Source organism: Photobacterium galatheae (assembly GCF_000695255.1).
Lineage (GTDB): Bacteria > Pseudomonadota > Gammaproteobacteria > Enterobacterales > Vibrionaceae > Photobacterium > Photobacterium galatheae.
On record NZ_JMIB01000023.1, the window covers coordinates 57,672 to 173,014 of the forward strand.

The following is a 115,343-nucleotide window of genomic DNA, read 5'->3' on the forward strand; positions in this document are numbered from 1 at the left end:
GCTATTTCCACTTTGTGATACGCAAAATACGCAAAAGCAGCGCCCGCCAGGCACTGCTTTTGTATTTGGTGACGAGATATCCAATCGAAGAGCGTTTATCTCAGTCAATACATGTTTTGCTTCAGGCCGGCGTCTGAATCAGCCAGACTTCTTCCGCGAAACGGCTGAGTCCCTGCTGGATACGTGGATGCGATTCATCCGCCTCCTGTCGACCAAGGTGTGCGACCTCACAGCCATGAAACAGCGACTTCACAGCATCAGCCGTAACACTAAACGGCGGGCCAGCCATCTCTTCCTGAACATAATCCAGCGTCACCAACATGATCTTTCCGCCCGGTTTCACCACAGACAATAATCGCTGAACGTAGGACTGTCGCATTTCCTCAGGCATCGCAATCAGCGCAGCACGATCATAGACCGCATCAACGGGCGCGACAGGCGCTGTAAAATAATCACCGCAATATATGCTGACTTCATCAAATTCATACAGCGTGTGACCATTTCCAAGCGTCGTCACCGTAGGCAGATACAGATGCTCAGAAAAATAGGCCCGGACTGCAATTTCACTCAGTTCAACGCCAATCACCTGATTGTGTTTTTCAGCCAACCAGCTCAAATCCAGAGACTTCCCGCACATGGGGACGAATACGGTATCTTCACGATTCAGTTCAAGACGTGACCAATACAAAGGTAATACTGGGTTGGTCTCATTCAGGTGAAAACCGATCCGGTTCTCGGCCCAGCGGTTATGCCAAAATTCTGCATCCATGGGTGACATCTCTTCGTACTTACTTATGATTACAACTGGCCGGTATCAGACCATATTTCAGACCGGAGATCCAGCCAGATTCTGGTTCGCAACAAGGACAAAAAAAGGATGCCGAAGCATCCTTTTTCCGTCATGACCGGCATGCCAATCATTGAGTGTCTGTATGCGAGTCTGGTATCAACCAATGCGAAACAGCTTAATGGAGTCACGACGAACAGTCACACCCCGAAAAGTCACTGGCTCAAGCAAAGTCATCAGTTGCTTCGACACAAAAAACTTACCGCCATAGCTACGATCACCACCGCGATTAACCCACTCTGCAAATTCATCTGCCAGGTTGAACATTGAGTTCCCTACAAGTAAAACCAGGACTTTCGCAACTTCACTGTCGTTCTGCTTATTAAATTCTGAGTCACGAACCTTCTTGCGGTATTCTTCGACAATTCTCTCAAGGCACTCAAATCTGCTCATCTTCACCACCTCACAAAAAAGAGGTGCGGATACTACTGTTCAATAAGCCTGAAATCAAGACATCCTCGCATGATTTTGGCTATTGCTAACACAAATCAAACATCAACGAGCATATTCGTCATGAAACAATCAAAAAGCACAGCATATCTCTAATCTTCCATAACTCTTTGTTCACTTTTATATGAAATTCATGACACCTCAAAAGGCTGCCATCAACCTTCCTTGAGCACAGCAGCCCTACGCGCTACTACCGATAATAATCAACAACCTGTACGGAAATCGGTTCACTTTGCGGTTTTACAGCCATTTTAAACTGGTGCAGGCCATCCATTGTCATACTGGTGCCTGATTTTCCAGTCACATTGACCCCTTCAATTTTGGTAAATGGCTGTTCAGTGTCATAAAACATGTTGATCGTGAGCGCTGTTTTCTGATTGGCCTTTAACTCAAATTTACAGATACCCCGCGGACAATACACATCCAGTGTGTTTTCCCTGACCTCAATACGTTCCACATCTCTGACCGGCGTTGCTGTGATTGTCAGTGGTTCACCACAGCCCTGAATGAACAGATTGGCAGACACAAGCAGCATGGCAGGCAACCACATTGCGACACCTCGCTTCATTTTCATCTTGCTCCCTTCTCTTTCACAACATTAACCGCGCTCAGTCTACTGTACAAAGTACTGGATAAGATACTGTATAAGTTTGGAAAGCATGCTTTTTTCCGGTCATCTTTGATATCTATCACACGAGATTCACACACATGCGCGCACCTACACCACTAACAACAAAATCAATAAATAACAATAATTTACACAAAATCAACACAGGGAGCATGGCTGAGAACCAATCAAGAATTGTGAAGCAACATCGAAAAAAAAGCTTGCATCGGGTACTGTTCAAAACTACTGTATAGACATACAGCATGTACAAATACACACTATCAGCGCATTTAACAAAGGATGGAACTCTCATGACTGCTCATTTAGACAGCTTCCAATCACTAACCGCTTCTCAGGTGTATCAATCCACTTTTCTGTCACACGCTTCTTCCCTGAGTTCCTCCCAGGTCCGGTATCCGATTGAAGTCAGTTTCTGCGATCAGGAAATGATCCAACTGGCTTACCTGCTTCGCTTACTCAGGCAAGCCAGTGAACAGAACCGCTGGATCATGTTTATTGGTGAAGATGCGTTGCTGGATCGCAACCTGCTGAAAAGTGCGGGGATCGATATCAATAAAGTCTTGCTGTTAAAAAAGAAAAACGGGCAGTCCGCTCAAGAACTGATGGCGAAAGCCCTGCATATGGGCAATTGCAGTGCAGTCATCACAAGCGGGAATATTCATGAGTACTGTAACCCAACCATTCATGATGCAGCCATTCACGGAAATGCAATGGCTTTTATTATCAACCGCAAACACCAGCCCGCTTCCCGGTTGCATTGAACGCAACGATTTCAGAGCGATAGCAGAACAATCGGTTGCGAATAGACACAAAGTAAAACGCCAGTACAACACAGCGACTGGCGTTTTGATTGACAATGATTGTTGGTCGTTTTAGAGAACCGTTTCCCTTTCTCAGAAAAACAGCAAGTCGGCGCAATGCCGAACCTCAGGATTGGGCCAAGCGGATATGCAGTTGCTCGCCGTTACTTCCGACTTCACGGATATCGCACTCTGCTTTTTCCTGAATCAATGCCAGTTGCTCTTTATCCAGCGAATACGGCAGGCAAATGTTCAGTTCAAAAATCTGCTCCAGACGCGCAAGTCTCAGTAAGCGGATCAGATTGTTCACATCACTGGTGTTTGTCGACAGCACCTTCAAAGCCTGATTGGTCAACCGCTCGGTTTTGCTGACATGCGAACCACTGGCTCTCCCCCAGGAAAACTCTAAAGCAGGTAACATCACTTTAAATGCATCCCACAGTGTTGGCCTGTGATGACACAGCACAGACAGGAATGAGGTGTAATCAAATACAATCTCTTTCGCTCGGTGGGCTTCAACTGATGATTTCATAACTATCCTTCACAAGAATTCAACAGCATTTTTGTGCAAGCTAAAGTAAATTGGACGAATGCTATATTAAGCGAATACTATAATGCCTTCCCCCGAAGCTTACTTTTTTAGCGCTTCATTTTTTTGCGCGCGATCGTGTTTTTTCTTGCTTTGCATCAAATAAAAAATACTGGAAAAACACCCAATTAACATACACCGCACAAAAAACAAACAACTCGCCACGCTTTGTAATTTTTATATTTCTCTTGATTTGCCGTGAATATTTACGCAAAAGCAACACAAGAACATACACTTTCACAACCAACACTCTCATTCTCCTCTTTTTTGAGTCGCATTTTTATTGAGCAGAAGTATTAGCAAATTCTGAGCCAGTTGATTCCCTCTCTGATAACCACCCGTGAAAAACGAACAGAAAAGTCTTTTACTTCAATGGATTATCTGAAAAAACCTCAATGTGCATTGATGCATCACTATTTCTAAAATAAATAGAAATGTGTAAAGAAATCGTGCACTTGCACCAATAAAGCGCCCGCAAGCTTAAAAATTCAAGAAACGAAATAAGTGCAACCGAACGAATAAAGCCAAACTTTCCTGCCATCAATAAACAAAATTAACAGAGGAAAGTTTGGCAATCAGGAAAAGAAAAATTGTAAAAATAGGATTAAGGACGTTCGCCTGCAACCAAACGCTGATTAATATCCAGAATCACTGCAGGCAAGTTAGCAATGGTGTCGATTTGATAATGTGCTCGGCAATGCTGAAAAGCGTTTCTCGCTTTTTCCCGGGCAGAGTTTAACTGCGCTTCCGATGCATTCAGATATTCAGCTTCAGTCAACCCGGCCTCATTCCCTGACAACAAGAGTGCCACCGTCCACATACCGGCATGGTGGCCTTCTTCGATCCCCGGGACAGAATCATCGACTTTGACGCAACAGGCGACATCGCCAGCCCCCAGGTTGATGACATTCTGGAGCGCCATAAATGGTCCCGGCCGTCCCCCAGCCGCCAGATCGTCCGTCGCAACCACACAGTCCGGTTCAAAACCTCTGGCCGCAGCGGCCGGCAATAGCTCATTCATCACGACACGTGGATAGCCAGAGCAAGAACCGATGCGAATATTCTGTGCTCTCAACGCAGCCACCACGTCCAGCGTGCCCGGAATTAAATTGGCATGCTCCGCCACCTTCGCCACCTGAAGCGGCATAAAAGTATGGTAAATCTTATCGATATCCTCTGTATTCATCGCCCGCCCGAACCGGTCTTGCCAGCGCGCTGCGACTTCAGGTAATTCGCCGACGGCCTTGATATGATCCCATTTTCCCAGCCCCATAGGGACACGCGCTTCAGCCAGTGAGATCTCAAAATCGTACTCGCGCCTGAAGGCTTCAACGAAAATAGTCGTGGGCGCAAAGGATCCAAAATCAACCACGGTACCGGCCCAGTCAAAAATGACGGCTTGAACTTGTTTTGTCATGATCGTTCTCATCTGTTGATCTGGCTGACTCGTATCAGCCAATTAAACCTTGATAATGTTGTTCGCAGGCTTCTGCAATTGCCTGCTCGACCCAGTCCAAAGCCTGAGCCAGATCGTCGCGCAAAATGGTAAGCGGCGGACTGAGCTGAATGACATTCCCCTGTGACACCTTGAAGCTCAGCCCCAGCTCAAGACAGCGATACATCACCTGCTCTGCGGCTGCAAAAGCACGCGCCTGCGTGGTTCTGTCTGTCACCAGTTCAATGCCCCAAAGCAAACCCATCCCGCGGACATCGCCAATGATTGGCCATCGTGCTTTCATTGTGCGCAGCCTGCCAGACAGATAGGCCGCATCATCCTGCACTTTCGCCAGTAACTGTTGCTCTTCCATCACACGAATGGTCGCCAGCGCTGCCGCGCAACCTATCGGGCTTTTTTCATGGGTGTAATGTCCCAGAGAAACCTGAGCAGCCAGATTGTATTGATCCTTCGTCAACATGGCCGCCATCGGTACCACACCGCCGCCCAGACCTTTGCCAATACACAGAATATCCGGCTCGATGCCAAACGCCTGATGGGTAAACCAATGGCCAGTGCGGCCCATGCCATTCGGAATATCGTCAATGATCAACATGACATTGTGCCGATCGCAAATGTCACGCACCCGCTGCCAATAAGCCCGACTCGGCACCTGCACATCGGTATTGCGGACGCCTTCTGCGATAAAAGCACCAATGCCGCCTTCTTTCTCAATCACGTATTCCAGGTAGTCGGCATAATGCAGGTCGGATCCATCCTGAGACGGCAAAGCACCGCGATAGCTCACCGGGGGCGGGATTCGTTCTACGCCAGCCATCAGTGGCCCCATCCCTTCGCGAAAACAGGCTTCCCCACCGACAGAAATTGCATCCAGCGAAGCGCCATGAAAGGCATCCCACAACGACACCACTTTGTAATGACCCGTGATAAAACGCGCCAGCTTCAGGGCCATGCCGATCACAGACGTTCCACCGGGAGCGAACAACACCCGGTTCAGCTCACCGCCCGCGATTGCTGTCAGCGCCTTCGCACAGTCGACTGCTGTCTGGTGCGTAAAACGTCTTGGCGCGAAAGGCAACGTCGCGAGCTGGTTCTGAATGGCCGCCAAAACTTCAGGGTGTCCGTGCCCCAGCTGATGAACATTGTTGCCATGAAAGTCCATGTAACGTTTCCCGGCGACATCCGTCAGGTAGATCCCTTCAGCGCTTTCCAGTGCATCCAGACAGGGAGTAGACATGGCCTGATGCAAAAAGTAACGGCTGTCATCTTCCAGCAACGCCTGAGTTGCGGTATCAGAAATAGCGGCCGTCCAACGCTCACGGGACGGCGAAGTATTGGTATCACCTTCACAGGCCAGCGCGCGCTGGCTCAATGACGGCGCGTGTGTCTTCATGCCTGCACTCCTGTCTCAGCCGCTTCTGTTGTCCAGTACATTGAATCCGCAATGGCTTTCAGCAAGCGCTCAATATCGACAGGATGCACATCGCCAATATTGCCAATACGAAAACAGTCCGCATCCGAGACTTTACCGGGATAAATCACAAACCCTCTGGCTTTCAGACGGTCGTAAAATCGTTTGAAATTGTAAGACGGCGACTCAGGCGAATAGAAAGACGTAATGATGGGTGAATGCAATGCTTCATCCAGCAAGCAGGAAAAACCGAGTTTCTGCATACCGGCTACCAGCATTGTCTGATTGGTATGATAGCGCTGATGACGGGCAGACACGCCGCCTTCCTGCGCCAGCTCAGTCAAGGCCTGTGCAAAGGCTCTGACGGTATGCGTCGGTGACGTAAAACGCCATTTACCGTGATTCACTTCCATACACTGCCATTGATCATAGAGATCCAGCGACACGGAACGCGCCCGCCCCTGACACCCCGCCAACAGCGCACTCCGGGCAATCACAAAGCCAAAGCCCGGAACACCCTGAATACACTTATTGGCCGAGCTGATCAGAAAATCAATGCCCAGTGCACCGATATCCATCGGGATACCGCCGAAACTGGACATCGCATCTAAAATCATGACTTTTCCAGCCGCTTTCACTCGCTGTGCGACACTTTCAACCGGATTCAGCATGCCGGTCGTCGTTTCGCAATGCACCATCGCCACATGCGTAATGTCTGAATCGTCACGCAGTCTCTGATCCAGCACATTTAAATCCGGCTGGCTGATTTCACCCAGATCCCAGTTCTGATGCGGAATATTCAGCACCTGTGCAATTTGTGCGATACGGGCACCGTAAGCCCCATTGTTGATCACCAGCAACTTGCCATCTGCCGGGATCACCGAGCCCAGTGTTGCCTCGACCGAAGCCGTCCCGCTGCCCTGCATGAGCACGCTGGTATAACCGCTGTGTGAGGTTGCGATCTCAACCAGCTGTTGGCGAATCTGCTGAACGACGTCCACATTGTAGTCATCATCCCAAGTGCACCAGTCCTGGAGCATCGCTTCACGAACCGTCCGGGTTGTGGTTAAAGGGCCTGGAGTAAGCAGAAGATATTGATTCTCAGAATTAGCCATTGATTTACCTTTTGGACTAGACCAGATTTTCAATCACTATAGCGGTGCCTGCTCAGCGCTGTAAATGCGCAGCCTGAAGTCTTCACAAAAGTTTCATCTTAACGATTTTCGACAATTTTCCGTCTGAATTTGCGCTGAATCACGATCACACCATGCTCATCAAACTGACATCGATGAATCATAGAATTGTCATAAAGGCCACCTAGCATCTTCCGTGTCGAACAAATCTGGTACAGACCAAATCAACGTGTAGGATGAATTTATGAAAAAGACATGGCTTGTTGCGCCACTCACTGCCCTGATGGCTTTGAACGCTTCTCAGGTATTTGCCGCTCAAGAGCTGACGGTTTATACAGCCTTTGAAACGGACATGCTGGCGAAATTCAAAAACGGTTTTGAGAAAGCCAACCCGGATATCAAAATCAAATGGGTTCGCGATTCAACCGGGATCATGACCGCCAAGCTGCTGGCTGAAAAAGGTAACCCGCGTGCAGATGTCGTCTGGGGACTGGCCGGTTCTTCCATGGCACTGCTCAAAGAAGAAGGCGTGCTGAAGCCTTATCAGCCGAAAGGTCTGAATAAAATTCACGCCAACCTGATCGACCCGCAAGCAAATCCAGCCTGGTTTGGGAACGACGCCTTCTTCAACGCGGTTTGCTTTAACGAAAAAGTTGCCAAGCAGCTTGGCCTGAGCAAGCCCGCTTCCTGGGAAGATCTGCTGAAACCTGAGTACAAAGGCCATATTGCGATGCCGAACCCAGCCTCTTCCGGCACAGGGTACATGCAGGTTTCCGCCTGGCTGCAATCCATGGGCGATCAAAAAGGCTGGGAATACATGACTCAGCTGGATCAAAACATTGCACATTACACCCATTCAGGTTCTAAACCTTGTGTTCAGGCGGGCATGGGTGAAGTCGCGATTGGTATTTCCATGGCAATTCGTGGTGCCAAGCTGAAATCTCAGGGTGCGCCAATCGATATCATTCTGCCGAAAGGCGGTGTGGGCTGGGAAGCCGAAGCGGTGGGTCTGGTCAATCCACAGTCTGATGCGGCAAAACGTCTGGTTGACTGGTCTCTGTCGAAAGAAGCGAACAGACTGTACAACGAATTCTACCCGGTTGTCGGTCGTAAAGACGTAAACAAACCCGTGAAAAACTACCCGAATGTTCAGCAAGCCATGGTGAAAATGGACTTTTCTAAAATGGCGGTCAGTCGTGAAGATGTGCTGAAGACCTGGTCGGATAAATTCGACGCGAAGTCTGAACCACGCTCGTAACCTCAGGCTTAGACTATTTTTCAAGGCAACCTGTCCGGGTTGCCTTTTTCTGTTTCTGGTCGCATGAGCCATCACCGCTGTCTTCTGATCGTCAAGCTTCTGTCATTGAAGTGTCATCCACCCGGACTAAATTTGGTATATACCAAATAGAGAGTCACTGTTGCTATGGAAACTTACCTGAAAATCTCACACGTCGGTAAACAGTTTGGGCAGTTTACCGCCCTGAAAAACATCTCGTTAGACATCAATCAAGGCGAGTTCATTTGTTTTCTGGGGCCATCGGGCTGCGGTAAAACCACGCTGTTGCGGGCCATTGCCGGGCTGGATCTGGCAAGCTCGGGCACCATCGAACAAGCAGGACGGGATATCACTTTCCTGCCGCCGGAAAAACGCGATTTCGGCATTGTGTTCCAATCCTATGCGCTGTTCCCGAATCTGACCGTGAGTGAAAACCTGAGCCTTGGTTTACGAAATCAGGGAAAATCATTGTCTGAAGTCGATGCTATTGTCAGCCAGTGGCTGGAGACGATCGCACTGCCCGATGCCGGCCACAAATACCCCAACCAGCTTTCCGGCGGACAACAACAGCGTGTTGCTCTGGCCCGTGCCTTATCATTATCGCCAGGATTATTACTGCTTGATGAACCCCTCTCGGCTCTGGATGCAAAGGTACGTGCACATCTGCGTGAAGAAATTCGCCGCCTGCAACGCCAGTTGGGAATTACCACCATCATGGTGACCCATGATCAGGAAGAAGCGCTGGCGATGGCAGATCGTATTGTGGTCATGAACCACGGCTGTATCGAGCAGGTTGGCACACCTCAGGAAATTTATCAGCACCCGGCATCCCGATTTGTTGCGGAGTTCGTCGGCCAGATGAATTTCCTGCCGGCCTCGGTCGTCAGCGAACATCAAATGCGGATCGGAGAATCGTTACTGCCGCTGCCTGCCGCTGAATTCACACGCGGAGAACAAGTGGAGCTGGGCCTGCGTCCGGAAGATTTGCACTTTCTGCCCCCCGGACAGCAAAGTGAAAGCAGCCTGCTCGTTCAGGTCGAAGATCTTGAATTTCAGGGGACTTTCATGCGTGCAGACTGCAAGCTGCAGGGCGCCCACCAGCTTCCGATGATTAAAGTGGATGTGCCAATTCGTGAAATCCGGAATTTGGGTCTGAGCCGGGGCCACTACCTGCACCTGCACATTGCTGAAAAGCACACCCAGATTTACCGTCAGAGCCAATAAACAGGACATCCGCCATGACTCAACTGACCCAACCGCACGGTACCAATTCATCCGGAGCACCGGCCGGAACTTCAGCCGGTTTCATGCAATCCGTATCCCGGTTCCGGCACAGCCTCGGCCGCGATAATCTGACGCTGGGTACACTTCTGGTTGTATGTACCGGCTTGATGAGCCTCTTCATTGTGGCTCCCTTGCTGGCAATGCTGCAAAAAAGTGTTCAGGATGCTGACGGTGCATTTGTCGGCATGGCGAATTTCACGGCGTATTTTGCTTCTCCTTCGCTATGGTTGTCGCTGCAAAACACCCTCCTGATTGGCGCTGTCGTGACTGGCTTTGTGGGTGTGCTGGCCTTTGGTTACGCCTATGCCCTCACCCGAAGTTGTATGCCATTCAAAGGCCTCTTTACCGTGATGGGTTCAGCGCCGATTCTGGCACCCTCGCTGCTGCCCGCGATCAGTCTGATTTATCTGTTTGGCAATCAGGGCATCGCCAAAGAACTGCTCATGGGACACAGTATTTACGGCCCGATAGGCATCGCGATCGGCCTGATATTCTGGACCTTTCCACACGCCCTGATGATTGTGACAACATCCCTAAAAACTTCAGATGCGAGACTCTATGAAGCGGCAAAAGCACTGAACACTTCCCCGGTTCGTACCTTCTTTCTGGTGACCCTGCCGGGTGCAAAATACGGACTCATCAGCGCATTGATCGTGGTCTTTACCCTGGTCGTGTGCGACTTCGGCGTCCCGAAAGTGATCGGCGGACAATATAACGTGCTCGCAACCGACATCTTCAAGCAAGTGGTTGGCCAGCAAAACTTTGCCATGGGCGCAGTGACTTCTGTGGTCTTACTCTTGCCTGCGCTGTTCGCTTTTGTTGGCGATCGCTGGGTCCAGAAAAAGCAACAAAACCTGTTTGATGCCCGTTCTGTAGCGTACCAGCCTGAACCCAACCGGATTCGCGATGGCCTGTGCCTGCTGTTTTGCTCCCTGATTGCCCTTGCGGTTTTAACCGTAATTGGCATGGCAGTCTACGGTTCACTGGTCACGTTCTGGCCCTGGAATACGACGCTGAGTCTGAACAACTACAACTTTGCCGAATTCAGCACTTACGGCTGGGCACCTTATTTCAACTCACTCAAACTGGCAGCAGGTGTGGCTATCGTGGGCACTCTGGTGATTTTCACCTGCGCATACTGTATTGAGAAAGGACGCAGCTTCGCGCCCTTACGGCACCTGATGCAAATGCTGGCAATTTTGCCCATGGCCGTACCGGGCATGGTCTTAGGTCTGGGATATATTTTCTTTTTTAATCAGACTGATAACCCCCTTTCCTGGCTGTATGGCACCCTCACCATCCTGGTCGTGAATACTGTGGCTCACTATTATACCGTCGGCCATATGACAGCAGTCACTGCACTGAAGCAATTACCGGCTGAGATAGAAGCCATTTCAGCCTCGTTAAATGTGCCTCAGTTCAAAACGTTCCTGAAGGTCACAGTGCCGGTCTGTATGCCCGCCATTCTGGAGATTGCCGCCTATCTCTTCATGAATGCGATGACCACAACATCAGCCATCGTTTTTCTCTATGCGACCGACACCCTACCTGCATCCGTTTCTGTGCTGAATATGGATGACGCGGGACAAACCGGGCCTGCAGCAGCGATGGCTGTGATGATTCTGATCACAGCAGCCGCCGTGAAGCTTCTTCATGTCGGTGCAAATCGACTCAGTGATCAATACACCCAGGCATGGCGAAAACGCTGAACGTTCTTTATGCTAATGACGCCACGTGATTAGCCTTATATCATAGCGATCTGGCTGAGCCATTTTGCAGCCGGTAACAGGACAGAAACAGTGCAATATTTAAAAATCATGGAAGCCATCAACGAGCAGATTGATGCCGGGCTACTCAGCGGTGGGCATAAACTGCCGGCTGAACGTAAGCTCGCGGAGTCATTCAGTACCACGCGCGTCACCCTGCGTGAATCACTGGCTTTATTGGAAGCGGAAGGCAAGCTCTATCGTGAAGATCGCCGCGGCTGGTTTGTGTCGCCAGACCCTTTACGATACGACCCGACTTATACCACCGACTTCCCCGCCATGGCGAAAGCACAAGGCCGAACACCACGGTCTGAGTTGTTGTCGGCCAAAAGAGTACCGGCCAGCCGACGGGCAGCATCATTACTGAATGTCAAACCACTGACAGAAGTCTACCGAATCGACCGGCTTCGCTTTCTCGATGAACGCCCTGTGGTTGTGGTCACAAACTTTATTTCACCGCGCCACTTTCCGGATCTGTTCAAGCACAATATTACGGACTCGCTGACATCGACTTATCGCGAACAGTATGGCGTGATCTATTCAAAAACTCAGTTCAGAGTCCGCTCTACGTCTTTGATGGCCGATACGGCCCATCACCTGCGTGCAACCTCTGGCACACCGGCCATGTTTGTTGAGCGAATCAACTATGACCAGCATGGCAACCTGATTGACTGCGATCTCGAATACTGGCGTCATGATGCGATTTTAATTGAATCGACGGCGACAATATAATTTCCCGGTCATGTCTCTGAAAACAATAAAGGCGCTCACTGCGCCTTTATTCTTATTGCAACTGACATTGCCAGATTACTGATTCTGTTTTCGGGTAAACCTGCGGCGTATCGCAGTCAAAGCCAGAATAAAAGAAACGAAATAAACCATACTGGCCGGTTCAGGCATTGGCACATCACTTTCCCTTGCCGTCAGATTCGCAACAATCAAAGCAAAATTGGTATTTTCTTCGATGGTCTGAAATTCGGTCGCAAACATACCATTCGCCAGAAATCCCTGAATATTCAGGATATAGTCAATCCCATTCACAGTAATGGCATCGCTGAAGTCAGCCGTTGTGACAGTGATAATATCAGCACAGCCATTCACATTGACGCCAGCACCATTTGCCTGACCATTTGCACATGGGTCTGCGCCGTTATCTGTTTCGTTATGGGTGAAATGAAACACAAATTGAACGTCAATAGGTGCACCACCATCAATTGACACCGTTGTATTTAACTCTAAATCGGTCGTCAACAGACTTGCACCATCACTTGAGATGACATTATTCAAGTGTGTAAACATGCCTAACGTAAAATCCGGGCTAGTGCCAGAATTCGTATCAAAGGCCGTTGCAAAAGCAGGAGTTGATTTAAAATCATACCCACTTTGCGGACCACCGTTATTAAAAGGGATTCCCCAACGCAACATTGGATTGTCACTGCCATTCCCGATGGTTGTCGGCTGACCGCCCCCAGCAGTCGCCGTGGTATTCACCCAAGCACCGGTAAAATTACTAAACTGGACCTGGACGATGGCCGCACTTACATTGGCTCCCGCCATCAACATCAAACTGAATAATGTATATTTACCAAGTTTGTTCATGGTACTTCTCCACTTCACCATATTGATATTCGCAAAGTGGATCAGACAAGATATATGCCAGTGAACCTGACACCTTATCCTGAAATTAAGAAATGCACGAAAGAACAGTGCTTATTGAAAAGCAAACAATCACTTAATTCATTCATCTTTTATGGCGCATCCATTTCCCGGGATCACTCACGAAGACTTCCTCGTTTACGCTTGAAAACGCATGTAAAAAGCACTGACAGCCATTCAACAGAGTCCCCACCGAGACCACACAGGTTTTCATGCACGCAACCCCTTGTATATCAAGGATCGACCCGTTATTCGGGATTCAATGCGGATTGACTCATGCCTCTAACCAGCACTCCCTGCGCAATTCATACGCCAACACAGTCTGTAAAAGTTTTGAACACCGACAGGTACAATCACCGCCAGCCTGATCCATGAATAACATCAGACTGATATCAAGTAGGCGTTTCAGAATTCGCACTTCATCATTCGCTCGATCAATGATGAAGTGCTCCTTCGAGATTTCAACAGGGTCAGAGACCAATTCAGTCTGAAGAGACAAGCTGAACGCTTAATTCACCCATTGCGCAAAAGTTTCAGTTGGGACTCTGACTTTCGGCTGATGGGCGCTTGCGTCATCCGGATGACGATAACCGATTGGACAAATCACTGAGGTTGTCAGTCCTTGCTCGGCCAGTCCTAATACATCGTCGTAGCCTTTGGCATCGAAGCCTCCCATCGGGCAAGCATCAACTTTGAGCACTGCCGCGGCCGCCAGAAACTGACCGAGGGCAATATTGGCTTGCTGATGCGCCCACGCTAAACGTTCTCTTTCTGATTGTGAGGCTAACGCACTTTTGAAGGCGTCCACCATACCAGACAGATCAGTCAGCGGTATCTGACGCGCCTCCGATACACGCTGAGCATAACGATCAACCAATGTCTCAGAAGATGCAGTCTGCGCCGCAAACACAACCAGATGAGAACTGTTCAGAATTTTATCCTGCCCCATCGAATGCGGCAGTAACGCTTCTCTGATCGCTGCAGATTGAATGACCAGCAAGCGATAAGGTTGCAAACCAAAAGACGATGCGCTCAGCCGTGCGGATTCTACAAGCTGTTCCACAAGCTCAGGCTGAACTTTCTGATCAGAAAAACGACGGACGGCATAACGCCAGTTCAGGTCTTGGATAAGATTCATATTTCCCTCTGCATATCTGTGATTTCGATTTCGTGCTGATAAAGATACGCAAAGACGGCCATGAAAAATAATGAATGATTTCTGGTTTATCCATAGACGTTATCAAGGGTTCTGACACAGCTGCTGGCAAAGAAACTGGATCACTGCGTCATTGTCATACTGAGGGTAATAACCCAGCTGCAACTGAATCTCCCGTTCCGCACCACCACGCAACGGCAGCTTCAGCCATGTCTCTGCCTCTGTTCCGGCCAGCATCCATTCAGGCAGCCATGCATAGCCCAGCCCCGCTTCGACTGCCGCTTTCGCCGCGTAGAAATGAGAAACGGTCAAGCGCTGCTGACTCCCCAACCAACCCGTACTGGTATTACTGCGTAGTCCCCCGTCCATCACCACAATCTGACAATGACCAACTAAATCATCAACCGATAAGGAATCCATCTTCGCCAGTGGATGATGGCCACTCGCGACAGCCACTTTCCGTATCGTCATCACTTTTTGCGACAACGTATTTGACGGTAGTTTACTGGTCATAGCCAGTTGCACGGTTCCGTCTTCCAACAGCTCATATGCACGAGACAGACAGGTTTCATAAAACCTGAGATTCACCTCAGGGAAATGCGCTTTACACGCCATCACGGTTTTCTGCCAGCCCTCATAGGGATAGAGCGTATCGATTGCCACAGACACTTCACGAATAATTTTGTCCTGATAACTGCCCGCCAGCCTTTCCAGCATCTGGGACTGTTGTACGAGCTGTTTTGCCTGCGGCAGCAAGCTACTGCCAAAAGGCGTGATCATGGCTTTACGGCCTTTCACTTCAAACAACGACTTTTCAAGACTTTGCTCCATTTTACGGATAGCGTGACTCACCGTCGGCTGCGTTTTAAATAACTTCTCACCCGCTTGGGCAAAACCGCCTTCTTCAACCACAGCCACAAACATCTTCCATTGCTCAATGGTTACTTTACTCACACACACTCCGGTCTGCTGTCTTCAAACTTTCCCTATAGTGACATATTCAACCGGCGTGAACATGTTGTATTCGATGGCATTTTGTAAACACCGGGTCAAACAACATCCCATTTTCATGGTGCTCCACGCGTCACAAGTCAGCTTTATTTGAACTGAAATCGATGACGAAGCTTTGATTTCTGCACGAAAAGGCCGCCCGGTATACACTTCACCTTAAGATTTTTAACCTCATCACTGGAAACGTTTGAATGGATTCACGTTCTGAAAAAACAGGTGCCCTTTCCGGCTATATTCGCTCAGGTTTTCTGATCATGCTGTCGAGCCTGGTTCTGGGCTTTATCGCTGACTATCTGCTGAATCTGACACTCAGCCATGCATTACCGGCCCACCAATACGGTGACTACAAAGTCGCCTATGCCTTTGCCACCTTGTCGGGCGTCATTATTTTGCTGGGAGGCGACAGAATTGCCCCAAGAATTCTCGCGACAGCCATCGTGGAGCAAAACCGGGGATACGTGCTCTCTTTCCTCCGGTTCTATCTGGGTATCGCGTTGTTATTATCTATGTTGATCATCACCGCAACCTATCTGGCTGGCTTATTGCACTTCGGTGAAACCGACTTGGCCGAACATCATCCCTTGATGCAAATCGCTTTTGTTATCCCACTCATTGCCTGCGGCGCTTTATTGAGTCGGGTTTTACAGTCCGCAAAAATGCTGGCGTTATCAAACCTGCCCTGGCGTCTTGGTTTACCCCTGATCAAGATGGGTGCTGTTGTCTTACTGATGTTTACTTTGAGTCAGGTAGAAATCTGGCATGTGATTTTATCCGGAGGTATTACCGTAGCCGGTATTACCTTGTTCCAATGGTACAAAATCCGGTCATTAGGATTCATCGATTCAACGCAAGCAATCCCGCCGCTGACAGAAAAACGTCAATTGCTGTTTTGGTCTGTCCCGATGATGCTGACCATGCTCATCTCAATCGCTTTAAATCAGGTTGATCTATTTATGCTGGAAATCCTGGCGGATGAACACGAAGTGGGTCACTTTGCTGCGGCGGCCACCACGGCGCATTTATTACCGGTCGCTCAGGTCACCATTGCTGGTATTTTTTTACCACTGATGGGGCCAGCGATGGATGAATCCCCTGAACTGGCAAAAAAACTGTTCTGGCGAGCCCAGAAGATCATCATGCTGACCATATTTATTCTGGCAACAGGCGAACTGTATTACGGCAGCTGGTTATTGTCTTTTTTTGGCAATAACTTTCAACAAGCAGAGCAGGCGCTGTACTGGCTCATTATTGCCTATGCCATCTGGGGGTTCAGTGGATTTACGTCAACCTGGCTGCAATACAGTCATCATGGTCGGAGCATTGTCATTATCGGGGTTCTGACACTGCTCGCAGACATCACAGCGAATTTCTGGCTGATTCCGGTCATGGGGATGAAAGGTGCTGCAATCGCAACCTGTCTGGCGATGAGCCTGGCCGCTGCATCAACCTGGTTTCAATTTGCCTTTTCCGCCCGTCGTTGTCTGGCCGAAAGTCCAAATGCCCAGCCATGATGAGCATAAAAAAGCGCAACCTTACGGTTGCGCTCAACATGACAAAGCTGAATGAATATTTAATTACAGGTGAACCTGAATCACTTTGGTGGTTACATCACCATCGTTATCCATCACTTTCAGTGTCACTTCATGGTCACCATAGCTTGGGAAAATTGTGGTGAAGAAGCGACCACGTTTCACCTTGCCATTTGGCAGTGTCCATTCTGTATCAACGATGCGGCCATCACTGTCAGTGCTGGTTGACCACATGGTGACCCAACGGCCCACATGGAAAAACTTCGCACTGGCTTCTGGCAACGCATTTGGCACTTCAACGGTTACAGAATAGCTGTAAGTATCCGTCGCACCTTTATCGTCCGTGACAGTAAGGCTTACGGTGTAAGTTCCAGCCTGCTGATATTCCCAGCTTGGTGCAACTTCGTTGCTGTATTTGCCGTTACCGAAATCCCACTGGTGGCTGATGATATCGCCATCCGTATCGACACTCAGGTTCTTCGCCGTCACAGACAGACCATTCACGTTCAGTTCAAAGCTCGCTGTTGGCGCTTCGTTTTGTGAACCAACTTTAGACAGACGAATCACACCAAACTCATTGTTCTGACCTTGCTGAACCACATCAATCATCAGACCAAACTCAGTCAGTTTACGACCAGCATCCGGTACTGTTGGTGAGGTGTAGTCTTCTGCATCAGAGAAGTTCGCATTACCAATCAGGCTGCTGTCTTCCAGCACATCACCCGCACTGTCAACCAGACGCAGTGGCGCTTGATCATTCAGCGAGAATGCCGCATCACGAACCTGGAAGCGCGTTTGTGCTGCCTGACCAGAGTTCGCCCAAACCAGCGCATTCTGATCGGCATCGACAACACCCAACCAACCTTCACCTGGGTGCTTACCAACCCAGTTATCAGTCAGGGATTCATCCACATACCAAACGACCAGGCCTGGTTCGAAGGTCATGATCTGACCCATACGTTTGATGTTTGCCAGACCTTCATCCACACCGGTATGGCTACGCCATTGCAGCAGATAGTAATGCGCTGCATCGTGGTAACCATCAGACAGTTTGTAACCGTTAAAGGCAAAGGTAGAACCAGACTCACCATCATCGATTGCTGTCACTGCACCATCAACATCCAGAACCAGGTTGTCCAGATACATGCCTTCCATCGCCAGACCGCCGTCTGTGACATAGTCGAAGCCTAAAGTCACTTCCTGACCTGCCCACTGGCTCAGGTCAAACTCGGCATCAATCCAGCCATTTGAGTCGCCACCAATCGCCGGAACCAGACCGGTATTGTACGGGTCATCCATAGATGTGATGTTACCGCTGATTTGTTGACCATTGATCAGCACGCGAGCGAAGTCATAGTCTTTCTCAATCTGATACCAGGTTTTGAACTTCAGCGTTACTTTTGTACCGGCAGGAATCACCAGTTTACGGCTCATGCTGTTCTTCAGATCGTCGCCTTTACCTGAATGGAAAGAGTACTGACCTTCAAATGGTTTCAGGGTTTCAATACGCTTGTTCGGCAACGACACTTTGACCATGTTTGGCAATTTGGTCTCTGTGGTCTGGAACAGGGTAAATTCACGAGGTGAGTTCTCCAGATCGCTCAGAGAAACCTGCTGATCATTGACCCAGTGGCCACCAATGGATTGTTGCAGGAACTGCTTCGCCCATGAGCTGAATGCCGTTGGCTGTGTACCACCGATCTGACCCGCCCAGCTGCCCGAAGACATGATAGACCAGTATGAAACAGGCTCACCCTTACCGGTATACTGCGTGTCATACTCATCAGGCAGGCCCAGATCATGGCCATACTCGTGCGCACACACACCCGCAGCGGCGTCAATTGGCTGAATGGTGTAATCAAAAGCTGCGTATTGACCATTAAAACGACCCGGAACATTACTCTTTGTTCCTTCCAGTACATGAGGCTGACCCAGGTTGAAACGGTGAGACCAGATTGCATTGGCACCCAGGACACCACCACCCGCTTCTTCACCCACGGAAGAGTGGAAAACCATCAGGTGATCGATCACGCCATCTGGCTCACGATAGTTACCATCGCCATCATAGTCATAGCGATCTTCAACGTCGTAATCAGCCAGATTAATGTTTGGATCCTGTGCCAACTGATTCAGTGCTTCACGAACCAGTTCCTGAGCATTCAGGTCATTGTCGGTTGTCGGCGAGTTACCACCGTAAAACGCAGCATTTTTTGATGCATGATACCAGCCAGCGGCCTGACCCATCACAGAATAGGTATTGCCAGATTCCTGCTCATAGTACTGACGCATGGAAATAAAGTTTTCACCGTTCGGGCCGGTATAGCCTGTACCCGAGAACAGCAGATCCTGATAGTGATCAGCTTTATAGCTGTCATACAGCATTTCTGTATGTTCTTTAGTCAGTTTATTGTCATCCCACGGCAGATCCGGGAAGTCGATCAACAGCGCCAGTACTTTATCCGTACGTTTTTGACTGACATCTAATGCAAAAACATTTGCACGTTGCATGCCTTTATTTTTCTGGATTGTTTTCAGTACTTTTGCGCGCTTTTCCAGAGCCTGTTTGCCAAACTGAGCGTCGCCTTTAAATCCTGAGCGAATCTTGTTTTCAAGGTACTGATCCAACGCATGGCGTTTTTGTTCTTCAGATGCCCCAGCATCAACAACACCATTTCTGACCAGCATTTCAATCAATTTATCTTCGTTCACCACACCCAAGTCCACAGGTGTTTGCGCATAGCCACTGCCACTGAACAAAGTGAACATTGCTGAAGCCAACAATGTTTTCTTCATGTGTTTCATTTACTGTCCTTATTTATATTTTCCATCGTGAAGTTGTCAAAACCCTAACCGAGCAAAAAATGCTCAGTTATTAACAACGCAGTTTAATCAGAGATTACTTAGGAGAAATACACTTCCTTTGTGTCATATCTGATGAATCTGAAGAATTTGTTGTGTCTTTTACGATCTGTTTTTTATCTTTCTGATTATTGCCTTTCAGCATGGCTTTTCTATTCAGGTAAATTCTGAGTGCCTCTTGCTTCTCAGCATAAGTCAGACCTTCACAAATGATGCCTTGCTCTTCCAGTGAGCGGATTAACCTTTCATCATCAGCCTGAACCTGAGCCATCGCCACCCCAGGAAATAACCACAAAGCGATGAATAGACATGCAGGTTTCACTATTCACCCTCCTCTTTGTAAACATTGTGTAACAAAATATATGCAACCATTTTGTTCAGCAAGCTGTCAAAACAGCATGAAGAGCTGGAAATCACACTTTCAACATAAAAAGTTAACTATCTATAAAACAAAAATCATATCATCATCAACTATTTAATCATAAATACAGAATAAACAGTCATCACACTCTCTATTGATTAAAGACTAGATCGTCGCATCATGCTTCCTGATAACCTTCATTACTATCTCATCTTTATATTGATATAAGCGGAAAAACCGGATACAGACAGCCTGTTCCGCATAACTATTCCAAGATATCGTTTAATTATTTTTGAGGATTTTTTTGAAGTACGTCGAAAAAGTGCTTTTATGGGTATTCGAATGGCTGAAACAGATGAATATTCGTGAAATACCCAACAAAAATAAATAACTTACACATCAATAAAGAATAATATGATGAAGCGTCATCGATGGGGGTGATGAATTACCATGTTTTTTTCATGGTTAAGTCGCTGGGATTTTAAAAATAGCCTCAGTGAATTTTCAGAAATGATGTATTTCCTGAACAACCCCATCAATGTTTCGAGAATGACTCACAGCGGGGCTGAATTATTTCTAATCGCCCAAATCGCTTCACCAACTGAAAGAAAGGAGCATCTGTATGATGCGGCAACTCAGTGCAAGAAAATAAATGAAGGGATCATTTCACCAGAAAAGTTGTTGCCGCACACTGTTCAAGGAATCATCAATCCACCCTCAAAACCGGCATGATGTATTTGAAGGAAGTGCGCTGAAAACCAGCATTCTGATAAAACTGCCCCACACCCTCTCGCGATTCAGCACTGGTCACTTCCAGACAGGCACACCCCTGCTCGATTGCACTTTGTCTGGCGTATGCAAGCAGCTCAGAGCCAATCCCTTGATTTCTGTAATCCGACTCGACCACCAGTGCCGTCACCCGGGCATAACGCTCTGCAGTTGGAAAATAATCAAAATAGACCACAGAAATGACTCCCACAGGCTGGTCGTTCATTTCTGCAACGGCAATCTCTTCAGAGTCTGAATCTGCGACATAGACCATTTGTTCAACACGCTTCGGATCAACCGTGTAGCCAAGCTGCGCCAATAACTGGCTTATCCCTTGTCCATCAGATGACTTCGCAGGGCGAATATGAAGTTGAGGTTTATGCATGTACTGTCCTTTCAACAAACAAAGTGAGAACTCAGTATATAAAAGCATTTAATCATCAACACCTTACCTTGGTTCTCACCCTTGCGTCATAGTCAATTCAATTCAATGAAATGATTACTTCCAGTTTTTATACATGGCTTCCGCCAGAGCTTTATTTGGGGTCAGGATTACGGTCAAAGGGGCTGGCTGATAGTCCTGATCGAGCAAAATGACTTCATCTCTCGCCAGATAGCTCGACATCACCATCTGGGTTTCATTCCCCAGTTTCGGGTTTTGTGGCACATGACCAAACTGAATACTAATGGTCTGGTATGGCAGTGCCGGCTGACTAGGTGATGGTGTCGTCAGCTTTGATTCAAAACTCCAGCTCGCCTCAAATTCTGCTTCACCAAATGGTTTCACCATGACCGTCGTGTCTGTGGTAAAGGTCAGTTGGGTCAGCGCCGGTATTGGCGGGACATCATTTTGAAACTCAGCCAGATCTCTTAGGTGATACCACCGCTTGCCAATGAAGTCATCTGCTGTCAATTGTGTGCCGGCTTCCTGGAAAGTGGCCTTTGTTTGCCAAACCGCCAGGAGTTTATTTGAAACATCGTAGAACAAATTCCCCACAGCAAAGTCGCTGGAAAGATAAAGGAATTTAGCGGTCACTGCCGGCTGTGACCCCACAGACAGTGTCATGCCTGACACTCGATATGGGGTTCCGTCGCCGATAAAGCCAATACTGCTGCTCGTGATTTTTCCCGCTTCAAACTTTAATTGATGAGGAATCCTGACGCCTATATTCGGAAACTCAAGGAAGACCGGTTCCCCCCGTTCAAGAAAGGTTTTCAAACCTTTCACCCGCTCGGTTTGTGTCACGTCTCCTTGGTCATTTACAGCCAGCGTCACCGAATCAAAATCCACATTGTTGTTTTCCAGCGTCTGGATACGCGATTTTAATGCCTGAATTTGTACTTTCTGAGTTTCTGGCTCGTTATCATTCAGCGTTTCACCCAACATTTTGGTCATTGTCCGAGCGTATAAGTGGACTTTTTTCGCTTCAGGATTCGAAGCTTTTAAAGCAACATAGTCATTTTTCAGCAGTGCAGGATCCAAGTTCAGGCTGGCTGCAAATTCATCCAGAGTCTGATCATTCATCTGAGCCAGGGTGGAAAACGGTGTCACGACAACATTACCCGCGCCAGCCAGAAGTTCTGCATCTTTCCAGACATAACCGGAATGATCGCTGTCTGTAGTTTCTCCGGCAATGACTCGGGCAATCAGTCGATACTGCTGATCACTTTTCTGAATTGCAACTTCACCGTTCGCATTCGTCCGTTTTGATAAAACTTCACCTGTATCGCAAGCAAGGTTACTATTTCTGTCAACACAGACTTCAGCATTCGATAAATAGCCGTCAATCACCTGAATCGTCTGGGTATTCTCTCCCGGAGACGGATCACCATCTGAATCAGAACCCCCACCACACCCGGATAAGATAGCCGTCGATACCAGTAACGATAACAGTGACTTTTTCATACACCCTTCCCTCAACGCTGAAACGCCAAAATAAGCAAAAATATTCATATCGGTTATTTTTCGATCAAGTCGATGATGTGTCCACTCGGGCATATCATCCGCGTGAATGCAATCGAATACAAATGAGAGGTGAATCGCAAATTATAGAGATTCATAATTTCCAGTTGCGGTAAATTGCTTCTGCCAGCGCTTTATTTTTGGTCAGAATGATACTCGATCCGGCATCCACTTCTCCGTCATCCATTCTCAGTTTCTGAAAATCTTTCACTAAAACCATGTTGTCATGCTGGAAAAGCGTCTGAAGCACCATGCCCTTCGCATCCGCCAGGCTCGGCCGGGATGAAATATCGCCAAACGGAATTCGGATAACTTGAAAATATGGGTCTGTGTTTGGCAATTCATGATTAGAAACGATATTCCAGCTTGTTTCAAAGGCCGTTTCCCCTCTCGGTTGAATCAACACACGATCTTGACTGACAAACGTCAATTCTGTCAGTGCCGGTTTTGAAGCTGCGCCTCTGCCATCTTTAGAGCTGGCTAAATCCCGCAGGTGGTACCAGGTTTGCCCAATAAAGTCATCTGCTGTCAATAAAGTATCCACACCATTGGCAATAGCCTGTTCAGACCAAACACTGAGGATATTGTAGTTACCCGGATTAAAATCTTTATCCGGTTTCACAAAACTCACGGCTAGTTTATCTGACAGATACAGAAAGTCGGTATAGATGAGATCGGATTTCAGATTCAATCCGGAGACTTGATATGGCGAGGAGAATCCAAGCTTTGATTCATATTGAGTCCCATTTTCAAACCGGTTCACAAAAGACGCGTAAGCATAACTATTGAAGAAAGAGACATGCAGTGACTTGCCATCCAGATAACCGGCTAAATCCACAATGCGATCCGACTGCGTGACCTCCCCTTTCCGGTTCACAACTAAATCGACATCATCCAGATCCACATGATTATTTTCTAATGTCTCAATGTGAGATTTCAGTGCCTGAATCTGCTTTTTCTGCGTTTGAGCGTCATTCCAGACCAGCGTTTCACCCAGCATTTTGGTGATCGTTCGGGCATATAAATGAACCTTTTTGGCATCCGGGTTCGTTTTTTTCAACGCAACATAGTCTTGGGTGATCAGGCTCGGATCCAGATTCAGACTGGCAGCATAATCCGTCAGCGTTTGTTGATTCAATTGGGCTAACGTGGAAAAAGGGGTCACCAATCGATTCCCAGCACCAGCCAGCAACTCGGCGTCCCGCCAAACGTAGCCTGGATGATCACTGTCTGAAGTCTCACCGGCAATGAGTCGGGCTATCAATGGATACTTGCTGTCACTTTCCGAAATCGTCACTTGCCCTTTCGCATTCGTCCGCTCTGATAAAGCTTCACCGGTATCACAGACAAAATTATTATTTCTGTCTACGCAGACTTCAGCATTCGATAAATAGCCATCAATCACCTGAACCGTTTCTTTGTCCTCCTGACCTGAACCTGAGCCACCACACCCCGACAACAGCACAGGCGAAACCAACATCCATAACAATGCATGTTTCATATACAATTCCCTTTATCAAACTGTTCAAAAATAATGCAACAATTAGCAAAGGGTATTGGTCATCTCGCAGATATGTCCATAGACTCATATCATCTACGTGAATGCAATCGCATACACAAAATGAGAGGTGAATCGCAATATCAGGAGGTTGTTAATCAGGCGGGCAGGAAGGCGTGAAAAATAAAGAAGGAATATAGGACGAATAAAAACGGGAGCAATTCGCTCCCGCTTCTACGACATCATGACTCAATGATCAGGCTTGCGCTGGTTTTGCATTTGAAGGAGCTTCAGCTTCTTTCGCTGTTTTACCTTCCGCGCCATGCATCCAGAGAATCAGTTGATTTGAGAACACCACCAGAATCAGGCCAGATGCTGCCGCAGTGATAGCAATGCCACCAAAGATTGCCAACGGACCCGATTCACCCACGTGAGCACCAATCATACCCGCAACATAGTTCGCCACGGCGTTAAAGCCAAACCAGACTCCCATCATCAAAGATGCCAGACGGAGTGGCGCCAACTTGGTGATCATTGACAGGCCAATTGGGGACAGACACAGCTCACCCATGGTATGGAAGAAGTAAGCTGCAACAATCCACAGCATGGACGTCTTCGCTGACAGATCTCCACCTTGCTGCAGCACAGCACCCACCATACAGACAAAACCAATCGCCAGCAGGAAAAGAGCAATCGCAAATTTAATTGGTGAACTTGGTTCTTTCGGGCCCATTTTCACCCACAAAGAAGCCAGAATTGGTGCCATCGTGATAATAAAGAATGGGTTCAGCGACTGGAACCAGGCTGTTGGCACTTCAAAGCTGCCAATCATCCGGTCGGCATATTGCTGTGTATAAATGTTCATCAGGCCACCAGCCTGCTCAAAGCCAGCCCAGAAAACAACAACAAACAGACCCATGATCATAATGACTTTCAGGCGGTCGATTTCTTTACGGGTCAGCGGTGCTTTTCTACCTGTGGTAGACATTGCTGCTGCACGTTTTGCTGCAGGAACCTTACCAATATCGCCCAGCAGTTTTTCTGCAAAGAGCAACTGAATCACCAGACTGAAAACCATACCGATACCAGCTGCCAAAAAGCCGGCTTTCCAACCATAGGCTGCTGTTGCAGCGCCAGCGATGATCCCGGCCAGCAATGCGCCTAGGTTAATCCCCATATAGAAGATGGTGAAAGCACCGTCACGGCGATGATCACCCTCTTGATACAGGTCACCAACCATGGTTGAAATGTTTGGTTTAAAGAAACCATTACCAATGATCAGCCATGCCAGCCCCAAATAAAAAGCCATTGTGGCACTTTGGCCAACGATAGAATGTGGGAGAGCAAGCGTAAACTGGCCGAACGCCATCAATACACCACCAATGATGATAGATCGGCGCTGACCTAAGAAATTATCGGCTACCCAACCACCGATCAACGGCGCGATATACACCAGACCTGTGTAAATACCATAGAGACTGAGGGCATCCTCTGTAGACCATCCCAGGCCACCACTGACTGTTTTATCTGTCAGATAAAGTACAAGAATGGCACGCATCGCATAATACGAAAAACGCTCCCAAAGCTCAGTACCAAACAGCAGGAACAAACCTTTTGGGTGCCCCATCAGGGTCCCACTTCCTTTGTTGCTCATAATTATTCTCTTCGTTGAGGTAGTTATGTATCCATATATCCGGCTCATTTTATAAATTACAAACTAAATCACTGCAAATTTTAACAGAAACAGAACAAAATACGAACAACGTAAGCTATTGATTTATAAGGAAAGAGTTTTTTCAACCATTTTTGAAATATTACTTTTTACCCCCAAAATAGAGTAAAGACCTTCATTAAGATAATTATGTGACAATAAAATCTAATATTTACAGTTTATTTAGATGATTACACTTATTTTTTCTCTTATTCATGATTGTTACACTTTGAAGCATGGGAATGAATGAAAAACACGCACTCCGATAAACATCTGATGAAGCCTCAATTTGCAACATGACGAATAAAAAAAGCAGGTTGACTCACCTGCTTTACCACTCAACAACTCACTTTCATTTATCAGCCTTTCCCGCCGACTTTGCGAGTTTTGCCAAATGCCTGTCCAGCCAGAAAGGCTGACGATGACTATCTTCTGCCATTTCTTTTCTACGAATTGCATTTCTGATAATCATCGCCCCAAGCCAGCGAAATGGCTCGGAAGGGAAGAAAGCTAATGGGCCTGTGACAAGCCCCGAGCGTGTCCAGGCGTTATCTTCCCCAAGAATCAGTGAAGAGAGAATCTGTCCTCCCATCCAGCTTTGCGCGACACCATTCCCTGAGTATCCCAGCCCGTAAACGATGTCAGAATTTTCTGCTAAGCAACCGAAAAATGGCATGCCGGTCACTGAGCGATCTGACGCGCCTGTCCAGGTCGCATCAATCGCTTCAAGAGGAAGCGAAGGAAAAAAACGACGAAAAGCAGTATTTAAGATCTGCTGATAACGACTGGGTTCCTCAAACACCTTTGCTACCCGGTTCGCAAAAGAAAAGTAATTCCCGCCTTTGCCCAGCATCAGCCTGCCATCTGGTGTGGCGCGATAATAATGAACAAAAGTGCGCCCATCGATCACAGTTTTACCGTCTTTTAACCCTATCTGTGCCAACGCTTCAGGGATCGGTTTTGTGATCATCATGTCTGATGAAACCAGCACAACACTGTTTTTAAACGCCGGAAATAACGATGGCATCCAGGCATTCAGAGCAAGCACAACTTTTCCGGCACGAATGGTTCCCCGTGGGGTGGCAATACAAACCGGTGACTGCTCTTTTTCTATACCCGTCATAGGTGTCTGTTCATAGATCGCAATCCCCATGTCTTCAGCAACACGCTTTAATCCCCTGACCAAGAACCCGGGCTGAACACTGGCCGCCGCCTCAGAAAAGTGCCCTTCCCGATGGAGCGCCGAGCCAGATTCAGCCTGTACTTTATCTTGTGCCCAAGGCTGCCAAGCATTGATACCATGTCGATGCAGCTCATTCAGGACAGGTGCCAACTCCCCCTGCTGTGCCGGGTTCGAGGCCGTGTATAAAGTGCCGTGCCGCCTCAATTGAGCATCAATCTGATGCTTCTGACAAAATACCTCGATTGCTTCAATTGCCTGTTCCGACGCTTTGACCAAACGTATCGCTTCTGCTTCACCATACAGCTTTTTCAGACTCAGAAATTTCGTCGACCAAGTCAGCATGCAGCCACCATTTCTTCCTGAAGCACCGCTGCCACATAAATCTTTTTCAATCACAGCAATATTCAAAGACGGCTGTTTTTGTTTGAGATGAATGGCTGTCCACAAACCAGTAAATCCGCCACCGATAATACAGACATCGACATGAATATCTTGCGCCAGCACCTGAACCGATCGGTTTGACTCACGCGCTAAAGCTTCCTGAAACCAAAACGGACGTTGATTCGTTTGCATATCACCACCAACTGGTATAGACCAAAATAATCTATACTCTACGCAACATGCTATGGGTAACTCAAGCGCGTCCGTCGCAGTGACACAGAAAATTCACTGAAACGACATGTGCCCTGTATGAAACAGGGCACGAAAGGAATTCACACATTCAGTTTAGCGAAAACTGTTCATCGCAATGTAATCATGCTCTGCCGGCACGGAAGTATCGTCATCGTAACCGTAGATATCTTCACGAACTTGCAATAACCCCTTTTCATCCAACCATGCTGTGCGATAAATGAAATCGACAGCAAGGGTTTTTCTCAGATTAATCGTCGCAGTCGTACGCCTTTTCAACAGGTTCTCATAGCTGGCACTTTGACCCGCATGTTGTCGCTCCAACAGGTAATGTGCCAAATCATGTGCCCGTTCAACCCGGACACAGCCAGAGCTAAAATTACGTTTACTCTGATTAAACAAACGCTTGGACGGTGTGTCATGTAAATAAATTGAGTAACTGTTCGGCATCATGAACTTCACCTGCCCTAACGCATTGTTCGGTCCGGCTCTTTGCTGAAACTCATATGGAAAACTTTTTGCCGACACTGTGCTCCAGTCAATCTGATTCGGATCAATCGATTCACTGGCATTTCGGCGTGAAACAATCCGCATATTATGGCTGGCAAGGTAATTCGGTGACCGTTTCAGCTTGGGAATCACATCCTCTTCTTTAATCGTCTCTGGCACATTCCAGGTTGGATTCACCACCATATGATTGATGGCCGAAGAGAACAGATATGTTGGGCGTTTGCTGCGACCGACAATGACTTTCGATTCAAATAAAACGTCATTGTCATCCAGAATTCTTAACATAAATTCCGGAATATTCACTTGCAGCACCTCCCCTTGACCGTCACGGCGCAGGACTCGGTTTCTCTGCATATTCAGCGCCAGCAATTGTGCAACCTGCTGATAAGATCTTGCCATATTCCGGGCTGTTTCTGGCCCGATCACGCCATCAGTCTTTAAACCATGACGTTGCTGAAAATGACGTATGGCGGCATGCACGACACCCGTGTTTACAATCGCTGTGCTCATGCCATCCATCTCACCAGCTTCAGCAGAAGTCAGATTCGTCAAATCCTGATCAGACAGATCACCGAACACATTCAGCATTTTGATCAATTTCTCACCACGCGGAATAGTCTCACCATACTGAATGGCTGGCCGACCGGTCAGATAGACGCCGTGTGGCGCTAATTGTTCCAGGCGGTTGATCTGAGAAACCAGATCTGAAAAATTTGATTCTATCGGGCGTAATCGTTTGATTGTACTGAGCGTGACAGGCGTCCCCATTCTCGGGGCGGCCTGTATCTCTTTCATCGACAAGGTAAAATCAGCAGGACGGTATAACGCGCTGGGATCACGCTGAATTTGATGCACAATTGCCTGATACACAAACAGACTATCGGTTGCCAGTAAATCGAAGCCTCGCTGATCGCGTTTGTCTCTTAATTGGTTCAGCTCGTTCATGCGTTGCAGCAATCCCGGCACACGCTGCGTTTCTGCCAACACCATCAGTTGTTGCATGAATTCATCAACAATAGCGGGATCTTGCCAGGCAGGCATGAAATCTTGACGGGCATAAAACCCTTGCAGCTGTTCAGGGAAGCAAAGCTGATCAGACTGGGATGGACAAATCATACGTGTACTGGTCAGCGACATCGAATCCAAACCATGTCGCCCTAACTTCGGCATCGTCAAGGTTGCTGATACCATCGCCTTAGACACGGGAAGTAAATTGCTCTGACTCTCTTCCGCACGCGCAATTGACGTGTTCATCAAAATAGCCGCAAAAACCCCGAGCATGCTCAGCCTGAATGCCTCAGGCAACCATTTCACCTGCGAATGAGCCTGAGAAATCAGATTTTTTGTCACCCTGTAACTTTTTAATTCACTCATAACCAGACAACCCCAACATCTGCTCTGCGCTGTATATTTCATCCCTGACAACCCGATAAAATATCCACTGGAGATCAAAACTTTGTCTTTTCTTAGTCAAAGTTTATGCAATCGCAATCTCGTCAAGTGTTCAAATTTTGATAATCACTAAAGTTAAAGAATGACGCATCATCATGAAGGCTATCTATCAAGCATTGACGATTTTTACGTTGTTTTTCGGATGAATTTAGTAATTTTGTATTGCAGATGTGGAAGTGGAGACCATAAAAAAAGCCAATATAAGCAACGCTTACATTGGCTTTCATTGGTATCTTTTTGAACTGTTTTAAAAACGGTTAACGCAATCCATGCAGAAATTCAGCGCGGGTGGCTGGGTTGCGCTTAAAGATACCACCCAAAGCAGTCGTTGTGGTTTCGCTGGTCTGATCCATCACCCCACGTGCTTTCACGCAATAATGTACGGCATCGATTCTGACAGCAACATCATCACTTTCCAGCAACGTTTGTAAAGCAACCAAAATCTGCTGGGTTAATCGTTCCTGTACCTGCGGGCGTTGCGCAAAAAATCTGACAATCCGGTTGATTTTAGACAATCCGATGATCTTGCCGCGTGGAATATAAGCCACAGTCGCCTTGCCATCAATGGTCACAAGATGGTGCTCACACGTACTGGTCATCGTAATATCTTTCACACGAACCAGTTCATCACAGTTCATCTTATTATCAATCACTGTGATTTTCGGGAAATTTGCATAGTCCAGGCCAGAGAAGATTTCGTCCACATACATCTTGGCGATACGCTTTGGCGTATCCATCAGGCTGTCATCGGTTAAATCCAGAGACATCAACTCCAGAATTTCACGGACATGGTATTCGATGCGCTCTTTTTTCTCGGCACTGTCAACAACCTTGTTGGTCATCGGGGTTTCCAGTCCTCGAGACTCAAGCGCCTGACGGACTTTCAATGCTGATTCGCTTAATGCTGTCATTCTCTCCTCCAACTGGCTCAGGCGAATGTTCTAGCCTGTTCTGCCGTGCCAGTAAACACTGAGCCCGAAGGATACCTGTATTTGTGAACAATTACACCTCGTATTTACTGAGGTAATTCGTTCAATCGAGAATTTTTTGTCATAATAGTCAGCAATTAAGAATAAAGTGTGAAGGATGAGCAAATGGGATCATGTGATGCGCCTGGCTTAATGCCAGTAGAAACTGCGATTGAAAAAATGCTGACAGTCGTCCAACCAATCAGCAAAACCTCGACATTACCACTGGCAGAAACACTTGGTCGTGTGTTGGCAGCGGATCTGAAATCCCCCATCAACGTGCCGCCGTTTGCCAACTCTGCCATGGACGGTTACGCCCTGAAACGGGCTGATTTAGAGAAACAGGAGACCCTCACACTGAGCGGCCAATCCTTTGCCGGCACACCTTTCAGCGGCACTTGCCAGCCAGGGCAATGCATTCGCATCATGACAGGCGCCGAGCTTCCTGAAGGAACGGATACGGTCGTCATGCAGGAAGAGACAGAAAGCCAAGGCGATCAAATTCGCTTCCTCGCCAAACCGCAGGCCGGGGATAACGTTCGCCCGGTCGGTGATGACATCAAGCTGGGTGAGGTCGTTGTCGCTCAAGGCACCCGTATCACAGCACGCGAACTCCCCCTGTTCGCTTCGCTGGGAATTGCCGATATTCCTGTTTTCGAACGTCCAAAAGTCGCCTTTTTCTCCACGGGTGATGAACTGCGACCGCTGGGTGAACCTTTGGCAGCCGGTCAGATCTACGACAGTAATCGTTACGGCATTCGTGCCCTGCTGGATAAATTTGGTTGCGAAGTGTTGGACCTGGGGATTATTCCAGATGACCCAACGCAATTAGATGCAGCGTTTACCAAAGCCACCAGCGAAGCGGATGTCCTGATTACCTCTGGCGGTGTCAGTGTCGGAGAAGCCGACTATACCAAAGACATTCTGGCCCAACAGGGCGACGTGGGTTTCTGGAAGATTGCGATGAAACCGGGCAAACCTTTTGCGTTCGGAAAAATCAAAGACACCTGGTTCTGCGGTTTGCCTGGCAATCCAGTCTCAGCGATGCTGACCTTGTACCAGATCGTCCAGCCCATGCTGGCAAAACTGTCGGGCCACAGCCAGTATCAGCCGCCTCAGCGCTTGCCTGCTGTGGCCAGTACTGTCTTTAAAAAACGCCCGGGACGCACAGACTTCCAACGCGGTATCTATCATGTAAATGAACAAGGTCAGATTGAAGTCAAAACGACTGGAAATCAGGGGTCTGGGGCGTTCAGCTCTATGCATCAGGCCAACTGTCTTGTGATTCTTGAACAGGAACGTGGCAAAGTGCAACCCGGAGAGATTGTGACGATTGAGCCTTTTCACGCCAGTCTGTACTAAATATTCGTCGATCGGGAGTCCGAAATGGAAGAGTTATCTGATCAGGAAATGCTGCGCTATAACCGCCAGATCATACTGCGTCAGTTTGATTTTGAAGGTCAGGAAGCACTGAAAGCCGCCAAGGTTCTGATTTTGGGTGCAGGTGGCCTCGGCTGTGCAGCGAGCCAATATCTGGTCGCGGCAGGTGTCGGGCAAATCACGCTCATTGATGATGACAAGGTTGAACTGTCTAACTTGCAACGTCAGGTCCTACACCATGACGCGACAGTCGGCATGCTCAAGGTTGATTCGGCCAAACTGGCCCTTGCGCAGCTCAATCCACACAGTCAGATTCACACGATTGCCAAACGGTTGGATGATGCATCATTATTGCCTCTTATCGAAGAACACACCCTGGTACTGGACTGTAGCGACAACCTGCCAACCCGGAATCAACTGAACCGTTTATGTCATCAGACAAAAACGCCCTTGGTTTCCGGGGCCGCAATTCGAATGGAAGGTCAGGTCAGCGTCTTTACTTATCAGGACAATCAGCCTTGCTATGCCTGTCTGAGCAGTTTGTTTGGCGAGCAAAACCTGACCTGTGTTGAGGCCGGTGTCATGTCGCCTCTGGTGGGGATCATCGGCGCTGTTCAGGCGATGGAAACGATCAAAGTGATCGCCGCCATGGGAACACCAGTCACAGGAAAAATTCTGATGCTGGATGCCATGACCATGCACTGGCAGGAAATGAAGCTAATGAAACAGCCCTCTTGCCCGGTGTGCAGCACATCCAATTGAACCCTTTGCAACGCAAAAAATGAAATGCAACCTGTAAAACGCAAAGAGCCTGGCATGCCAGGCTCTTTTTATATGTCTTTCCTTAAAGGATTACTTCATCAGATAAAGATCACGGGTGTAACGATGTGACGAAGCATTCGTGGTCGAGTATCCCCCCACTTTCGGCGACTTAATAACCGTTTTCGTATAGAAGTACACAGGAATTGCTGGCATATCATCTGAGAAAATTCGCTCTGCTTCCTGGTAATACTTCTGACGTTCTTCCTCTGAACTTGCAGCTAATGCATTTGCCATCGCTTTGTCATAGGCATCATTCGCCCAGCGAGAATAGTTCATCCCCTTACTTTCAAAATAAGAGAGGAAAGTAGACGCCTCGTTGTAGTCCCCAACCCACGCATAACGCGCCAGGCTGAAGTCTTTTTGAGACAGTTTCTGCAAGAAGGTTTTCCATTCCTGATTCGCCAGCTCAACATCGACAGGTAAGCTCTGCTTCCACATCGACATCATCGCCAGTGCCAGTTTCTTATGCGCTTCATTGGTGTTATATACCAACTCAAACTTCAGCGGGTTGTCTTTAGTGTAACCCGCCTCTTTCAGCAGTTCACGCGCTTTTTGGTTCCGTTCTTTTTGCGTCAGATTCGCCCAAGGCAACGCTGGCGCATCAAACCCAGCGACTGCGGGAGGTGTCACGCCAAAGGCAGGAATCTGGCCTTGCCCCAAAATAATTTTCGTCACCACGTCGCGATCAATCGCATAGGCTAATGCCTTCCGTACACGAACATCATCAAATGGCTTCTTATTCAGGTTAAACAGATAGTAATAGGTTGCCAGAGACGGCATGGTGATCAGCTCATTCGGACGATCTTTCTTGATTTGTTTATACTGCTCCAGCGGGAACGTCGCAGTAATATCAATTTCACCGGTACGATAACGGTTGTATTCCGCAGTATCGTTTTCAATCGCCAGATAAGATGCTTTATTAATTACTGTTTTCGCATCATTCCAATATTTCGGGTTCCGAACCAGATCAATTCGCTCATTCACCACCCAGTTGGTCAGTGTATACGCACCAGAACTCACCATATGTTCTGGTCGTGTCCAGCTATCCCCAAACTGTTCAATGGCTTTACGATATACCGGGAAAGTAGACGGATGAGACAACATAATCACAAAGTAAGGTGTTGGCTGCGTCAACGTAAACTGAACTGTTTTGGCATCCAGCGCTTTCACACCCAAAGTTTCTTTATCTTTTTTACCATCGGTGATTGCAGCCGCATTCAGAATATTCGCTGTGGCCAGATACCATGAATAAGGTGCCGCAGAAGCAGGATCAGCATTTCGTTTGAAGCTATATTCCACATCTTGAGCCGTGAGCGGTTCACCATTTGACCACTGAATCCCTTCACGCAGGTGGAAAGTGACTGTCTTCCCATCGGCTGATGTTTCCCAATGAGTCGCCAACGCAGGAATCAGATTCCCCTCAGTATCTTCCGAGACTAATCCTTCAAATAAGTCACTGATAATTTTACTGCTGGAATCATCTGTGGTCATCGTCGGATCCAGAGTTGGCACTTCCGTCCCAACGCCCCAAACGATTTCTTGCTTCTTGGCCAATGTAACGCCAGCCGGGACATCTGCAGCAAAAGTCGCACCAGAGAACATCAATGCGATGCCTGCTGCCAGTGCTTTCATTTTCATTCCTTGCATATTTATTCCTTGTCACATGTTGTGTTGTCAGATTGAAAAAGACCTTGGATGGGCGCCTGACAGATATGACTTTCAGTGGTATTCCGTACCACTGCTCTCTTTAAAATTCACGCTAGGGATCGCTGTATTTTCAGGGACTTGAAGTGTCAGCGATGCCTAATTGCTATAAACATACGCTGATTATAAAAAAGAGGGAATAGCAGAAGTCACAAAAAAGCCGGCGTCTATCACCGGCTTGTGTCAGCGTTGCAGCCTTTTCAGTTATCGTTGAGACGGATCCCGCCATTTTCTATCAGAAGGACGCCTTTCTTATAAAGTCCGCCAATCGCTTTCTTAAACGTCGCTTTACTGGTGCGGAACACTTGAAAAATCTCTTCCGGAGACGACTTATCACTCAGCGGAATAAAACCACCCTGACGCGCTAATTCTGACAGAATTTTATCTGCAATATCGTCAACCTTTGCTTTCCCAGCTTTCTGAAGGGATAAATTAATTTTGCCATCAGGACGAATGTCTTTGATATACGCCTTCAATCGCTTACCGACAAAGAGTTTTCCGAATGACTCCGTTTTGAAAAGTAGTCCCCAGTGCAGTCCTTCAATGACCGCTTTATAACCCAAATCAGTGACTTCAGCGATCAAGACCTGAACTTCCTGACCCACCTGATACTGATGGGGAGTTTTATCCAGAAAGCGATTAAATTTCGTCGAACCGACAATCCGGCCAGATGCTTTGTCCGTATAGACACGGACCATAATCATTTGCCCCACTTCCAGACGACGACGCTGCTCACTGAACGGAACCAGCAAGTCTTTTTCCAGCCCCCAGTCAACAAAGGCACCGACACCGGAAATACCCACAACTTTCAGTTGGGCAAAATCGCCAACCTGAGCCAGCGGCTGCTTTGTGGTTGCAATGATGTCATCTTCCGAATCAAAGTAGATGAACACTTCCAGGTTATCTCCCAGAGCGGTTCCTTCTGGAACGGACGATTTAGGCAGTAAAATATTGCCGAAATCCTCACCACCATCCAGAAACACGCCAAAATCTACAACTTTCACGACTTCCAACGTGTTGTACTGACCAATTTTAATCATAAATATGTCACTCTCAGGGTAAAATAATCCGGCGAATGTCCGCCTCTTTCTCCTGCTCAGGCAAGTTCTGACAAAAAGATGATGCTGCACTGGAGAAAGCACGCTATTTTGAAACGCGCATTATACGTGATGTTGATTCAGCCTGCCTGACCAAAAACAGACTTTCTGAACAAAAAACATGCTGTCGTGCCATAAGCGCTTGTCGAGTGGTGCTATTGCCCGGCTGCTTCAGCTAACATTGTTTGAACAAACCAACTTGCGAGGAATATCTTTAAAGTGATCACCGTTGAAAAGAAAGATGGCCATAACCTGAAACTGTCCCATGTCATTCATGAGGCTAAAAATCGTCAGCTTGATGTGTTTCTTTTCATCCCCGGTGAGCTTGGCCTGAACGCTAACATCATGTCTGAAGATGAGTTTTACCACAATGTCATTCACGGTAAGCGTACATACTTTAGCGATGTCCATCATCTGCCTTTAGTCCACAGCCGCCTGGCCAGCCGGGGCAACCTGTCTTCTGGCCAGTACCGCTTAAGTTTGAGTTTATTTGCTTACCAGTACGCAGTCGCACTGGAAGAAACCATTCACCAGCTTCTTGATGAAAAAGTAGAACGAACCACAGAGGAACTGGAAGAAGTCGCCAGCATTTCAGCCGGGATACTGAAACGGCTTCGCAGAAATGTCCCTACCGATGAAGAACTGCTGAAATACTATCAGAACATTGATAACTACTTGTCGTGGTTTACAGAGCAACGCTTTCTCTCGCTGGTGGCTCACCTGCCCCGTAGCGAAAACTATGGTGAAATCAAAAACCTTTTCCTGGACTTTTGTCAGGCAGAATCTGAGCATCGTTTAACAAACAGCTATAATTCTGAACGTGCAGCTGCCGATCCAACGCGAATGTCCAACAAAATGCGACTGCTTCGCCGTTTGATTGAATATCCGGTGACCATGAAAGAAAACACCACCGTCCTCGGCAATACAACGAAGAAAGTTGTGACCGGGTTTGCAGCCGGTTTTGTGATGATCTTTGTCACCATCATGCTGATTGAGGCACGCGGTGTACTGGGCGACATTACCGCCTCTTTTATTCTGGTGCTTTCCGTCATTTATGCAGCACGTGAAGTTTTCAAAGATGACCTTAAGCAAGCACTTTGGCGCTGGGTTCGGAAAGGCAAACCCAAATGGCGGAAGCAGTTTTTCGACAGTAATAGCAACAAACTGATTGGCAGACAACTGGAATGGCTTGAATACATGCGATTCGATGATCTGGAAGACGGTGTCAGAAAGGCGCGTAAGCATAAGGTTTCGGCGAAAGAAGAAACCATTCTGCATTACAAAAGCACCACACGAATGTCGACAACCAAATTTTTGACCGGTTACGAGCAGACGAAAGAGTCAATCCTGTTTGATCTGCGTTTTCTGTCAACGCTGATGGAAAAAGGCTCGCAGAAAATTTATATCATGCGAGACGGTCAGGTTGCCCGAGAGTCGGTTGAAAAACGTCACCTGATCAACCTGATCACTTGTGAGAGCGATGAAGATCAGGAGCCGAAAATTCAGCGTTGGAAAATTATCATGAACCGCTCGAAAATTGTTGATATCGAAGCGATTGACTGAACTCACTCAAACTTCCCGCTGCACTGACAGCCGGGTTGGCCTCTCCTATGCTTAATGCAAAGGGGGAGGCCCGCCATCTGCTGCGATTAGCCCTACTTTTTGTCCCTTGTTTACCGCCGACAAGTTGTTACCCTAAATGACTGTCTACCCGTCCTTTATTTCTATGGCACCAAGCATGCGTAAACTGACCGAACTGATTTTTAACAATACTTACAGTGAATTACCCAGCCATTTTGGAACACGCATAACGCCCCAACCGCTGGATAACCCGTCTCTGGTCAGTGTCAATCCTATGATTTGCGACCTGCTTGAGCTGGATCCCGCTGAAGCTAACACACCGTACTTTGCTGACATTTTCACGGGCAATGATGACTTATCAGGATTTGAGCCCATCGCCATGAAATACACCGGACATCAGTTCGGGCAGTACAACCCGGATCTGGGCGATGGCCGCGGCCTGCTGATGGGGGAAGTTCTGACATCAGCAGGCAAAAAATGGGATATTCACCTGAAAGGCTCAGGACAAACGCCCTACTCCCGGATGGGAGACGGACGGGCTGTTCTGCGTTCAAGCATTCGGGAATATCTGGCCAGTGCTGCCATGAAAGGCCTGGGAATTCAGACCACCCACGCATTGGCTGTGCTTGTCAGCGACACGCCCGTTTACCGGGAGAAAGCAGAACAAGGCGCGACCCTGATCCGGGTTGCAGAAAGCCACCTGCGTTTCGGTCACTTTGAATATCTGTTTTACACCCAACGCCATGAAGATCTGAAATTACTGGCTGATTATCTGATCAAACACCACTTTTCGGATCTTCGTGATCACCCATCCCCATATGCCGTCATGTTTCAGCGCATTGTCGATCTGACTGCTGTGTTGATTGCCGACTGGCAAGCTGTCGGCTTCGCGCATGGCGTGATGAACACAGACAATATGTCTGTGCTGGGCCTGACATTTGATTACGGACCTTACGGCTTTCTGGATGATTATCAGCCAGGCTTCATCTGCAATCATTCCGATTACACCGGACGCTATGCCTTTAATCAGCAGCCCTCAATTGCGCTCTGGAACCTGTCTGCACTGGGATATGCCCTGACGCCTCTGCTGGATAAAGCAGAAATCGACACAGCCCTGCATAGCTACCAAACCCGGCTACAGCAGGAATACAGCATTCGAATGAGAAACAAGCTGGGGATCATGGAACGGCATGAAGAAGACAGTGCGCTGTTCAGTCAGATGTTTGATCTGCTAGCAACTCAAGCCGTGGACTACACACTATTTTTCCGGATTCTATCGACAATCCCAGCCAGCCAGCTATCCGGTAGCCACCCCCTGTTTTCTGAAATCATCCGTGATATGGCTCCCCTTCAGATATGGCTCAACGCCTATGCCAAACGCCTCACACTGGAACAACAGAGTGACGAATCACGCCTTGCGCTCATGCGTTTGCACAATCCGAAATTTATTTTGCGGAACTATCTGGCCCAAACAGCAATTGAACAGGCAGAAAAAGGCGACTACAGCATGATCGACGACTTACTGACCGTACTCGCTCGCCCATATGATGAACACCCGGCATTTGAACATTTCGCAGCCAAACCACCTGAATGGGGAAAAACACTGGAAATCAGCTGCTCTTCCTGATTGCTACATAACACCTGGATTCCGCAGAAAAGGAGCCGAATCACGGCTCCATTGAAAACGTGATTAACTCTGTGATGTACAAATCACACGACTGACATCTTGCTCTGTCAACCAGCGACGGACGGCAACATCTTGAACCGCCTGGCCCATAAAATCACAGGGTTTTCCAACATCCCGACTCATCTTCAAAGCTCGCTGAGCCAGATAAATCACCGCATCGTTCTGCTGACAGGCATAATCCAGTGCCGTATTTCCCGGATCAATCGCCAGCGAAAATTGCGCCAGTTGATCCAAATCGATCACCATGCCGTCAAAGTAATGCAGAAATTTGTCGGCCATCACGGCATTGGCCGGTAAGTCACACATAAAATGCACCTGCAGCCCGCCTTTGCCTCGGAAAAGTCCTTGCTCAGCGAGTAAATCATGCACAGAAGCAGCATCACTGTATGTGCGGACAAACGGAATGACAATCGCCAGTGGTAAATCACCCGTAACCAAACGCAAGCGCTTGATGAGATCGCACTGGAATGCAAATAACTTTGCCCACTCAGGCCGAAGATATCGCGACACACCGCGCACGCCCATCAGCGGATTTTCTTCCTTTCCTTCAGGCTGATTCACGTATGGCTGAGGTTCCCCCAGTTCAGCACCACTGAGTTTTATCTTCAACACAGGCCGAGTCTGCCCCGCGGCAATACGCTTTTGGGCAAAGTCTGACAAAACCTGTACCAGTTGTTCAACGCGCTCCGTCTCAATCGCCGGCATTTCTCGCGGTGCATCTGACTGGCAGAATGCATCCGGATGAATGCCAATATCTGCCATACACGCATCCAACGCGATAAATTCCAACTGAGTCGCCTGCGCTCTGGTCGCATCCATCTGTGCACAGCGCGTCACTGTCATCTGCTCAGACAAACCGTCAACGACTTCTTTTGACTTCTCCATGTCCGGACTCTCCTTCTTCCTTCTCCACCAGCCTTGCTATATTTAACCATTGTGATACCGATAAACAACATCACAATCCCTTTTCATGTCATCGCATCATTTTTCGGCAACATGAAAAATTTTCATTGACTCAAACCCGTACAAACGCACGCGATAAAAGCAAGGGAAATGAAACGTTTGGTTTATTCCTGTGGCCTTTTAGGCTATCTTTACGCGTCACCATGTTATACCTGAAAGCAGGCGGATTATGCCAAGAAAAACCGATGAACTTCGTACTGTCAGTCTGGGACGGATGCCCTCTCCTGACGAAGTTGAAGCAGCTCACCCCATCTCAGATGCTATCGCCGAACACGTCGACCGCTCCCGCAGAGAAATTGAAGACATCCTGACCGGTCGAGATGATCGCTTACTTGTGATCATCGGCCCGTGCTCCGTTCATGATACAGAAGCTGCGCTGGATTATGCCCGCCGTCTGCTCGACCTGAAAGTGCAATACCAGGATAAGCTCTGTATTGTCATGCGAACTTACTTCGAGAAGCCACGTACTGTCGTCGGCTGGAAAGGTCTGGTTTCTGATCCCCATCTGGATGGTAGTCTGGATTTAGTCGCTGGTTTATACAAAGCCAGAAAACTATTGCTCGATATCAACCAAATGGGTATGCCAACCGCGACTGAATTTTTGGACATGATCACCGGTCAATACATTGCCGATCTGATCAGTTGGGGAGCCATTGGCGCCCGCACCACTGAATCACAAATCCACCGTGAAATGGCCTCTGCTTTGTCCTGCCCGGTTGGCTTTAAAAACGGAACAGATGGCAATGTGAAAATTGCCATTGATGCGATACGAGCCACCCGGGTTCCGCATGTATTCTGCTCCCCAGCCAAAAATGGGGAAATGACTATCTACAAAACAGCCGGTAACCCTTATGGCCATGTCATTCTTCGTGGTGGAAAAATGCCAAACTACCACGCAGAAGATATTCAGGCTGCCTGTGATGCCCTCGCAGACTACGATCTCCCTACCCGATTGATCGTAGATTTCAGCCATGGCAATTGCCAGAAACAACACAAACGACAGCTAGATGTTGCCGCAGACATCTGTCAGCAACTCAAAAACGGTAGCCGCTACATTGCCGGCATTATGGCCGAAAGCTTTATTGTTGAGGGCAACCAGTCTCTGGAACAAGGATTAGAAAGTGGCCTGACCTATGGTCAATCTGTCACGGACCCATGTATCAACTGGGAAGATACCGTCGACCTGATTCAAATGCTGGCTGCAGCGGTTCAACATCGCTGATTCAGTCAAGTGCAACTACCTTTAAGTCAGCGTTTTATGATATAAAACGCCCATTAACATTGATGAGCAGGAATTAAACCATGCCTTCTTTTGATATCATTTCTGAAGTCGACACCGTTGAACTGAAAAACGCGGTCGATAACAGCAACCGAGATCTGGAAACCCGTTTTGACTTTCGCAACGTTGAAGCGTCATTCAGCCTGAACAAAGAAATTGTCAAAATTTCTGCTGAAGCTGAATTTCAGATATTGCAAATGCGCGATATCCTGCGTGCAAACCTGGCCAAGCGTGGCGTTGATGCCCGTGCCATGGAAACCAAAGATATCGCCCATTCTGGGAAAACCGTCTCGCAGGAAGCTCTGTTTAAACAAGGCATCGATACTCCCATTGCGAAGCAACTGGTAAAAATGATCAAAGATTCCAAAATCAAAGTGCAAGCCTCCATTCAGGGTGACAAAGTGCGTGTCACCGGTAAAAAACGGGATGACTTGCAAGCTGCCATGGCGCTGGTGCGTAATGCTGAAGAACTGGATAAACCCTTCCAGTTTGATAACTTCCGTGACTAAACCTGACCAGCCTTCGGGAAGGCAAACATCTTGCCTTCCTGTTCATATTCCCCTTTTCCTGCCAACTTTTTACACAACAACAATTAAGTTGTAGCTCAATATCACAACTTCCAGGCAATAACGCCGGAGCTGCATGATTTCCTCTTGAATCCAATCACAATTTGTCATTTCTCCTCAGGACAAATGCGTGATAAGCGATACCTTGAATGCAATTTATATTTTCCGGCTTGCTTGCCGGCTTTTTCATGCACGAAAGGAACCAAAGATGAAACAAAAACTGTCCCCTCAATGGGCACTCAGGACCTTACTGGTCAGTAGTGCCCTCTTCTCAGCCAGTGTCTTGGCAACCGCCAACTACAGTGTGAATGGCATCTATCAGGCCGGAGAGCAAGTGCTTTATCAGGGCGTCACCTATGAAGCCCTCAGAACCACTGAGAGTGAGTCTCCAGAGAGTCATCTGGGTGATGCCTGGAAGCAAATCACGACACAGGCAACCACTGCATCAGTTGCCAGCTATCCGGCGTACTCAAACAGTGCAACCTATGTAGGTGGTGATCATGTCTCCTACAACGGACAAATCTACAAAGCCAAATGGTGGACACAAGGGGAAGCGCCAGATGCAACGCCAGGCACTGGCGTCTGGGAATGGGTCAGCGTGGATAACAATCCGGATCCAGGCCCGGGCCCGAACCCTGACCCAACGCCGGACCCGACCCCCTCCAATGGCATCATCGGACAAAACCCGGATGGCAGCTACATCATGAGCAAAACCTATCTGGATAATCGTGAGGCTGAACTGACCAGCTCACCAGAATTTGCCAACGTCTTTGAATCAATCAGCACACGTGACAATGCCGTCGTCGAAGCTGTTGTTCCGGGCGCTTCCACCAACCCGGATAACGTCAAACGTGTTGAATCACTCATCAATGAACAGAAATGGGATCAGCTATTCCCGGAACGGAACGCGGCATACACCTACACCAATTTTCTGAAAGCCGTTGCCAAATTTAAAGGCTTCTGTGCAACTTATACTGATGAGCGTGCCGCCCAATCTGATGATATTTGTGCGAAATCACTGGCTGTCATGTTCGCCCATTTCACTCAGGAAACAGGGGCACATAACCCGCACTCACCTTACGAAGAATGGCGTCAGGGCTTGTTCTTTGTCCGTGAAGCAGGTTGTTCAGATGATGCAACCTCTTGCGGTTACAACAGTGAATGTGCAGCAACAAACTGGCAGACAGAACAATGGCCATGCGGTAAAAACCCAGACGGCAGCTATGTGAAATACTTTGGTCGTGGTGCAAAACAACTGTCATACCACTATAACTATGGTCCATTCTCTGACTTCATCTTCAATGATGTGAATGTACTGCTTCAGGACCCAGATCGTGTTGCTAACAGCTGGCTGAACCTAGCCTCTGCGGTATTCTTCTTTGTTTACCCGCAGCCACCAAAACCTTCGATGCTACACGTGATTGACGGCACCTGGCAGCCAACAGCCACAGACATTGCCGAAAAACGTGTTCCGGGCTTTGGTGTCACCACCATGATCATCAATGGAGGTATTGAATGTACGCTGGAGACAGAAAAACCACAGTCGGTGAACCGTATCAAATACTATCAGGGTCATGCCGCGGCACTGGGTGTCCCTGTACCGGCTGATGAGCAATTAGGCTGTGCCGGTATGAAAGCATTTAAGAAAACCGGAGACAATACATTTGGCCTGTACTGGGAAAATGACTGGAGCTACTACCCGGATAACCCAGGTGGCAGCAGCTTTGCCTGCCGAATTGAATCTGGTTACCAAACGGCTCACACGACCCTGAAAAAAGGTGATTACACCAAATGTGTCCAGAAATATTATGGTGTCACCGTTGAGTAATATATCACTTTCCAATTGAGTGACTTTCCAAAGCCGGCGCGATAAAAGCCCGGCTTTTTCAATTCAATCCGATGAAAATATTCATGCTGTGACACCGATTCCCCTATCTGAGACCAAGTCACTGATTTTTTTGGGTCTGACATCTGGCTTTGCTAAAGTGCAACAGTCGGAGCGTTCTAAAAACGATTCGACACATCAAACTCGCTTTTATCACTGATGGAAATACCGAATGACATTGCCCGAGCGCACTTCTGACGATCAACCGGAAAACCCACTCATCTGGTCAATTTTAGGTTTACTGGAAAAACAACACGATGGCTGGATGGTCCACACGATGGCAGGTGCGCTGAAGCAACAGGGCCTGATCAATACACTGGACGAGGTTCCCGAACAGGATCTGTTTAAGCGAAACTTTTTATTAATGAACGCCCTGTACCAGCTTCAGGAAATGCTACTCCCCAAACAATGGCTGCAGGCTCAAGCCATGGATATCAAACTCATGGCAAATTCGGGTCAGCAACAAGTCGATACGGATGATCCTTTGCGGGAGTATTATCTTGACTGGCAAAACTATGAAGCAGATACCAACGCCATCCGTGAACTCTTGTCCTCATTCTGGAAACGATATCAAAAGCATATCGGCAACCTCAGCGTCACAACCAATGCCTCCTGGCAACAGGATCTGGCCATTCTGGAGCTGACCACTGAAGCCAGTCCTGCTCAAATCCGCCGCCAGTGGCGTAAACTGGCGCTTCGCTGGCATCCCGACCGACCGGGAGGAGATACTGAGAAATTCCGTCTGGCCTGCGAAGCATGGCAACGTATTCAAAGTCGTCTTCACAGTTAATCCCCAGGCTCCGCATGCCATTTCAGCAGGAGCCACGCCTCTTATTCAATTTTTTCAAATAAGCTGTTCGTCGGGTTCAACTGTTCTGCCACACAGAGCCGACGTACACTTTTGAAGAAATCCCGGCCAGCAGCCGGAACCTGAAATTTGGAGGCAATCATGGCAATCAGACAAATTCAAAGCATCCTACGCGCTCACCCAACTTCTGATGGAGATGGCGTCAAAATTCAGCGTGTACACGGCTTCGAAAATGCGGCTTTTTCACCTTTCCTGATGCTGGATGAACTGAAATCCGACCAGGCAGCCGACTATGTTGGCGGATTTCCACCACACCCACACCGTGGCATAGAAACCCTGACTTACATGCTCAAAGGACACTTTCAGCATCAGGATCACATGGGAAATCGCGGTGAATTAAAAGATGGCGGCGCTCAGTGGATGTCTGCCGGGAAAGGGGTCATCCATAGTGAAATGCCTGTCATGACTGACGGCCAGCTGCATGGCTTCCAGATTTGGATTAACCTGCCAGCCCGTAAAAAGATGCAGCCGGCCCAGTATCATGACTTTCAATCCGACGTCATTGCTGAAAAACAGTTAAGTCGAAACAATCTGATCCGGGTGATCGCCGGTGATCTCACCATTGAGGGTGACACCGTCACAGGTCCATTACAGGAAACCGGTGTGCCCACCACAATTGCCGACTGGCAAACCACTGCTGGCGGACAATTAAATTCCTGTCTGAACCCAGACTTTCAGGCCATGCTTTATGTCTATCAAGGTGCGATTGAAATTGATGGCCGAACCGCAAACGCTGGCGAACTGGTCATCCTGGATGCAGGAGAAGGACTGTCGGTCACAGCAACACAGGATACGGGCATGCTGTTACTTTCTGGTCTGCCGATCCATGAACCGGTTGTCCATTACGGCCCTTTTGTGATGAACAGCATAGATGAAATAGAACAAGCGATTCATGATTATCAGACGGGTACCCTGACAGACTGAGTCCCTGACCTAAGCTTTATACTTTGCTCATCACAAAACAGCCCGCAAATGCGGGCTGTTTTCAGTCTTGTCGATCAATAAAGAGATGATTCACCTTCCGGGCGGGTCTTAAACCGACGGTGCAGCCACATATACTGCTCAGGCGCTTCCAGAATGACAGGTTCAACGGCATTTTTATTGATAAATGCCGCCGCCGCATCCGGATCTTTATGCGGGAAGCCTTCCAGTGGCTGATAAATTTTCAGTGTGTACATACCGTCATCCGTATCACGGACAATTGCAATTGGCACGATGGCACATTGAGTCGCATCCACCAGAATACTGGTGCCTGTCGTGGTACAGGCTTTATCAACAGCAAACAAAGGCGCAAAAGTAGAGCGGCGACGACCGTAGTCATGATCCGGTGCATACCAGACACGCTCTCCTTCACGGAGCGCACGGAACATCCCTTTCACATCTTTCCGATCCAGCATATAGCGGTTCGACCTGACCCGGCCATGAAACTGAAAATAATCAAAACATGGGTTATTGTTTGGGCGGTATACGCCAACGCCCGGAGCTCGTAATCCAAATGCACGAGCACCAATTTCCAGATTCATTGAATGCGCTGCGACCAGCAACACACCGCGGCCTTCTTTTTCCAGCGCGTCCAGATATTCGACACCTTCGAAACGAACGTGACGTTTAAATCGCCAGTCCGGCCAGAACCAGGCCATCCCAGTTTCGAATAACGCCAGACCAGCGTTATCAACATTCTTCTTGATCAGTGCTTCGCGTTCAGCTTCTGACATCTCAGGAAAACAAAGTTCAAGATTACGTTCAATCGTATAACGACGTTTTTTCAGCAGTTTAATCGCCAGTCGGCCGATGCCCTTCCCCATCAAAAACTGAATTCGGTATGGCAGTAAACTGATGAGCTTCATAGTGCCAATCATCAGCAAAGTCGGCCAGTATCGGGGATGAAGAAACGCAGTTTTAAATTCCGGTGCCGTCAGTTTGCTCATAACAGAGACGATTTTCCTTATTATTTAAAGCCAAGCCTGCACTGTCATCGTCACGGCAGACAGGAAAAGAACAATGCATTGTATACCAGCATCTTCAGCATGCAAGAATGACGATAGCTGGTCAGCCCACAGTGCACAGCAAGTCAAAAAAGAAAGCCACCCGAAGGTGGCCAGTTGAAAGTTATTTTTATCGTCATTGTTATAGTTATCCTTATATCCCTGCAAAGTTTCAGCGCTTCCCCTAAGCCCTGCGCAGTGATAAAGGCTTCCCTCTACACATCGAAATCCTGTTGGCTCAGCCGTCGCTCTGTTGCGAGCGGATACGAGCCTGGTTTCTGTGTTTATATATGCACCAATCGCGCCAACTTTTCCGACTCTCATTTTTCAATCACATACGGCTGGCATTCACAAGAACACTTCAGTGACTGTAAAAAGACCTGACACCTCTCCCTGCTTGTTCATCCGCTCCGGAAATAGTGTTAACCTGAAGCTCCGGGCCAAAAATGAAAGGGAGTTCACACCGCAGCCATGTCTATTAGCAAAACAAAATCAAGCTTTTACCGTCGCCTGTATGTGGCTCATCTCATCGATCAAGGCATTGCCACCGTACCTGCTCTGCTTGAATACACCGGCATGCCCAGACGAACCGCACAGGACACCATAAAAAGCCTGTCAGATCTGGACATTACCTGCGAATTTAAACAAACAGAAGGTGAACGCCACCGGATTGGGCGCTATGAAATACTTGATTGGGGCGCCATCAATAAACAATGGATCGAAGAGAATCTGACCGAGATAAAATCCGTATTAGATTATCCCTAAGCAAATAGCCATTTTGTCATGAGTCGCAACTTGCAACTCATATTGCAATGCAATTTGCGCTCTTTTTAAATCGACACCTTCAGTCGGTTCCACAAAGCGTCAAAAAATAGACTAAAAAGAAGATGGGATGTCGGAAAAAACAATCACAGGTCGATTTACACTTGAGGTTTCGCAGGCATACCATCATTTGATGCAGCCAATGACAGAAAATTGTCATATTGACTTGGTTGCAAAATAACCTAAGGGACTGTTTCTCACGAAAATAGCGCTAAAAATCGCGTACTCACTGGCAATATTAGCAATGTGTTGTGTTAGTATTCGGCCAAATTTTTCCAATAAGACAGTTTGTCACGGACAAAGAGAAGACGAATATGGCTTTAGACTTTTCAAAAATGACAGTGGATCTATCCGCAATGCCAACCACGATTGATATGGGACATGCCTGGCTGGCCGCCCTGGTTGTGATTCTTCTGCTACTTTATGTCACGAAGAAAGGCAAAACGGTAGAGGTTGAAAAAATCGTTGAGAAAGAAGTCGAAGTTGAAAAGATTGTTGAAGTCGAGAAACCAGTCGAAAAAATTGTAGAAGTAGAAAAGATTGTCGAGGTCGAGTCTAAACTCAAAACCGCAACCCCGGATGCTGCATTACAACTGCTGTCTCTGTTGCAAAAAGAAGCCCGTTTTATCGACTTTATGCAGGAAGACCTGAAAGGCTTTGCTGATGCTGAAATTGGCGCAGCGGCCCGTGTTATTCACGAAGGCGGTAAGAAAGTCCTGGATGAGTATTTCCGTTTTGTCCCGGTTCGCAGTGAAGACGAAGAAAGCCGCGTCACTTTACCGGAAGGCTTTAATGCTTCTGAAGTACGCCTGACTGGCAATGTCGTCGGCAATGCCCCATTCACAGGCACACTCATTCATCGCGGCTGGAAAGTCACTGACGTTCATTTGCCTAAAATGGCAGAAGGACATGATCCACATATCCTCGCTGCTGCTGAGGTAGAGCTATAATGCAAGAAATTCAAGAACATAAATACAGTGTGGGGATCGACTTAGGTACAACCCACTGCGTTCTGTCTTATGTTGATTTACAACAGGACGAAGCCCCCGTTCAAATCATGCCGATTGCCCAACTCACCGCACCTGGCAGTGTCGAGGAAAAATCGCAGTTGCCTTCGTTTATGTATCAGGCACATGAATCTGAACTTGCGCCAGGTGATACCGCATTACCCTGGGATGCGCAGCCGAATGCAATTGTCGGTGCTATGGCCCGTAGTCTGGGCAGTAAAACACCGATTCGTCTGATTGCCAGCGCCAAAAGCTGGCTTTGCCATGGCGGCGTGAACCGACGGGATGCATTCCTGCCATTGAACGCACCGGAAGAAGTGGAAAAAGTATCCCCCCTTGAGGCCACTCGTGCGTACCTGAGCCATCTGGCGAAAGCATGGAATCACCAGCACCCGGATGCGTCTTTATTTGAGCAGGATGTCACCATCACGGTTCCGGCATCTTTCGACCCGGCCGCACGCGATCTCACGGCTGAAGCAGCACGTGAAGTCGGCTTTCAGCATCTGACATTGCTGGAAGAACCACAAGCAGCGGTTTATAGCTGGATTAAAAACAACGACGAAACCTGGCGGGATCAGGTCAGCGTTGGTGATATTGTGCTTGTGGTCGATATTGGCGGTGGTACCACAGACCTATCGCTGGTTGCAGTCACGGAAGAAGACGGCAACCTGACGCTGAATCGTGTCGCGGTTGGCGATCACATTCTGCTGGGCGGCGATAACATGGATCTGGCACTTGCCTTCCGACTGAAAGCCAAACTCGCCCAAGAAGGTAAACAGCTTCAGCCGTGGCAGATTCAGGCGATCACCCATGCCTGCCGGGATGCGAAAGAAGCACTGCTGAGCGACGAAAACCTGCGCGCTGTGCCGATCGTCGTTCCGAGCCGCGGTTCGAAACTGCTGGGCGGCACCCTGCAAACCGAACTGACCCAGGAAGAAGTACAGCAAACACTGGTTGAAGGCTTCTTCCCGCAAACCAGCATCGAAGAACACCCGGTTGAAATGCAGCGTGGCGCCCTGACTCAAATGGGTCTGCCTTATGCGCAGGATGCCGCCATTTCGCGCCATATTGCCGGATTCCTGAGTCGTCAGTCTTCTGCGGTTGATGAGCTGTTTGACAGCTTCGAACAAATCCACGAAGGCTTTATCCGCCCGACCGCAGTGCTGTTTAATGGGGGGGTGCTGAAATCTGATCTGCTCTCACAACGCCTGATGTCCATTATTAACCAATGGTTGACCACAGGTGGTAGTGCTGAAGCAATACGCCTGCAAGGGTTGGATTTAGATCTGGCTGTTGCACACGGTGCTTCTTATTACGGTTCTGTTCGTAAAGGAAAAGGCGTTCGTATCCGTGGTGGTATCGCCAGCAGTTACTATGTCGGAATTGAAAGCGCCATGCCAGCGATTCCGGGGATGGAGCCACCTGTTGAAGCCCTGTGTGTCGCACCTTTCGGGATGGAAGAAGGCAGTCAGGCTGATGTGCCAAGCCGAGAGTTTGGTCTGATCATCGGCCAACCGGTTACATTCCGCTTCTTCGGTTCAACCGTCCGTCGTGAAGACGCACCAGGAACCCTCTTGGACTGGTGGCAACCTGAAGAACTGGAAGAACTCCCTGCAATTCAGGTCACTTTGCCGGTTTCCGATGGCCGAAGCGCCGGTGAAATCGTACCGGTGAAACTTGCCGCCCGTGTAACTGAACTGGGTACATTATGCCTGGAAGCCATTCCGACCGATGGTGGTCAGAAGTGGCAAGTCGAGTTCGACGTTCGGGATAACTAAGTTCTACACAACTTTCTTTCTAACGGCGCATCAATTTGCGCCGTTATTTTACCCGGCCCCAGCACAACACAATCACCACGCTTGCGGGCAGCCGGGTTGAAATACTCGGAGTCATACATGTCTTCTCCCCGTTATTTAGTCGGTATTGATTTAGGCACCACCCATACCGTTGTTGCCTGCTGCCCTATCTCCAGCGCATTGCAAAATGAAACTGTAAAAATTTTCGACATTGATCAATTAATCGCACCCGGCGAAGTGGCACGTAAACCTTTACTGCCATCCTTCAGGTATCATCCGACACCGGGAGAAATCCCGTCTGAACAGTGTGTATTGCCCTGGGATGTCCAGCCCGTTGACGGTGATTTCCCAGAAGCAATTATCGGTGAATATGCCCGCGAACTGGGCGCCAAAGTTGAAGGCCGACAAGTCACCAGCGCGAAAAGCTGGCTCTCTCATACCGGTGTCGACCGAAACCAGCCGATTCTTCCCTGGGCTGCTGCAAAAGGCGTAAAAAAAATCTCTCCGGTGATTGCCAGTGCCAGCTATCTGAACCATGTCAGACAAAGCTGGGACTATCATCACCCGGATGCAAAACTGGCTCAGCAAGATGTGGTTATCACCATTCCCGCATCTTTTGATGAAGGTGCCAGAGCACTGACCGTTGAAGCTGCAAAACTGGCAGGCTTGCACAATATTGTTTTGCTCGAAGAACCTCAGGCAGTGTGCTACGACTGGTATGCACGACATCACAATGAAGCTGAATCTTTACTGAAAGACATCCCTTTACTGATGGTCTGCGACGTGGGCGGAGGAACAACTGACCTGAGCCTCATCCGGGTCAGCTATCAAAATGAACGTCTTCAACTGGATCGGATTGGTGTGGGTGATCATCTCATGCTGGGGGGAGACAATCTGGATCTGGCTTTAGCACATCTTGCTGAAAGCAACCTCAATGGCAATGGAAAGCGTCTCAACGCTGCTGCGCTATCAAAACTGATTCAACAGGCGCGTCTTGCCAAAGAACAACTGCTCGCTGATCATGCACCCGAACAGGCCACGATCACTTTGCTTGGCAGCGGTGCCAAACTGATTGGCGGCAGCCGTTCCGTTCCAATTAGCCAGGCACAAGTCCGTGAGATTGCTTTGGATGGTTTTTTTCCAGTTTCTGCTTCCAATGCATATCCAAGTCAGCGGCAAAGCGCTGTCGTCGAGTTTGGCCTGCCTTATGCCTCTGATCCAGCGGTCTCAAAACATCTTGCTAAATTTATTAGCGACCACGACATAATTTGTCGTGAAGCACTGAAACAAGCTGGCGCAGAACCAGAAGAGGACGTTGCTGCCGTCCCACCCGCAGTGTTGCTCAATGGCGGCGTGTTTAACAGTAACATTCTGACAAAGCGGATTGCCGATGTCTTTACACATTGGAGAAATGACGGCGTCACTCTTCTGGATAATCCTCACCCGGATCTGGCTGTCGCATATGGTGCCGTCGCCTACGGAAAAGCCAGGCATGGCGCACAACTCAAGATTGGCGGTGGTTCTGCCCGTTCATTCTTCCTCGAGTTAGATAATCAATCGCCCCCTTCAGGTATCTGCCTGTTGCCCCGAGGAACAGAGGAAAGCAAAGAAATTCTGCTCTCTGACAGAAAATTTGCGCTCACGCTGGGAGAACCGGTCCGTTTTCATTTGTTTGCGACCAACGAATATGCTCCGATCAATGCCGGTGAGATTATCACGCTGGATCATCCACATATGGTGCCTCTCCCCCCGTTCATCGTGACGTTGGATAGCGAAACGGACAGAGAATCTTTAGCTGCGAATCAAAAAGACAGAGTCAGCGTCACGCTTGCCTGCCAATTAACGGAAGTCGGTACCCTGCAACTTGAATGCATTGACACTGAGAATCCAGCCAAACGCTGGCAAGTTGAGTTTTCGGTTCGCAAAGCCGCTACAGCAATCCCAGACGATCAAGCAACGGCGCAAGACACCACAGTTGTCGCAGCACTGCAACAGGCCACCGAAGCGATTCAAAAAGCCTATGGCGGAAGCAAAAAGCATGCGGATGACAAGCCCGTGAAAACGCTGAGGCATGATTTGGAAAAATCGCTAGGGAAACGTGAGGCGTGGGAAATGTCACACCTCAGACCCCTGGCTGATACTTTTATTGAAAGTAAAAAACGCCGCCGCCGCTCAGTGGCTCACGAACAAAACTGGTTCAAGTTAGCAGGCTATACATTACGTCCGGGATTTGGCGATCCGGTCGACAATTGGCGTATCAACCAAATTTGGCCACTTTATCAGCAGAATCTCCAGTTTCATCAGTCTGTACAGAGCTGGAATGAATGGTGGATTTTCTGGCGACGTGTTGCGGGCGGACTCAATCAGATTCAGCAAGAGACAATTTATAAGGACATTGCAAAATATATTCATCCAAGTGCAAGTCGGCAGCCCAAACTGACAAAAGAATTGCAGGAACGAGGCTACGAACAAATGGTTCGGCTGGCTGCATCGCTCGAAAACATCTCTTTTGAGAAAAAATTACAGCTAATTGAATGGCTGTTCTCGCGATTACAAAAACCACAATATGCTCAAGCCCATTGGTGGGCAATTGGGCGTATTGCCAGCCGCTTCCCGCTCTACGGTAGTCGACACAATTTACTCAGCGGACAACATATTGTCTATTGTTTACCCGAATTACTCGACGCTGACTGGCGAGAAGAGCCAGAAATCGCTCTTGCAGCCGTCATGATGACACGTAAAACAGGAGACAGAACCCTGGATATTGATGAAGCGCTTCGGCAGCAAGTAATCAATAAACTGCAAACAAGCAAAGTCCCAGACAGTTGGATCAGTATGGTGGCGGAAGTCAAAGTTCTATCACAGGAAGAAAATCAACGCGTATATGGCGATTCTTTGCCGCGCGGCCTCATGCTACTAGAGTAAAAATTCGCTTATTAAGCTTACGTTAGGGTATGACTGCTATTATACCGGGCATCAAACCTGCCCGGTCAGTCATATCCAGCAGGACAAAAAGGAATAACAAGCGAGTAGTTATGGCTATCACACGAGAACAATATAAAGTAATTGCTGATCGCATTTTCAAGTCCCAAAACCAACGCACTGCTGTAGAAGCTGTCGTTTTCGAAGGCTTATCAAGTTACGAAGCCGAAAAACGTTTTGGCGTCCCCAAGGGAACCCTATCACGCAATGTCCGTAAATATAAAAACGAAGTCGACTACATAACAACAGTTAATCGAGCATAATAAAAAAAGGAGAGTTTTCACTCTCCTTTTTTTTATTTCAATTTTCTGTACAACCTGTCTGATAGTTCAGTCAGATTATTCCTCGACTACAGAAGAATCCATCAACTCTTCAGGATGAACGCCGTCTTTCTCCATCATAGCCAGAATCTCAGTCATTCTTACCTGACGAGCTTCCTCTTTAAATTCATTCAATACAGCAATTAAATCATTTATTTTTTGCAACGGGATGCGCTTAATGACAGCACGCTGTCTGCCTGGAACTTCATCCGCAAAATCAATCAGAGCCTGACGATAATCTGCTCTCGACTCCTGTAGTTTTTTACCGCTCTCTACATTCTTGAGCATCGCACTCAGTGCTTTTTCCGCATCCGAAAAGTTTGTCATGAATTACCTCTAAACACTATTTTCTGCAAACAGCACTTTCTTGTCATCGTTTCACACCTTCATGACAACCTTTGTGCTATTTGAAATAGAGTAAACATTAATAAAGATTTAACCACGATCCCATGAGAGATCACGAGATCAGCATTCAGCCACTAAACTAACGTTCAGACTCCCGCTAACGCCAGTGTGATAAATTCGGTCTACACACATAATTATTATAGAAAACTCTGACGAGGATGAAAGAGTAGTCAGCGAGTTAATAAATAATAACCCCAGACTTTGTTCTTGTGAACATAATTTTTGTCAGCTTGACAATTCTATGACCAAACCATGTGAGCGACCATCGTGTTTTCCCCACCAGCAGACAACGCGATTCGGACACGAGAATCCTATAAAAATGGTGGAAAATCACTCATCAAACAAGTTCACTGGCCCATCAATCGGATCGTTTGGTGAAAAAATCAACTATTTCTCAGCAATTTAGCTTTACTCAGCCCTTTAAGGGTTGCTAATATAGCCCTCGTTGAGTTAACTTAACAACAAAGCCTTTTGGCGGACATTAGCGCAGTTTGGTAGCGCACTACTCTGGGGGAGTAGGGGTCGCTGGTTCGAATCCAGTATGTCCGACCAAAGGGCTTTTTTATTTTTCATATATTCTCTTCCGAAATTTGTCATCCCTCGAAGTTTTTCCAAAACTTATTTTAGCAAATGCTACACAAGACTATGATATGCCTTTTACTCAGGAGCATAATATGGAATCAGTACCATATTGCACAGCATGCGGACAGGTTGAAGAGTTCATCATTATTCATGAGCATAGATATATCTGTATTTGCGGCTATCAATTTAGTTGCTTCTACCTTTTACCGTCAGAAACGATTGCAAGCGTCCCTCCTTCCCCGCCACCATCTTTTGAATTTCATATTCACTAAGGCGCACATTTAAAAGCGTTTATTTCACCCTGCCCATGACACTGTCTTGAAACAGTCCTGAATAGATTCAGACACTCTTCTCACACCAAAATTCGATTAAAAAAAGACCAAACCAGGTTAAATTCAGTTTGAAATTCTGTTAACAAGAGATGAAATACAAGTTTTCAAAGTGTACGGACAAGTCATGTCAAATAAATAACAAGCCATTGAAAATAAAAGAATATAGTTGTGTTTCTTTGTAAATATTATGATATTAACAATTCATAACTCAGTGAAAACGTGATCCAGATCCCGAGCCATTTTTAGAATTTTATGCTAACTTCTGCCGCGCAAATTAAGTCACTATATCAACGAATGGGGATTCCTTTCGCCATGTTGCACATTGCAAACTGGTCATGGATTGCACCCATCACTTGGGACACAACTTGTTGTCCTGCGTCTTAGTCAGTATGACATCACAGGAACATTCTATGAATGCAACGCTTAACAATTGGATCGCCTCACTTAATGAGACATTAATGTCCATCATTGGCGATATCAATGGACTGCTTTGGGGCCACCTTCTTGTATACCTCCTTGTTATTGTAGGTATCTATTTCACTATTCGCCTCGGCTTTATCCAAATCCGCCAGTTTCGTCATGCCATTGGTGTATTGAACAAAGGCAAAGATTCAGATGCTGGCATCAGCTCTTATCAGGTATTCTGCACTTCGATGGCAGCCCGCGTAGGTACGGGAAATATGGCCGGTGTCGCTGTTGCACTGACCGCCGGTGGCCCTGGTGCTATCTTCTGGATGTGGGCAATGGCACTGTTTGGTATGGCAACGGCCTTTGTCGAATCGACCCTGGCTCAAGTCTATAAAGTCAAAGATGTTGACGGCCAGTACCGCGGTGGTCCGGCATATTATATGGAACAAGGCCTTGGCCAACGCTGGATGGGCACGTTGTTCTCCATCTGCCTGATTATCGCCTTTGGTCTGGTCTTTAACGCTGTACAGGCCAATACCATTACAGCCGCCCTCAACCATTCGTTCGATTTCGATCGCAATTTGATGGGTATCGCCATTGTACTCTTCTCTGCCTTCTTCATCATGGGCGGTTTGAAATCTGTTGCAAAAGCATCGTCACGTATCGTACCCATCATGGCTGTTGGTTATCTGGCAATTGCATTGCTGATCGTCGCGATGAATTATTCTGAACTGCCAGATGTCATCATGCTGATTGTGAACAGCGCATTCGGCTGGCAAGAAGCTGCAGCAGGTGGCGTGGCTTACACCATTGCTCAAGCGATGCAAAGTGGTATCGCCCGTGGTCTGTTCTCGAATGAAGCTGGTATGGGTTCTGCTGCGAACGTTGCTGCAAGCGCAACACCAAATCCAAACCACCCTGCTTCACAAGGCTTTGTTCAGATGCTGGGTGTTTTTGCAGATACGATTATTATCTGTACGGCTTCAGCAGCAATGATCATGCTTTCAGGCGTCATGGATCAGCCCGACGCAGCATCAGGCATCGGCCTGTTGCAACAGGCACTGACCAACGAACTGGGTGACTGGACGACCTACTTCATGGCTGCTGCAATCGTACTGTTCTGCCTCAGTTCCATTATTGCAAACTACAGCTATGCTGAAACCAACATCATGTTCCTGAATGGAAACAGCAAGAAAGGTCTTCTGGCATTCCGCCTGATCGTGCTGGCAATGGTCATGTTCGGGTCTGTCGCTTCTCTGCCGGTTGTCTGGAATATGGCAGATGCCTCAATGGGCTTGATGGCACTGATCAACATCATTGCACTGGTGCTGCTGTCTAATCTGGCCATTAAGGTGATTAAAGACTATGAAGCTCAGGTGAATAAAGGTCTCGTACCAACGTTCGACCGCACGAAGTTCCCAGAGCTCAGCAAACTGGATGGTGCATGGCATCCACAACCAGAAACCGCTGAAGAGTCGAAATAAACCAGACCGGTTCAAAAGCAATTCAAACCTCAAGCCAGCATGCATGAAATGCTGGCTTTTTAATTTTTAGGCCCCTTAACATCACCTCACTTAGCCTCACTCAATGGAAAATGAATCAGTGTGAATAAGAAACTTACCATTGTGGTTCACCTCTTCATCAGCATGAATCTAAGCGGCAATTTTCCTCCTCTCAGCGTCAAAGCTAATTAAATTAAATCATAGGTTTATATGACTCAGCTGATCATTGAAGTATTGCTATACTTAACCGGTACGATGAGTTGCTATTGTCTCACGAAGAAATTTGCGTCGTTTATCGCAGAAAGAATGAATCATGACTTTTGGACATACATCTTTGTTTTAACCAATGGTCTTTTACTGGTAACTCAACATTACAGCATCATGGACAATGGGCAATTTTTCTTACTCGATTTCATTCACTACCAGTTCACACCTGTCACGCAACTACTTGCGATTCCTGCAATCATGCTTCAGTGCTCAATTTTCCCAAGACAAAAGACAACTTTATAAATTTGACGCACTCACACCTCATATTCCCCCCTCCACCGTGTGGTGTGCTGGGGGATAGCAGCGCCCGCTGTATAGCCCACTTTCGACGATTGGCGCAGCAAGGCAAAAAAATGGACGAACTTCAAGTAGGTATCTTGTCCACTTCCTGTATTCGTTTTGATCTTCATAAACATCACTGACTTTTGTTTGCCAATTTGCTAGCTCCCCCTCAATGACTGACTTGTAACCCTCTGAAAATCTTGACTAGACTTGGAGGGAATAGTTTTTGGTCGGTTGCTTTCAAGCAGTCAAAACTCAAATTGATTTCAGAAGGGTTCAATGACAAATGTAGCCAAGTATTTATGGAGCTTCGTATTGGTATGGCTGCTTTTGGTTGCTACATACTTCTATTACTTTGAAGAAACGAACTTAATGCCTGTGGTTGAAGAATTCCATGTAGAAGAGCAACAAGAGCAAGCTCATGAATAGAAAAAAGGCGATGAAATTTCTATTTCTTGAGTACTGTCTAGCCGTTGCTTTTGCCGCAGCAGTCTCGTTTTTTATCTCGTTCAAAGTCGAGCATAATATTTTAGGCAAACTTGAACACTCGTTTATTGCTCATTCCCAAAGTCTGATTCACATGAGAAGTTATGCCCAACTCGTTGATCCTAGAAGTGAAAGCAGACAAATAGAGCAATTACTAGTTCAAATGCAAGCCCTGGATTCCGAATTACATAGCCTTGTTTCGGCAACACTAAACATTGAAGATCGCTTTCCCGATATTGTTTGGCCAAAAGGCCAGATTCAACCTCACGTATCTAAGTATGAAAATACAGCAAAAGAGCACATGCTCTTGCTCAATGAACTCTTAAAAGCAAAAAATCAGCCTTTAGACCGCGCATCGATTGAACCGCTTCAGAGAGCAATTTTGTCTGAAGATATGGATGAAGCAATCGAGCACATTCACGAAGAATTAATGAGTGAAATCTTCAAGGCAAATAATGCAATGGTCACTTCACTATTGTTTGCTACTTGCACCATGTTTTTGGTTATTGTCCTTTATCTCTATCGTTATATTGATGCACTGAGAGAAACGCAGATTGCACTGAAAACAGCAGTGAAAACGGCACAGGAAGCGACCGCGGCAAAATCAATGTTTCTCGCCACCATGAGCCATGAGTTAAGAACACCAATGAATGGTGTCATCGGGATGGCACAAATTATCGCTTCTGAAATGGAAGATGAATCGCAGAAGCCCAACCTGAATATCTTGCTGGAATCAAGTGAACATCTCATGTCTATCCTCAATGAGATTTTGGACTTTTCTAAATTAGAGCAAAACAAACTGGAATTGCTCGAAGATCCCTTCTCTGTCATACAGTTATTGTCACCTGTCGCCAGTAGCTTCTACCCATTAGCGACAGAAAAAGGCATTGTGTTGCAGTTTCATACCCAGAATATTTCTGAGAACACGGTCTTACTCGGTGACAAAGCCAGAATTCGTCAAATTGTATATAACTTAATCAGCAATGCCGTGAAGTTCACCCCAAAAGGACGTATCGATATTTCGATCAATTATGAACAGAGCAAAGAGACACTCACGATTACAGTCACTGATACTGGTATTGGGATACCGCCATCAAAACTGGACAGTATATTTCACTCCTTCGAACAAGCTGATGCGACAATCAATCAAAACTTTGGCGGGACCGGGCTTGGCTTATCCATTGTTAAGCATCTCTGTAAAGCGATGGGGGGTGATGTAACAGTCGAAAGTGAGGTTGGTGTTGGCAGTACATTTAAAGCAACAATCAAGACACCAATAGGTACCGCAAGTACAACAAATCCAAACGCTTCACAGCTTTCAAAATTTAATTTATCAGACCTCTCTCTCCTTTTGGTCGAAGATAATCGGGTCAATCAACTGGTGGGAAAACGTCTATGTGAAAAGCTAGGATGTCGAGTGTCGGTTGCTGACAATGGTCGCATTGCTATTGATATGCTGACGAAGAAAGATTATGACGCCATTCTTATGGACAACCGTATGCCAGAAATGAACGGGATTGAAGCAACACGCATCATCAGACAGACAATGAATTATCGAGGCCTGATACTTGCCTGTACCGCTGATGCGACAACAGACACATCTTCAGAATTCCTTGCAGCCGGTGCAGACAGCACGATCAGTAAGCCCTTACGATTAGAAAAACTGGAAATTGCACTCATGCATCACTTTCAGCGCCACGAAACACGCAAAGATGTTGAATCTGTCAATGTCGAAGGTGAGATTAACCTGCACCCCTAACCTTTACCAGAGGCTGGATAAGCGCTCTGGAAAAGTTTACTACCAATACCGTGATGCTCGCTCAGGCAATTTTCACGGTCTGGGGACAGACAAGAACCGTACTGTCGCCGTTGCAAAAAAATTGAATCTGCGAATCTCAGAACAATGGGTTGGACAGTACCAGCACATATCACTTACTCGGCATTAGCCTTGAAGAAATCATGACCATGTCGAAGTAATGTTGTGGTGCCTTACATGCTTCATAAGAAAAAACGTATACAGAGAACGCAGCCAGGTGACCCAATCAAGGTCAACCGGCGCTCACGTCACTTTGCTAATGTAAGGAACAGTACAGGCCTCACTTGGGAGGGTGCCCCCCATCCTTCCACGAACTCCGATCTTTAGCAGAGCGGACCTATAGTAAGATTGGAATTGATACTCAGCTCCTGCTTGGCCACCGCGATCGCCGCATGACGGACAAGTATGCAGACATCAGGGGTGCTGAGTACGTGGTTGTGGGGGGAAAGGCCCTTATGATTAATCAATGAATCAGACTTGCCCAAACCAATTTAGAGCTTAAAAGTTGAACCAACATTTTGTGTCTTGATTGGCCTATTTTATCTGATGACTAACATTAACTTGGTCTAAAAAAAGTATACTTGGGTACAGCAGAAGCATTATCTATTTTATCGGGCAAGCCTCTTAAGAGTGTAAATACACTATTTGAAATCGCGAAACATTGATCGTATCAATAAAGCCCGTCAGTCGAGAAACCAGTTCGTCGCATAAATCACTAGAAAGACGAGAAGAATGAGAAGGACTGGGAGGGCTAGCCTCATTACCAACTTTTTCATGAAACTTGGTTTATCAAACACTACGCCTTCTGCTTCCCTCACCCGCCTCTCTTCATCAAAATGCCATTTAATAGCTAAGTAGGCTCCAATACCTAATACAATAAGCTTAAAAGCGCCAGCAAAGTACGGAAAGAAGTTAGCCCAACTGCCGTTCATTATCTATCTCCATCAAATTAAATATCAATTTTGCGGTAGCATAATCAAAGGTTCATGTTTAGTGCACACCCAAAGTCAGGCGTTCTAGCTAGCGCAAGTCTACTGCTCGCGCTAGCTGTCTACAACTCTCTTTTCAACACCTGCCCACTTCAAAAATATCTGAAACACAAAAAATTACGTCGTAACAAAGCCTCACAATGCTTTGCACTTGGTAATGGCACGCGAGAACTTACTGTCATTTTGGAGGGATTTTGGAGGGGAAATTCAGGCAATGAAAAGCCTGTAAAACAGGCTCTTCAAATCACTTCGCTACGAAATACATGTCCTTCGCATAGATATTCCCTTTCGGGTTATTACGCGGGAAACCTTTCAGGTGACTTTTGACCAGCCGGGTGTGGTTGTAATAATAAACAGGCATCACTGGAGCTGCATGATCAAGAATCTGTTCTGCCTGACGATACAACCCGTAGCGGGTTGATTCATCAGAGACATCGGCCGCTTGCTTTAACAGCGCATCAAAATCTGAGTTACAGAACCCTGTTTCGTTACCGGGATGACCGCAAGTGAAGCTGCTGAGAATGGATGAAGGTTCAGCATAGTCACCAAAAGCATAGGAGCGTGCAACGGTATAATCTCTCGCGGCCTTCGCAGCCAGATATGCGTTCCACTCCATGTTTTCCAGCGCAACGTTTACACCCAATGTTTTCCACATCGAGGCAATGGCTAAAGCCAATTTCTTATGATTTTCGCTGGTATTGTACGTGAGGGTCACATGTAACGGCTTCGTTTGGCTATAGCCAGCGTTTGCAAGTAATGCTCTGGCTTCAGCAATACGTGCGTCATGACTCTTTAACTGGTAAGCCGGGATAACATGCCTGTAATTCGGGATGATATCCGGCACAACTGAAAACGCAGCCGGTTCGCCCTGCCCTGTGACTTTTTGCACCAAGAGATCCCGGTCAATCGCCATACTCAGCGCGCGACGCACATCCGGGTTATCAAACGGGGGTTGCTGCGTATTGAATGCATACACATAAGCCCCTAATAGCCGCAGTGACTTTAACTGCTCCGGGCTTTCTTTCATCAGCTTCTGGTAATACGCTAGCTGAACCCGGTTTGTCATATGGATTTCGCCAGCCTGATACCGTAATAACTCAGCATGTTGCGATGATAACGCCAGATAGGTTACACCGTTAATCACCGTCAATGCGTTCTCCCGGTAATGTTCATTCCGGACAACCGACACACTCTCATGAGGAACCCAGGCTTTCAGAACATAGGCACCATTCGAAACAAAATGTTCAGGTCGAGTCCACTTCTCCGGAAATTGACTGACAACATGTGCCGGTACTGGAAAAAATGTTTTGATGCTCATGAAGCTGAGAAAGTAAGGTGTCGGCCGGCTCAGGGTAACTTCGAGCTGATGAGCATTGAGTGCTTTGATGCCAAGCGCTTCAGGTGACTGCTGCCCATCCAGGATGGCTTGGGCATGAAGAATATTCGCTGTCGCCAGATTAAAGCCGGTCTTGTTCCCGGTTGATTGGTCTACCGCACGACGCCAGGCAAAGGCAAAATCTGATGCGGTTAGTGCAGTTCCATCCGACCATTGCAAGCCGGCACGGAGTTGAAAACGATACGTTTTGCCATCATCGGAAACCGACCAGGATTCAGCCTGTCCCGGAATGATCTCACCATCCAGGTTTTCGATCACCAACCCCTCAAAGAGATCATTGACGATCACATCCCCCGGACTGCCCGAGGCAACAAACCCCGGATCGAGCGTGCTGGGTTCAGCGCCATTCGCACGGACAAGAAGCTGGGATTTCGCGAGCTTAGTCCCTTCAGGGACAACAGCAGCGGCCACCAAAGCAGGACATAAAACGGTGAGAAGTGTGATTCCGGCAATCAAAATTCTTTGATTCAAGACGAGTTCCTTTCGGTCCGTATCCCATCAACACCTGACGCCTTGTGCCTGATGAGTATCTATCTCAGCGACCCATAAGAAAGTGCGGGGACCAATAAAATGACGCCAGACCCTCAACATGATTCAGGTCTGGCCAAAAGCAAAGCTTTTTATTTTCAATCCATTACTTGGGAATGTTAAAACTTTTGTCATTCAGACAGGTAAAAGTGTAGTATTCCGCGCGCTCATTGAAGTGGCTAAAGCCCTTACCCTGACAGTATGCACCGTTGATTTCATTCATCACAGTCAGTGTTTGCTGACTCTTCACAGAGAAATAGCTGTCATTTTCACAGACGACCCGGATCTTGCCATCATCCCCCTGAGAGAATGCCCGCACTTTGGCAGCACACAATGAGTAGCTCACATCGACAAAGTCATTCGCTCTTTCATCTACCGATGCACTACAACCCGCAAGCATTACCGCTGAAACTGCAGCGAGACTAATTAAGGCTTTCACGATCATCTCCTTCTTTATATACCTCAGTTAGATTGTAGTGCGGTCGCAAATAAATCGCATCAATTTCCTGCGACTCTATCGAAAATATTTCGCATAGAATCATAAATTTAGACAAAACTAATTTACTAATCCAAAAAGGAAGCCGATGTAAACTCTTTAATTTTTCCATCAACCACCAAAAAGCAATCCATCCCTGCGGCAAGTGCAGCCTGTCGTCCGAGTGACGTGTCTTCAAAAACCACACATTGGGACGGCAAAAGGCCCATTCGTTGCGCCGCTTCGAGAAAGGTATCCGGGTGAGGTTTATGATTTCGGACATCGTCTGCTGTCACTAGTGCATCCAATGACGGCAGAATGTCTGTCATGGTCAGTAATTCCAAAGCATTAGACTTTCTACAGCCCGTCCCTACAGCAATTTTCTTTTCACCTCTGTATTGCATCAGAAGCGAAAAAGTTGCCGGTATGACTTCACCTTTATGCTCAAGTGTTTCAAAAAACTGCCACTTTGTATCGGCTACATCCTGAACGCTATGATGCAACTGATATTTTTCATTCATCAGCTGTGCAGTTTTTACCGTTGGCGAGCCTCCCAGGCTCATCAGCCACTCCGGATCGAACGGAATGCAATACTCTTCACAAGCTGCACGCCAAGCCTGAATATGTGCAGGCATTGAATCGATCAAAGTGCCATCCATATCGAAAATCAGTCCATGATATTGAGACAGATCCATCTTTACCTCCAAATCAACATATCATCCATATTGGCGCAAAGTGCCTTTTCAGATCCAGAGCTGTTTTCATTTTTATCGACAAAAAAGTCACTCGATGTCCATCACAACCAGTCCCCATTTTTCAGCAATCCGATCAAAAAAGCCCTGTGTTTTTTTCAGCTCAATCCAATGGTTAATGAAGTTAATCCAAACTTGGTCATCACGAGGCAACAGCATCGCCAATGGTGTCGCACGCCGCATGCCACGAACATGTGGCACAGCCAGCTGCGAAAAGCGGCTGGTCAGCGTGGCTGCCTCGATATTCGAAGTCACAATCACATGAGCACGACTTGATAGCAGGGCCTGATATGCTTTCCCGTTCTCAATCACTTCCTGCCTGGCTTTCGGAAAAAACTCTTTCACCATCATTTCTTCCACGGTTCCCTGACGAGATGCCACGGTCACAGACGCAGTATTGAAATCACTCCAGTAACGAAAACGACTCTGATTAACCTTCTGTGTGAGCGGCACAAATCCCAGATAGTAGTACGGCCTGCTATAACCCACGATCTTCGCCCGATTGATATTCAGCGCTGCGCTGCCAGTCAGATCATATTTCTCTGTGACAATACCACTGACCAGCGTTTTCCAGTCTGTGGCAACATATTCCACAGTCACGCCCAGATCTTTGGCCAATTCTGTCGTGATATCAATGTCATACCCTTTATAGAAATTTGTTGCCGGATCTCGCATGGTCATTGGCCCCCAGTCTCCTGTAGTCCCAACTCTGAGCACTCCCCTGTCCATCACTTTCTGTAAACGACTTGAAGCAGCATGAGCTTGGCTGAACATCAACAGACACATCAGAAAAGCCAGAAATAACAGTTTGAAAGACAAGGTGAGTCTCATCAGGATACCTCCGAAAACAACAGCGCAATCTTCACCATGCTTTGAAATAAAGATAGCAGTATCTGTGTAAAATTTTGTTGTAACAAACAAGTTAATTCTGTCTCAGAAGTACAAAATCGAAGAGGAAGTGAAATGAATGTCCGGGAAGTAAGTCAATTTCTCAAAAATAAGAATTTACATCAAAAAAACTGCATTACCGTTGTAATGCAGGAAACACAATATAGGAAATAGGTTCGATTGCATGGCTTTGGGTATGCACATTGTTCCTTCTGAACGTGAATACAACATTTAATTGTGGTTCAGATTGTGCTTTCTCATCCGGAATTCACCCGGAGAACACCCCATGTGCTTTTTAAATACTCGTGAAAAGTATGAAACGTCTTTGAAGCCCGCCGAATTCGCAATCTGAGATATTTTTTCACGGTCAGAACTCAACAGTCCACAAGCAAGATCCAAACGCTTCTTAATAATGTACTGTTTCAGCGTCACGCCCATGATGCTGTGGAATAAACGTGAAAAATATGTCGGAGAATACTGACAAGCGTTCGCCAAATCCTCTTCCCTCAACGCTGAGCTGAGGTTCTCATCAATGATCTTGAGTGCCGGTCGGATCGACATCTCGCGATTCTCGAATCCCGGTTCAATATCGGCTTCAATGTTATGCGTATGAAGACGGCTAAAGCATTCCTCCAGTTCCTGTCTGCTCGCGTTGGCGGGGAGAACATCTTCACCACCAGCCCGAAGAACATTCAACGCCAGATTTCCGTCGAGATTATGATAGACGACAACAACCTTCGCAGCAGGGAAGCGAGTTTTCACTGCCCGCAGCAATTCAAATCCTTCCGATGTTGAGTCAATGACCTCAAGAAAAACAAGTTCCTGCCCTGTCATTGATGACAATAACTCGTACGGAGAGATCTCGACGACCTTGTGCGAAAGTTTCAGATTCTCTTTCGCTTCTACTTGCTTGTCATGATGACTACTACTAACCCAAATCACACATTCACCTTCACTACTTGTGTCATATTCCCATGTACATCAATTCATATGTACATGAATGATGGTTGACACTCCTTGTCGATGAATACAAAAATACTTATAAGAATACGTATGAATATCAGGGCAAAAATGTATTTACTTAAAATAATTAAGGTTCAATAAACTAAATTAATCCAGTCTGACCGAAATGTTTCAAATATAAGCATCAATTCTTTAAAAGTCTGCTATCAATAAGACTTCAATTAGTTGACATAGTTCCGCACGATGAATGATGCCATTTGTTAGTACATTTAATTATAATAATTAAAGCACTTATCACAAATAAGTCTACTTTTTTCACAGTGATGCCTTGTCGCAAAAAAAGACCAAAAGACAAAAAAGTCTGACAACAAAGCTTAGAAATACCGTCTTGGGGGGCTATATTTTTGTTTCAGCAGGCCATTTTCAGTTTCACCTCCTGCCTACTGTCACTTACTTCAGGTAACCCGTCAATTGCTGATAGAGGTCGAAGCTGCTGTCCTCCAGCCAACATTCTGTAATGAAACCGGCTTCTTGTCGGAACTGAATCATACCCGTCATCTGTATGACCTGTTTTTTACCCGGTATGTTCAGCCAGCCTCCCTGATACTGTGCCTGACAACGATATCTCACCACAGTTAACGGCGGCTGACACACAATGTCAGAAATGGAGAATACAACCGACTTAAATTTTTGCCGCCACAACTGAAGGTAAGACAGATAGCTTTCATGCGTAACCTGATGCTTACGACCACCAGACAAGTGAAAGGTGAAAGGATCGGAAACAAATCTGGTCAGACTGTCGCTATCGGCATTTGCCCAGATCTCCTGGAACCAGGCGTCCACCCATTCCCTTGTTGTCATCTCAGTTACAGCTCCGCTTCAATTCATAGGTACATCGTATTACACAGGCACGAATGCTGCGAAAATTGTGACATTAAAATGCTGTTTCAATTTATCCTAGACCTGTATCAAATCCTATGCCGGGGTTTATTGTTGCATAATTTCTTCGCACAATATCAAATTTACAGGAAATGAATAAAGCTAAAGTTGTGCGCGCCACATGCGACGAACATCAGACACATTCTGTCTCGCTTTATCTGATGCATCCGATAAAAAGGGTTCTGCCTGCTTCAGGTAAAACCTTGCTTTTTCTGCATCATTGATGAGGAAATAGTGATGCGCGATAACGCCCAGCAAATCAACGAATGCGCTTTTATCATGGGTTCGGCTTGCCTGAGGCAGCATTGACTGAAAAATCAGGAGGCTTGTTTCCGGTGAGTTCGCAGACATAATCTGCGTTAAATCAGGGCTAAGTGCATCAGGTGTGGCATAACAATACGTCTTGATATTCTCAGCCCAGGCTAGACCACTGCCTGAGAATAGACTGTAAAGAACAATACACAGACAGAATTTTCTCATTACTCAACGCTTCAATTGTTCTGGTGTGCCACACCAAAGTTAAAACAACAAGTCAGGCGTAAAATCATACGGAAAACGTCAACTGCTCCGACAACGATATTGTGCTATTTCATTCGGCTTTGACGATGGCCTCTCAGAGTCTGAGCAACTGAGAGGCATGTTACTTGCGATAATACGAAGCTGGTATCACTCAGAGCGGTTCAGCCATATTTAATCTGGAGAGTGCAGCCTGATAGTAAGACAGGCTTGGAATATGTGTATGATGACTGAGCTTTTTGCCAACAGCCACAAAATCATAGCCCAGTTCCTGAGACGCTCTTTGATTCCACTCACCTTCAGCGAACACAACCCGCCTCTGAAATGTCATCCCGGAGTCTTGTTTCGCCCGAAATGCAGCCAACGCCATAATTTCCGTACGACTCGGTGCATCGGATGAGGAAGCGAAAGTCATTTTGCTGACATCAATGCCAACGGCTTTCAGTTTCATCCGGCTGACCGCTGCCCAACCGCTACTGGTAATTGCAACATGGGTGTCTTGACGACTCCCCATTTGCTCAAGAAATTCCCGCGCGCCTTTGCTGATCACTGTGCCTTCCGGCAGAGATGTCAGTGAATCTGCCAAATATTCCAGATACTTTTGCTCCACCTGACGATGAACAATGGATCGACTGGTTTCCACAGGGAACTGGCGCAATATTTCATCCAGCATCGCCGAATCCGTCCCCCCTTTTTCCTGATAACGCGATTTATCTAAAGTAATGTGGAGCACTTCTTCAATTGCCTGAAGAAAACAGCGCATATCGATTCCCTGCGCATTCACCAGCGCACCGTCCACATCAACTAACAACAGATTCATCAAAGTACCTTTGTTTTTATCATCGGAGATTGCGTCATACAGCATGAAGATGTAAACAAAATGTTTCAACATCAAATTTGTTAAACTTCATTAATTTTTGAGTAAACTCAAACTCTTAAAATGCTATCAGATGCATTGCAGGATCAGATTACCGCAATCGATTACCATCAAAGCCGCAAAAACAACCAAAATCTTAACATCTTAATTTCTTCGCGATTTTTCAGATTCTTTCCCACAATTATTCCGTTCGCCTAAAAAGAGCGAGCCATCTGTGAGCAATGAGACAATATAAGGATAAATAGGATGAAAACTTCAACAGACCGTCGACGTTTCCTGCGCCTGACCATGGCAGGAATCATTGGCATCACACTGGGTGATCAAATCCTGCAGAAGAAAGCCCTGGCCAGTACAGAACTGGCTCATTTGGAAGAAGATGATCCACAGGCTGCCGCACTGAAATATACGCACAAATCCCCTCATGCAGACCAACATTGTAGTAATTGTATGCTGCTTCAGGGTAATGAAGGTGATGAATGGCGACCCTGCGCGATTTTCCCGGGTAAAGCAGTGAATGCCAAAGGATGGTGCTCGGCCTGGACAGCCAAACCTGCATGATTTTTAAAGGCCCGTTCTGCGGGCTTTTACCCACGAATATTTTGATTATGAGAGATTAGTCAGGATAGATATTGAATGGAGGCGCGTCCCGGAGTCGAACCGAGGTCCACGGATTTGCAATCCGCTGCATAGCCACTCTGCCAACGCGCCTTATTGAAGCTTGTCTCAGAAGACGAAGCGCATTATCCAAATCCTGATGAAAAGTACAAGTCTTTTCTTCAGAAACCCTCTCTAATTGACTAATCTTCCAGCAAAAGAGAGGCGTCAGCCAAAAAATAGTCCTATCTGCCCCTGAAGATGAACCTGCTCAACCGTCGTTTCAAAGGTTTGCTCAAGGCATTCAACAGTCATCACTTCTTCGGGCCTGCCTTTGCCCACGCACGAGCCGTTTTTGAGGATAATCACGCTATCTGCGTGTCGCAGCGCCCGGTTCAGGTCATGATTTGCCATGACCACGGCAATCCCCTGCTCCGATAACTCAGCCAGTAATCGATACAGAGCAGCCTCCTGACCAATATCCAATGCAGTTGCTGGCTCATCTAACAGCAGAAGGCGCCCTTCCGAATGGAGGCCCGGCCAGATTTGTAAACAGGCCGCCGCTAGCCTGACGCGTTGCCATTCACCGCCTGAGAGCTGCTGAATATGGCGTGCCAGCTTATTTTCGATTGATAACCGTTGGCAGATCTCCAGAATCGCCCGATGAACATTTTCAGGGTCGGCTTCAGGAATGGCAGACACCGAGAGTTGCAAATACTGATACACACCGACAGCGAAACTGGGTTTGTCCTGTTGTGAAAGGTAGCTCCGGTATCTGGCCATGTCATGCAAGTCCATTGATGTCAGTGCTTCACCCGCCAGTTCCACCTGCCCTGCGCTATGAAATAACCCTGACAGACATTGAATCGCTGTACTTTTGCCACTTCCGTTCGGACCGATGAAATGAACAATCTCGCCCCGCCTGACCGAGAAACTCAGTGGTAGCAGTCTGGTATTCAAGGCGATATTGTCCGCTCGAAGGATTTCCTCTCGTTCAGTCTTTTCTGCCATCTCCTATGACTCCACCTGCGAACGCAGTAACATCCAGATAAACACAGGTGCCCCCAGTGTCGTTGTCACGACCCCCACGGGTAGCTCTGCGGCCGGTAACACAACCCTCGCCAGCACATCGGCTAATGCCAGCAGCAGTGCGCCAAAGCCTGCAGAGAGCGGCAGCAAATACCGATTCTCTGTTCCTAACGACAAACGTAGTAAATGTGGTACAACCAATCCAATAAATCCAATCACACCGGCCAAAGCAACGGCAGCACCAACTAATAAAGCAATCACCAGAATGAGACGCCAGCGAAGTGCAGAAACATCCAAACCGAGTTGGCGTGCATGAATTTCACCCAGCATCAGAATGTCCAGCAGTTTCCCCCGGGTACACAACCAAATCAGTGCCGGGAGCAAAATAACGAGCACACTGAGCTGCCCCCAGCTGACACCCCCAACGCTCCCCATCAGCCAGTACAACAACTGACGCTGACTCAAATCATCACTAAAATAAAACGCCCAGGTCACCACAGCACCAGACAATATCCCAAGCGCCACCCCAATCAATAAAAGACGCGTGGTCGAGACTCGCCTCACTCTGGCCAGACTGACTAAAAGCAGCGTAAAAACGAGTGCGCCAGCCATCGCAACAGACATCGTCAGCCAGGGTCCTGGCACCCAAGGCAACAAAAATAACATGAGCACCAAAGCTAAGCTGGCACCACCTGAGATTCCCAAAACGCCAGGCTCTGCGAGTGGATTCCCCAGCAAAACCTGCAATACAGCACCAGAAGCCGCTAATGCAGCCCCTATCGCCATGGCAGCAACCAAGCGAGGTAACCGAATCTGCCAGAGTAACTGTTTCTCCAGTTCTCCCTGAGGCAGCCAAGGCTGCACCCATATTTCACCGACGGACAGCGACAAAAAGCTACAACCAATCAACAACAGTACCACCAGCCAAACGCTGACTTTCCATTGACGTTGTCGTCGCTGCAAAAAATGCGCTAAGTGCATGAATTCGATTATTTTCGTGTGATTGAATGAGAAGGGAAACATACCGTGTCTGTCATAAAATGAAAAGCAAGCCAGTTCAATTGGCTTGCTTTCAATGTTGTTCAACACGGGTTTTGAAAAATTTGGGCAATAATTACCCACTTTGTGGGCCTGTAAATCAGGCCTTTGCCCTGACCTGATCCGTCAGTTCAATGTCGGCTTTTTGCACCAGTAAACAGGCCCGCTGCCCCAAAGCAACATTCGGATTCGGGAACACCACAGCTTCCCCACCTTCGGCAGCAACATAGGTTTCGCCCTTATCCTGACCCAGCACAGTCCCTTCAGCAAAATAAGTAAAGTTGGCCTGATTGGCTGGGAAGGTAAAAGAAAAATCAGGTGTTTGTTTTGTCAGGGTCCGGGTTACACGATAAACACAGACTTCTTTGTCTCCCGAATAGGCTGCTAAAGAGTCTTTTGACACCAGCGCAAGCATCGCTTGGTTAAATGTTTCCAGACGTTGAAGGTCGTTCTCACCAAAGCGAGCAACCCGACCAAGTTCCATCGTCAACGCCTGAGCACCATAATAATGCGCACTGTACCAACTAAATGTTGGCGATGCCGAACCTGAGAGCATCATCGCTTCAATCTCACCGTGATGAAGGAAATTGAACAATGCTAAACCCCGGGTTTTCTTTTCGCTATAAGGACTCACAGCAAACGTGTAATGGGTAGAATCGCGGATTGCACTGTGCAGGTCTAAATGCCACCGTTCAGCGTTTTCCAATGGAGAATTCTGGTAGAAGTCGTCTACAGCCCGCATCAGCACATTTGCCTGTCGGCGATCAACATTGCTCTCTTCGTTGATGCCTGCAAAAAGACGATTCATATTTTCGTCAATAAAACGGGTATGTGCATTAATCGCTTCTGGATGCCCGATGATCAGCAATAAACGATGCTTAGGGAGCAGTTCCCCCAGCATGATTTTTTTCACGAGTTGCTGAAGCAGCTCAATCGGCCCAGTTTCATCCCCGTGTACCCCAGATGACAGAATAATATCTTTACTATCCACAGACAGTGAAGGCGGTGTCACAGTCAACACGCCGCGTGCTGTCAGCTCACAGCGAACGCCATTCTCTAATTGCCAGTTTCCGGCTTCAAAAGGTCGCGTCAAATCCAATGTTGCGGAAAGGAACTCCCCTTCCTGTACTGCCTTAACCAAAGCCATCATGACCTCCTCGTCCGTGTAATCAGCATACTTAAATCAAGATAATTTTATGCAGGCATAAAGAATAAATAACCAATAAAACAAAATGCCACCACAAAATCAGTGAAATAAACTAAAATCACTATACATCTTGGCTACATAGTTTCAACAATATCTTGATGATGACAGACAATAATGAGACGAAGGTAGACAGAGGCTATAAAATGAAAAACCCAAGTAAGCAAACTGGCTTACTTGGGTTCTGGCTAACTTAAACCGCTTACTTTTCGATTTTGATATTCTCAACGCGTGCTTTAAGCTTCTGGCCTGGGCGAAAGGTAACGACTCGCCGTGCCGAAATTGGAATATCTTCACCGGTTTTCGGGTTTCGTCCAGGCCGCTCATTTTTGTCTCGCAGATCAAAATTACCAAAACCGGATAATTTCACCTGTTCGCCGTTTTCAAGTGCCTTTCTGATTTCTTCGAAGAAGACTTCCACCGTATCCTTGGCGTCCCGTTTGCTTAATCCCACATTCTCAAACAGGTTCTCAGCCAAATCGGCTTTTGTGAGCGCCATAGATAACTCCCTCAAGACTGTGTTGAACGAATAGTAAACATATACATCCATATGCTTACTGCGAATGAGTCATTAGAAGACAAGCACCGCCATATGCATTTAAATGCATTATAGCCTTCTCTCTAGTGCCTGACCTTAACTAGTGACAAGTTTATGCCAACTCGCTGATTTCCGCCAACTTTTTTAGGTAAACTTATTGTCAAACCCTCAATATTTATATACTGGAAAAGCATGACAACATGCACCTTGTTGTGCTTAAACTTGCAAATCGACAACAATAAATACCAAAAATAACAGAAGTATCAGTCAATATGACTAACAAAATGAAAGCTACAAGGAATTCTTACTATTTATCAGAATCTTAGCTCTGTCTTCAAAAAAATCAAAAAAAAGCAGCCTCTGTGGCTGCTTTTTCATCAAATCTCAAATGATTACAGAGCGTTAATCACGCAGATTTGCACCAAACTGTTCGCCCAGTACAGCCACAATTGCTTCAACTGCACCTTGGATATCAGCTTCTTCTAACGTTCGCTCAGCAGATTGCAGGTAAAGTGCAATCGCCAGACTCTTCTTACCGTCTTCAATGCCCTTACCGCGATAAACGTCGAACAGGTTCACATCAGTCAGCAGCTCACCACCGTGTGCCTGACAAACGTCCAGAATCTCACCTGCGGCAACATTTTCAGAAACCACAACAGCAATGTCACGACGGTTTGCCGGGAACTTAGATACAGGCTGAGCCACAGGAATAGCACGGCTGGCAATCGCATTCCACTCAATTTCAAATACGATTGTGCGGCCATTCAAGTCAAACTTACGCTCTAGCTCAGGATGAACCGTCCCAATAAAGCCCACTTCCTGACCATCAATAACAATCGCAGCAGACTGGCCCGGGTGAAGCGCTGGGTGCTTGGCTGCTTTGAACGTGAAGTCAGCATCTTTGGCTGTCAGTTCCAGAATCGCTTCCAGATCACCTTTCAGGTCAAAGAAATCAACCGTGTTTGTTGCAATATCCCAGTGCTCTTCACTACGTGCACCAGCAATCACACCAGCCAGCATGGTTTCCTGACGAATACCATTTTCTGCACTGTTATCCGGAATAAAGCGCATGCCAGATTCGAACAAACGAACACGTGGCTGCTGACGATTCTGGTTGAAAGCTACCGTATTAAGCAGACCTGGCCACAGGCTCAGACGCATCGCTGACATTTCGGCAGAGATCGGATGCGGCAGAATGATGGCGTCGGTTTCAGGCACAATCAATTTCTGCTGCTCTGGCTCAACAAAACTGTAAGTGATGGCTTCGTGATAACCACGGTCAACCAGCAGATCACGAACACGTTTCAGCGGCAGATTCGCTTCTTGATGCAGATTCATACTCAGCGCAGCCACAGGTGACTGTGCCGGAATATTGTTGTAACCGTAAACGCGGCCAACTTCTTCCACCAGATCTTCTTCAATCGCCAGATCGAAACGCCATGATGGCGCGACTGCACGCCAGCCCGTATCCGTTGGTTCGACCATACAGCCAAGACGGCTCAGGATTTCAACCACATCTTCATCGGAGACAAAATGACCCAGCAGGCTGTCCAGCTTACTACGACGCAGGATAATGCTGCTTTGCTGAGGCAGATGCTGTTCAGATTCAGCTTCAACAATCGGTGCAACTTCACCACCGCAAATCTCAACCATCAGTGCGGTAGCACGCTCCATCGCTTTTGTTTGCAATGCAGCATCCACACCACGCTCAAAACGGTGAGAAGAATCTGTGTGCAGACCGTAGCTACGCGCACGACCACGAATAGCATCTGGTGCAAAGAATGCACACTCCAGCAAAATATCCTTGGTTTCCGGGCTCACACCCGAGTGTTCACCACCAAAGATACCCGCCATCGCCAGCGCTTTAGACTGGTCAGCAATCACCAGCGTATCGCTGTTCAGTTCAGCTTCTGTGCCATCCAGCAGTGTCAGCTTTTCACCCTGCTCTGCCATACGGACAACGATGCCGCCCTCGATCTGGTTCAGATCAAATGCATGCATCGGCTGACCCAGCTCCAGCATCACATAGTTTGTGATATCGACGATCGGATCAATGGAGCGGACGCCACAACGACGCAACTTTTCCGTCATCCACAGTGGGGATTCGGCTTTCACGTTCACATTGCGAATGATGCGACCCTGATAACGAGGGCAAGCCTCCGGCGCTTTCACTTCGATAGAAATCTGATCATCAATGGCTGGTGCCACGGCTTCGAAGCTTGGCTCAGTGACTGTCGCACGATTCAAAACACCCACTTCACGTGCCAGACCTGTAATACTCAGGCAATCTGCACGGTTTGGCGTCAGATCAACATCAATCGCGACGTCATCCAGACCCAGAAATTCACGAAAATCTGTACCAATCACCGCATCTTCTGCCAGCTCCATGATACCGTCAGACTCGATGTCGATTCCCAGTTCAGTGAATGAACACAACATCCCGTGTGAAGGCTGACCACGCAGCTTGGCTTTCTTAATCTTGAAGTCGCCCGGCAGGACTGCGCCGACTGTAGCAACCGCCACTTTCAGGCCTTGACGACAGTTCGACGCACCACAAACGATGTCCAGCAGTTCTTCTTCGCCAACATCGACTTTAGTCACGCGCAGTTTGTCGGCATCAGGATGCTGACCACACTCAACCACTTGACCGACTTTGACGCCAGTAAAGCTGCCCGCGACAGGATCAATACTGTCGACTTCCAGGCCCGCCATGGTGATCTGGTGAGCTAGTTCTTCGCTGTTGTTCGCAGGGTTCACCCACTCGCGTAGCCAAGATTCAGAGAATTTCATAATTTGCTAGCCCCTAATGCTTACTTGAACTGTTTCAGGAAACGAAGATCGTTTTCGAAGAATGCACGCAGATCGTTTACACCGTAACGCAGCATGGTCAGACGCTCGACACCGATACCAAAGGCAAAACCTGAATATTTTTCAGGGTCGATGTTGACGGCGCGTAATACATTCGGATGGACCATACCGCAGCCCAGGATTTCCAGCCACTTGCCACCTTTACGACGTACATCAACTTCTGCAGAAGGCTCTGTAAACGGGAAGTAAGAAGGACGGAAACGAATTTCCAGATCTTCTTCGAAGAAGTTATGCAGAAAATCGTGCAGGATGCCTTTCAGCTGTGCAAAGTTCACGTTTTCGTCAACCAGCATACCCTCAACCTGATGGAACATTGGGGTGTGCGTCTGGTCATAATCGTTCCGATAAACACGGCCCGGCGCAATAAAACGCAGTGGTGGCTGGTTTTCTTCCAGCGTACGGATCTGAACACCCGAGGTATGCGTACGCAGCATCAGCTCCGGGTTAAAGAAGAAAGTATCGTGATCGGTACGAGCCGGGTGATCTTTCGCAATGTTCAGTGCATCAAAGTTATGGAAACCGTCTTCGATCTCAGGACCGGACTCAACGGTAAACCCAAGCTCACCAAAGAAGCTTTCAATACGCTCCATTGTACGCGTCACCGGGTGCAGACCACCATTTTCAATGCGGCGACCTGGCATCGTCACATCAATCGTTTCTGCGGACAGTTTGGCTTCCAGTTCGGCACGTTGCAAAGCGTCTTTACGAGCGGCAATTGCCTGCTGAACAGCTTGCTTCGCCTGATTGATCTGCTGACCAGCTTCGCGGCGCTCTTCAGGTGGCAATTTACCCAGACTTTGCAGTTGAAGAGTCAGTTCACCCTTCTTACCCAGATATTGGACACGGACTTCGTCCAGAGCGGCTACAGATTCAGCCTGCTCAATCGCTGCCGTTGCGTTGGCAATAATCTCTTCTAGATGTTGCATCGTTTCCTCATCCACACAAGGTGGCGTCCTTCAAGGGAGATGATAAATTCGCGTAACGATACATATTAAAGAAAGCTGATGCTAAATCCAAACGCAATCGCCACTTAGCGGCGCATTTGCTTAAAAAAATTACCAGCTTGGTGCATGAAAGGCAGGAATCCGTTCCTTTGTACAAACTCTGCGCTGGCCGACAGCATCCCGGCTCCCTCCCAACACACGAGGGGAAACCGGGAATGATGAACTCAGCGCAGTGCGATTACCATTTATAGGCAACAGAGAGTCGAATATCACGTCCTGCACCCGGCACACCTGTCGCCAGATAAGGTTCGTAATACCGATCTGTCAGGTTTTTCACCGCCAATCGGACCATGAAATCTTCATTGGAAGGGACAGGCAACCATTCCGCATAGAGTTCCTGCAACGTGTAAGACTCACTTTTCACGGATGGATAGAAAATGTCGTCCTTGGGTGCGGTACGGTGTTGTTCATCGTACCACCGAACTTGCCAGCCTGTTGTCAGCCCTTCATACCACTGATATCCCAAGCCCAGATTGACATTGAGCGGCGCAATACCCGGCAGGTATTCATTCGTCCCGGAACTGTCTGCCAGTGAACCTTCATGTTTCCCTCTCAGCAAACTGGCTGACAGATCAGTATACCAGCCGTTCAAGCGGTAAAAGGCGCGAAAATCTGCACCATAAATGTGGTAACCATCCAGATTCGTACGCCAGCCCTGCAACTGCTCGACCGACTTTTCACCCCGTCGCTGTACGACATCATGATCAGCCTGATTCCAGTGCAATGTCAGCTCTGCGGCAAGATGATCCCCTGCCGTCAGGAATCCTTTCTCCTGATGCAGTGCGCCAAGCTTATAAGCATGAATTCGCTCTGTTCTCAGATCCCGGCTGCTGCTGATGGCTTTACTCGCGCGGGCATACTGAACCGAATAAATATCATCGATACTCGGTGCCTTCAGGCTATAAGCATAAGCAAAGTTAAACGCTGTGGTCGGCAGCCACTGATAATTTACCGCCAGTCGTGGACTCCAGCCGTCATGAGTGACTTCGCTGTAATCATGGCCAGCATCCGGATCATTGTAATCGCTCGCCAGATTTCCTTTCCCTTCGCTGACAATGTAATCGTAACGAAGGGACGGCGTGATCAGCCATTGTTCCGTCAGGTGATAATCATCTTTGATGTAGAAAGAATAAGTATCCTGCGTGCCCGATGGCTCAAAATACGGCGTGTAATAGCCGAAATTCTTATTTTCCTTCTTCGCGGCACTTTTATTGTACACATGAGAAGTTCGGTCAATTGACCTGTACTGAAGCCCGGTTTCAATGACATGCAGGCCCACTTTAGCCGTATTGGTTAGACTGGCGTAGTCGCGACGATAACTCAGCCAGGATTCATGGCCGTAGTTACCCGTGGCAACATACATCTCATCCCATGCAATTTTCGGCCGTATCCAGTGGCGTTCATTGCTTGAGTGTGCCAAGACCAGTTCGACATCGACCCAAGGGCTGATGGGGGAATACTGATAATTAAAGGTGGTTGTTTCGTCTGTGAAGGTATTATCGACTGTATAAGCATACAAAGCCTGCTCATAGGAGCCGTATTTCTTGATCTTGGAATCCGTGATCTCTGGCATCCCACCCCGCCGGCTTGCCCATGGCTTCTGCCCGGTATCCTTGTAACGGCTATGGCTCAGCATGAAACGATGGTTCAGGCTTTCATAACTCAACTTTGCCAGCATGTTTTGCTGTTCATAAGCTGAATAATCTAATTTCTCTCCATTCCCGAGAGTGACATCATTTGATTCGCGAAAAACGCCATTGACCAAATACTGCCAGTTTTCCCCCAGCAAACCATAAACCGTTGCACTGTAGCGTTCCAGATCGTCATTGGAGTTATAACCGCCTTGCAGGCGAACACCAAAGGTATCATCTCCCCGCAGGAAATCTGAGGCGTCTTTGGTCGTCAGCTGCATTGTGCCACCAAAGCCACCGTTCCCCGTACGTACTTCATGGGCACCTTTGGTCAGGTAGACTTCACTGATCAACGCAGGGTCAAAGAAAAAACTACCATAACGATATTGCTGGAAACCAATCGGCGCACCATCCACCATGATGTTGATGTCATCCGGATCAGAAAATCCCCAAATACTGATTCGCTCACCGCTGGAACGGGCACCACCATCCAAATTCACACCAGGGATCGCATCTGCCAGTTCAGCCAAATTGATTGGCTGGAGTTCTTCAATCTCACTCAGGGTCATCGTGACTTCACCCGGCTGCGTCAGGACAACCGGCCTCGCCATGCGTGCACCAATGACATCAATGGTTTCCAACCCCGATTCATCATCTATTGGCTGCGCCAAAACGAAAGGAGTAGACGATAGCGCCAGGAAAACAGCGGCAGAACAAAATCTTACTCTGAATAAAAACATGCGATATAGGTAATAAACTGCATAAAACGAAAGGTGCGGGGATTTTATATCAAGGACGACGACCGTTAAATGAAAATAATTATTATTTGTAAACAAGGCGCTCTGGTTGGTTACATTACGAACAAAGTAAACACCCAGAGGTTTCAGAACCATCACTCTTCAAATTGTAACCACCAGCAATTGCCAAAAAGAATGTCGAGATACTCAAATAATTGCTTATCGTGTCTTTCTTTAACAGCAAGCTTGTTATTCCTTTCTAGAAGGATGTTTTTCTTCGATATGTTTTTTACTCACAAAAAGGAACCCCAATGAAAACACACGCAGCAAAAATATTATCTCTCCTTCTGCTCTCATCACCTGGCTTCATTCATGCCGGGTTATCCCCTACCCAGCAGCCCGAGTCATACCCGGCTCGGCAGCATAGTCCGATAGACACTGCTCAAACCCCCTTGTTCATCTTGCTGGGCTTTGACGATAATATAGAAATCGATGGCCTTCGCTGGGTTACAGATAGACTGAACAACCAGAGTAACCCCCAAGGATTTGATGCGTTTGCCGGTTCACCACTGACGGCGAGCTTCTTCATGCATTGCCAGCCCGCAAGGAATCAACCAGAAATTGTGAACATATGGCGCCAGCTGAATGCCTCAGGCCATGAAATTGCCAACCACACAGAAACACACCCTGATGACAAAGTGAACTATAACCCCCTTGAACCCTGGATGACGCCAGAACAGTGGCAGCAAGAAGTCGCCAGCTGTAATCAATTTCTGACACAAAGTGTTGAGCAAGGTGGCATCGGCGCACCAGCGATTGCAGGGTTTCGTGCACCGTTTCTGACCTACAACGACAATACATTCGATGCTTTGATAGCCAATGACATTCAATATGACGTCAGTTTTCCAGCCGGTATTACTGCTGAAGAAAACGGCATGAATAATTACTGGCCCCACACTCTGGATAACGGCAGTCCATCTCAGGTGATTGCTCAGCAAGGTGGTTGGAAATCTGTCGTGAAAAATGTACCCGGATTGTGGGAAATACCAATGCAGGCATTGATGGTGCCAACAGATGAAGAAGCCACTGCATACGGACTCCCCTACTCACTGAACGACAAGATTGCCAGCCGGGTTGCTTATTATGATCCTCAGGCAAGAAAAGCGGATAATTTTGACTGGAACCTGTACACCACAACCGTTTGGGGGGGATATGGTCTGAATGCTGCTGATGTACTCACCCTGTACAAATACAATCTCGACCTTCATTTACAAGGGAACCGAGCCCCGCTGGTCCTGGGTTTGCACTCAGCTTTCTACGGCAAGGTGAATGGTGGTGAGCACCTCGGTATGTCGGATACCACAGTCGCCGAACGCCAGACGGTATTAAACGAATTTATCCGTTACGCACTCACGAAGCAGGAAGTTCGCTTTGTTTCTCACCGACAGTTAGTGGCCTGGATGCAGGCACCAACGCCTTATCTGAGCTGTCGTCAAAAAACTTGGTCTGCTTACCAGACGTATCATGCCGGTGATTTAGTGCAATATCAGAGAAGCTACTGGCAAGCAAAATGGTGGACACTGCAGGAAATGCCGGGAACAACCCCTCACAATCCATGGAAAAAACTGGAAGGTTGTGAAGACAAGTCATCGGGTTAACTTATCTCAGGACGGATCACTGAAAAGAAAAAAGGAGAGCCGAAGCTCTCCTTTTCCATCAAACTGAACTGAAATTACAGTGCAGCTTTCGCTTTTTCAACCAGAACGGTGAAAGTCGCTTTGTCGAAAACAGCGATATCAGCCAGGATCTTACGATCGATTTCGATAGATGCTTTCTTCAGACCGTTGATGAAAGTGCTGTAGGTCATGTCGTTTTGACGTGCCGCTGCATTGATACGTGCAATCCACAGTTGACGGAAAGTACGTTTCTTGTTGCGACGGTCACGGTAAGCGTATTGACCGGCTTTAGTAACTGCTTGGAAAGCTACGCGATAGACACGTGAACGTGCACCGTAGTAACCTTTAGCTTGTTTAAGAACTTTTTTGTGACGTGCACGTGCTTGTACACCACGTTTTACGCGAGGCATAGGAAACTCCTAACTTAAATTAAACGGAAACTAAAAACGATTAAGCGAATGGCAGCATACGTGCTACTGCTGCTACTTCACATGCTGGAAGAATGCAGTTTGGACGCAGCTGACGCTTGTTCTTAGTCGTACGTTTAGTCAGGATGTGACGCTTAGTCGCACGCTTGTACTTAAAACCACCAGCAGTTTTCTTGAAACGCTTAGCAGCACCTTTGTTGGATTTCATCTTAGGCATGATGAGACTCCGCATTGTTGATAGTTAATAACACAGTAATCAGGCGAACAAAAAGCGCTGCTCAAAGCAGCGCTTTGTGCTACTTGAAGGCCTGAATTACTTCTTCTTAGGGGCAAGCATCATGGTCATTTGACGACCTTCAACTTTATTAGGGAAGCTCTCGACGACAGCAATGTCGGCCAGTTCATCCTTAATGCGGTTGAGCAGATCGATACCCAGACCTTGGTGGGCCATTTCACGACCGCGAAAACGCAGTGTGACTTTACCCTTGTTGCCCTCTTCTAAAAAGCGAGTCAGGTTGCGCAGTTTTACCTGATAATCGCCTTCATCTGTACCAGGGCGGAATTTGACTTCCTTCACCTGAATTTGTTTTTGCTTTTTCTTTTGCTCTTTAGCAGCCTTGCTCTTTTCGAACAGGTACTTGCCGTAGTCCATCACACGACAGACAGGTGGCTCGGCATTAGGGCTGATTTCAACGAGATCGACACCAGCTTCATTCGCTGTATTGATTGCTTCTTCAATCGAAACAACACCGATAGATTCGCCATCGATTCCAGTTAAACGAACTTCGCGTACGCCACGGATTTCGCCATTGACACGGTGTGGGTTTTGCTTAACTGGTGCTTGAGTTCTTCTTCCGCCTTTAATACCTTATTCCTCCAAAACATTGAGCTTTCGACTGCTAATCTCTTGCTGCATGTAAGCAACAAAATCATCAATCTTAAATTTACCCAAATCGTTACCCTTGCGAGTACGAACCGCAATCTCGCCTGCTTCGACTTCTTTGTCGCCGCAAACCAGCATGTACGGAACTCGCTTCAAAGTATGTTCGCGGATTTTAAAGCCAATTTTCTCATTTCTCAAGTCCGCATTGACTCGGATTCCACTTTTTTGCAGTTTTTCTACAACTTCGCGAACATATTCTGACTGACTGTCAGTGATATTCATCACAACTGCTTGTTGTGGCGCCAACCAGGTTGGGAAATAACCCGCGTACTCTTCAATCAGAATACCGATGAAACGCTCCAGTGAACCAAGAATGGCACGGTGAATCATCACAGGCGTGTGACGCTCGTTATCTTCACCAACATAAGTGGCACCCAAACGCTCAGGCAGAGCAAAGTCTAGCTGAACAGTCCCGCACTGCCAAGCACGATCAAGACAGTCATGCAGGGTAAATTCAATCTTAGGCCCGTAGAACGCGCCCTCACCTTCCTGAATGTCATATGGAATGTTCATGGATTCCAAAGCAACTTTCAGGTCGGATTCCGCACGATCCCACATTTCATCAGAACCAACACGCTTTTCAGGGCGTGTAGACAGCTTCACAACGATGTTGTTGAAACCAAAGGTTTCATACATGTCGTACACCATCTTGATACAGGCCGTGACTTCTTCCTGCACCTGATCTTCAGTACAGAAAACGTGGGCATCATCCTGCGTAAAGCCACGAACACGCATCAGACCATGAAGTGCACCTGAAGGTTCGTTACGATGACAGCTACCGAACTCTGCCATACGCAGCGGCAGATCACGGTAAGATTTCAGACCCTGATTAAAGATCTGAACGTGGCCCGGACAGTTCATCGGCTTGATCGCGTATTCACGCTTCTCAGACTCAGTGGTGAACATGTTCTCAGCGTACTTATCCCAGTGACCAGAACGTTCCCACAGCACGCGGTCCATCATCAGCGGACCTTTCACTTCCTGGTAATCATACTCAGTCAGTTTACTGCGAACGAACACTTCCAGTTCACGGAAGACAGTCCAGCCATTGTGATGCCAGAACACCATACCTGGCGCTTCCTGCTGCATATGGTACAGGTCAAGCTGTTTGCCCAGTTTACGGTGGTCACGCTTGGCCGCTTCTTCCAGACGAGTCAGGTGTGCTTTCAGCGCTTTCTTGTCGTGGAATGCTGTACCGTAAATACGTTGCAGCATTTTGTTATCGCTGTTACCACGCCAGTACGCACCGGCAACGTTCAGCAGTTTAAAGTGCTGGCAGAAACCCATATGAGGCACGTGCGGGCCACGACACATGTCGATATATTCTTCGTGATGGTATAAACCCGGACGATCATCGCGAGAAACATTCTCGTCCAGAATTTCCATCTTGTACGGTTCGCCACGTGATTCAAATGCATCACGCGCTTCCTGCCAGCTGACATTCTTTTTGATCACCGGATACTTGGTTTTTGCCAGCTCCACCATACGTTTTTCGATCTTTTCCAGATCTTCGGTGGTCAGCGGCTGCTCCAGATCAACGTCATAATAGAAACCGGAATCAATTGTCGGACCGATCGCCATTTTCACATCAGGATAAAGCTGCTTGATCGCATGACCCAGCAAGTGAGCACAAGAGTGGCGAACGATTTCCAGACCGTCTTCGTCTTTTGCTGTAATGATTTCCAGGTTTGCGTCGTTTTCAATCAGATCGCACGCATCAACGCGTACACCATCAACACGACCAGCGATACAGGCTTTCGCCAGACCAGGGCCGATTGACGCTGCCACATCCATTGTAGAAACCGGGTTATCAAACTGGCGTTGACTGCCGTCAGGAAGAGTAATTACAGGCATTCAATAATCCTTTGTTCAGTGGTGCCACATACCAAGTAGCACATGCAATTTTTTGTTTGACCGTCTGCCAAGATGCAGTACGGTGATGAGAAATTGTCTGTTTCGGTTTGAATTTTGGTACAAATCAAAATTGCTGACCCCAGACAGAAGGCGAATTGTAATAGATTGACTCACAAAACTAAAGCCGCAAAAGACTTGTGGGATGTGAGTCACTTGCAAAAAAGGGTAAAAGTTGCTTTCATTTGTATAGGCAATTTAAAGTCGAGCACGACTCAGAGACAACACCATGGCAAACGCACCGCGTTATCAGCAAATTAAAGATTACCTCGATCAGAAGATTCAGAGTCGCGAGTGGCCCCCGGGCCATAAAATTCCCACCGAAATTGAGCTGTCTGAACAATTTGAAGTCAGCCGGATGACGGCGAATAAAGCCATCAAAGAGTTAGTCAATGAAGGCTATCTGGAGCGGACGCCGCGTTTAGGTACTTTTGTCTGTAACAAAAAAGCCGAATCCCCGTTGATGGAAATCCGCAATATTGCAGCGGAAGTCACCAGCCGGGGACATCAGTACTCCAGTAAAGTGATCACCCAAAAGCAAGTCAAAGCCCGTGATGATATCGCATTGCGTCTGGGGGTGCGTCATGACACCACGGTCTACTTTACCCAAATTGTCCATTACGAAAACAGTGTCCCGATTCAACTCGAAGAACGCTGGGTCAATCCGTATTTTGCGCCAGACTACATTCAGCAGGATTTTACAACACAAACACCCAATGAATACCTGATGCAAACCTGCCCACTCAGTGACATCGAGCATACGGTTGAAGCCATTTTACCCCCGCCGCACATCAGTGCACTGCTGGAAATCACAGACGCGTCTCCATGCCTGCTTTTGAATCGCCGCACCTGGAGCAGTACCAATCTCATCAGTACAGCTCTGCTCTATCATCCGGGCGACAAATACAAGCTCAGTTCCAGAACCCGAGTCAGTTAAACTGCAGCGGCAGCTCCATTCACACTCGACACCACAAGCCATCTCAGCTATCTGACTGATGTATAAAGCCTGAATATCATTTTCAGGCTTTTTGTCTACCACCCACATGCCTTCTTTTACCCACCACAAACACTGTATTCTCAGCGCCTGTTAATAGAATCATTCAATATTGATCACATTTTTATTACATGGTGTCTTGAGTTTTATCTCATTTCAGACTTTAATTTGTATATACATAAACAACCCCAAGAGATGCAGCGCAATGGAACGCATTCTGACCAATCTGAAACTTGTCACCCTGGAGCCGGATCACGGTTATCATGTGATTGATAACGCGATGGTGATCATCCGCCAGGGCAAGATCAGCTATGCGGGATCGTATCAGGCAGACCAACTCAACCATGCTGACAGTCAGGCTGAGCTTGTAGATTGCCAGCAAGCACTGGTGACACCGGGATTTATCGACTGCCACACGCATCTTATCTTTGCAGGCAATCGCGCCAATGAGTTTGAGCAACGCCTGAATGGTGTGCCCTACGAAGACATTGCCAAAGCTGGTGGCGGTATCTTGTCCACGGTACGGGCAACGCGCGAAGCGACTGAAGACGAACTGTTCGAACTGGCCATGGCACGCTTAGCCGGCTTGAAGCGTGACGGCGTCACAACTGTAGAAGTCAAATCTGGCTATGGCCTGACCACAGAAGATGAGCTGAAAATGCTGCGTGTTGCGCGTCGTATCGGTGAACAGGCAGATATCAAAGTCTCGACCACACTATTGGCAGCCCATGCTCTGCCCCCAGAATTCGCCGGTCGCAGTGATGCTTACATTGACTTAGTCTGTGATGAAATCATTCCGGCTGCCGCACAAGAGAATCTGGCTGATGCGGTCGATGTGTTCTGCGAAGGCATTGGTTTCTCCCCTACCCAATGCGAGCGCGTTTTCAAGGCAGCGATCAAACACGGCCTGATGATCAAAGGCCACACCGAGCAGCTGTCGAATTTGGGCGGAAGTGCACTCGCCGCTGAAATGGGTGCAAAGTCAGTCGACCATATTGAATATCTGGATGAAGCGGGTGTGGAAGCACTGGCGAAACACAACACGGTTGCGACGCTCCTGCCTGGTGCCTTCTATTTCCTGCGTGAAACCCAGCAGCCGCCGGTCGCGTTGTTAAGAGAAAAACGTGTGCCGATGGCAATTTCCACCGATTTCAATCCGGGAACATCCCCGATTGCTTCCCTGAGAACCATGATGAACATGGCCTGCACTTTCTTTCGTCTGACCCCCGAAGAGTGTCTCCGAGGAGTCACCGTGAATGCGGCACAGGCACTGGGACTGAGTGAAACATGCGGGCAAATCCGAGAAGGCATGGCTGCCGATCTGGCGCTCTGGCGAGTCAGTTCACCAGCAGAATTATCTTATCGCATGGGTGTCCCGGATTTGATTGCCCGCGTCGTCGACGGCGAATTCTTCTATCAACCTGAAAATCAGTCACAGGAGGCTGTATGCCGATTGATATGAGTGTCTGGCAAGGACGCAGTGATCCTGAAGACGGGAACAAAGGACTGCGCTGGCACGAGAAAGTTCAGCCAGCCGACATTGCCAATGACAGCGGCATCATGCTGCTGGGCTTTGCCTGCGACGAAGGCGTCTCCCGCAATAAAGGTCGTACCGGGGCCTATGATGCGCCGGTTGCCATTCGCCGCGCACTGGCCAATCTGGCCTGGCATCACGAAGGGCCGATCTATGACGGTGGCAACATCAGTTGCGACGACAGCAACCTGGAACTGGCGCAACATCGCCTGTCTGAAGATGTCAGCCGTGCCCTGCGTCAGAAACACAAAGTGATTGTGTTTGGTGGCGGTCATGAAGTGGCCTGGGGATCGTTTCAGGGCATCGGTCACTACCTGCTGCAAAAACAGCATGTCTCATCAGAAGGCAACGCTGAAGCACCACGTATTGGCATCATTAACTTCGATGCCCACTTTGACCTGCGCAACCCGCCGGGTGGTCAGCAGTCTCAGAAAGGCAGCTCAGGCACACCTTTTCATCAGGCAGCCCGTTTTTGTGAAATGAACAACTGGCCATTCAAATACGCCTGTCTGGGGCTGGCGCGAACCAGCAACACAGAAGCACTCTATGAAAAAGCGGACCGGCTTGGCGTGTTTTATAAAGATGACCACGAACTGAACTATCAGAAGATTGAACAGACGCTGGTCGAACTGCAACGTTTCATTGATCAGTGCGATTACCTTTATCTGACCATTGATCTGGATGTTTTCCCGGCCTCAGTGGCTCCGGGCGTGAGCGCACCGGCAGCACGCGGCGTGCCTTTCGACATCGTAGAAATGCTGCTGGAACCTATTTTAAAAGCCAGAACGCCAAAAGGTGAATCGAAGATCCTGGTCGCGGATCTGGCTGAGTACAACCCTCGATTTGACATTGATAATCAAACTGCACGGTTAGCTGCACGGCTGACCTGGACTATCGCCCGCGCGATTCGTTAATCGAAGAGCGGCAAGGAGAGCAAAATGACACAACATCATTCACGACTGGATACCACACGTACCATCAAAGCACCGACCGGCACCACACTGAATGCCAAATCATGGCTGACAGAAGCCCCGCTGCGCATGCTGATGAACAACCTGCATCCGGATGTCGCTGAACACCCGCATTCACTGGTGGTTTACGGTGGGATTGGCCGTGCAGCCCGTAACTGGGAATGTTATGACAAGATTGTGGAAGTCCTGAAACGTCTGGAAGACGACGAAACACTGCTGGTTCAGTCCGGTAAGCCTGTCGGTGTTTTCAAAACCCACAGCAACGCACCACGCGTGCTGATCGCAAACTCCAACATCGTGCCGCATTGGGCAAACTGGGAACACTTCAACGAGCTGGATAAAAAAGGCCTGATGATGTACGGCCAGATGACAGCAGGCAGTTGGATCTACATCGGCTCTCAGGGCATCGTTCAGGGCACTTACGAAACCTTCGTTGCCATGGCGCGCCAGCACTTTAACGGTGATGCTTCCGGTCGCTGGATCCTGACAGGTGGTCTGGGCGGTATGGGTGGCGCTCAGCCGCTGGCTGCAACCATGGCCGGTTTCTCCATGATTGCCGTTGAGTGTGACGAATCCCGGATCGATTACCGCCTGCGTACCGGTTATGTTGACTGTAAAGCAACAACGCTGGATGAAGCACTGGCAATCATCGAAGAAGCAAAACAAACCGGTAAGCCGGTGTCTGTTGGCCTGCTGGGCAATGCCGCTGACGTTTTCCCTGAACTGGTGAAACGCGGTATCGTACCTGACTGCACCACAGACCAAACCTCTGCCCACGATCCACTGAATGGCTATCTGCCACAAGGCTGGACCATGGCACACGCGGCAGAAATGCGTCAGAAAGACGAAGCTGCGGTTGTGAAAGCAGCGAAACAATCCATGGCGGTTCAGGTTCAGGCGATGCTGGATCTGCAAAAAGCCGGCTCTGCAACCGTCGACTACGGCAACAACATCCGTCAGATGGCACTGGAAGAAGGCGTTGAAAACGCATTTGATTTCCCGGGATTTGTGCCTGCGTACATCCGCCCGCTGTTCTGTGAAGGTGTCGGTCCGTTCCGTTGGGCAGCCCTGTCTGGCGATCCGGAAGATATCTACAAAACCGATCAGAAAGTAAAAGAGCTGATCCCGGATAACCCGCACCTGCACAACTGGCTGGACATGGCGCGTGAGCGTATCCAGTTCCAGGGACTGCCGGCACGTATCTGCTGGGTTGGCCTGAAAGACCGTGCCCGCCTGGGTCTGGCATTCAACGAAATGGTGCGCAACGGCGAGCTGAAAGCTCCGATCGTCATTGGCCGTGACCACCTGGATTCAGGTTCTGTCTCCAGCCCGAACCGCGAAACTGAAGGCATGATGGACGGTTCAGACACTGTCTCCGACTGGCCACTGCTGAATGCCCTGCTGAACACCGCTTCCGGTGCAACCTGGGTATCACTGCACCACGGTGGTGGTGTGGGTATGGGCTTCTCCCAGCATTCCGGCATGGTGATTGTGTGTGACGGAACAGACGAAGCCGAAGAGCGCATTCGTCGTGTTCTGCGCAACGACCCGGGTACAGGTGTCATGCGTCACGCAGACGCTGGCTACGACATTGCGATCAACTGTGCCAAAGAGCAGGGCCTGGATCTGCCAATGATCACTGACAAATAATTCGAGCAGGAACAATGATTATGTATCAATTAGAAATCATCCCGGGAAAACTGAACCTAAAGCAGCTGCGTGAAGTGAGCCGCAACCCGGTGAAATTGTCTCTGCATGACTCGGCGCTGGCAGGCATGAAAGCCAGCACTGACGCAGTTGAAAAAATCATTCGTGAAGACCGCGTGGTCTACGGGATTAACACAGGATTTGGCCTGCTGGCCAACACTCGTATTGCGGTGGAAGATTTGGAAACCCTGCAACGCAGTATCGTGCTCTCGCACGCTGCAGGGATCGGCGAATTCATGAATGACGCCACCGTGCGTCTGATGATGGTGCTGAAAATCAATAGCCTATCCCGTGGTTTCTCCGGTATTCGCCCTGAAGTCGTCAATGCCCTGATCACGCTGGTCAATGCCGAAGTCTACCCATGCATTCCGAAAAAAGGTTCTGTGGGTGCTTCCGGTGACCTGGCACCACTGGCGCACATGAGCACCGTCCTGTTGGGCGAAGGTCAGGCGCGTCACAATGGCGAAATCATTTCTGGTGCCGAGGCGCTGAAAGTTGCTGGTCTGACGCCAATTACTCTGGCACCAAAAGAAGGACTAGCCTTGCTGAACGGTACCCAAGCCTCGACTGCATTTGCACTCGAAGGTCTGTTTGCTGCAGAAGATCTGTTCTCAGCAGCAACCGTCTGCGGTGCAATGTCGGTCGATGCAGCACTGGGCAGCCGCCGTCCGTTCGACCCGCGCATTCACAGTGTCCGTGGTCATCGCAGCCAGATGGATGCCGCAACTGCGTACCGCCATATGCTGGATCACACCAGTGAAATCGGCAACTCGCACGTCGACTGTGAAAAAGTACAGGACCCGTATTCTCTGCGCTGTCAGCCACAGGTTATGGGGGCTTGCCTGCAGCAAATCCGTCAGGCAGCAGAGGTTCTTCTGGTCGAATCCAATGCAGTTTCTGACAACCCACTGGTATTTGCGGAAGACGATGACATCATTTCCGGTGGTAACTTCCATGCTGAACCCGTTGCGATGGCAGCCGATAATCTGGCGCTGGCAATTGCTGAAATCGGCAGCCTGTCTGAACGCCGCATGGCGCTATTGATTGACAGTGCTCTCAGCAAACTGCCACCTTTCCTGGTGGACAACGGCGGCGTGAACTCTGGTTTCATGATTGCACAGGTGACCTCAGCCGCACTGGCAAGCGAGAACAAAACCCTCGCCCACCCGGCATCTGTCGATAGCCTGCCAACCTCAGCAAATCAGGAAGACCATGTTTCTATGGCAACCTTTGCGGGTCGTCGTCTGGCTGACATGGCTGAAAACACCCGGGGTATCCTGGCCGTCGAACTGCTGGCGGCAGCTCAGGGTCTGGACTTCCGTACACCAAACAAAAGCTCTGAGCGCATTGAAGAAGCGAAATCTCGCTTGCGTGAACGTGTCAGCTTCTACGATAAAGACCGCTATTTCGCACCTGATATCGAAAAAGCCAATGCGTTGCTGCTGGAAGCCAGTTACAACAATCTGATGCCTGAAGCACTGTTGCCAAGTGTATAAGTCAACCAGACATGACACATAAAGAACGAAGCCGGGTCACTTCAAATCCCGGCTTTTTTGTACGTCCTTATCAGTTCCCTTCGCTTACCATCCGTTTGCTTCATAAACCAGCAACGCAGTTCAAAACTTTCGATTTCAGCCTCTGTATTTCAGTCCCGAATTTCACTGGAATAAACATCATTCTAATTTTTGCACTGCCAATGGTCTGTTTTTGCTCTTTAATCAGAAGAAACACAGGAAATAGTCTAAGCTGTGATGAGGTAGAGCCGGGGCAACTGATATAAATCAAAAAGAATGAATCGCATCAGACCATCATAGTCAATGACTATCGGCGAAAGTGCTGCGGTCTAACCTGTGCCCCTACAGATTTGGCGTCACTGTCTTTTCAATTCAGTCCGGTTGGACTGTGTTGTTCTGTTATTTGATCTGTACCCAAACTGGTTTGTACCCGGAGGATGCTATGTGGCAAGCGATTTCCGATCAGCTTTCAGATGTACTCGAACACCCCTTTACAATCCGAGAGCGGGATACCCTCCCCGGCGGGGATGTGAACGACTGCTACTGTATCAGCGACGGAGACCAGAGGTACTTCATCAAACTCAACGACAAAGAACATCTGCCCGTCTTTGAAGCCGAAGCAGAAAGTCTGCGTCTGTTACATGAAACCGGTTTTGTCACGGTCCCCATCAGCCGGTATATGGGCATCAGTCGGGACAAAGCTTTTCTGGTGCTGGATTTTCTCCCCATGAAAAGTATGGATACCGAAGCCGCACATACACTGGGGCAACAGCTGGCCCATTTACATCAATGGGGGGAGCAGCCTGAATACGGCTTCGATCTGGACAATTTTATTGGCCTCACACCTCAGCCCAATCAATGGCGGCGCAAATGGTGCCGTTTCTTTGCTGAACAGCGCATTGCCTGGCAGCTTCAGCTCTGTGAAGAAAAAGGCATTGAGTTTGGCAATATTGATGTCATGACCGGAAATGTGATTGAAATTCTGGCCGCACATCAGCCCAAACCTTCCCTGCTTCACGGCGATTTATGGCATGGCAATACAGCCCTGAGTGTCGACGGCCCGGTCATCTTCGATCCGGCCAGTTACTGGGGGGATCGGGAATGTGATATTGCCATGACAGAGCTTTTCGGTGGCTTTCCTGAAAGCTTTTACAATGGCTATCAGTCTGTCTTTCCTTTGGACGAAGGCTACAACCAGAGACGGGATTTATATAACCTTTACCATCTGTTAAATCACTGTAACCTCTTTGGTGGAGAGTATCTCGATCAGGTTGAACATGCGGTCCGCAAGCTGAACCTGAACAGCAGGTAAGCTCCCGCCATACACAGCAATATGACTACCGTCTTCAGGGCTGAAGTGATAAGGTTCACACTCTTTTTGTATCATTTCAGCCCAAGACAGGATTCAAATGTTAAAAGCCGCAATCTTTGATATGGACGGCCTTCTGGTCGATTCTGAACCTTTCTGGCAACGTGCTCAGATCGAGGTCTTTTCTTCCCTGGGAGTGAAAATCACTCAGCAGGACACCCTGGATACCATGGGACTGCGTATCGATCACATTGTGGATCATTGGTTTGATCGCCAGCCATGGCAAGGACCAAGCTGTCAGGAAGTCAACTCGATGATCACGAAACGCGTCGAAACCCTGGTTCAGGCGCACAAACCCATACTACCCGGCGTTCAGGAAGCACTGCAAACCTGTCAGGATCTGGGTCTGAAAGTTGCCCTGGCATCTTCTTCACCCATGAGTTTGATTCATGCCACGCTGGATGCGCTTTCACTGACCGAAGCATTCAGTGCACTGTTTTCAGCCGAACACCTGCGCTTTGGTAAACCTCACCCGGAAGTTTATCTCAATGCCGCAGATGCACTGGGTGTTGAACCCCATGAATGTGTCGCATTTGAAGATTCGCTCAATGGCCTGCTGGCCGTGAAAGCTGCCCGTATGAAAGGTATTGCCGTCCCGGAAGCCCATCATCGCGATGACCTGCGCTGGTCAATTGCCGATCGAAAACTTAACTCGCTGCTCGAAGTAAATAAAGAATTAATCGCCGGTCTTTAATCAGCTTCAGTGATGGTTAGCAGCTCTGTTGAAACAGGCAGAGTTGCTCATCAACTCATTTCTCATAACACGCAATGATTCCCTCCCTGTTGAGTCGATTTTGACTCCAAAAAATCAAGTTCGCTTCATACCTTCACACGCATGTCCATTGCTGGTTCTCGAAGTTGCCGGGCATCCGCCTGCCAATCCACAAAACTTCTCAGCAACTCAAAGTTTGCGGTTAATTCACGGCAAAAACTAATTCGGCTCGCTAGGATTAACTTAACGGTTTATCAATCGATTCCCCAATTCATGTCAGGGTGAGATGACGCAATCTCATCCCAGGTTCAGGTTCTGTGGCCACTCCCGAAACTGAGCCTTGAGATGCATGGGGAAATACCACTCTCCAGAAAAGGAAGTTGGAAGTTGTGTCTGTGTGCCATGGGTGTTCGGTACATGTTAAGGAGTATTCAATGAAGAATTACAGCGAGCAGAGCGTGATTTGTCCGCATTGTGGCCATCATATCCGCATTACGCTGGATACCAGTGCTGGCAGTCAGGAATTTTATGATGATTGTCCCGCGTGCTGTCATGCCATCCATCTGAACATGCAGGTTGATGACCTGCACAAAACCATTCATTTATTTGTGGATGCCGACGATGAGCAAATTTTCTAAACACTTCCCAGAGTGAGGAATCAGCACCGCCCTGCCCTATGGCAGGGCGAATTGTTTATGGTCAAACCCTGAAATGGCGTGAGGCCATCCTCCCGCTCGGCAGTATTTACAGCCGCCTGCATCGAGAGAGCAATTTCAGTCTTGAAAGCACCTCCTCATGACCGGTTCACTTCAGATGGCTTGATAGTTGTCGACATAAAAGCAAGAATACCAGCCAGATTTAGAAGACGCTCATGCCATCACTGTTGAGGAAACAAGCATGTTTACAGGTATTATTCAGTCCGTCGCCGTCATTACATCAGTGACTGACAACAAGGGAATCAGAACGTTTGACATTGAATTCAAGCCTGGCTTTTGTGAAAACCTGGAGATTGGTGCAAGCGTTGCTGTCGATGGTGTTTGCTTAACCGTGACCGAAATCATCTCTCCAACAAGAGTGACCTTTGACGTCATGCTAAAAAGCCTGGAAATTACGACGCTCAGCGAATACAAACAAAACCAAGCCGTCAATGTCGAGCGAGCGGCCAAAGACGGCGCAGAAATTGGGGGGCATCCCCTCTCTGGCCATGTTGATTTCAAAACATCTGTGCTTGATGTTCAACAAATCGACGAGAACTACCGTATCCGTATTTCTCTCTCTCGTGACTGGGCAAAATACATCTTCCCGAAAGGCTATATTGCTTTGAATGGTGCCAGCCTGACGGTTTCAGATGTCAATAAAAATGAAGGTTGGTTCGATGTCTGGCTCATCCCGGAAACCCGCAGAATGACGACCTTCGAAGAAAAGCAAAGCGGTTCAACCATCAATGTCGAAATTGAACGTGGCACACAAGTGGTCGTCGATACTGTCCGCGATGCAATTGACGAAAAAATGGGCGCATTGATGCCACTTTTCGAAAAGTTCCTCGCCTCGAACAACGCGGATATTGAATCGATTGGTCAGGCTGCACAAAAAGCGCTCTCTGATGCCGAACATAAGTCGTAATCAGCTTTGCATTCTCGTTGATATTTCAAACACATGTGGCTGAATCAGACGAGTTGCGAAAAACAATACCTGACCCAACTGCCTGTAGGCCAAATACGTTAGGGGGAAAGCCCTAACGTATCTTCAATCTGACCGCCTGCAAGATGTCCTCCAAATGACCCAATTTCTAAGCCCTCAAGGCGCCCATCTGGCACTCACCTCACACAAATCCGATAAAATAATTATTTGTTTAATTTCAATAGCTTACAATCAATAAAACACAGTTCATATCGACATTCTCCTGCCGTATGTAAAAGCATAAACAAGCTTCAACTCACAATTTGACCATAAAGTTAGAACAGCTGTCCCAAAAAGCTGTGACTTGATTGTATTGAGCCTGTCAAATACTTATCCTTACAAACCGTAATGTTTCGCAGCGGTATTTCGCTTATTTTCCTGACCATGTTTAAATCTCACACCAATCACTTGGGCTTTCGCATCCAGCTCACATTAACCACTGTCATTCTCCTGAGTGCCATTGGTGTAGGCATGATCTGGTACAGCAGTTCTGAACGCGCTATCACTCAGGCGATCGAAGGATTTTACCGCCAAAGCAATGATGTGGTGAAAGATCACTTAGATGAATTCTTTAACAATGTCCGGCTGATCTACAAGCAACAGGATCTGATGGCAGACGAGCTGGATACGATCGTTCAGGATAAAACGGAAATGCAGCGATACCTGACCGAATCCCTCAGAAAGCACCCAAACATAGAGCATTTTTATTTTGCCACGCCGAATGGCGGATTGAGCCTGATTGGCCGCGATCCCGACATCGTCCGCTTCAACTTACCTGAAAGCTACTCGAATTACTTTGAGTTCATCGAAACTGAACGCCCGGAAGCCGGTTATCTGCATCGCTACATTATTCACCCTTTGAAACGAGATAACATTCTGCTGAACAGTCAGGAATACTATGACGCCCGTAAACAACCCTGGTTCTTTCAGGCACTGGCCAATGACCAGGCTATATGGAGTGAGCTCATTAAACGTGAAGAGCAGCAAGGTGAGCTGGGCGTGACGTTATCAAAAGCAGAATACGATCAGGCTGGCGAGCTACTGGGTGTCTGGGGAATGGATATTGATTTAACCCCGCTGATTGATGAACTGGAGCGTATCAAGATCAGTCCAAACAGCGTGATCACCATTCTGGGTCGCCAGGGAACCATTCTGACCAGCACCCGACCGGATCACGTGGCCGCTTATGGAGAACTGAAAACCATTGATCCGCAACTCACGCCGCTACTCTATAAAGTCTGGAAATACAGATACGGGCACACAACCGATGTCAGCCCAGTCTACCGCTTTCACTGTCAGGGACAGTACTGGCTCAGCTATACCGGCTATTACACGCTGGACGGAGACGATCGAGTAACCATTGTCATGCTGTCACCGCTCAATGACTTCACCTCTGTCTTCATGACGGCCAAAGATACGGCCATCGTTCTGACTCTGGTGCTCATGATCATTGCTGCGATCTACGGATACTACGGCAACCGCTACATTCTGACGCCCATTCAGCGCCTGACGAATGCAATTAACAATATCAGCCGGGGTCAGTGGGGGCAGACACTGAACCTGAAACGCAGTGACGAGGTCGGTCAGTTGGCCGATGCCTTTGATGATATGAGTCGTCATCTGGAACAAACCATCACACATCTGGATCAGGAGCGTGAAAAAACCGCAAAGCTGAACCTGTTACTGGAGAAACAGAATCAGGAACTGGAAGCCAGAGTGACAGCCCGCACCGTTGCCCTGAAAGAAGCCAACAACCGCCTTGAGAAACTAGCTTTTTATGATCCCTTAACCAATGCGCCCAACCGCCGTTTTTTCTGGCAGCAATTCAACGAAATACGGGATCGTCAAGGATGCTGGCTGATGTTGCTGGATGTCGATGATTTCAAAAAATTAAATGACACATACGGGCATCAGGTGGGGGATCTGGCCCTACAGCATCTGGTCAACATCTGTAATGACACCTTTACTGAGCCTGACTTCATTGGGCGGATTGGCGGAGAGGAATTTGCCATTTGCTCACTCGCGCCAGATGAGATCACCGCACGCCGGCTTGCAGATAACCTGTTGCAGCGTCTCTCCTCGATACCTGTCTCTTTGGGAGACACTCAGATCACCATCACCGTCAGTATGGGAATCACCCAATGCGAACCGGGCAGTAAAGGCTGCTTTGGTATTGCAGACGGACTTTTATATCAAGCCAAACAATCGGGTAAAAACAAAGCACTGCTGATCAGTCTGGAGGAACGCAGGTAAGTGAGTGAGACTGATTGAATAAATCGTTGTCTGACTGAGGGAAGCCGATATAATCACTACTGAATACCATTCCAACAAGATATCCCTGCCCTCTGGAGCAATTTGTGCATTTTTATCGTCTTGAAACAAAGCGATTGCTTAAGCTCGCTATTCCCGTCCTGATCGCTTCTGTTGCCCAGACAGCGATGAGTTTTATTGATACCGTCATGGCCGGTAGCGTCAGCGCAACCGATATGGCCGCAGTCTCCGTCGCCTCCAGCATTTGGATGCCAGCGATCCTGTTTGGGATCGGTGTGCTGCTCGCGATGGTCCCCATCGTCGCGCAACTGAATGGTTCCGGACAAAAAGACAAAATTCCTTTTCAGGTTCAGCATAGTTTTCTTTTGGCACTCCTCCTGTCTGTTCCTGTCATTCTGGTGCTTTATAACGCGGGCATGCTTATCGATTATATGGCACTTGAAAGCGTGTTATCAGAGAAAACGATTGGTTACCTGCATGCGGTTCTTTATGCCGTGCCGGCACTCTTTCTGTTTCAGGCTTTACGTAGCTTCTCAGAGGGTTTATCCCTGACTGTACCGGGTATGGTCATTGGGTTCATCGGCCTGCTGGCCAATATTCCGCTGAACTGGGTGTTTGTCTACGGTAAATTTGGCGCACCGGCACTGGGCGGCGTAGGCTGCGGTGTTGCGACAGCCATTGTCTACTGGCTGATGTTCTTTGCCATGCTGGTCTATGTTCTGGTGAACAAAAAGCTCAACCGGATTGGCTTGTTTGTGACCTGGCACAAGCCTGAAGTCGATACAGTCACCCGCCAGTTCAAGCTGGGTTTCCCCATTGCGGCCGCACTGTTTTTTGAAGTCTCACTCTTTGCCGCCATTGCGCTGCTGATTGCACCACTCGGCTCCATTGTCGTGGCCGCACATCAGATTGCGATTAACTTCTCCTCGCTGGTCTTCATGCTGCCCATGAGTCTGGGCGCAGCGACCAGCATCCGGGTTGGGCATCAGCTGGGGGAGAAAAACTTCGATGGCGCCAGAATTTCCAGCCATTGTGGCATCTGGCTGGGAGTTGCTGTTTCCCTGACCACCGCGGTACTCACCGTCATTTTCCGCGAACCCATCGGATTGCTTTATACCGATAATCCGGAAGTCGTCAGTCTTGCTGCGCAGTTATTATTCCTGGCCGCGGTTTACCAATGTAGTGATGCCATTCAGGTAGTCGCTGCCGGCGCACTCCGGGGATATAAAGACATGCAGGCTATTTTCGTCCGCACCTTTATCGCCTACTGGATTTTTGGCCTGCCAACCGGTTATATCCTGGGGATGACACATTTGATCACCGAACCAATGGGCCCACACGGTTTCTGGATTGGTAACATCGTCGGTCTGACTGCCGCTGCAATCATGCTGACCACGCGTTTATTGTGGTTACAGCGTCAGGACCACGACTTCCAGCTAGCCCTGTCAGTCCGCTGATCCGAGCTTTGAAACCTGACGACGTTTTATGAAAGGCAGCAAAGGCTGCCTTTTTCTTTGGCTGAAAAGTCAGCATGTTAGCGTATACTTTGAAAAAACAGACTTAAGAATCGGCCATGGTTTTTGATATCCGTGATTTTTCCAGCCTGAAAATCGTCCTGCTGTCACTTTGCCTCACCCTGCTGAGTGGCTGTGACAAGTCGTCGTCCGACAGTCATTTCGCAAATTATACAGAGCGTCTGGCGTCGATTCTGGACGCCAGTGCACCTGAGCCACCCAACACAAAAATCCCCCCATTACCGGAAGTGAGCGAGCTGCTTCAACGCACGGAAGATGTCCGTATGGGCCTGTTTGATGCCTACGAATTGAGAGCATGTGGCCTGTTTCAATTGATTGCGGAACGGAACTCTGTGCTGGGCAAAGTTCAGGACCGAACCCGGCAACTTCGCTACGAACTGCTCTTGCTGGACGGTATCGGTCATTGCCTTGCAACGCTGCCTGAGAACAAGAAGCTACAAACTCAGTTGCTTGAGGTCCAGCACACCAAACAAATCGATTTACCCAAATATTTCTGGAACATGCTGCTCACCGGTGATGAATGGCAGAAACAATTCAAGCCGACCCATATCCCTTTCCCATTGAACAAAATAGCCGGAGCATCAGAAAGTCAGCATGTTTTCAGCGGATTAGCCGAGATCGCCCGGCAGATCAGTGCAGGACAGACAGTCACTTCCCAAGCCGCCGACAGCCTGCTGACCTATCAGGCCGACATTCATACCTTCCGTTATCTCGGTCAGCTGTTTTATGCCATGGCCCGCGCCCGTGACTGGCTGAATACGGCCACCAGGCTATTAGAAAGCGAAGATTCGCAGGTAATGTGCGGCCCAAACCGAAACCAGCAACAAGCCGAATACCTGGAAAACGTGTTTTATACATTTTATGTCGGTGAAATTCAGCCTTATCTTGCCAAGCTCGACAGCCAGTACCAGAAAATTTCACCCGATCTGCAAGTGCTGTTTGCTACACCTGAGCGCCCGACAGCGATGGCTGACTATCAAACTTATTACATTGACGGCGAATTACACCGCCAGTTTCGTGAAGCCACGCTCAACCATGTGCATTACTGGCAGACACTCTTCAAACGCTGTGGGATAAAAGTCGGACAGCCCGGATAGCCTTCGCTATGCTTGATGAACAGAAATCGCGATGGAGCGTGACGCAATGAAAAAAATAAAAAATGAGCAGAAGTTACTGAAAAAAGCCATGGAATTGGGTATCGCCTTCGCCCGAAAGCAAGGATACGAGGATTTTGGCAAAGGCATCTCCGAAAAAGACAAAGTCGAATGCATCTACCGCCTGCTGGTTGATGTCAAACAAATCACCCCGCTTGCTCCGGATCAGGAAGATGGCCCCAACATGCGTCACAAACTGGCCATCTGGATTTCCCGGTTGTTGCCGCCGGATCATGAGTTATTGCAATAATTTGTCCCGAAAAACAATCACTCACTGACTGAAAGCGCATCAGGGCGTACAACTTGCAACCAAACAGTCACGAAAAATAAAAAAGCCAACTCAAACACTTGCACCGAAGGGAGTGAATCGCTAATATTCACCCCGTTCTGATGCAGAGCACTTCCATGATACGACCGTAGCTCAGCTGGTTAGAGCACCACCTTGACATGGTGGGGGTCGGTGGTTCGAGTCCACTCGGTCGTACCAAATTTCGCATTAGAATAACTTAAATTTCGCGTCTGTAGCTCAGCTGGTTAGAGTACCGCCTTGACATGGCGGGGGTCGGTGGTTCGAGTCCACTCAGACGCACCAAATTTAAATTTTTCTGTCTTACCTCTATTAGACAGGGAAATAAAAAGCGTCTGTAGCTCAGCTGGTTAGAGTATCGCCTTGACATGGCGGGGGTCGGTGGTTCGAGTCCACTCAGACGCACCAAATTTGAATGTTTCTGTCTTACCTCTATTAGACAGGGAAACAAAAAGCGTCTGTAGCTCAGCTGGTTAGAGTATCGCCTTGACATGGCGGGGGTCGGTGGTTCGAGTCCACTCAGACGCACCAAATTTGAATGTTTCTGTCTTACTTCTGTTAGACAGGGAAATAAAAGCGTCTGTAGCTCAGCTGGTTAGAGTATCGCCTTGACATGGCGGGGGTCGGTGGTTCGAGTCCACTCAGACGCACCATACACAGAGAAGCCCGTTCGAAAGAACGGGCTTTTTCTTTGCCTACTATCTAGGTCACCCTCAAATTTCGCATTAAAAAAACTAGGGGTAAATCGCCTGATTTACCCCTCTCAAAAATCGCCGGTTCCAAAATGGTTCCAAAACTATTTTGGAACCGGGGTACGAATCCCTATCTCACCAGCCGGAACCTGTACCCATTTTTCATGCCCTTCTTTGTACACTTTTGTGCTTCTGGCATCAGAATGAGCGGCTCTTGCCTGAGGGTCATAACCAGCTTTGTCGAACAAATGAATACTCAACCCACGCACTTCATGAAATGTCGGACGTTCGGTTTTATCCAAATGTTTCTTCACCCCTGCCAAATCCCGATAATGTGAAAATTTTCTGCTTAAGAATTTTCGATTTACCTGAGTCAAATGCTCACAATATTTACTCACTTCATTACTGATCTTCTCTGGCATTCGATGAACAACATATGCTGATGCAATATTATCTTTGCTATCGTCGATGATTTTCTTGAGTGACAACGTCACTGGAATCATGACCCGGCTCGATTCCTTCTTCTTTACTTTCTGACGGTGAATCTTCAAGTATCCAAATACCTGAATACCATTTTCTTCAACAGGCTCTTCAAGCCATTCAATATGGTCATAGCGTACAGCACAGACTTCAAGCGCTGCGTGCGTGGTTTCCAGGGACAGGTCCATTGCACAGCGAAGCCAGGGAGGTGCGATTCGCCAAATAGCCTTGTATTCCTCCAATGTGATCCTTTGCCGTAGTTTACTTTCGAGCGGTTTCCGTTTCTTCCGCTTTGCCGGGTTCTCCAGCATCACGCTGTCATCAACCGCATAGTCGAACACTTTAACCATCACAGATATCCAGCGGTTATAAACCTCGTTCGATTTGCCCTCAGCAAGCGTTTCAAGCACATGATTCACATCATGCAGGTCGATCACCATGCCAGGCTTATTCCCAATCACTTCCGCTAGTCTGCGAACCCGTGAAACGAAGTTTTTATAGGTTTCCTCAGATGGGTTCTCTTCTTCCTTGTAGCGTTTGAGAACACGTTTTAAGTACTGGGAAAATGGCGTCAGGCCTTTCTTCCTTCTACTCGTGATAAGGCTTGGGTTCACTTCATGAGTAATTTCAGCATCAATTCGGTAGGTCGCGTTATATCTGCGGGCTAAAGCGATGGCTCTTGATTTCTCGTTACCCAAAGACTTCCAGGTATTGTCAATGCGGCGGAATACATAGCCTTTCTCGCCTTTATGATAGAGACCTTCAGGAAGGTCTCTGAACTTCTTATTTCTAGGACGGGGCACGGTCACCTCTGTGTTTCTTAATGGCTTAGCAGGTCATCTAACATCTCATCCCCTGTCGCGTCTTTTTCCCGCTCCAGGTCGACGTAATAACAGCGCCCGATTCGCTTCCCAGGCAACGTACCCAAATCGATTTCCCTACGACAGACACGCACGCTGGGTGCCTGGCCATCGGGGAATCGCATTTTTCGCCATTCATTCAACTTAACCAGCATATTGAGCATTTCCTCTGCTGGGAATTTTTGATTCCGGGGGGAGAGGGATCCGAAATAACCTATGGACCTGTGGATGACACCTAAAACAAATTAAAAAACATAGACTTACAACCCACAAGTAACGTGGGTTACGGACATTTTCTTCAAATAGAACCTGTGGATCAGCGTTAGTACTGACATTCGAGAAACCATATCGGCTTCGTTCAGACAGTCTTTTCAATTTCATCTGTACCTCATCTTTGCTGTTGCCGCAGCAATCTGAGTAGGAAGCTGCCCTCTTACGAAGGCAGCAGTGTGTGAGCCGAAAGCATAGTTTTGCCACTATGCTCTTATTCAAGGTAACTCATCAGAAAGTGGCCATTCAGAGTCAATGCTATCTGTTATGGCTTCAAAAGTTTGCATTTGCAGTTCAAGCTGGTTGCTTTGGATCTGCGAAGAAGTTTTCATCGCTTGACTAAATACGCTCTTCATTGCTTCGTATTTACTACGACACACGATCATTTTATCTTCTCTTTGGTAATGGGCTGCCATCTGCATCAACATCTGACCAGCATAGTTATCAATGGCCTTCCCACCCCTTAGTTCTTCATCCATACGGTTGAACTCTTTGATAAATGCAGCCCTAAAAAGTAATGCTTGCTTTCCCGTGAAGCCAAGCACGAGGAAGTAAAATCCATCTTTTGTCATGTAATACACTTTGTCATTTCTTGTACCACCATTCGGGATAGGAGATGCAACGAACGTCTCCTTAAAATTAAGGAAGTGTAAATCTTCCTCACTTGTTAAACGGCGAATTGCTTGCAATACATTGTCGTGCCGTTTACCAAAATACTGAGCCACTTTCAGTGACGTCGTCATTGGCTGACCGTCAATAATTTCTAATGCCGGTACGCTCCCACATGGTTCAGGAAGACTTTTCATAATCAATGCCTCTTAGTGAATAGTTTCGTTTAGCTGTTTTCCATTTACACACAAGCAAAGCAATTGGTCCGATAGAAATTCAAACTCCGTAAGATACTTTTCCACTAACTGTTTATTCAATCGCCCATAGAACTCACTTAGAAACAGAGAAAATCCGTCATATGTTATATAAAAGATTTCTTTATCAACGCCATTTTCAACCATCTTCACTGAAGAGAAGTTGTTATCAATAAATGCGTTGGAGTAATCTACAGCATGAATTTTCTGCAATACTTCATTATGTTGAATTTCAAACACCGTCGAAAACATAAGTGATGTCGTGCTTGCTTTCCCGTTCAATACTTCGACTAATGGCTCTTCGTTGATTAACTCTTGTTTCATGCTATTTACCTTATTTATTTGAATTTAGAATCAATTCACCACTGTTACGTCAGCAATGGTGATTGAGCACTTTAACCGTCACATCCAAATGCAACGATGAGATCCCAAGCTTCACAGCCAAACGCTTACGGTTTGCTGTATCCAGATTGATGGCGCTTGCGAGCGTTTCATACTTGTTTTCATGACCACGCATAATCGCTTTTTTACTTTCGATATATTCCTTTTCCAGCCCTGCCTCCTGGTAAACTTCAGAAATTAAAGTGGCGATGTGGTTGAGTGATTTCTTAGGCATAACAGCCCTCCTTCCTGTTGATTTATGCTGCCTGTGTTAAACCGGATGCAAATGCTCTGACCACGCCTTGGCACCACTGAGCATCTGCTTCCAGCAAACGCTGTTCACGGTCCAGCGATAGCAGTAACAACGCCTCGGTGCATGAAGCACGCTCTGCTTCAATTGCTGCAATACGCTGCTCGATTTCTGATTTCATGCTCTGGTAATAGCCAGGCTGTTTCAAAAACAACATTGCGCTGGCATCGTCCTGAAACTTTCTTATTGCAGGTTGCTGAGACTCAGCCTCTGCCAGCATTTTTCTGCCAAGGTCAGTCAGGCTATACACTTTCTTGTCTGGCTTGCCCTGTTGCATGACTTCTTCGATGCTGACACAGCCAGATGCCTCCAATCTGGCAAGCTCCCGATACACCTGCTGATGAGAAGCTTTCCAGGGTGAATGCTGAATCAGCTTCGTGATGTCATAACCTGTATGGCAATGATTCTTCAGCTGACTGAGTAATACGATTTGCAAATTACTGATCATCCTTGTTTCCTCATTGTTGATTCACTTGCTGTTCCTGAACGTGTTCAGGGATTCCCGGGTACAACCCGAATTCACGAAGATTCTCGACCCCTAAAGCAACGAGATTAGAAACTCGCTTGGTATTGATTGTTTTTTCGCAAGGCTCCTTCAAAATCACGCCGGCATTCTTTAGCTGCCGTTTCAGAACCCGGTCTGACTTCACCGGTAAACTGTCGAATGTCTGTTTCAATGCCGGCGTCTGGCTGAGTTGCTGCATCATGTGGCTCGTTCGAATCAACAGGCACAGTTCTCCGTCTATCCAGTCAAATAGGTATGGATAGCGATACTGACCCGAATCAATCTCACCCAGAATGACGTGAAGAATCCAAACCCAAGGTTCCCGTGAAGCATTGGTTTCACTGACATGAGCGCTCATTTCTGTAATCAGATGCGATACGAACTTGCCGTACTTGGAAGGCATACCGGTGAATTGGCACAACAGCTTCCATGCAAGTAATACGCAGCTGTAATTCTCAATCATGCGCTCTGCAGTACTGTCACTGTTGACCGAACTGCGCTTTGTTTTCATGTACTCCAGACACTCATGAAAGTGCTGACGCATTTCCTGACGGGAGAATGTCGTCAGAAACTGAATCCACTCTTTCACCGGAAATCTCGGCAAATCTTCAGGCAGCAATGCGCCTTTTCTGTTGGATAAATCAGACCGAATCAGCTTGCCCTGCAAGCTCTGAACGGGGACGTCTTCCCCCGCCAGTAATACCGGTGCAACACAGAGGAACTCAGTCATCTCTGAACTGCGTTTCGATGTGGTGTACTGATAGCTCTCCTGCAAAAGCGCAACAGCTCGATCAATCGTTTTCTGTTCCTGCGCACTGATTTCTTCCCAGCCAACCGGGTGCGAGGTGTGCCCGATTGAAGTCACCAAACGAAATTCAGACTTCATACTCTGGCTGGAAAGCATCGTGAAACCGATGCTTCGCTCAATCCGCTTAATCAGCGTCGACTTACCTGCTCCCTTATCAGCTTGAAGCGTGAAGTGCGGCCAGAAGCCCAGAAACGTTTTGATATGGCATCCCAGCCCCCAAACCAGCGGAATCAATCCGGCGCTTTGTTTAAACGTCTTGCTGTACGCTTCGATAACCGACTTGCCATCACTTGGGTGACCAGAAATGAAACGCAGGTTGTAATAAGGGCATTGCTGCTTCGGGTTCGTAAAGTAACAATCCGGCCCTTCATTAAAGATTGGTTTGCCTTCATGCCAGGCGAGGCCAACAAAATTCACGGCAGAACGTGCGCCAATCTTGGTGGCCCTTTCCAGTATTGAAATCATCCTGCTGAATTTTCCCGGGTTAAATATCCCCCCGCCAACGCGACGCCAGACATCAATGTTGTAAAGCTGCTCCCTTTCAAGAATGAAACGGGTCAGTTCATAAGGTGAATCCGGCGTCTGTATCGAAGCTGAGTACACCTTGTGGGCCTGCAGATCTTTCTCTCCGGTCATCGCTGCATTGGCAGAAGAAATTGTCACCTTCGAAAGTCCGGCGATTCTGAAGCTGCATACATCCTGAGGGATTTGCTGCTCACCTTCTTCCTCGTTCTGAACAATCTTCAGGAAACTCGTGAAGTCCTGCTTAGTCCGAAACAACCCATACATATACTGGTCATGATCAGGCAGAGGCAGACGCTTCACTCTGCCTGAAATAAACTGGCCTTCCTGCCCATAAACCAGCCATTGCTCCAGCCGCAGCAAAGCAAACTTCGTTTCCTGAGGCCCATGTTCACGCAGGTAATCATTCAGGTCGTTTACTTCCTCCCATTGCGGCGTATCCTGCCGGACCAGAAAGCACGGTATGTTCAGTGCAGTACACGCTTCATGCACCACCCATGCGGCTTCCGGCCCCGGACGGTGCCCCTTGCGTGGTCCATCTTTAATTGGCGCATCATTGTCGAAACAACACACCACTTTCTTCCCTGCCAGAAAACGCCAGTCAATGTCTTCCACAGCCAGCCCGCGGGTCGCAATCGCCGTTGTCGTACCTTTGCCAGTCCCCTCCGGGTCAAATGCCGCCACAGCTGATATGGCATTGATGGGCGATTCAACAACGTAAACAGTCGTGGCTCTGCGAAGGGCCATTGCATCGGGAATATAGGGGTATCCACGCTTCTCTCCTTGCGCCTTAGTTTTCAGGTCTCCATTCAGTGACGGGTCAAAGTAACGGTAATCAATCCCCATCACCTGCTTGCTCAACACACAGCGGGCTGGGAAAACAATGGCCGGGCCGCCATACCCAATTTCACCCGACTTCTTCTTTGAGTTCGTCCAGTCACTGAACCCAAACGCACCCCGTTTTTGCATCAGGTCTATCACCGGGGCCGGAATCTTCCGCTCATCAAACAAATACCGCCGCGCATCACTTGCCACTGCGAGCTGCTTTTCTGCCAGCCATTCCAGCTTTGGCTTTTGCTGTTGCTGCTCTGGAGCATCTGCCGTAATCCCGTATTCCTTATGAATCCAGCGCATTGCCTCGCTGGCATCATCAGCACGGCCGCAATAAATCACCAGGTCGATACAGCTTCCTTTTTCACCTGTGGTGTGGTCTTTCCACATCATGTGGCCAGCTTCTTCGGCAACGAAAATGCTCACGCTTGGGTGCTTGTCTGCCCTGCCCTGCGCCCGGTAATTGCCATTCGGCTCAGGGCGTTCCATACCCAGCCGTTCGGCCAGATCGTGCAGGTCAATCTCTCGTTTTAGCTTGTCTGCGGACGCCATACAGCGAACCTCCAATGTCTTGCAAATTCACCCCAACTTCTACGGGGCCGAAACGCGCCGACAACTGGCGCTTTAACGCGTTGAAATCGTCTGAACTCAGTAACTCAGCTACCTCTGCGTGTTGGCTCTGAATGTGCTGCCAAACCAACCGTTTCTTGTCGGTTGGTAACTGGCTTAAATTCACGCAAGGCGCCTGGAGCCGGCAAATGCACGGCTCCGGCCAGAAAGCTGAAGGTGATTTAGAGGCCATGAGCGATAATCCGGCGCAACGATGCAGAAGCCACCCACAACTCATCACTAAACTCGCAGCCATGCGTGATCCCACGCTGCTTTACCAGTTCAGCCGGAATCTCGCTGATACGGTCAGCATTCAGCACAAGGTGACCTTGCTGCTGCCATCTCTGCAGAGTTTCCATGTGGTCGCTCTCGAACGCCGGTAATGAAATAAATCCCTGATTCTTCACCAGCTGTTGCTCCAGCTTCATCAAGCAGCGCTGCTCGCTTAGTGTCATCCGTGTTGCGAACATCATTAACGCTCCCCACCCAGGTACTGAGCTGCAATGGTCTTATTCGGATACAACTGATGGCGCGCCCACACAGAGTGACGATTCAAAATCGACAGCATGTCCGACACAAACTCACGTGGTACACCTTCATGACGTGTCCAGCACCGAATCAAACCGGGATACTGACCAAGCTCGCCCGCCACGTATTCATGCAGCTCGCGTTCTGTCGCTCTGCTATCAAACACATGCAGATTGATATTCCTTAACGCGGCTTGCAGTGCCGCACGCCTGAGTTCAACCACAATGGCTGAAAGTGACTTACTCATCTTCCTGTCCCTCTGCACAACGAATACACCGCAATCTGCTGAAACTGATTCACCTGAAATTTTCCCTGCCCAATCGGGTTTAACCACACACTGCCGTCTGGCTGTTTAGAAATGGCTTCCAATGGCGCAATATCCGCCGGTGAACCCGAAATACTCACCAAGTCGCCGCGCTTCAGCCTTGCGGCCGCTCTGTGGCCATCTAACATCAGTGAAAACATGTACTTGCCTCCCGCATGGCTGATGCCAGTGATTCCTTATCCGGCCTGGTGTAAATGGCTGTGGTCTTGATGTCTGAGTGCCCCAACACCGCCTGTACACGTCGCAGTGCGTCCGGTGATGTTGCGCGTTCCAGATACCGCTTTGCCCAGCAATGCCGCAGCCAGTGAGGGGTGCCTTCCGGAACTTCTGCAGCCCGGCACCAGAGTTTGAAGCGGTGCTGAAAACTCCGGCGACTCATGTGCTGACGGTTCCGGCTCAGAAACAGGGGGCGCTCCTCTCGTGGGGTATCCCAGTCCCAGCCTTCACTCATTTCACGATGAATGCGCAGCAACTCACGCAGCGCTTCGGTTGCAGAGCGGTTCAGAGAAACCGGGTGTTTCTTCTGGCCTTTGGTGTTGGCACTGTCGAAGACCAGATAACCTTCATCCAGGCTCAGTTCTGCATCCAGAACCGACAGACCACGCATTGGCAGGTGATACTTATTGGCCTTTTTCGGATCCGGCCCAGCCAGCACACCCAAACGGACAGCGGTTTCCCGCATCAGCAGCATCCAGTAGTAGTCGCGCTTTGCATAAATGCAGTCGGTTGATTTGATAGTTTTGAACAGGTGTTTTTCTTCCTGCTCTGTGAAGTAATGTTCGAAAACGGTTTGATGACTCATGGCTTACCTCCGGGCTTCGCCTTCTGTTAATCCACAACCAATGCACGCACGCGGCTCAGAAACTCCAGCGCCGCAGCGAAAGATTCCTGCAAGGCACGTTCAATGCGTTCGAACTCATCACGCTGGATATCGCCATCTGCCAATGCAGCCGCGAGTTCGCGATTTACATCGCCGATTTCAGCGTGCCAGTTACTGTATGAGTTCAGCAGTTCCAGATCGGAAATGGTTTGGTAATTCGCCAGGAAGTAGATGGAGTAGTTCATCTCAGCGGCCAGCGCACGCAGTATCTGCACATCGCCGGTGAGCTTCATTAGGGTGATCGCATCCATCAAACCCAGTTTGTGGTGCTTTTGTTTGGGATTGATTTCATTGGCCAGCACGCCCGTACGCTTGTTCAGCTGCTGCTCTAACATGCAGGTGTTATTAAACTGACGCAGGGTTTCACGGCAGGCAGTGGTAACCTGCGGATAGCACGGTTCCTCACGCATGGGCGTGATAGATGAAATGGTCATATGACCTCCTGAGTTTATTTACATTTTGTTTTTCAGGAGGCTGCGTTACACTTAACCGCAAGGATGAAATGGTGTGTGAGCCGTGAGCATAGAGGTTGCTGCCTCTGCTCATCATCTGACGGTTAGTTGTGTATTCGCAGCTTCCCGGGCCCTTCCTGATTGCCGTTAGGAAGGGCTTTTTATTAACTGGCTTTTTTCTCTAATTTCACGTCCAACAATTCAATCGGTGGCTGTGGCATTTTTAGCTGTAGACAAATACGTTCAATTAACTCTTTGCACACCTGTTCCTCGAACTGATTGTCTGAAGCTTTCAAACGATCAATCGTTTTCAGAAGATCTCTGCTCAGAGTAGAAGTTTGATTTACAGACAACGAATTAATCTGGATAAGCTTTTCTTCGCACTCAATAAAATAATCCCGCATTTGATAGCCAACATCTGAGCGATCCATCATGCACAAGTGTTTAGCCATTTCGACAGTGATTGTGTACTCAGTGGCAGGACGTCCTTTATCTTCATTTTTTGCCAAAATTGGCAAAAAATCTTTGCCTTCAGTAAAACCTGTTTCTTCAATACGACGACCAACCCAACGAGAAAATGCCGTAGCATTGCCAAGGGTGGAGTGAAGACTTCTTGCATCAACACAACGTTTTGACACATTTCCAATGACGGCACTAAACACTTCAATTTTGATTGGTGATTTTGTTGTATTCATTTTCATTTCCTTGAATTGATGAAATTAATTGCTTATTCCGCATCATCGCCCAGTGGCGGTAATCCCAGCTCCTCTTCCTGTCGCTCCACAGCTTTTCGCAACAAAATGCGAGCCATCTGTGCCAACTTACGCTCCTCTAACGTTGCCAAGCGTTCAACTCGTAGTCTTAACTCAAGATCACGGGTCGCAATGATGTCTGAATTCAGACCGCGAGTAGTTATCATGTATTGTTCCCCTATGTTAAACTCACAGAGATAAGCAAATTCACGTCACAATCATAAAAGTGAGTTTGTTATCGGACAAAACAAATACTAGATCCGTTTTATGATCAAATCAAGCCATTGAAGGTATCGCATTGTGAGTAACTTTGAATCTCGTCTCAATTTTTTACTTGCTGATCGTAAGCAAACTCCGTGGGGCAAAGCTTTAGGCTTTCCAAGTGCAACAATTTCAGCAATCTTTGGCGGGCGTGTTCCTGGTGAAAAATTTCTGTACACCATTCGAAGAGCAGAGAACGTAAATCTGGATTGGCTACTCACAGGCGAAGGTCGGCCATTCTTCGTTGACCAGATATCAAACCCTGAGTTTTTTGCCGATAAAGTACAGACCATGCTGGAAGATGAACCACACTGGCAGCTGTACATATGCAGCCTTGGTGAGCGTTCTATTCTTGTATTTGAGCAACCTGGTCAATGGGCATACAAAGGTGACAAGATGATTGATATTCGAATCACTGAAGTCTTGGTTGGTCCGGGAAGCGAAGCACTCACCAAAGTACTCCGCGAGTTTCCGAACAGAAGCAACATTAAAATTCCGCTACTTTCTCCTGAAGATGAAGAAGCAATCGCTACAGGACAAGTGGGTACATACCGTCTATTTGAAAGCAACAATGCTCTACTGGCCAATAACAGACCAGCAAAAGAGTCAGACCTTCAGTTTTATTCTGCTCACGAACCAACAGCGAATACAACCGATACCGAGGAACCGATAAAATTAGGCCTCATGCGAGCCGTTGTCGCATTAGTCGAAGATTGCGCTTCTGAACTGAATGAAACTTTATCCAGCGACCAAAAATCCCGGGTGATCACCGCAGTCTACCGACAGGCCGATCGTCTTGGTCTTCAACCTGAAGACTTAACAGCCGAGAACATCCGCACAGCCATCGACGTTGTTCGTGACTAATGCTTTCCTAACAACGAGGTGAGATTTTACTTTTTTCTCCCTCGCTAACTCTTCCAGTACCTGAAACGCCAGAGCAATGACTCTTTCCTCTGGCGTCTTCTCCTGCTTATCTTCCTTTACTGTTTGTGTCATTTATAACCTAGCCCTTTCTTTTTATTGCACATTCCTATGATGCGACGTGATTTTACCGCTACGCTCACGCGGATGAAGTGCTAAACGACACATATACCGAATCTGTAGACGGCTGAGTAACGCGCAGAGACAGATTCGCTCAAAACGCACAAAGCCCGTCTCAGCCTGTATGATGCGCCGCAAAATGATGAAAGACCGTTTAAAACAGGCCAGGAAGGCAGCGGGGTTCTCGAGAGCAAAAGTCGCTCAGGCCATGCACAAATCACCCTACACGGTGAAAGCCTGGGAAACGACCGAGCGCAAACCGCGAACCATGCGAGAAATCAAAAGGCTGTGTTCGTTGCTGAATATTCGTGTTGAGTGGTATTTAGCGGGCGAAGGCCCGATGCGACCTGTGAAAACCGAAGCCCGGGAACAGGAACTGTTAGCCCTGTTCTCAGAGCTAACAGATGAGCAGCAGGAGGCAGTGCTGGGGATGTTGAGGGTTATGGGTAATAATAGCTAATTATTCAAATGCTTCTGCTTAGGTGCAATTGATATTTTACGTTCAAGTTCTACGATCTTTTTTTCTTGAATCTCAATTATCTTCTGTAGCCTTTCCGATTCATCTCTTTGTTTTTGAAGAAGCTCATCATAATACTTTTCTTGAATGGCACTATTCTCTTTAATCAATTCAACCTCTTTAATAACTTGCTGGTTATTTTGTTCAACACTAGATTTCAATGTTTTTGACAATTCAGAGAACTCTTGAGAAAATCGATTAAGCCCTTTTGATAATACAACCATTTCACTATTAGATTTTTCATCAGATTCAATAGATTGATATATGGAATAGGCAACACCACCAAATGAAACAAAAACACCTAAAAGCGTAAGACCAATTACAATATAGTTTAATTTAACGGACTTATCTGAAAGTTTGATTCCTTTATCTGAAAGTTCCAAACTTTTTTTAGAAATATCGATACCTTCTCTTGCCAGCTTTGATGACTCATCGCCTGAACTCTTTATCTCATCAGCTACTTTAAGCTGAGTTTTATTCATTTCAACAGTAAACTCAGCAGTTTTGGTCGAAACCTCCACCAAAACTGCCAAGCTTTCAGACATATCATTTAAAGGTTTAAGTCGTTTTTCCTCTTTCTCTATCTCAGCCTTTTTACTCTCATAAAAAAGCTCATCATATCTATCTGGTAAATTAAAATTAAATCTAGTAGGTTGTTTTCTAAAACCCTCATGAATTTTATTTTCAAAATTGCTATCCTTACCAAGATCACCTCCAAATTTTGTGACCCCACCCGCAACACCTAACGTTATTGGATCCACACCCTGTATAGTATTAGTTAATGATTCCCCTAAAGTTAAAGTGTTTACAATATCCTTATTCAAGATATCTGAGAAATGAGAATGCCCCTTGAGCAAATCATTCTTAAAGATGTCACCAACCCCCTGAGAAATAGGGATTTTTAAAGCATCAAAATTACTATTAAATACATCTCCTAATGGCGGGATTATGTTATATACACCTGAGGTTATAGTATCAATAGTATTGATTTTATCTTGTAGAGGATAAGGGATATTTAAATAACTATGAGGCTTATTTAAAACCCCGTAGTTGTCAAATTCATTTTTGAACAGCTCTATCTCAGGAGTGAGAGCTACACCTTGAAAAGGATTTATTTTTTCAAACCCTAGTTTATTAGCATATATATCCCCTATTGAAGGCATGTTTTTGTCCATACCTGTACCTACCCCATATACTCCATTATTGAACGAATCAGATAGATTTACATCTTTAAAAACATTACCGCTCATAAAGTGAGACGGTTTAAGCTCATTTAAAACAGACTCCCTCAGAATATCAGCAGCCTTACTTCTTTTTCCCTTCTGTTTTACTTGCAATCGATATAAGTACTCAACATTGCTTTCACTTTCTTTTTTAGAATACAGGACTTTCCCTGGTCGATATGTTACAGAAACCTTGTCATCTTCATCGTTTTCTATTCTTTTCTTTTCTCGATATAAATATTTATTAACCCTGATAAACTCTCCTGCGATTTCATTAAGCTCATCAATGCTTAATTTTCTCACATCATCAACTGATAGAGGATAATAATCAGGTTTGTTTCCGTCAATCAATGATTCAATAGGATAGCAAACCACTCGAACAAAACTTCTCATATAATTTAGTGGTGTTAATTCTTCACTTTCACCATCTATTGCCTTTTCTAAATCCGAAGAAGACTTAATAGTAAATTTGAGTATTTTTAGATCACCAATGGAAGTTCCAATAATTCTCGAATCTTCTCCAGAGAAAGTCATTGAAATATTATTCAAGTCCATATTTTCACCGTAACAAGTTTTAATATGCTCATAGTGTCATTTATATGCAACAAGAATGTCAACTCAATTCAGCCTTGGTATTTCAATCAGCTTCCCCTTCGGCACCACAAAGCTTGCACTCTGCACATGACCATCCTGATCCAGCGTTTCTGTAACGCTCTCGCACATCCATGCGCCGTTAAATTGTGGGCGCAAATGGCCGCTGAGTAAGATGTTCCGCTCGGCCTGAAGGCCGGGGATAAATGGGCTGTCGCTGATTTCGAGTTTATATTCCGCTCGCTGAGATTCATACAGGGCAGATTCTGCTGCCGCTTTAGCACTGGCCTCGTCCGGATAAGGTGTATTGAGCTGTTTGGCTTTCCCTTTGCTGTCGCCTACCCGCACCGTTTTTGTCTCCGCTGCATCCCCATCGTGCCACTTGGCAATCACTGCCTGGTATTTCCCGGCCCCGCTGAGCGTAATTTCGGCTTTCACTTCATCAGTCAGGTGCAACGGCACTGCAGGCAGGGTTTTACCGCTGACGGTTTGATTATCGCCGCGGGGAAAGAAAATCAGCTTGCCCTTAGCCACTTTCATGGTGGCGTTGTGCTCATTGGCAAGTTCTGTCAGCAAATCCGCATCGCTCTGCCCGGTTTGCAAACGGTGCTCAATGTGAATGTCGCTGTAAACCTCAGACACAGCAGGCTGATAACCACAGCGAGAGGCTACCGTCTCAACCAGCGACCTGAGGGAAATATTCTCCCAGGTAAAATCGCGCTGATTCTTGAACTCACCTGACAGGTTGGCCGCATCACCAGACAGAATGATCAGGTTTGCAGGGCTGACCAGTTTTACCGAATTCACCGTGTACGTGCCGCGGTCGTAGAGCCGGCCTTCCTGTTTTCCGGTTGCGATTTGCAGTTGGGCTTCTGTTTTAGGGAATGCGATTTTGCCATCATCGACCAGCGTCAGGCTGAAGCTGTCGCTGTTCCGGCCTGCTTCATCGGTGATGGTTAAACTCACGAACAGCGGCCGGATGATGTCGGTGATGTCTTTGCCGTTGGCGACAATCTTGTAATTGGCTAATCCCACAGGCTGATCTCCTCATCGGCTGTGGGTTCCTCAAGCTTGGGCAGATGTATCTCGACGCCGGCCTGCAGCGGATGAGGCAAGGAAGATAAACCACGGTTTGCTGCCAGCACCGCTTCATAAGCGCCGGGCAGGCCGTTGTAGTAGCGATAGGCGATGTCATCAATTTGATCGCCGTCTTTGGTGATGTAAGTTGTCATGCCAGATCCTGCGGATATTCTTTGATTTCAAGCGTGAATTCCACTTTACGGGCGACCCCCTTCATCCAGAGTTTGGACTTATCAACCTGCAACTGGCGCACCGTCCAGAGTCCCCAGTCTTTGCCCAGTCCGTCTATCATGCGCAGCGGCTTACCCTGATCGCCTTCGGCTTTCATCTTGTCGGTCTGTGCCAGTCCGCCCCGAAAATACGGGTAAATTGTGCCCTGCAAACGAATGGCAGACAGATCCGCACCCACATACTGAGAACGCGGCTTGCTGCCAGCGACATTGTGATCAGCCCAGCGCCAGCTGTGGGTTTCACTGATGCTTTGTAAGGCCGCGCTGTTGATTGAGAAACGGTATTCACCCAGAGCCATCATGACATCTGCCATGTCACCTCCTAATCTGAGAACGACGGGCCAGCGATGCGGCCGGGCTGGTTGATTTTCTTGCTGAGGTCCATGACCATTTTTTCCAGTTTGGTGATTTGCGCATCACTGACTTCGCCCTGAATGTGGAATACAGGTGCTAAGGTTACAGACTGATTTGATTGAACACTCGACGCGGTTTGAACGCCTGTCGGTGCTGGTGTCTGCTGGGCCTTTGCGACTAATTCACCGGGCTTGCCACTATCACCGCCCAACCAACTGCCAACCATGCGACCGAAAGCACCACCTCCGAAGCCACCAATCACAGAGCCAACAATACCGCCAACGGCCGTACCAATACCGGGGATAATTGAGCCAATTGCAGCCCCTGTCATTGCTCCTGCAGCCATGCCCCCCATATTCCCAAGCGTGCCGCCAACCGCTTCAGTTTTCTGAGCACCCGTTAAAGAGCTGTCCATCAGGGTGCTGCCTAAATCGGCAACGCCCAGCAAAGCGCCGAGGTATGGCAGCTTACGGGCCGTCCCTTTCAGGAATGACATACCCGGCGAACGGCCTGCGCCACCCATTGGCCTTGCGCCTCTGCGTCGAACTCGCTTCCGTCGCCGACCTGCCCCTGATGTTCCACCCATG

105 protein-coding genes, 7 tRNA genes and 1 pseudogene (2 of these 113 cut by a window edge) are annotated in these 115,343 nt (G+C 47.8%); 49 read left to right on the plus strand and 64 right to left on the minus strand.

Annotated elements, in window-relative coordinates; translation table 11 throughout:
* Position 1 carries a 1-nt sliver of a DUF3179 domain-containing (seleno)protein gene (locus tag EA58_RS11440; protein ID WP_036752995.1) on the plus strand. It extends 1,229 nt beyond the left edge of the window, so just 1 of its 1,230 coding nucleotides falls inside the window; its start codon lies beyond the left edge, outside the window; only part of the stop codon is in view: it crosses the left edge, with 1 base visible at position 1.
* 120 nt (positions 2-121) lie between these two features.
* On the opposite strand, the gene EA58_RS11445 is transcribed toward EA58_RS11440, so the two are convergent.
* The 3 genes from EA58_RS11445 to EA58_RS11455 all read right to left on the minus strand — a co-directional run bounded on the left by EA58_RS11445 (position 122) and on the right by EA58_RS11455 (position 1,871).
* Positions 122-769 (minus strand): thiopurine S-methyltransferase, encoded by a 648-nt coding sequence (locus EA58_RS11445; protein ID WP_036752711.1) that lies wholly within the window; start codon positions 767-769, stop codon positions 122-124.
* Positions 770-946: 177 nt separating this feature from the next.
* Complete coding sequence (locus EA58_RS11450; protein ID WP_036752712.1) at positions 947-1,240, minus strand: hypothetical protein; 294 nt, start codon at positions 1,238-1,240, stop codon at positions 947-949.
* A gap of 247 nt (positions 1,241-1,487) precedes the next feature.
* Entirely contained in the window at positions 1,488-1,871 is a 384-nt protein-coding gene (locus EA58_RS11455; protein WP_036752713.1) for a hypothetical protein, read from the minus strand.
* Positions 1,872-2,215: 344 nt separating this feature from the next.
* Here EA58_RS11455 and EA58_RS11460 point away from each other — a divergent pair, with 344 nt between their 5' ends.
* Positions 2,216-2,686, plus strand: a complete 471-nt coding sequence (locus EA58_RS11460) for a cell division inhibitor SulA (protein ID WP_036752714.1) — start codon at positions 2,216-2,218, stop codon at positions 2,684-2,686.
* Between the two features lie 166 nt (positions 2,687-2,852).
* Here EA58_RS11460 and EA58_RS11465 read toward each other — a convergent pair whose 3' ends face one another.
* The 5 genes from EA58_RS11465 to phnW form a co-directional block, all read right to left on the minus strand.
* A complete protein-coding gene (locus tag EA58_RS11465; protein WP_036752715.1) occupies positions 2,853-3,257 on the minus strand; it encodes a hypothetical protein in 405 nt (134 codons plus the stop codon).
* Positions 3,258-3,372: 115 nt separating this feature from the next.
* Positions 3,373-3,564, minus strand: a complete 192-nt coding sequence (locus EA58_RS11470) for a hypothetical protein (protein WP_152548000.1) — start codon at positions 3,562-3,564, stop codon at positions 3,373-3,375.
* A gap of 354 nt (positions 3,565-3,918) precedes the next feature.
* Complete coding sequence (phnX, locus tag EA58_RS11475; protein ID WP_036752717.1) at positions 3,919-4,731, minus strand: phosphonoacetaldehyde hydrolase; 813 nt, start codon at positions 4,729-4,731, stop codon at positions 3,919-3,921.
* 34 nt (positions 4,732-4,765) lie between these two features.
* Positions 4,766-6,163, minus strand: a complete 1,398-nt coding sequence (locus EA58_RS11480) for an aspartate aminotransferase family protein (protein WP_051642035.1) — start codon at positions 6,161-6,163, stop codon at positions 4,766-4,768.
* Complete coding sequence (gene phnW / locus EA58_RS11485; protein ID WP_036752718.1) at positions 6,160-7,296, minus strand: 2-aminoethylphosphonate--pyruvate transaminase; 1,137 nt, start codon at positions 7,294-7,296, stop codon at positions 6,160-6,162. Before phnW ends, EA58_RS11480 begins: the two co-directional genes overlap by 4 nt.
* Before the next feature lie 262 nt (positions 7,297-7,558).
* Here phnW and EA58_RS11490 point away from each other — a divergent pair, with 262 nt between their 5' ends.
* The 4 genes and pseudogenes from EA58_RS11490 (at position 7,559) to phnR (ending at position 12,372) form a co-directional block, all read left to right on the plus strand.
* Positions 7,559-8,572 (plus strand): putative 2-aminoethylphosphonate ABC transporter substrate-binding protein, encoded by a 1,014-nt coding sequence (locus tag EA58_RS11490; protein WP_036752719.1) that lies wholly within the window; start codon positions 7,559-7,561, stop codon positions 8,570-8,572.
* Between the two features lie 165 nt (positions 8,573-8,737).
* A complete protein-coding gene (locus EA58_RS11495) occupies positions 8,738-9,814 on the plus strand; it encodes a putative 2-aminoethylphosphonate ABC transporter ATP-binding protein (RefSeq protein WP_036752721.1) in 1,077 nt (358 codons plus the stop codon).
* 113 nt (positions 9,815-9,927) lie between these two features.
* A pseudogene (locus EA58_RS11500) lies at positions 9,928-11,583 on the plus strand (putative 2-aminoethylphosphonate ABC transporter permease subunit); the annotation flags it as partial.
* A 90-nt stretch (positions 11,584-11,673) separates the two neighbouring features.
* Positions 11,674-12,372 (plus strand): phosphonate utilization transcriptional regulator PhnR, encoded by a 699-nt coding sequence (gene phnR, locus EA58_RS11505; RefSeq protein WP_036752723.1) that lies wholly within the window; start codon positions 11,674-11,676, stop codon positions 12,370-12,372.
* Positions 12,373-12,447: 75 nt separating this feature from the next.
* Here the strand turns inward: phnR and EA58_RS11510 are convergent, their stop codons facing one another.
* The 3 genes from EA58_RS11510 to EA58_RS11525 all read right to left on the minus strand — a co-directional run bounded on the left by EA58_RS11510 (position 12,448) and on the right by EA58_RS11525 (position 15,406).
* Positions 12,448-13,239 carry a THxN family PEP-CTERM protein gene (locus EA58_RS11510; RefSeq protein ID WP_036752725.1) on the minus strand — a complete coding sequence of 264 codons (792 nt, stop codon included), beginning with the start codon at positions 13,237-13,239 and terminating at the stop codon, positions 12,448-12,450.
* 565 nt (positions 13,240-13,804) lie between these two features.
* Positions 13,805-14,434 carry an NAD(P)H-dependent oxidoreductase gene (locus EA58_RS11520; RefSeq protein WP_036752732.1) on the minus strand — a complete coding sequence of 210 codons (630 nt, stop codon included), beginning with the start codon at positions 14,432-14,434 and terminating at the stop codon, positions 13,805-13,807.
* Positions 14,435-14,536: 102 nt separating this feature from the next.
* Positions 14,537-15,406 (minus strand): LysR family transcriptional regulator, encoded by an 870-nt coding sequence (locus EA58_RS11525; protein ID WP_152548001.1) that lies wholly within the window; start codon positions 15,404-15,406, stop codon positions 14,537-14,539.
* A gap of 248 nt (positions 15,407-15,654) precedes the next feature.
* Between EA58_RS11525 and EA58_RS11530 the strand changes: the two genes are divergently transcribed.
* Positions 15,655-16,974, plus strand: a complete 1,320-nt coding sequence (locus EA58_RS11530; protein WP_036752738.1) for an oligosaccharide flippase family protein — start codon at positions 15,655-15,657, stop codon at positions 16,972-16,974.
* 63 nt (positions 16,975-17,037) lie between these two features.
* On the opposite strand, the gene EA58_RS11535 is transcribed toward EA58_RS11530, so the two are convergent.
* A complete protein-coding gene (locus tag EA58_RS11535) occupies positions 17,038-19,794 on the minus strand; it encodes an immune inhibitor A domain-containing protein (RefSeq protein WP_036752741.1) in 2,757 nt (918 codons plus the stop codon).
* Positions 19,795-19,888: 94 nt separating this feature from the next.
* The gene (locus EA58_RS11540) at positions 19,889-20,173 is read right to left on the minus strand and encodes a hypothetical protein (protein WP_036752744.1); all 285 of its coding nucleotides are present in this window, start codon (positions 20,171-20,173) and stop codon (positions 19,889-19,891) included.
* 489 nt (positions 20,174-20,662) lie between these two features.
* On the opposite strand from EA58_RS11540, the gene EA58_RS21355 reads away from it, so the two are divergent.
* Entirely contained in the window at positions 20,663-20,944 is a 282-nt protein-coding gene (locus EA58_RS21355) for a hypothetical protein (RefSeq protein ID WP_036752748.1), read from the plus strand.
* On the opposite strand, the gene EA58_RS11550 is transcribed toward EA58_RS21355, so the two are convergent.
* The 7 genes from EA58_RS11550 to folE form a co-directional block, all read right to left on the minus strand.
* Positions 20,919-21,365, minus strand: a complete 447-nt coding sequence (locus tag EA58_RS11550; protein WP_036752751.1) for a GNAT family N-acetyltransferase — start codon at positions 21,363-21,365, stop codon at positions 20,919-20,921. The genes EA58_RS21355 and EA58_RS11550 overlap by 26 nt on opposite strands.
* A gap of 114 nt (positions 21,366-21,479) precedes the next feature.
* Positions 21,480-22,886: a hypothetical protein gene (locus tag EA58_RS20945; protein ID WP_051642036.1), complete on the minus strand. Its 1,407-nt coding sequence runs from the start codon at positions 22,884-22,886 to the stop codon at positions 21,480-21,482.
* A gap of 151 nt (positions 22,887-23,037) precedes the next feature.
* Entirely contained in the window at positions 23,038-24,444 is a 1,407-nt protein-coding gene (locus tag EA58_RS11560; protein ID WP_036752754.1) for a hypothetical protein, read from the minus strand.
* Positions 24,445-24,697: 253 nt separating this feature from the next.
* On the minus strand, positions 24,698-26,095 hold the full coding sequence (locus EA58_RS11565; RefSeq protein WP_036752757.1) for a peptide MFS transporter: 1,398 nt from the start codon (positions 26,093-26,095) through the stop codon (positions 24,698-24,700).
* A gap of 409 nt (positions 26,096-26,504) precedes the next feature.
* Entirely contained in the window at positions 26,505-27,908 is a 1,404-nt protein-coding gene (locus tag EA58_RS11570) for an FAD-dependent oxidoreductase (RefSeq protein WP_036752760.1), read from the minus strand.
* 153 nt (positions 27,909-28,061) lie between these two features.
* A complete protein-coding gene (locus EA58_RS11575; protein WP_161781037.1) occupies positions 28,062-29,825 on the minus strand; it encodes a L,D-transpeptidase family protein in 1,764 nt (587 codons plus the stop codon).
* 359 nt (positions 29,826-30,184) lie between these two features.
* Positions 30,185-30,838: a GTP cyclohydrolase I FolE gene (gene folE / locus EA58_RS11580; protein WP_036752763.1), complete on the minus strand. Its 654-nt coding sequence runs from the start codon at positions 30,836-30,838 to the stop codon at positions 30,185-30,187.
* 183 nt (positions 30,839-31,021) lie between these two features.
* On the opposite strand from folE, the gene moeA reads away from it, so the two are divergent.
* Complete coding sequence (moeA, locus tag EA58_RS11585) at positions 31,022-32,257, plus strand: molybdopterin molybdotransferase MoeA (RefSeq protein ID WP_036752766.1); 1,236 nt, start codon at positions 31,022-31,024, stop codon at positions 32,255-32,257.
* A gap of 24 nt (positions 32,258-32,281) precedes the next feature.
* Positions 32,282-33,037: a molybdopterin-synthase adenylyltransferase MoeB gene (gene moeB, locus EA58_RS11590; protein WP_036752768.1), complete on the plus strand. Its 756-nt coding sequence runs from the start codon at positions 32,282-32,284 to the stop codon at positions 33,035-33,037.
* A gap of 90 nt (positions 33,038-33,127) precedes the next feature.
* On the opposite strand, the gene EA58_RS11595 is transcribed toward moeB, so the two are convergent.
* Together EA58_RS11595 and EA58_RS11600 are read right to left on the minus strand one after the other, a co-directional pair.
* Complete coding sequence (locus EA58_RS11595; RefSeq protein WP_036752770.1) at positions 33,128-34,744, minus strand: peptide ABC transporter substrate-binding protein; 1,617 nt, start codon at positions 34,742-34,744, stop codon at positions 33,128-33,130.
* Positions 34,745-35,001: 257 nt separating this feature from the next.
* Positions 35,002-35,841: a CvfB family protein gene (locus EA58_RS11600; RefSeq protein ID WP_036752772.1), complete on the minus strand. Its 840-nt coding sequence runs from the start codon at positions 35,839-35,841 to the stop codon at positions 35,002-35,004.
* Between the two features lie 276 nt (positions 35,842-36,117).
* Here EA58_RS11600 and EA58_RS11605 point away from each other — a divergent pair, with 276 nt between their 5' ends.
* Together EA58_RS11605 and EA58_RS11610 are read left to right on the plus strand one after the other, a co-directional pair.
* A complete protein-coding gene (locus EA58_RS11605) occupies positions 36,118-37,461 on the plus strand; it encodes a hypothetical protein (protein WP_036752774.1) in 1,344 nt (447 codons plus the stop codon).
* Positions 37,462-37,636: 175 nt separating this feature from the next.
* Complete coding sequence (locus EA58_RS11610) at positions 37,637-39,106, plus strand: protein adenylyltransferase SelO (protein ID WP_036753008.1); 1,470 nt, start codon at positions 37,637-37,639, stop codon at positions 39,104-39,106.
* A 63-nt stretch (positions 39,107-39,169) separates the two neighbouring features.
* Here EA58_RS11610 and EA58_RS20950 read toward each other — a convergent pair whose 3' ends face one another.
* Positions 39,170-40,051 (minus strand): putative PEP-binding protein, encoded by an 882-nt coding sequence (locus EA58_RS20950; protein WP_051642038.1) that lies wholly within the window; start codon positions 40,049-40,051, stop codon positions 39,170-39,172.
* Between the two features lie 247 nt (positions 40,052-40,298).
* Between EA58_RS20950 and EA58_RS11620 the strand changes: the two genes are divergently transcribed.
* The 5 genes from EA58_RS11620 (at position 40,299) to EA58_RS11645 (ending at position 45,651) form a co-directional block, all read left to right on the plus strand.
* Positions 40,299-41,351: a 3-deoxy-7-phosphoheptulonate synthase gene (locus EA58_RS11620; protein ID WP_036752776.1), complete on the plus strand. Its 1,053-nt coding sequence runs from the start codon at positions 40,299-40,301 to the stop codon at positions 41,349-41,351.
* Between the two features lie 80 nt (positions 41,352-41,431).
* Positions 41,432-41,917: a YajQ family cyclic di-GMP-binding protein gene (locus EA58_RS11625; RefSeq protein WP_036752778.1), complete on the plus strand. Its 486-nt coding sequence runs from the start codon at positions 41,432-41,434 to the stop codon at positions 41,915-41,917.
* Positions 41,918-42,182: 265 nt separating this feature from the next.
* Positions 42,183-43,802 carry a glycoside hydrolase family 19 protein gene (locus EA58_RS11630; RefSeq protein WP_051642039.1) on the plus strand — a complete coding sequence of 540 codons (1,620 nt, stop codon included), beginning with the start codon at positions 42,183-42,185 and terminating at the stop codon, positions 43,800-43,802.
* 229 nt (positions 43,803-44,031) lie between these two features.
* Complete coding sequence (locus tag EA58_RS11640) at positions 44,032-44,649, plus strand: DNA-J related domain-containing protein (RefSeq protein ID WP_036752783.1); 618 nt, start codon at positions 44,032-44,034, stop codon at positions 44,647-44,649.
* 159 nt (positions 44,650-44,808) lie between these two features.
* On the plus strand, positions 44,809-45,651 hold the full coding sequence (locus EA58_RS11645) for a pirin family protein (RefSeq protein ID WP_036752785.1): 843 nt from the start codon (positions 44,809-44,811) through the stop codon (positions 45,649-45,651).
* A 74-nt stretch (positions 45,652-45,725) separates the two neighbouring features.
* Here the strand turns inward: EA58_RS11645 and lpxL are convergent, their stop codons facing one another.
* Complete coding sequence (gene lpxL, locus EA58_RS11650) at positions 45,726-46,655, minus strand: LpxL/LpxP family Kdo(2)-lipid IV(A) lauroyl/palmitoleoyl acyltransferase (RefSeq protein WP_036752788.1); 930 nt, start codon at positions 46,653-46,655, stop codon at positions 45,726-45,728.
* A 528-nt stretch (positions 46,656-47,183) separates the two neighbouring features.
* Between lpxL and EA58_RS11660 the strand changes: the two genes are divergently transcribed.
* The 5 genes from EA58_RS11660 (at position 47,184) to EA58_RS11680 (ending at position 53,582) form a co-directional block, all read left to right on the plus strand.
* Positions 47,184-47,477, plus strand: a complete 294-nt coding sequence (locus EA58_RS11660) for a winged helix-turn-helix domain-containing protein (protein WP_036752794.1) — start codon at positions 47,184-47,186, stop codon at positions 47,475-47,477.
* A gap of 392 nt (positions 47,478-47,869) precedes the next feature.
* Positions 47,870-48,484, plus strand: coding sequence for a DUF2760 domain-containing protein (locus EA58_RS11665; protein ID WP_036753014.1), 615 nt, complete (start codon positions 47,870-47,872; stop codon positions 48,482-48,484).
* Positions 48,484-50,319, plus strand: a complete 1,836-nt coding sequence (locus tag EA58_RS11670) for an Hsp70 family protein (RefSeq protein ID WP_036752797.1) — start codon at positions 48,484-48,486, stop codon at positions 50,317-50,319. Before EA58_RS11665 ends, EA58_RS11670 begins: the two co-directional genes overlap by 1 nt.
* Positions 50,320-50,436: 117 nt before the next feature.
* On the plus strand, positions 50,437-53,262 hold the full coding sequence (locus EA58_RS11675) for an Hsp70 family protein (protein WP_036752800.1): 2,826 nt from the start codon (positions 50,437-50,439) through the stop codon (positions 53,260-53,262).
* 110 nt (positions 53,263-53,372) lie between these two features.
* Positions 53,373-53,582, plus strand: a complete 210-nt coding sequence (locus tag EA58_RS11680) for a helix-turn-helix domain-containing protein (protein ID WP_036752803.1) — start codon at positions 53,373-53,375, stop codon at positions 53,580-53,582.
* Positions 53,583-53,657: 75 nt separating this feature from the next.
* On the opposite strand, the gene EA58_RS11685 is transcribed toward EA58_RS11680, so the two are convergent.
* Entirely contained in the window at positions 53,658-53,966 is a 309-nt protein-coding gene (locus EA58_RS11685) for a hypothetical protein (protein ID WP_036752808.1), read from the minus strand.
* Between the two features lie 553 nt (positions 53,967-54,519).
* Between EA58_RS11685 and EA58_RS11690 the strand changes: the two genes are divergently transcribed.
* From EA58_RS11690 to EA58_RS22005, 5 genes are all read left to right on the plus strand, one after another.
* Positions 54,520-54,596 (plus strand) — tRNA-Pro (locus EA58_RS11690).
* Between the two features lie 772 nt (positions 54,597-55,368).
* A complete protein-coding gene (locus EA58_RS11695) occupies positions 55,369-56,850 on the plus strand; it encodes an alanine/glycine:cation symporter family protein (RefSeq protein WP_036752810.1) in 1,482 nt (493 codons plus the stop codon).
* A gap of 846 nt (positions 56,851-57,696) precedes the next feature.
* Entirely contained in the window at positions 57,697-57,846 is a 150-nt protein-coding gene (locus EA58_RS21690; RefSeq protein WP_161781038.1) for a hypothetical protein, read from the plus strand.
* Entirely contained in the window at positions 57,839-59,662 is a 1,824-nt protein-coding gene (locus tag EA58_RS11705) for an ATP-binding protein (RefSeq protein WP_081819637.1), read from the plus strand. Before EA58_RS21690 ends, EA58_RS11705 begins: the two co-directional genes overlap by 8 nt.
* Entirely contained in the window at positions 59,631-59,849 is a 219-nt protein-coding gene (locus EA58_RS22005; protein WP_235199604.1) for a phage integrase Arm DNA-binding domain-containing protein, read from the plus strand. The genes EA58_RS11705 and EA58_RS22005 overlap by 32 nt, the downstream gene beginning before the upstream one ends.
* A 553-nt stretch (positions 59,850-60,402) precedes the next feature.
* On the opposite strand, the gene EA58_RS11715 is transcribed toward EA58_RS22005, so the two are convergent.
* From EA58_RS11715 to EA58_RS11755, 9 genes are all read right to left on the minus strand, one after another.
* Complete coding sequence (locus EA58_RS11715; protein WP_036752820.1) at positions 60,403-60,651, minus strand: hypothetical protein; 249 nt, start codon at positions 60,649-60,651, stop codon at positions 60,403-60,405.
* Between the two features lie 301 nt (positions 60,652-60,952).
* Positions 60,953-62,575 carry a peptide ABC transporter substrate-binding protein gene (locus EA58_RS11720; RefSeq protein ID WP_036752823.1) on the minus strand — a complete coding sequence of 541 codons (1,623 nt, stop codon included), beginning with the start codon at positions 62,573-62,575 and terminating at the stop codon, positions 60,953-60,955.
* Between the two features lie 163 nt (positions 62,576-62,738).
* Positions 62,739-63,071, minus strand: a complete 333-nt coding sequence (locus tag EA58_RS11725; RefSeq protein ID WP_051642054.1) for a hypothetical protein — start codon at positions 63,069-63,071, stop codon at positions 62,739-62,741.
* 125 nt (positions 63,072-63,196) lie between these two features.
* Positions 63,197-63,802 carry an HAD family hydrolase gene (locus EA58_RS11730; protein ID WP_036752828.1) on the minus strand — a complete coding sequence of 202 codons (606 nt, stop codon included), beginning with the start codon at positions 63,800-63,802 and terminating at the stop codon, positions 63,197-63,199.
* Between the two features lie 87 nt (positions 63,803-63,889).
* The gene (locus EA58_RS11735) at positions 63,890-64,690 is read right to left on the minus strand and encodes a transporter substrate-binding domain-containing protein (RefSeq protein WP_036752831.1); all 801 of its coding nucleotides are present in this window, start codon (positions 64,688-64,690) and stop codon (positions 63,890-63,892) included.
* 288 nt (positions 64,691-64,978) lie between these two features.
* Positions 64,979-65,689: a helix-turn-helix domain-containing protein gene (locus EA58_RS11740; RefSeq protein ID WP_036752834.1), complete on the minus strand. Its 711-nt coding sequence runs from the start codon at positions 65,687-65,689 to the stop codon at positions 64,979-64,981.
* Positions 65,690-66,160: 471 nt separating this feature from the next.
* On the minus strand, positions 66,161-66,571 hold the full coding sequence (locus EA58_RS11745; protein WP_036752837.1) for an ester cyclase: 411 nt from the start codon (positions 66,569-66,571) through the stop codon (positions 66,161-66,163).
* Positions 66,572-66,751: 180 nt separating this feature from the next.
* Positions 66,752-67,000, minus strand: a complete 249-nt coding sequence (locus tag EA58_RS11750) for a hypothetical protein (protein ID WP_152548002.1) — start codon at positions 66,998-67,000, stop codon at positions 66,752-66,754.
* 319 nt (positions 67,001-67,319) lie between these two features.
* A complete protein-coding gene (locus EA58_RS11755) occupies positions 67,320-67,985 on the minus strand; it encodes an HAD family hydrolase (protein WP_036753020.1) in 666 nt (221 codons plus the stop codon).
* 303 nt (positions 67,986-68,288) lie between these two features.
* Between EA58_RS11755 and EA58_RS11760 the strand changes: the two genes are divergently transcribed.
* Positions 68,289-68,600 carry a high-potential iron-sulfur protein gene (locus EA58_RS11760; protein ID WP_036752844.1) on the plus strand — a complete coding sequence of 104 codons (312 nt, stop codon included), beginning with the start codon at positions 68,289-68,291 and terminating at the stop codon, positions 68,598-68,600.
* A gap of 76 nt (positions 68,601-68,676) precedes the next feature.
* Here EA58_RS11760 and EA58_RS11765 read toward each other — a convergent pair.
* The 8 genes from EA58_RS11765 to EA58_RS11800 form a co-directional block, all read right to left on the minus strand.
* Positions 68,677-68,750, minus strand: a tRNA-Cys gene (locus EA58_RS11765).
* Positions 68,751-68,864: 114 nt separating this feature from the next.
* Positions 68,865-69,647: a vitamin B12 ABC transporter ATP-binding protein BtuD gene (btuD, locus tag EA58_RS11770; RefSeq protein ID WP_081819638.1), complete on the minus strand. Its 783-nt coding sequence runs from the start codon at positions 69,645-69,647 to the stop codon at positions 68,865-68,867.
* Positions 69,648-69,650: 3 nt separating this feature from the next.
* Positions 69,651-70,646 (minus strand): vitamin B12 ABC transporter permease BtuC, encoded by a 996-nt coding sequence (btuC, locus tag EA58_RS11775; protein ID WP_036753025.1) that lies wholly within the window; start codon positions 70,644-70,646, stop codon positions 69,651-69,653.
* A 157-nt stretch (positions 70,647-70,803) separates the two neighbouring features.
* Positions 70,804-71,850, minus strand: coding sequence for a succinylglutamate desuccinylase (locus tag EA58_RS11780; protein ID WP_036752847.1), 1,047 nt, complete (start codon positions 71,848-71,850; stop codon positions 70,804-70,806).
* A gap of 259 nt (positions 71,851-72,109) precedes the next feature.
* Positions 72,110-72,406, minus strand: coding sequence for an integration host factor subunit alpha (gene ihfA / locus EA58_RS11785; protein WP_036752850.1), 297 nt, complete (start codon positions 72,404-72,406; stop codon positions 72,110-72,112).
* Between the two features lie 441 nt (positions 72,407-72,847).
* On the minus strand, positions 72,848-75,235 hold the full coding sequence (gene pheT / locus EA58_RS11790) for a phenylalanine--tRNA ligase subunit beta (protein WP_036752853.1): 2,388 nt from the start codon (positions 75,233-75,235) through the stop codon (positions 72,848-72,850).
* A gap of 20 nt (positions 75,236-75,255) precedes the next feature.
* Positions 75,256-76,239 (minus strand): phenylalanine--tRNA ligase subunit alpha, encoded by a 984-nt coding sequence (pheS, locus tag EA58_RS11795; RefSeq protein ID WP_036752856.1) that lies wholly within the window; start codon positions 76,237-76,239, stop codon positions 75,256-75,258.
* A 256-nt stretch (positions 76,240-76,495) separates the two neighbouring features.
* Positions 76,496-78,589, minus strand: a complete 2,094-nt coding sequence (locus EA58_RS11800; protein WP_161781039.1) for a TonB-dependent receptor domain-containing protein — start codon at positions 78,587-78,589, stop codon at positions 76,496-76,498.
* Between the two features lie 407 nt (positions 78,590-78,996).
* Between EA58_RS11800 and EA58_RS11805 the strand changes: the two genes are divergently transcribed.
* Positions 78,997-80,343 (plus strand): polysaccharide deacetylase family protein, encoded by a 1,347-nt coding sequence (locus tag EA58_RS11805; RefSeq protein ID WP_036752862.1) that lies wholly within the window; start codon positions 78,997-78,999, stop codon positions 80,341-80,343.
* A 74-nt stretch (positions 80,344-80,417) separates the two neighbouring features.
* On the opposite strand, the gene rplT is transcribed toward EA58_RS11805, so the two are convergent.
* The 4 genes from rplT to thrS form a co-directional block, all read right to left on the minus strand.
* Positions 80,418-80,771 (minus strand): 50S ribosomal protein L20, encoded by a 354-nt coding sequence (gene rplT / locus EA58_RS11810; RefSeq protein WP_027252114.1) that lies wholly within the window; start codon positions 80,769-80,771, stop codon positions 80,418-80,420.
* Between the two features lie 40 nt (positions 80,772-80,811).
* Positions 80,812-81,006, minus strand: a complete 195-nt coding sequence (rpmI, locus tag EA58_RS11815; RefSeq protein WP_036752866.1) for a 50S ribosomal protein L35 — start codon at positions 81,004-81,006, stop codon at positions 80,812-80,814.
* Between the two features lie 96 nt (positions 81,007-81,102).
* Entirely contained in the window at positions 81,103-81,654 is a 552-nt protein-coding gene (infC, locus tag EA58_RS11820) for a translation initiation factor IF-3 (protein WP_081819639.1), read from the minus strand.
* A 3-nt stretch (positions 81,655-81,657) separates the two neighbouring features.
* Complete coding sequence (gene thrS / locus EA58_RS11825; protein WP_036752870.1) at positions 81,658-83,586, minus strand: threonine--tRNA ligase; 1,929 nt, start codon at positions 83,584-83,586, stop codon at positions 81,658-81,660.
* Positions 83,587-83,872: 286 nt separating this feature from the next.
* Between thrS and hutC the strand changes: the two genes are divergently transcribed.
* The 18 genes from hutC to EA58_RS11915 all read left to right on the plus strand — a co-directional run bounded on the left by hutC (position 83,873) and on the right by EA58_RS11915 (position 100,044).
* Positions 83,873-84,580, plus strand: a complete 708-nt coding sequence (gene hutC, locus EA58_RS11830) for a histidine utilization repressor (protein ID WP_036752873.1) — start codon at positions 83,873-83,875, stop codon at positions 84,578-84,580.
* Positions 84,581-84,842: 262 nt separating this feature from the next.
* Positions 84,843-86,099: an imidazolonepropionase gene (gene hutI / locus EA58_RS11835; protein WP_051642042.1), complete on the plus strand. Its 1,257-nt coding sequence runs from the start codon at positions 84,843-84,845 to the stop codon at positions 86,097-86,099.
* A complete protein-coding gene (hutG, locus tag EA58_RS11840) occupies positions 86,084-87,085 on the plus strand; it encodes a formimidoylglutamase (RefSeq protein WP_036752875.1) in 1,002 nt (333 codons plus the stop codon). Before hutI ends, hutG begins: the two co-directional genes overlap by 16 nt.
* Before the next feature lie 24 nt (positions 87,086-87,109).
* A complete protein-coding gene (hutU, locus tag EA58_RS11845; protein WP_036752877.1) occupies positions 87,110-88,792 on the plus strand; it encodes a urocanate hydratase in 1,683 nt (560 codons plus the stop codon).
* 20 nt (positions 88,793-88,812) lie between these two features.
* Positions 88,813-90,345, plus strand: coding sequence for a histidine ammonia-lyase (hutH, locus tag EA58_RS11850; protein WP_036752879.1), 1,533 nt, complete (start codon positions 88,813-88,815; stop codon positions 90,343-90,345).
* Positions 90,346-90,805: 460 nt separating this feature from the next.
* Positions 90,806-91,675, plus strand: coding sequence for a fructosamine kinase family protein (locus EA58_RS11855; RefSeq protein WP_036752881.1), 870 nt, complete (start codon positions 90,806-90,808; stop codon positions 91,673-91,675).
* Positions 91,676-91,772: 97 nt separating this feature from the next.
* Entirely contained in the window at positions 91,773-92,426 is a 654-nt protein-coding gene (gene hxpB / locus EA58_RS11860) for a hexitol phosphatase HxpB (RefSeq protein ID WP_036752883.1), read from the plus strand.
* Positions 92,427-92,878: 452 nt separating this feature from the next.
* Complete coding sequence (locus tag EA58_RS11865; protein ID WP_036752886.1) at positions 92,879-93,082, plus strand: CPXCG motif-containing cysteine-rich protein; 204 nt, start codon at positions 92,879-92,881, stop codon at positions 93,080-93,082.
* Between the two features lie 259 nt (positions 93,083-93,341).
* Positions 93,342-94,067 carry a riboflavin synthase gene (locus tag EA58_RS11870; RefSeq protein ID WP_036752889.1) on the plus strand — a complete coding sequence of 242 codons (726 nt, stop codon included), beginning with the start codon at positions 93,342-93,344 and terminating at the stop codon, positions 94,065-94,067.
* 441 nt (positions 94,068-94,508) lie between these two features.
* Positions 94,509-96,377, plus strand: coding sequence for a sensor domain-containing diguanylate cyclase (locus EA58_RS11875; protein ID WP_036753029.1), 1,869 nt, complete (start codon positions 94,509-94,511; stop codon positions 96,375-96,377).
* Positions 96,378-96,481: 104 nt separating this feature from the next.
* Complete coding sequence (locus EA58_RS11880) at positions 96,482-97,852, plus strand: MATE family efflux transporter (protein WP_036752892.1); 1,371 nt, start codon at positions 96,482-96,484, stop codon at positions 97,850-97,852.
* 116 nt (positions 97,853-97,968) lie between these two features.
* A complete protein-coding gene (locus EA58_RS11885; RefSeq protein ID WP_051642044.1) occupies positions 97,969-99,027 on the plus strand; it encodes a DUF3080 domain-containing protein in 1,059 nt (352 codons plus the stop codon).
* Positions 99,028-99,073: 46 nt separating this feature from the next.
* A complete protein-coding gene (locus tag EA58_RS11890; RefSeq protein WP_036753032.1) occupies positions 99,074-99,334 on the plus strand; it encodes a DUF5062 family protein in 261 nt (86 codons plus the stop codon).
* A 160-nt stretch (positions 99,335-99,494) separates the two neighbouring features.
* Positions 99,495-99,571 (plus strand) — tRNA-Val (locus EA58_RS11895).
* 28 nt (positions 99,572-99,599) lie between these two features.
* Positions 99,600-99,676, plus strand: a tRNA-Val gene (locus EA58_RS11900).
* Positions 99,677-99,722: 46 nt separating this feature from the next.
* Positions 99,723-99,799, plus strand: a tRNA-Val gene (locus EA58_RS11905).
* Between the two features lie 46 nt (positions 99,800-99,845).
* Positions 99,846-99,922: transfer RNA gene (locus tag EA58_RS11910), tRNA-Val, on the plus strand.
* A 45-nt stretch (positions 99,923-99,967) separates the two neighbouring features.
* Positions 99,968-100,044, plus strand: a tRNA-Val gene (locus EA58_RS11915).
* A 143-nt stretch (positions 100,045-100,187) separates the two neighbouring features.
* On the opposite strand, the gene EA58_RS11920 is transcribed toward EA58_RS11915, so the two are convergent.
* From EA58_RS11920 to EA58_RS11985, 13 genes are all read right to left on the minus strand, one after another.
* Positions 100,188-101,372, minus strand: a complete 1,185-nt coding sequence (locus EA58_RS11920; protein ID WP_235199605.1) for a phage integrase central domain-containing protein — start codon at positions 101,370-101,372, stop codon at positions 100,188-100,190.
* 539 nt (positions 101,373-101,911) lie between these two features.
* A complete protein-coding gene (locus EA58_RS20955; protein ID WP_051642046.1) occupies positions 101,912-102,499 on the minus strand; it encodes a Rha family transcriptional regulator in 588 nt (195 codons plus the stop codon).
* A gap of 12 nt (positions 102,500-102,511) precedes the next feature.
* A complete protein-coding gene (locus EA58_RS11935; protein ID WP_036752898.1) occupies positions 102,512-102,880 on the minus strand; it encodes a Rha family transcriptional regulator in 369 nt (122 codons plus the stop codon).
* Positions 102,881-102,929: 49 nt separating this feature from the next.
* Complete coding sequence (locus EA58_RS11940) at positions 102,930-103,172, minus strand: hypothetical protein (RefSeq protein WP_036752901.1); 243 nt, start codon at positions 103,170-103,172, stop codon at positions 102,930-102,932.
* Positions 103,173-103,194: 22 nt separating this feature from the next.
* The gene (locus tag EA58_RS11945; protein WP_036752905.1) at positions 103,195-103,695 is read right to left on the minus strand and encodes a PadR family transcriptional regulator; all 501 of its coding nucleotides are present in this window, start codon (positions 103,693-103,695) and stop codon (positions 103,195-103,197) included.
* 10 nt (positions 103,696-103,705) lie between these two features.
* On the minus strand, positions 103,706-106,465 hold the full coding sequence (locus EA58_RS11950) for a toprim domain-containing protein (RefSeq protein ID WP_036752909.1): 2,760 nt from the start codon (positions 106,463-106,465) through the stop codon (positions 103,706-103,708).
* 239 nt (positions 106,466-106,704) lie between these two features.
* Positions 106,705-106,995 (minus strand): hypothetical protein, encoded by a 291-nt coding sequence (locus tag EA58_RS11955; protein WP_036752912.1) that lies wholly within the window; start codon positions 106,993-106,995, stop codon positions 106,705-106,707.
* Positions 106,995-107,297: a hypothetical protein gene (locus EA58_RS11960; RefSeq protein WP_036752915.1), complete on the minus strand. Its 303-nt coding sequence runs from the start codon at positions 107,295-107,297 to the stop codon at positions 106,995-106,997. Before EA58_RS11960 ends, EA58_RS11955 begins: the two co-directional genes overlap by 1 nt.
* A complete protein-coding gene (locus tag EA58_RS11965; protein WP_036752918.1) occupies positions 107,294-107,515 on the minus strand; it encodes a hypothetical protein in 222 nt (73 codons plus the stop codon). The genes EA58_RS11960 and EA58_RS11965 overlap by 4 nt, the downstream gene beginning before the upstream one ends.
* Positions 107,503-108,177, minus strand: a complete 675-nt coding sequence (locus EA58_RS11970; protein ID WP_036752921.1) for a tyrosine-type recombinase/integrase — start codon at positions 108,175-108,177, stop codon at positions 107,503-107,505. The genes EA58_RS11965 and EA58_RS11970 overlap by 13 nt, the downstream gene beginning before the upstream one ends.
* A gap of 26 nt (positions 108,178-108,203) precedes the next feature.
* Positions 108,204-108,689, minus strand: coding sequence for a phage regulatory CII family protein (locus EA58_RS11975; RefSeq protein ID WP_036752924.1), 486 nt, complete (start codon positions 108,687-108,689; stop codon positions 108,204-108,206).
* A 182-nt stretch (positions 108,690-108,871) separates the two neighbouring features.
* A complete protein-coding gene (locus EA58_RS20960) occupies positions 108,872-109,402 on the minus strand; it encodes an antA/AntB antirepressor family protein (RefSeq protein WP_051642047.1) in 531 nt (176 codons plus the stop codon).
* A 32-nt stretch (positions 109,403-109,434) separates the two neighbouring features.
* A complete protein-coding gene (locus EA58_RS11985; protein WP_036752927.1) occupies positions 109,435-109,626 on the minus strand; it encodes a hypothetical protein in 192 nt (63 codons plus the stop codon).
* 133 nt (positions 109,627-109,759) lie between these two features.
* On the opposite strand from EA58_RS11985, the gene EA58_RS11990 reads away from it, so the two are divergent.
* Positions 109,760-110,584, plus strand: coding sequence for a helix-turn-helix domain-containing protein (locus EA58_RS11990; protein ID WP_051642048.1), 825 nt, complete (start codon positions 109,760-109,762; stop codon positions 110,582-110,584).
* 316 nt (positions 110,585-110,900) lie between these two features.
* The gene (locus EA58_RS11995) at positions 110,901-111,221 is read left to right on the plus strand and encodes a helix-turn-helix transcriptional regulator (protein ID WP_161781040.1); all 321 of its coding nucleotides are present in this window, start codon (positions 110,901-110,903) and stop codon (positions 111,219-111,221) included.
* Here the strand turns inward: EA58_RS11995 and EA58_RS12000 are convergent.
* The 5 genes from EA58_RS12000 to EA58_RS12020 form a co-directional block, all read right to left on the minus strand.
* Positions 111,218-113,056: a coiled-coil domain-containing 22 family protein gene (locus EA58_RS12000; RefSeq protein WP_036752935.1), complete on the minus strand. Its 1,839-nt coding sequence runs from the start codon at positions 113,054-113,056 to the stop codon at positions 111,218-111,220. The genes EA58_RS11995 and EA58_RS12000 overlap by 4 nt on opposite strands.
* A 63-nt stretch (positions 113,057-113,119) precedes the next feature.
* Entirely contained in the window at positions 113,120-114,127 is a 1,008-nt protein-coding gene (locus EA58_RS12005; protein ID WP_036752937.1) for a phage late control D family protein, read from the minus strand.
* Positions 114,118-114,324, minus strand: coding sequence for a tail protein X (locus tag EA58_RS12010; protein WP_036752939.1), 207 nt, complete (start codon positions 114,322-114,324; stop codon positions 114,118-114,120). The genes EA58_RS12005 and EA58_RS12010 overlap by 10 nt, the downstream gene beginning before the upstream one ends.
* Entirely contained in the window at positions 114,321-114,716 is a 396-nt protein-coding gene (locus EA58_RS12015) for a phage tail protein (protein ID WP_036752941.1), read from the minus strand. The genes EA58_RS12010 and EA58_RS12015 overlap by 4 nt, the downstream gene beginning before the upstream one ends.
* Positions 114,717-114,724: 8 nt before the next feature.
* Positions 114,725-115,343: the 3' portion of a phage tail tape measure protein gene (locus EA58_RS12020; RefSeq protein ID WP_036752943.1), read on the minus strand. It continues 1,502 nt past the right edge of the window; only the last 619 of its 2,121 coding nucleotides appear in the window; its start codon lies off the right edge, out of view — the gene reads right to left on this strand; its stop codon occupies positions 114,725-114,727.

Bases quoted from the DNA above. Each gene is read 5' to 3' on its own strand.
- EA58_RS11445 (WP_036752711.1), bottom strand. From the start codon at position 769: ATGGATGCAGAATTTTGGCATAACCGCTGGGCCGAGAACCGGATCGGT.
- EA58_RS11450 (WP_036752712.1), bottom strand. From the start codon at position 1,240: ATGAGCAGATTTGAGTGCCTTGAGAGAATTGTCGAAGAATACCGCAAG.
- EA58_RS11455 (WP_036752713.1), bottom strand. From the start codon at position 1,871: ATGAAAATGAAGCGAGGTGTCGCAATGTGGTTGCCTGCCATGCTGCTT.
- EA58_RS11460 (WP_036752714.1), top strand. From the start codon at position 2,216: ATGACTGCTCATTTAGACAGCTTCCAATCACTAACCGCTTCTCAGGTG.
- EA58_RS11465 (WP_036752715.1), bottom strand. From the start codon at position 3,257: ATGAAATCATCAGTTGAAGCCCACCGAGCGAAAGAGATTGTATTTGAT.
- phnX (WP_036752717.1), bottom strand. From the start codon at position 4,731: ATGACAAAACAAGTTCAAGCCGTCATTTTTGACTGGGCCGGTACCGTG.
- EA58_RS11480 (WP_051642035.1), bottom strand. From the start codon at position 6,163: ATGAAGACACACGCGCCGTCATTGAGCCAGCGCGCGCTGGCCTGTGAA.
- phnW (WP_036752718.1), bottom strand. From the start codon at position 7,296: ATGGCTAATTCTGAGAATCAATATCTTCTGCTTACTCCAGGCCCTTTA.
- EA58_RS11490 (WP_036752719.1), top strand. From the start codon at position 7,559: ATGAAAAAGACATGGCTTGTTGCGCCACTCACTGCCCTGATGGCTTTG.
- EA58_RS11495 (WP_036752721.1), top strand. From the start codon at position 8,738: ATGGAAACTTACCTGAAAATCTCACACGTCGGTAAACAGTTTGGGCAG.
- EA58_RS11510 (WP_036752725.1), bottom strand. From the start codon at position 13,239: ATGAACAAACTTGGTAAATATACATTATTCAGTTTGATGTTGATGGCG.
- EA58_RS11520 (WP_036752732.1), bottom strand. From the start codon at position 14,434: ATGAATCTTATCCAAGACCTGAACTGGCGTTATGCCGTCCGTCGTTTT.
- EA58_RS11530 (WP_036752738.1), top strand. From the start codon at position 15,655: ATGGATTCACGTTCTGAAAAAACAGGTGCCCTTTCCGGCTATATTCGC.
- EA58_RS11535 (WP_036752741.1), bottom strand. From the start codon at position 19,794: ATGAAACACATGAAGAAAACATTGTTGGCTTCAGCAATGTTCACTTTG.
- EA58_RS21355 (WP_036752748.1), top strand. From the start codon at position 20,663: ATGTTTTTTTCATGGTTAAGTCGCTGGGATTTTAAAAATAGCCTCAGT.
- EA58_RS11550 (WP_036752751.1), bottom strand. From the start codon at position 21,365: ATGCATAAACCTCAACTTCATATTCGCCCTGCGAAGTCATCTGATGGA.
- EA58_RS20945 (WP_051642036.1), bottom strand. From the start codon at position 22,886: ATGAAAAAGTCACTGTTATCGTTACTGGTATCGACGGCTATCTTATCC.
- EA58_RS11560 (WP_036752754.1), bottom strand. From the start codon at position 24,444: ATGAAACATGCATTGTTATGGATGTTGGTTTCGCCTGTGCTGTTGTCG.
- EA58_RS11565 (WP_036752757.1), bottom strand. From the start codon at position 26,095: ATGAGCAACAAAGGAAGTGGGACCCTGATGGGGCACCCAAAAGGTTTG.
- EA58_RS11570 (WP_036752760.1), bottom strand. From the start codon at position 27,908: ATGCAAACGAATCAACGTCCGTTTTGGTTTCAGGAAGCTTTAGCGCGT.
- folE (WP_036752763.1), bottom strand. From the start codon at position 30,838: ATGACAGCATTAAGCGAATCAGCATTGAAAGTCCGTCAGGCGCTTGAG.
- moeA (WP_036752766.1), top strand. From the start codon at position 31,022: ATGGGATCATGTGATGCGCCTGGCTTAATGCCAGTAGAAACTGCGATT.
- moeB (WP_036752768.1), top strand. From the start codon at position 32,282: ATGGAAGAGTTATCTGATCAGGAAATGCTGCGCTATAACCGCCAGATC.
- EA58_RS11595 (WP_036752770.1), bottom strand. From the start codon at position 34,744: ATGCAAGGAATGAAAATGAAAGCACTGGCAGCAGGCATCGCATTGATG.
- EA58_RS11600 (WP_036752772.1), bottom strand. From the start codon at position 35,841: ATGATTAAAATTGGTCAGTACAACACGTTGGAAGTCGTGAAAGTTGTA.
- EA58_RS11610 (WP_036753008.1), top strand. From the start codon at position 37,637: ATGCGTAAACTGACCGAACTGATTTTTAACAATACTTACAGTGAATTA.
- EA58_RS20950 (WP_051642038.1), bottom strand. From the start codon at position 40,051: ATGGAGAAGTCAAAAGAAGTCGTTGACGGTTTGTCTGAGCAGATGACA.
- EA58_RS11620 (WP_036752776.1), top strand. From the start codon at position 40,299: ATGCCAAGAAAAACCGATGAACTTCGTACTGTCAGTCTGGGACGGATG.
- EA58_RS11625 (WP_036752778.1), top strand. From the start codon at position 41,432: ATGCCTTCTTTTGATATCATTTCTGAAGTCGACACCGTTGAACTGAAA.
- EA58_RS11630 (WP_051642039.1), top strand. From the start codon at position 42,183: ATGAAACAAAAACTGTCCCCTCAATGGGCACTCAGGACCTTACTGGTC.
- EA58_RS11640 (WP_036752783.1), top strand. From the start codon at position 44,032: ATGACATTGCCCGAGCGCACTTCTGACGATCAACCGGAAAACCCACTC.
- EA58_RS11645 (WP_036752785.1), top strand. From the start codon at position 44,809: ATGGCAATCAGACAAATTCAAAGCATCCTACGCGCTCACCCAACTTCT.
- lpxL (WP_036752788.1), bottom strand. From the start codon at position 46,655: ATGAGCAAACTGACGGCACCGGAATTTAAAACTGCGTTTCTTCATCCC.
- EA58_RS11660 (WP_036752794.1), top strand. From the start codon at position 47,184: ATGTCTATTAGCAAAACAAAATCAAGCTTTTACCGTCGCCTGTATGTG.
- EA58_RS11665 (WP_036753014.1), top strand. From the start codon at position 47,870: ATGACAGTGGATCTATCCGCAATGCCAACCACGATTGATATGGGACAT.
- EA58_RS11670 (WP_036752797.1), top strand. From the start codon at position 48,484: ATGCAAGAAATTCAAGAACATAAATACAGTGTGGGGATCGACTTAGGT.
- EA58_RS11675 (WP_036752800.1), top strand. From the start codon at position 50,437: ATGTCTTCTCCCCGTTATTTAGTCGGTATTGATTTAGGCACCACCCAT.
- EA58_RS11680 (WP_036752803.1), top strand. From the start codon at position 53,373: ATGGCTATCACACGAGAACAATATAAAGTAATTGCTGATCGCATTTTC.
- EA58_RS11685 (WP_036752808.1), bottom strand. From the start codon at position 53,966: ATGACAAACTTTTCGGATGCGGAAAAAGCACTGAGTGCGATGCTCAAG.
- EA58_RS11695 (WP_036752810.1), top strand. From the start codon at position 55,369: ATGAATGCAACGCTTAACAATTGGATCGCCTCACTTAATGAGACATTA.
- EA58_RS21690 (WP_161781038.1), top strand. From the start codon at position 57,697: ATGACAAATGTAGCCAAGTATTTATGGAGCTTCGTATTGGTATGGCTG.
- EA58_RS11705 (WP_081819637.1), top strand. From the start codon at position 57,839: ATGAATAGAAAAAAGGCGATGAAATTTCTATTTCTTGAGTACTGTCTA.
- EA58_RS22005 (WP_235199604.1), top strand. From the start codon at position 59,631: ATGTCGAAGGTGAGATTAACCTGCACCCCTAACCTTTACCAGAGGCTG.
- EA58_RS11715 (WP_036752820.1), bottom strand. From the start codon at position 60,651: ATGAACGGCAGTTGGGCTAACTTCTTTCCGTACTTTGCTGGCGCTTTT.
- EA58_RS11730 (WP_036752828.1), bottom strand. From the start codon at position 63,802: ATGGATCTGTCTCAATATCATGGACTGATTTTCGATATGGATGGCACT.
- EA58_RS11735 (WP_036752831.1), bottom strand. From the start codon at position 64,690: ATGAGACTCACCTTGTCTTTCAAACTGTTATTTCTGGCTTTTCTGATG.
- EA58_RS11745 (WP_036752837.1), bottom strand. From the start codon at position 66,571: ATGACAACAAGGGAATGGGTGGACGCCTGGTTCCAGGAGATCTGGGCA.
- EA58_RS11750 (WP_152548002.1), bottom strand. From the start codon at position 67,000: ATGTCTGCGAACTCACCGGAAACAAGCCTCCTGATTTTTCAGTCAATG.
- EA58_RS11755 (WP_036753020.1), bottom strand. From the start codon at position 67,985: ATGAATCTGTTGTTAGTTGATGTGGACGGTGCGCTGGTGAATGCGCAG.
- EA58_RS11760 (WP_036752844.1), top strand. From the start codon at position 68,289: ATGAAAACTTCAACAGACCGTCGACGTTTCCTGCGCCTGACCATGGCA.
- btuD (WP_081819638.1), bottom strand. From the start codon at position 69,647: ATGGCAGAAAAGACTGAACGAGAGGAAATCCTTCGAGCGGACAATATC.
- btuC (WP_036753025.1), bottom strand. From the start codon at position 70,646: ATGCACTTAGCGCATTTTTTGCAGCGACGACAACGTCAATGGAAAGTC.
- EA58_RS11780 (WP_036752847.1), bottom strand. From the start codon at position 71,850: ATGGCTTTGGTTAAGGCAGTACAGGAAGGGGAGTTCCTTTCCGCAACA.
- ihfA (WP_036752850.1), bottom strand. From the start codon at position 72,406: ATGGCGCTCACAAAAGCCGATTTGGCTGAGAACCTGTTTGAGAATGTG.
- pheT (WP_036752853.1), bottom strand. From the start codon at position 75,235: ATGAAATTCTCTGAATCTTGGCTACGCGAGTGGGTGAACCCTGCGAAC.
- pheS (WP_036752856.1), bottom strand. From the start codon at position 76,239: ATGCAACATCTAGAAGAGATTATTGCCAACGCAACGGCAGCGATTGAG.
- EA58_RS11805 (WP_036752862.1), top strand. From the start codon at position 78,997: ATGAAAACACACGCAGCAAAAATATTATCTCTCCTTCTGCTCTCATCA.
- rplT (WP_027252114.1), bottom strand. From the start codon at position 80,771: ATGCCTCGCGTAAAACGTGGTGTACAAGCACGTGCACGTCACAAAAAA.
- rpmI (WP_036752866.1), bottom strand. From the start codon at position 81,006: ATGCCTAAGATGAAATCCAACAAAGGTGCTGCTAAGCGTTTCAAGAAA.
- thrS (WP_036752870.1), bottom strand. From the start codon at position 83,586: ATGCCTGTAATTACTCTTCCTGACGGCAGTCAACGCCAGTTTGATAAC.
- hutC (WP_036752873.1), top strand. From the start codon at position 83,873: ATGGCAAACGCACCGCGTTATCAGCAAATTAAAGATTACCTCGATCAG.
- hutI (WP_051642042.1), top strand. From the start codon at position 84,843: ATGGAACGCATTCTGACCAATCTGAAACTTGTCACCCTGGAGCCGGAT.
- hutG (WP_036752875.1), top strand. From the start codon at position 86,084: ATGCCGATTGATATGAGTGTCTGGCAAGGACGCAGTGATCCTGAAGAC.
- hutU (WP_036752877.1), top strand. From the start codon at position 87,110: ATGACACAACATCATTCACGACTGGATACCACACGTACCATCAAAGCA.
- hutH (WP_036752879.1), top strand. From the start codon at position 88,813: ATGTATCAATTAGAAATCATCCCGGGAAAACTGAACCTAAAGCAGCTG.
- EA58_RS11855 (WP_036752881.1), top strand. From the start codon at position 90,806: ATGTGGCAAGCGATTTCCGATCAGCTTTCAGATGTACTCGAACACCCC.
- hxpB (WP_036752883.1), top strand. From the start codon at position 91,773: ATGTTAAAAGCCGCAATCTTTGATATGGACGGCCTTCTGGTCGATTCT.
- EA58_RS11865 (WP_036752886.1), top strand. From the start codon at position 92,879: ATGAAGAATTACAGCGAGCAGAGCGTGATTTGTCCGCATTGTGGCCAT.
- EA58_RS11870 (WP_036752889.1), top strand. From the start codon at position 93,342: ATGTTTACAGGTATTATTCAGTCCGTCGCCGTCATTACATCAGTGACT.
- EA58_RS11875 (WP_036753029.1), top strand. From the start codon at position 94,509: ATGTTTAAATCTCACACCAATCACTTGGGCTTTCGCATCCAGCTCACA.
- EA58_RS11885 (WP_051642044.1), top strand. From the start codon at position 97,969: ATGGTTTTTGATATCCGTGATTTTTCCAGCCTGAAAATCGTCCTGCTG.
- EA58_RS11890 (WP_036753032.1), top strand. From the start codon at position 99,074: ATGAAAAAAATAAAAAATGAGCAGAAGTTACTGAAAAAAGCCATGGAA.
- EA58_RS20955 (WP_051642046.1), bottom strand. From the start codon at position 102,499: ATGAAAAGTCTTCCTGAACCATGTGGGAGCGTACCGGCATTAGAAATT.
- EA58_RS11935 (WP_036752898.1), bottom strand. From the start codon at position 102,880: ATGAAACAAGAGTTAATCAACGAAGAGCCATTAGTCGAAGTATTGAAC.
- EA58_RS11940 (WP_036752901.1), bottom strand. From the start codon at position 103,172: ATGCCTAAGAAATCACTCAACCACATCGCCACTTTAATTTCTGAAGTT.
- EA58_RS11945 (WP_036752905.1), bottom strand. From the start codon at position 103,695: ATGATCAGTAATTTGCAAATCGTATTACTCAGTCAGCTGAAGAATCAT.
- EA58_RS11950 (WP_036752909.1), bottom strand. From the start codon at position 106,465: ATGGCGTCCGCAGACAAGCTAAAACGAGAGATTGACCTGCACGATCTG.
- EA58_RS11955 (WP_036752912.1), bottom strand. From the start codon at position 106,995: ATGATGTTCGCAACACGGATGACACTAAGCGAGCAGCGCTGCTTGATG.
- EA58_RS11960 (WP_036752915.1), bottom strand. From the start codon at position 107,297: ATGAGTAAGTCACTTTCAGCCATTGTGGTTGAACTCAGGCGTGCGGCA.
- EA58_RS11965 (WP_036752918.1), bottom strand. From the start codon at position 107,515: ATGTTTTCACTGATGTTAGATGGCCACAGAGCGGCCGCAAGGCTGAAG.
- EA58_RS11970 (WP_036752921.1), bottom strand. From the start codon at position 108,177: ATGAGTCATCAAACCGTTTTCGAACATTACTTCACAGAGCAGGAAGAA.
- EA58_RS11975 (WP_036752924.1), bottom strand. From the start codon at position 108,689: ATGACCATTTCATCTATCACGCCCATGCGTGAGGAACCGTGCTATCCG.
- EA58_RS20960 (WP_051642047.1), bottom strand. From the start codon at position 109,402: ATGAATACAACAAAATCACCAATCAAAATTGAAGTGTTTAGTGCCGTC.
- EA58_RS11985 (WP_036752927.1), bottom strand. From the start codon at position 109,626: ATGATAACTACTCGCGGTCTGAATTCAGACATCATTGCGACCCGTGAT.
- EA58_RS11995 (WP_161781040.1), top strand. From the start codon at position 110,901: ATGATGAAAGACCGTTTAAAACAGGCCAGGAAGGCAGCGGGGTTCTCG.
- EA58_RS12000 (WP_036752935.1), bottom strand. From the start codon at position 113,056: ATGGACTTGAATAATATTTCAATGACTTTCTCTGGAGAAGATTCGAGA.
- EA58_RS12010 (WP_036752939.1), bottom strand. From the start codon at position 114,324: ATGACAACTTACATCACCAAAGACGGCGATCAAATTGATGACATCGCC.
- EA58_RS12015 (WP_036752941.1), bottom strand. From the start codon at position 114,716: ATGGCAGATGTCATGATGGCTCTGGGTGAATACCGTTTCTCAATCAAC.